Here is a 115,343-nt window from a genome sequence, read left to right as displayed (position 1 = left end):
TATGCTGAATATCTCCGACGTTTTGGCGAAATTGGTTGTAAAGCTATTTCATCGGCCAAAGATTACGAACTTTATGAAGCGGTGAGACATTTATCTATTATTAAAGAAGCGCCTCATGCCAGTGATGCCGATATCGCTTCCGCGGAAAACACCGTAGATCAGCTTCAAAAAAACATGGGTGAACCGAGCGAAATGGCATTGATACGAAATTTGCATTGGTGGACCGTAGAATATGGATTGATTGGCACACCCGAAAACCCGAAAATTTATGGTGCAGGTTTATTATCCTCAATTGGGGAAAGCGCTTGGTGTATGACCGACCATGTTAAAAAGCTACCATACAACGTACAAGCCACCTTTCAAGATTTCGATATTACAAAACCCCAACCCCAACTTTTTGTTACACCAGATTTTGCTCACCTAAGCTTGGTTTTAGAAGAATTTGCAAACACTATGGCCTTACGAAAAGGCGGCCTTTCAGGAATAAAAAAACTCATTAACTCCCAAGCCTTAGGCAGTATCGAGTTAAGTACGGGCATACAAATTTCAGGTGTTTTTAGTGATGTTATAGAGCATGATGGCCTTCCTATTTATTTTCAAACTACAGGAAAAACAGCACTTGCTTATCGGGAAAAAGAATTGGTTGGACACGGTATAAAAACGCACGAACATGGTTTTGGTTCTCCCATAGGAAAACTGAAAGGCATCAACATTGCCATTGAAGATATGAGCCCCAGAGATTTGAGTGCCTACAATATTTTTGAAGAAAAAACAGTTAGTCTTGATTTTGAAGGTGGTATTTCTATTTCTGGTGAAATTATTACTGGAAAACGCAATTTACAAGGCAAAATCATCTTGATTAGTTTTAAAAATTGTACCGTCACACACGGCGACACGGTATTATTTAAACCTAAACATGGTATTTACCACATGGCGGTTGGAAAAGCTATTGTTTCGGCTTTTTCTGGACCTGCGGATTTAAATAGCTTCGATTTAATTACTCATAAAGTAAGTTCTCAAACTATAAAAATTGAAAAATCTAAATCGCAACTACGGCTTGAAAGTTTGTACAAACAGGTTAGGGATTATCGCGATGGTAAAAATACAACCATATCACGTACTAAGGTTTTAGAAGTGTTAATTAGCGAACACCCTAACGACTGGCTATTACCGATTGAACTTTATGAATTGGCTTTTAAGGGTAACGAAAAAACTTTGTGCAAAAGCATTTCACAACATCTGGAAACCATTAAACAAAACCGTCCGCAAGTTGGTAAATTAATTGATGATGGATTAGCGATTGTAGATGATGCTGTTGTTTCTAAGGATTCTTGAAACAAGGATTATTACTGTTTTTTTTGAGATTCTTCGCTTCGCTCTGAATGACAATAAATGCTCTGAATGACAGAAAATTTCTGAATTATTCTCAATTTCATCATTAAAAACGTAATGTCATTCTGAAAAAGGTACAACTGAAGAATCTTTACACAAATAAATACTCTTTGAGATTCTTCGCTATGCTCTGAATGACAAAACGTGCTCCAAATGCCAGAAAAACTCCTAATGAAAAACTATTGAAACCACCTTAAAGTTTCTTTTGTAAAGTCACTTAACACCAATTTTCCACTAATTTCTGCCCGTTTGTCAAGTAAATCATCCCAATCTTCGGTATTTTCCCAGAGTACTTTTTTCATTTCCTGTAAAGCTTCTGGGTTGTAGCTTGCTAATTTTTCAGCTAAAGTTGTTACCGATTCGTCTAAAGCTTCCGTAGTTTCACAAACCTCCGCGAATAGTCCATTGTTTTTTGCCCATTCGGCAGTGTAAAATTTTTCCGCATTAAGCGTCATTTGCGACATATTTGAAACGCCTATTTTTCGGGTAACAGCAGGTTCGATTACAAACGGACCTATGCCAATACTTAATTCGCTTAACTTAATTGAGGCGTATTTTGTAGCCAAACAATAATCGGTTGCTGCAGCTAAACCAACGCCACCGCCAACAGCCTTTCCTTGAACGCGACCAATAATGAGTTTACTCGATTTTCGCATGGCATTAATCACATTAGCAAAACCTAAGAAAAAGGCTTTTCCGGTAGCTTCATTATCAATGACAATTAACTCATTAAAACTGGCTCCAGCGCAAAACGTTCTGTCGCCACCGCTTTGTAAAACTAATACTTTAGCTTCGCTAGTTTCGGCATCTACAATGGTTTGTTCAAGTTTTTGTAATACATCACTCGGCATCGCGTTGTGGTTAGGATGAAAAAACTCAATGTAACCTACTTTATTTTTTATATTGAATGAAACGTGTGGATTTGTCATTATTTAATTTGGTATTTTACCCTGAAATCACAACTTAATTTGCTGTAATTCTTCATTTTTAAGAATTGGTATTTCGTTGTATTTAAGTGTCCACCCCAAAGAATTTGTTAGTATGTAAAATTTTGAAAGTTCGCTAATTAATCGGTTTTTGGCATTCTTTTTTAAATCGGATGCTTCAATTTTTTTACTCAGTGATTTTTTTACAATTTTCTTAATCTCGTTATAATCTTTAGCTTCAAAAGGGTTTAAAAAATCTGCTTGAATATCATAATACTCAAAATCCGGATTTATTTTAATTTCTTCTTCTGGAATATTTAAAATAGTAAGTGTTTTTGCAGCTTCATCTACTTCAAATTCAATTTTACTTAAATCGTAAGCAACCGTAACATCAGCATTTACAACCACGAGTGCTTTTTTTTCAACCGAAACTAAATCGCCGAAAATGTCTTTTGAATTTTTATAATTAAAAACCTCGCTAAAATGGCCTTCGGTAACCACTAGCTTGCCTACGTAATTTATTTGTTCTTGTATTAGCGCCGAACTTTCTTGAAGCACTATTTTGTCTTCGCGTTTGTCGCCGCAATATTTAAAAGTGAATAATACAACCAAGGTTATTATTACACCAAAAAGAGTATTTCGCATAGTGCTAAGTTAAAGAATTATTTTGGGGAACGATTAAGGTTTAACGTTTATGGGTAAAGAAATGTGGTCTCGACTGCGCTCGACCTGACGGTGAGGCTATTTATTAATTAACGTTATTACGAACGCAGTGAAGTAATCTAATTGTTTGTTGATTCGATTTTGAAGATTGGCGCAGTCGTTCCTCCTTCATAATATCAAGATTTGTTAAAATAAATTTAAATAGGCTTACGCAATCATTTCGAAACTAAATTGCATAAAAAAACATTAGTTTCCTTCGACATAAGAAGTCTAACTAATGTAATCGTGTTAATTTCTAACACCACAAATATACACTCATAAAAGCCAACCTTTGTTAGCAAATGGTTAATACTAGATTAAATTATTCTTTTGTGCTTTTTGTACGGCTTCTAACTTATTATGCACTTGCAATTTTTTATAAATATTTTCGATGTGTTTGCGGACAGTTCCTTGAGATAAAAACAAATTTTCTGCTATTAAATTATAACTTAAACCTTTGCTTAATTGCTCTAAAACCTCAACTTCGCGCTTGGTAAGTTTAATATCTTCGGCCTGATTTTGATTTTCAATTTCTAACGGATTTCTTAATAATTTTAGAGTTTTCATGGCAATGGATGGATTCATTGCTGCACCACCATTTAGTGTTTCTAAAATGCCGTCATGTAAATCTTTGGCATTTACTTCTTTAAGCAAATAACCATCGGCTCCAGCTTTTATGGCGTTAAAAATATGCTCGTCATTATCAAACACTGTGAGCATAATTATTTTTATATGCGGATATTTTTTCTTGACCGCTTCGGTGGCTTCAATGCCATTTAAAACAGGCATTTCTATATCCATTAATATTAAATCGATATTATGATTGTCGTCTAATTTCTCTAATAAATCGGCACCATGTTTCGCCGAAAATTTAAATTCTAAATCTTCAAAAAACGAGAGCTTTTCTTTTATGGCAGCTATTAAAAAACTGTTATCATCGGTAATGGCAATTTTAATTTTCATAGCAGTTACACCTTTAAAGTTATGGTTGTGCCTTTGTTTTCTTCGGAAATAATTTTGAAATCGGCATTGATTTCGTCGGCACGTTTTTGCATGTTATTTAGTCCGTTTCCTTGTTCTACATCCTTAATATTGAATCCTTTTCCGTTATCTTCAACCTTAAAGCACACCAAATCGTTTAACTTGTTTATGGTGACAATTACTTCTGAAGCTTCAGCATATTTAATGGCATTATTTATAGCTTCTTGAATAATCCTGTAGATATTCATTCCCTTTACGGAAGTGAATTTAAGTTCCTTTTCCAAACCTTCTTCCATTACAAACTGAAAGTTTACAGCATTAGCCGAATGGTTTGCTTTATCAATAAAATTTGAAATACGCACCTGCAAATCTTCCCATACTATTTCGCTTTTATTCATTGCCCAAATGGTATCGCGTAGCTCGTAAATCGTCTCCTTTGTAAAACTGCTAATGCTACTTAATTTATTGGTCAACTTTTCGTTTTTAAGATTAAAGCCATACTGCAAATTATCGATGGAAGAAATAATAAAAGTGAGTTGCGCACCAATATTATCATGTAAATCTCTTGAAATACGAAGACGTTGATCTTGCAATTTGTTTTGGGTTTCAATTTTAACCAAAGCTTCACGCAATTCGCCTTCCTTTTTAAGCTGATTGTTTTTTAGTTTTTGTTGATTATAAAGTAAATACCCCAAAGCCGAAAGCACCAAGGCTAAAATAACTAAACCTATTATTTGCGTATTTTTTTGATTAATGTGTAATTCCTTTTCAGCTAAATCGGCACGTTGCACTAATATTTCTTTTTCTTTTTTTTCGGTTTCGTATTTGGTTTCAATTTCCTGACTAAATTTCAGATTACTCTCTCCAACATTTTTGTTTAAAGTCAGTTTAAATTGCCTGGAGTAATAACTTAAACTATCGGTATTCCTTTCGTACGCATAAATTAGCATTAAGGTTTCATATAGGTTTTGAAGCTTTTCGTTTGCATTTGTTTTTATTAAAAAGGGTTTTACTTTTAATAATCCAGATTTAGCTTCTTTAATGTTTCCTAAAGTAAAATTGTTTATTGCTAAAGTTAGTTTGGCACTTTCTAAATCGCCACTCGCACCAATAGATTCTCTTATTTCTATAGCTCTTTTAATGTATTTCGTACTTTTTTCAACATCATTTAAACCGTTATAAATAGTACTTAAATTATTTAAAGCCGATGCTAAACCCACATTATTGTTTACACTTTCAGCAATTACGACCGCTTCTTCATAAGCCTTTATAGCATTAATGGTGTCTTTCTTTGCCAACAGAATGTTTCCTTCAGTAATGTAGGCATTAGAAAGCTCAAGCTTTAAATCTTTCTTCTTAAAATAATCAACACTAACCTCCAAATACTCTAAAGCCTTCTTAATATTTCCTGATAAAAAATATGTTGCAGCAATATTTGACTCTATCTTAATAGAACTTAAAGAATCGTTTATCTCATAATAATAATCCTTTGCTTTTACATAATAATAAATGGTACTATCTAAAACATTTGTTTTGTTATAGTTATTTCCCATTTTATTATATAAACTCGCAATGCCTGCTGTATCGTTTGTTTTAACCCTATATTTTAAACTTTTTTGAGCAAAATCTATTGCCGTTGGGTACTCACCTCTTACATAATACACGGTACTTAGATCGTTTAAAGATTGGCCTATTAAAGTATCATTTTTAGTTTGCTTAGAAAAATCTAAGGATTTGTTTCCGTAAACCAACGCAGAATCGACATTTACATAACAATAGTACCAAGCTAAATCTGCAGTAAGTTTGGCTTTTTTACTTATTTTATTTTCTTCGTTAAGTTTTGCTTTTGTAGTATTAATTAAGCCATTAAAATCTTGCGAAAAACCAGAAAAGCACAACAGTATAGTTAGGGCTGAGAGTAACCTTAATTTCATTTTTAATTAAATTTCTTTACTGCTAAATATAAGCTTTTGTATTAATAAAAGTTCTCTTGTAATATCAAATATTCTAAATACTAGTGTTTTAGTAACGGCGTCGGATAGTTGAACTTGGTCGTTGTTAAGCTTTAAATTAGCGGTTTCATGACTCAATTTTTCTTGAAGTAAAGCTATATTTTTAATGAAGCGTTTCTCCGTATTTATTGTACTCATAAATACTTTTAATGCCCAAAGAAGAACAAGTGCAATCATAAAATAAATAGCACAGATAAACAATATATTAAAACTCATAAGTGTATTGTTTATACTAAAATTAGCACATAAAAAAACACCAACTACCCCTCATTCTTTTGAATTTGGCAATTGGTGCTTTAAATATGAACTGATTAATAGCATTCTAAAAATAAATTAAACTTGGTTACCTAGGTTAAATTTTCGATTAAGTGTTATAAAAAAAGATTAAGCGCAATAATCTGATTATCACGCCTAACCAAACAAACCTCTCAACAACAAGATTTATTATTTTAAACTATAAGCGTAAATAGTTTTATCGGTGGCTTTGTAAAACAAGTAACCGCCAATATCATCAACTTGGTATTCGGGCTTTTTATTTTGTAATATAATTTCCTTTTCTACTTTGCCCGAATCTTTATTTACTTTAACCAATCCTACGCCATCGTTTAATTTGGTTAATATAAATTGAGCGTTTTCGGTTGCAGCCGTTGCTTTAAAACGTTGGGACATCATTTTAAACGAGGCATCGGCGATTGAGGCAAACATATCAGACGCGCGTTTGGCATCTTTACCATAATCGTTATAATTACTTAAATCGTTATAACTTCCAAAACCTGTTTTATTTGCTCCAGCTGCCAATGCCGTTGAAGCTGCCGCAGCCATTGATGCTGCCGCCAACACACCACCAGCCACTTTCATAAAAGTACTTTTACTTGGCGATTTGTAATATTCGTGATAAATGGCTTTTCCATTATTATCTAACAAGGTCATATTTTGCGAAGCACTTAAAAAGATGTTTCCATTTCGCATTTCCATTGAGTTCGCAAATTCTTTTTCATCAAATTTTGTATTTGCCAATTCATCTACATCACCAGAATTTGCATCAATTGCATAAATAGTTCCATCGGCAGCAATTAAATATCGGTTATTATCGGCATCGAAAGTGGAAGCAACCGCAACCGAATTTTTATATTTTAATGGTTTTTTCCATACTTGATCGCCCGTTTTTAAATCTACTATATTCGCGTCGCTTCCTGTAATATAAATTAAACCTTGAGGCGATTGTGCCATAACCATAATGTTTTCGCCCGTTTTTAATGGTTTCTTAAAAAGCGTTTTTCCATCGAACGAAATTTTATTAATACCACCTTGCTGAATACCAAACAAAATACCATCGTCTTGCACGTAAAAATGCTGTACATAACCTTTTGTTTTTGGCGCTTTATCCCATAAATCTTCTCCAGATGAGGCGCTTAAAAAAGCAATTTCCGACTCGTTTTTTGTTGCCAGCACACTTGTACTACCTCCAGAACTTTTATCGCTTACAACGGCTAAACCTTGAGGCAAAATTTGAAAATTAGAAACAATACCCTGTACTTTTCGGTCGTCTTTCCACAATTCTGCACCATTGTTTCCTATTTTATGAATTCTAGTATTTTTACCGTTACTTGTTGTTTCAAAACCGTAAATTTCTTTTTCGGTTTCATCGGCAACCATCCAATTCACCCCTTTAATTTTGGTGCTCCATAAATCTTCGCCAGTATGCGATTTTGCCAGTAAACCTTGTGCCGTTGGAATAATTAAAAATTCGTTTAAAAGTAGTGGCACACCAGTAACACTAAAATCTTTTGCTATACCAACACGACCTGGTTTATCTAAAAAAAAGCTATAATCGAGCTTTTGCGCACTTAAATCGTACACCGCTACTTTTGGCGTCATTTTTTCATGCTTGCTTCCTATTTTTTGAATACCACTTACAATAAGTTTATTTTGCGGTAAAACAATATTACATGTATAGATTTGGTTCCAACTATCATCTTCCGAATTAAAAATAACATCGCCTGTTATATAATTTAATACGGCGCGTTTCGTTTTTGTTATACCTGCCAATTTTGAACCCGCACCTTGCGAAACTACAATGTATGGTGAATTTGGTATAAACTCGGTTTCTTCGGGTTTTAGCTGCCCAAAGTTATTAAAAGTAAATATTGGGGTGGTTTTATTGGGGTCTATTCCTACCAATCCGTCGTTGGTTGCGGCAATTAACACACCTCCAACTGTTAATGTCATTTCGTTAATTTTCGCTCCTAAATCGTAGCTATTCTGAGGTGTTTCCGCCTTTTGAGCATGTAATAAAATGCTACTTATTAAAAGGCAAATAATTAGTTTATATCTCATTGTTGAAAATTTTTAATTACATAAAAAAGCTATACCCAAAGGCATAGCCCCATTTTAGTTTTTTAAGATGTTTGCTTATTTAAATTAAACGAACCTTCGGTAACTGTAATCACAGAATCGTCGTCTGAATTTTTCGCGGTAAAAGAAAACGTTCCTTTAACGTGTGTATCGGTTTCTTTCGATATTGATACCGTTCCGGCAACCGCCTCCTCGTAAGGTGCACTCCAAATTTTTGTAGTTGATGCTGCTGGGTTGCTTAAATTCACATCGGTTTGCGTATAAGAAACCGTGTTAAACACACCTAAAGTTGAGCCATCAATCTCATAAGTTTTACCAGCACCTTCGTAACCAAAAATGCTAATAGAAAAGGCATTACCATCACTATTCGTTGCAATAATTATTAGGTTATTACCGTTGTTTGCCACCGTTGCGGATGATGAAATTTCCCAAGACTTATAACTCTTGCCATCAACCTTTGCTACTAGAACGCCTTGAGCAGCACTACCGCCATCGCCACCATCGTCGCTGGTTGAACACGAATTAAACATTAATGATGTACTCACCATTACTAAAGCCATAAATTGTTTTAAACTTCTCATTGTTGAATTTTTAATTGTTAATAACAGGTCAAAATTGCAACTTTAGCTAAGTGAAATCAATACGATAAATTGCGTATTTTTAGTAAAGACGTTGAAAATTGAAGGCAGACATGCGAAGTTTTACACTGTAAACTAGAAACTTATATAAGTAAATTCCCTTTTAAGCGCTTCTATTTTATTCTGAAGATTTTTTAGGAATTTTTGATGCGCTTCCGAATTAGGATTAAACGGTTTATGTAATAATCCTTTTTGAATTCCATCAACCGTTTCCATGGTTTTATAAGATGATTCACGAATCCACACTGTTTTAAACTTCTCCCAAATGTAATTTATCGCCAATTGATTGGGATGCACCATATCTTCATTATAAAAACGATAATCACGAAGTTCGTCCATCATAATTTCATAGGATGGGAAATAACTTATTTCATTATTTTCTGAAGATGAAGAATGATTAATAACGTTATGAATCGCTGTAATTAAATGTGATTTGCTTTGGGTGTTTTCAATAAAACCATCTTTTGTATGACGTACGGGCGATACAGTAAAAATAACGGAAGCCGCTTTGTTTAACTTTTGAATAGAACTAATTATATTCTGAAGTGATTCCGTTATAGCATCAACTCCTAATAATTCCTTTTGAAAATTTTTCTGGGGTATTTTATGGCAATTAGCAACGATTGAATTGGTTTCTAAAAACCGATACACCCAAGCTGTACCCAATGTAATAACCACATGCGATGCTGTTTGTAATTGCGTTTTGGTTTGTTGAAGCTGATGATTTAAATATCGTATTAACTCTTCTTTTGAGGTATTACTTAACTTAGAATGCGCATTAAAACAATGCCATTGCTCGTTATGAAAAAACACATCATTATCGGTATAGACTTTATCGTTTAAAGCATCTGTAATTAAGATTTCAATCGCTTTGGGATGAAATAAAATACCAAACGGATTTTGATAACTCCTAAATTTAAAATACGTGAGCTTATTACCAATATTCTCACTAAAACAGGAACCTAAAAGCAAAATATTAGTACCGTAGTCTATGGGATTATTAGACTGTTTTTTTAGTGGTATTTTGGTATGTAGGTTCATGTTTAAAATGAGATCCCGAAACGAGTTCGGGATGCCATTAATTCTTTTTTAGAATTTAATCTACTTTGTAAATAACTGGTTTTAACCTATATAATCCTTCGCCTTTTCCAAAGCATCAGCAATACCTTCTGGATTTCGCCCGCCTGCGGTTGCAAAAAATGGTTGTCCGCCACCGCCACCTTGGATAAGTTTACCGAGTTCGCGTACTACTTTACCTGCGTTTAAATCTTTTTCGGCAACTAGTTCCTTCGAAATGTAACAAGTTAATAAAGCTTTACCGTCTTGTTCGCTACCAAAAAGTAGAAATAGATTATTGATTTCTCCACCCAATTCAAAAGCAACATCTTTTAATCCTGCCGCATCTAAATCGAGTTTTTTGGCTAAAAAGTTTACACCGTTAACTTCGGTAATTTCACTTTTAAGTTCACCTTTTATATTTTTTGCTTTGTCCTTTAAAAGACTCTCTATTTGCTTTTTTAAACTGGTGTTTTCTTCCTGTAAATTCTCTAAAGCTTTTACAGGCTCTTTGGCATTATTTAATAAGGCTTTCATTTGTGAATAGGCCTTACTATTTTCAAAATAAAGGTTTTGCGCCGCTTCGTTTGTAATGGCTTCTATACGACGAATACCCGATGCTACAGCACCTTCTGACACAATTTTAAAATGCCAAATATCACTCGTATTTTTAACGTGTGTTCCTCCACAAAGTTCTATAGATTGACCAAAACGAATAGAACGTACTGTGTCGCCATATTTTTCGCCAAATAAACTCATGGCGCCGTCGGCAATGGCTTCTTCTTTTGGTACGTTGCGCTTCTCGACTAAATCTAGTTTCTCGGCAATTCTTGCGTTTACAAAAGCTTCAACATCGGTTAATTCTTCTTCGGTTAATTTTGAAAAATGAGAGAAATCGAAGCGTAATTGTTTAGCATTTACAGCACTTCCTTTTTGCTCAACATGTGTTCCTAAAATGTCGCGTAATGCTTGGTGTAATAAATGTGTTGCGGTATGGTTACACTCGGTTTTGTAACGCTCGCCTTCGTTTACTACGGCTTTAAAACTTTCGTTTAAGTGTTTTGGTAGGTTTTTAGTAAAGTGAACAATTACGTTATTTTCCTTTTTTGTATCTAAAATATAAACCACGTCGCCATGAACATCTAAATAGCCTTTATCGCCTACTTGTCCGCCTCCTTCTGCATAAAACGGCGTTAAGTTAAACACCAATTGATACATATCGCCATCTTTTTTTGATGTTGTTTTACGGTATCGTGTAATTTTAACATTAGCTTCTAAAGCATCGTAACCTATAAATTCTTCTTCGGCATCATCAATTAAAACCGTCCAATCATCGGTACTGGTTTCGCTTGCTGCTCTCGATCTGTTTTTTTGTTTTTGCAATTCGGCTTCAAACCCTTTTTCGTCTAATTTCAAGTCTTTTTCAGACAAAATTAAAGCGGTCAAATCGATTGGAAATCCGTAAGTATCATACAACTCGAAAGCTTTTTCACCTGAAACTGTATCACCTTTAGTTTCTTCAACAATACGATTTAAAAGTACCAAACCTTGATCGAGTGTACGTAAAAACGATTGTTCTTCTTCTTTAATTACATTTTCAACCAGTTGTTTTTGCGACACCATTTCGGGGAATGCATCACCCATTTTTTCGCTTAAAACATTAACTAATTTATAAATAAATGGTTCTTTTTGGTTTAAAAACGTAAAGCCGTAACGCACCGCTCGACGCAGAATACGACGAATTACATAACCTGCTCCGGTGTTACTTGGCAACTGCCCATCGGCAATTGAAAATGCTACCGCACGAACGTGATCGGAAATTACGCGAATGGCAACATCAGTTTTATTGTTTTCGGTTTTAGAATTACCGTATTTTGAATTGGTAATCGTTTCAATTTCGCGAATTAGTGGCGTAAATACATCGGTGTCGTAATTAGACTGCACACCTTGAAGCACCATACATAAACGCTCAAACCCCATTCCGGTATCGATATGTTTGTTTGGTAAAGCCTCTAAACTTCCGTTAGCTTTACGGTTGTATTGCATGAATACTAAATTCCATATTTCAACCACCTGTGGATGGTCAGCATTAACCAAATCTTTCCCAGAAATTTTAGCTTTTTCTTCCGCAGAACGAATATCTACATGAATCTCGCTACACGGTCCACAAGGCCCTTGATCGCCCATTTCCCAGAAATTATCCTTTTTATTTCCTTTTAAAATACGGTCTTCGGCAATGTATTTTTTCCAAATATCATAAGCTTCGGTATCCATTGGTGTACCATCTTCAGCATCACCTTCAAAAATAGTTACATATAAAATATCTTTATCTATTTTGTAAACTTCGGTAAGTAATTCCCAAGCCCAAGCAATGGCTTCTTCTTTAAAATAATCGCCAAAACTCCAGTTTCCTAACATTTCAAAAAGCGTATGGTGATAAGTATCGTAGCCTACTTCTTCTAAATCGTTATGTTTTCCAGATACACGTAAGCACTTTTGCGAATCGGTAATTCGGCTGCTTTTAGCTTTTGTGTTTCCTAAAAAATACTCTTTAAACGGCACCATACCCGCATTTACAAACATTAAGGTTGGATCGTTTTTTACAACCATGGGTGCGGAAGGAACAACGGTATGTTTTTTAGCTTCAAAAAAACTTAAAAATTGGGCTCTTATGTCTTGCGATTTCATCAACTTAAAATAGTTACAGTATTGTTAAATTATATTTATTAGAAAACAATTTTTATCTTTACTCGTTAGTTTACAACTAAACCTAAATTGGTTTTTATTTAAACGTTAAGATTTCTAATAAATAAAGTGCAAAAATAGTATAAATTGCGACATGAGTAAGGTAAAATATTATTACGATTCCGAATCTCTTTCTTATAAAAAAATTGAACGAAAAAAAGCCACCGCTTTTAAATACACCTTTATATTTTTATTAGCCTCGGTATTTTTTGCCTTTATCATGGTATTTGTTTCTAGCCAATATGTAGAATCGCCCAAAGAACGCGCCTTAAAACGCGAGCTGCAAAACATGCAGTTACAATATGAATTGCTCAATAAAAAAATGCAACAAGCCGAAGCGGTTTTAAATAATATTGCCGATAGAGACAATAACATTTACCGCGTTTATTTTGAAGCCAACCCCATACCAGACGAACAGCGAAAAGCTGGTTTTGGAGGTATTAACCGCTATAGTAATTTAGAAGGTTTCGACAACTCAAAACTTATAATTGAAAGCAACAAACGTTTAGATATTTTACAAAAACAAATTGTTGTGCAATCGAGATCGCTTGATGAAATTGCAAAACTTGCCGAAGAAAAAGAAAAACTTTTAGCCGCTATTCCGGCCATACAACCAGTAAGTAACGAAGACTTAACACGAATGGCTTCGGGTTATGGTATGCGCTCCGACCCTTTTACTAAGGTTAGAAAAATGCATTGGGGAATGGATTTTACCGCACCGCGCGGGACACCAATTTACGCTTCGGGCGATGGTGTTGTAGTGCGTGCTGATAGTAATTCATCGGGTTACGGAAACCATATTAGAATTGATCATGGTTACGGTTACATTAGTCTTTATGCGCATTTATACAAATACAACATACGCAAAAACCAAAAGGTAAAACGTGGTGATTTAATTGGATTTGTAGGGAGTACAGGTCGTTCTGAAGCACCACATTTACACTACGAAATTTTTAAAGATGGGCAACGAATTAACCCAATTAATTTCTACTACGGAAGTTTAACTGCCGAAGAATTTAACAAGCTATTGGAGCATGCATCATTAGAAAACCAATCGTTAGACTAATGCAAATTAATTTACCCGAAAAACGTTATTACAGCATTGGCGAGGTTGCCAAAGCTTTTGGAGTAAACACCTCTTTAATTCGATTTTGGGAAAAAGAATTTGATGTTTTAAAACCTAAAAAAAACGCAAAAGGTAACCGTAAATTTACACCCGAAGACATAAAAAATCTTAAGTTTATTTATCATTTGGTAAAAGAACGTGGGTTTACGCTTGAAGGTGCCAAAACCCATTTAAAAGAAGAAAAAAAGCAAGCCCTTAACACGTTTGAAATTGTAAGTAAATTAGAAAGCATAAAAAGCCAATTACTTAAATTAAAAGAAAATCTGTAACCATACATGTAACTTTTTTCAAACTTTTGTATCTAACTATTAAACACGCATAAAACAACTAAAACATTATGAAAAAATTTTTACCGTTAATTATTATTGCCATTGTGGTATTAGGTATTTACTCTTGGGCAAAAGGTTTTAACAATACAGCTGTAGAATACGAAGCCGATGCTAAAACAGCTTGGTCTAATGTAGAGAGTGCTTACCAACGTCGTGCCGATTTAATTCCTAACCTTGTCTCTACCGTAAAAGGTTACGCTGCACATGAAAAAGAAACTTTAGAAGGCGTAATAAAAGCGAGAAGTGAAGCTACAAAAACTACCATTGATGCTAATAATTTAACACCAGAAACAGTGGCTCAATTTCAACAAGCGCAACAAGGTTTAACAGGGGCATTATCAAAATTATTACTAACTGTAGAACGTTACCCTGAATTAAAAGCCGATAAAAGCTTTTTAGAATTACAATCGCAGTTAGAAGGTACAGAAAATCGCATAAATGTTGAACGCAATCGATACAACGCAGCCGTAAACGAATACGATAAATTTACCACAAAATTCCCTGGGAAATTACTTGCTGGATTATTTGGTTTTGAAGAAATGGCGCGATTTAAAAGTGCTCCAGGAAGTGAAAATGCACCAAAAGTTGAATTTTAATGTCTAAAATTGAAGCTTTTCTTACTGCTGAAGAAGAACAAGACATTGTTGAAGCTATTAGAACTGCCGAATTAAATACGTCGGGTGAAATTCGTGTGCATATTGAAAAAACTGCAAATGGAGATGCTACCGAACGTGCATTAACGGTATTTCATGATTTAAAAATGGATAACACCAAACTACAAAATGCGGTGCTAATTTATGTTGCCGTAAACGATAGAAACTTTGTTATTTATGGTGATAAAGGCATAAACGATGTGGTTTCAACCGATTTTTGGGATAGTACAAAAAATGTGATCCAGTCGCATTTTAAACAAGGCCGATTTAAACAAGGTTTAGTAGATGGTATATTAAAATCTGGCGAACAACTAAAAAAACATTTTCCTTATTCTGATGATGATATTAACGAACTTACTAACGAAATCTCTAAAGGATAGGTTTAGTATGCAGTATTATATAAGCAATAAGCAGTCGCTGTCTCAGAAGCGCATATGGTTTTCTAAATCGGTTTTAACTCTAATTCTATTTTTAGGGAGTTTAAATTTTAGCTTTGCTCAGTTTGACATTCCTGAAAAACCAAGTTTTCAAACGAGCGTTTACGATTACGAAAACCTTCTATCTTCATCTCAAAAAAATAGTTTAGAGCAAAAGCTTATAAAATATTCCGATACCACTTCAACCCAAATTGTAGTTGCTATAATTAATTCTACTAACGGTGAAAACATCAATTATGTTGGTGCGCAATGGGGACAAGCTTGGGGAATTGGTGGTAGTAAAAATAACGACAATGGTATTCTTATTATTTTAGCTAAAGCTGATAGACGCATCACTATAAGTACAGGTTACGGTGTAGAACACCTACTTACCGATGCTATGAGTAAGCGAATTATTGAGCGCGACATCATACCCTATTTTAAACAAAATGATTATTACGGCGGATTAAACCGTGGTACCGATGCCATTTTTGAAGTTTTAAATGGCGAGTATCAAGGTACTAGACAAGGAGGTTCGTCTGGAGGCATCCCGATTGGTGTTATTTTTATTCTGTTTTTTATCTTTTTAATTATCATAATTTCCATTTCTAAAAAAAATAAAGGCGGTGGTAATAATCGCGGTAGCGGAAATTCAGGTAGCGACCTTCTAGAAGCCATCATTTTAAGTAATATGGGCCGTGGTAGTTACAATCGAGGATCTTCTGGTTGGGGAAGAAGCTCTGGCGGCGGATGGTCGTCTGGAGGAGGTGGCTTTGGCGGTGGCTTCGGCGGTGGCGGATTTGGCGGTGGTGGCGCTTCGGGTGGCTGGTAAAACCATCGTAATCTTTACAGAACAAAAAACACTTTCTATGTTTATTATTGATGTCACTTATAAATCCGATTTAAGCTTAATTGACCAACATCTTGAAGCACACAAAAGTTTTTTAGATACAAACTATCAATCTGGTTACTTTTTAGCTTCAGGTAGAAAAAACCCACGAACAGGCGGTATTATTTTGACTCAAGCAGTATCGATTGAAGACATACATAAAATTATAGCACAAGACCCTTTTAAAATGTATGATATTGCCAATTATCACATCACCGAATTTATACCAAGTAAAACTAATAAAGCTCTCGATTTTTTAATGACCTAAGGATTAAACCGAAACCACATTAATTGGTATAATTTTAATCTACATAAAAATGCCCGTTACCATCAGTTTCACCTTTGGATCCTAAACTGTTAAATTTCCAACTGAAATTGAGCATAAAATACTGGCGTAATACCGTGCTTTGGGTATCAACAATATAATCTTGACTTGCGCTACGTCTGGCATTGGTATTTTGGTTTAGTAAATCGTAAACCTTTAGAGTAATTAAACCTTTATCTTTTAAAATAGAATAGGCTACACTTGCATTCCAGAACCAGGCACTTTTTTGAAAACCATCGGCAATATTAGAGTTATAATTATAGGTAATATCGTTTCGCCATTCAAACTTTTTAGGCAAATAAACAACTGTTTTAAAATCGACATTGTGCGTTGTAAAATTTCGATCGTTAAAAGCATCAATATCATACTTGGTATTAGTTAATGATAAACGATAACGCGGTTTAATTTCTAAAACCTCTTCAATTACATAATCGAAACCAATATTAGGGTTAAATACAAAATTACTACTGGCGTATTGCACATCGTTATTATAATTTATATTCTTTGAAAAATTAGACCAATTCCCTACTTTAAGCCTTATAGAACTTATAGAATCTAGCTTTATACGTTTACTATAATCTATCCCAAAGTAGCCATTATGGTTGCCCTTAACATTGTCGTAAGTTGTAGTTCTGGTAAGTGTTTCTGGGTTTACAGTTGTTTTAGAAACAATAGCATTATTTGTTTGGGTTAAACTAGCATACATGTAAATACCAGTGCGTTCTTGCCAATTAAAAGCATTAAAGCCAATATAAAATCTGTTTTCGTTTGTTGGTTCTAAATTAGGATTACCAACAATGGTATTTAATGGGTTGGATACATCTTCAAAAGCTTGTAGTTGTCGTAATGCTGGGGGACGATTAGACAATCTGTAATTGGCATAAATAGAAGCTTTTTTACTTAGCTTATAATTAACATACGAATTCATTTCAATAGCTTCAAAATCGCGAGACACATTAAATTGAGGACGCAAACCATCATTATTTGTTAGGGTTCTAAAAATATAATCCATTCCAAAGCGCACCGAAAATTTTTCCTTTCTATAACTTAAATTAATTCCTGGTGCACTACGCTCGTCGGTATACGTAAAATCGGTACTTAAAGTTTCATTAAAAGTATCAAATGCATTTGTTGTGTTATTAAAATCGAAGTTGCTTTTTTTGTTTTCATCTTTATTATTTTGGTATTCGTATTCAAAATTCACAAAAAACACTTTGGCTATTAAAGGTTGCCTGTAGGTTACACGCGTAGTTAAATTATTAGTTTCACTTAAATCATCTGTAAACTGGTTTCTAACAATAGTTTCTGGTGTATCCCCGTATACTTCAGAAACGGAGTTAATATAATCGTCGCCTTCATTTTTACTAATATTATTTTCAATATTAAATCGTAAAAACGCACCATTACTACCAAACTTTTTGGTGGCACTTATACGGTTTGTAAAATTGTTTAATTGACTTTCAACATACGAATCTACATTCGAGGCGTTGGTTAGTTCCAGAGTTTCATTTAAGGTTTCATCGCTACTATCGTAATCGTTAACGGATTTGGTAAATGTAAACGACGGCCTAATGTTTATCATAAACGTACTGTCTATTTTTATTTCGGCCTGTGCATTAACAGAATGACTTTGAGTATCGTTATAAGTACTAGATTCTGAATTTGAATAAAACCTAGAATCGGCTAAAAAGGTTTCTCGTTGCGACGACACCTCGTTGGTTGAATTACTATTGGAGTAAAAATAATCGGCCGACAGTTCTACTTTTTCCCCATAGTTATCAGCAAAATTGGCGCCACCAAGTTTAGATGTTGTAATCCCTTGTCCGCCACCAAAACGCCTACCATTAACACTAAACGACCCGTCGCTATTAAACCATGTAGAACCGCCACCACCAAACATTTTCTCTATTTCTCCAAAACTAAATCCTGGGGAATTTATATTATTCCCACCAACTAACACGCTCACCCGTTGGTCATTATCAAAATGATTAAACATACCAGCAAACTCGTAACGTTTATTGGTGCCAGCACCTGCTGCTACTCGCCCAAAAACACCTTTATTGTTTTCTTCTTTTATGGTTAAATTAATGGTTTTATTTTCGGTATCACCTTCTTCTCCTGTGAATGCTTCACTCTTAGATTTGGTGTCTACAACCTGAATTTTTTCAATAATATCTTTGGTTAAATTCTTAGTTGCAATACTTGGATCGTTACCAAAAAATGGCTTGCCGTTAACTAAAATCTGGTTTACAGGCTTGCCGTTTACCGTAATTGTACCTTCATCATCTATTTCTACACCAGGTAATTTTTTTAATAAATCTTCAACGTTGGCATCTTTTTTAGTTTTAAACGAACTCACATTAAACTCCAAAGTATCCTTTTTAATGGTTACTGGAGCAGCAGTTTTTATAAGCACTTCATCTAAGGCATTCGAGCTCACGGCTAGGTTTATGCTCCCCAAATTTATCTCGGGCTTATTAAGCGCAATTTCCTTTTTATAGGTTTGATATCCTACATAAGATATAAACAAGTTTAAGGCTTTGAAATGCGACCGTTCTTCGAGAGTAAAAGCACCATTTCTATCGGAAATTGTGTAGGTAACTAAGGTGCTATCGGTTAAGGTTTCTAAGTGTACCGTTGCGGCTTCCAGCGGAACATTGTCCTCTTCTGATATAATTTTTCCTGAAATTTTAAAGTTCCTTGATTGACCAAAGGATAAAAAGCAACAGAAGAGTGTTGCTACAAAAAATAATTTGTGCATGAGCGTTTTTTGATTGATTGATTAGTGATTCTCTCTTGAGAACGAAAATAACTCAATTGAAGTATTAATTTTCTTAAAAAAACTATAAAACACTCATTAAAAACACTCTAATTCAATAAATCATATATTGTTTTCTAGATTTTAGCTAAAAAAATGCAAGGATTTTATTTGTTTTCACAAACAGATTTAGGAAGTTTCTTAAACAATTATAATCATGTAAAGATGAAGCAATTTACAATTAATTAAATCACCGCAAACGCAACTCTAGACTACAAAGAGCTTTACTTGTTACAAGATGCTTCGACTACGCTCAGCAGGACAAAAAGTTTCTCGCGAAGGCGAAAAGACCCTGAGTTTAATCCCTTAATTTTTTTAATGGTTCCGTAATATATCATCAGTCTCCCGCCAGAAAACCTCTAACATAAAAAAAGATGCTTCGACTGCGCTCAGCATGACACTTCTAACTTCTAACTTCTAACTTCTAACTTCTAACAAACCTACTTTTTACGCATATAAACCGATACTGGCACACCATTAAAATCGAAATGCTCTCGTAGTTTATTTTCTAAGAAACGTTTATACGGATCTTTTACGTACTGCGGTAAATTACAGAAGAATGCAAATTGCGGTTGTGGTGTTGGCAATTGCATGATATATTTAATTTTCACGAATTTACCTTTATAAGCTGGTGGCGGATAATGCTCTATTATAGGCAATAAAATTTCGTTTAGCTTACTCGTTTTTATTTTTTTACTTCGGTTTTGGTAAACCTCGACAGCTGTTTCAATGGCTTTAAAAATACGTTGCTTCGTTAATGCCGAAATAAAAATAATAGGCACATCGGTAAAAGGTTCAATTTGTTTACGGATGGCTTTTTCGTATTCTTTAACCGATTTATGATCTTTTTCAACTATATCCCATTTGTTAACCAAAATAACGATGCCTTTACGGTTGCGTTCAGCTAACCAAAAAATGTTTTGTACTTGTCCGTCAAAACCTCTGTTCGCATCTAAAACCAACAAACACACATCGGCATGCTCTATGGCACGAACACTGCGCATCACCGAATAAAATTCTAAATCTTCCTTTACTTTCGATTTTCGTCTAATTCCAGCGGTATCAACCAAATTAAATTCAAATCCAAAACGGTTGTATTTTGTATCAATAGCATCACGCGTAGTTCCTGCAATATTGGTTACAATGTATCTATCTTCGCCAATTAAAGCATTTATAAATGATGATTTTCCTGCGTTAGGACGACCAACTACGGCAAAACGAGGCAAATCATCTTCTTCAACGTCCTCCTTTTCGGGTAACGCTTCAACTAATGCATCAAGTAGTTCACCAGTACCACTACCATTTATTCCGGCAATGGTGTAATATTCGCCTAAACCAAGCGCATAAAACTCCACAGCATCTTCTGCTCGCTTCGAATTATCAACCTTATTTACAGCAAGAAAAACAGGTTTTTCTACTTTACGAAGTAATTTCGCAACATCCTCATCCATTCCAGTAACGCCAGTTTCAACATCAACCATAAAAATAATAGCATCAGCTTCATCAATAGCTAATTCTACTTGTTTATCAATTTCAGCTTCAAAAATATCGTCGCTACCAACCACATAACCCCCAGTATCAATTAATGAAAACTCTTTTCCGTTCCAATCACTCTTACCATAATGACGGTCTCTAGTTACACCGCTAACAGCATCTACAATGGCTTCTCTACGTTGAATTAATCGATTAAAAAACGTTGATTTACCTACATTTGGTCTTCCTACAATGGCTACTATGTTACTCATAACTTGTTTTATAAAACAGCTTTATACTGATTAAGATACATTTCTTTTCTAGAAATATTTTGCAAAAATAGAAAAAGTTAACGACGCAACACTTTTTTTATTAATTATTGAAGATTTTTAAAGAACATAGATCTTTTTAAGCACAAAAAAGCTATCTAAAAAGTGTAAAATCTGTCATTCTGATTTCATTTTCAGAATCTGAAACAAGTTCAAATTGATAAAAATGCAACTTTTTAGAAGCCTCTTTTTTAGTTTAATGACACTTTAATCTAAATCGAAACGTAACCCAACCGAAATATTATGCTGATTTACTGTTTGATTATCGAAAATTGGTGATAGATCATATTTAACATACAGTGCCATATCATCGAAACCTATATAACCACTTAAACCATAAACTAAATTGGTGGTGTTAAAATTACCTTTTTGTTTCTCTTTTTTATCGTCACCATCTAAATTGTATTTTAGTTTTTGTCTGGCTCCCAAATTAAATCCACCATAACCACCTAAACCAATTTTAAATTTATTGGTTGTCGAATATCGAAAATACTCGTCTTTTTCTATTTTTTTAGATGGTCCAAACTCAAAATGTACAGGTACTACAAAATTAGACACCGTAAGTTTAGATTTATTCAGGTTTAACGGATATTCCTCTAATAGTATTTGGTCATTTTGATTTACAAAATATTTATTATCGTCTGGTTTTAAACCATTCATTTGAAAGGAAAAACCATATTTAAGCCTTAAAAAATTAGTATTTTGAAATACTCGAGTTTTCCATACCCAACCAATTTCAAAAAAGCGCGATCCAGCAATTTTATAGGGCGAATCGTTAAAACTTTCGCCGTCAATTAAAGCGTTATTTTGTCCGAATGCGACTAGTAGCTCACTCGAGGTTCGTTTGTCATACTTTCGCGGTTTATCATCTTCCTTTTTACCTACATAAATAAAACTATCGTTACCATCTTCTACCCCTCCAATTCTTAAATAATCGATATCCTCTTGCTCGTTTTCAAACACATAATCGCTAGAATTTCGAGTGAGTAAATCTATTTTTCTATCTAAAATAGCCAATCTACTTTCAATGTTTAAAGCATGTTTTTTTGCCGCTTCTTTTTTTAAAGCTTCGGCTTCGGTATTTGTTATTTTACCTTGCTCCAACTGAGTATTAATAACTTCTACCCTTGTTTTTAAAAATGCTCTTTCTTGGTCTTGTACTGCTGCTTTTTCTTTAATTAAAGCTTCAATTTTTTCTTGTTTTTCTGGGTTAGGAATACTGTCCTGTGCATTAATAATTTGCATGGTTAACCCTAGCACTAAAAGCGCCATATACTTAATAATAGTTTGCATAACTGTTCGTTTTTTTATGCTGAACTGGATTCAGCATTTGTTGATGAATTGATAAAATTTGTTTTATAAGATTCCTTGTTTCGCAGGAATATTTAATCGTTACGTTGGGCAACTGCAGTTTTTACCGTAATGTAACTCTCTTTAACAGCTTCGAAAACGCGCATTCTAAACGATTGATCTAATTCTGCCTCAACGTCTTGAAGCAATACATTGGCATCAACCACTCCGGTTTCGCTATTAATTAATTTATTTAATAAAATATCTTGTTGAGCTTCTTTTAAAAGGGCATCAATATCGGCTTCGGTAACTTCTTGAGTTTTGTTTAGCGCTTTAACTTGCGCGACGACAGCCTCTATTTTTTGATCCTCGAAACTTAAATTAGTATTTGTTTGTATAGGGTTTAAAGGCGCTTCTTTTTTATCGGATTTAACCTTAGCGAGATGAGTTTCTGTAGTTTCAATGAATGCTTTTTTGGGTTTTACAAGATTTGGTTTTGGTGTTTTAGGCTCTGATTTTTCAACAATTTCACGCTCCTCATCGCTTGGTTCATTAACTATTTCGGCAGGCTCATTTTCAGGTATTTCATTTTGAATAATTTCTGGTTGTGTCGCCACTTCAATCTTTTCTACTTCAATTTCAGTATTAAAAAACTGAAAAGCTATTAATGCCACACCTATTAAACTAGCCGCAACACCCAACCACCAATACAAGGTTTTGTTTGTTTGGTTTTCGTCTTCTTCTAAGCGATCAGAAAGCGTTTCCCAGGCATTTGCCGATGGTTGCAAACTGCGCTTTTCTAACTTGCTCTTAAATTCCTCTTCATATTTAAATGGCGCCATAACTTGATGATTTATTAATATTTTTAATTTTTTCTTGAAGCATTTTTCGTGCTTTAAATAATTGCGATTTTGAGGTGCCTTCTGAGATGTTTAATAACTCCGAAATTTCATGATGCTTATAGCCTTCTATGGCATACATAACAAAAACCATTTTGTAGCCTTCGGGTAACTCATCAATTAATTCTTGAATTTGACTTACTTCGATGTTCGAATTAATGTTATTGTCATAATCATCATGAACACCCATATCTTCAACCGAAAACTCAATCTTTTTTTGCTGTCTTAAAAACGAAATGGATTGCCTTACCATAATTTTACGCATCCATCCTTCAAAGCTTCCTTCATCTTTGAAACTCGATAAATTTTTAAATACTTTAAAAAACCCATCTAACATAACGCTTTCGGCATGTTGCAAATCTTTTATATAATACCTGCAAACACTTAACATTTTGGGCGCATACATTTCGAACAAAACATGCTGTGCTTCACGATTATTTTTAATCGCTCGTTTTATTAGCTGTGTTTCGTTTTTATGTAATTGTATAACTTTCAAAAAGGGTTTCATTTCGCTTTCTATTTATACAGACGCTATTTTTTTTAAAAAGGTTGCTTAGAGTTTTATTTTTTTTTGAATTTACTCATTATTTTTTTGACTTGATTATAATGATTTGAAGATTGATTGGTTCTCGATACAACTCCTCATCCCTCAAAATCACTCTAACTAGCAACATAACCTCATAAAAAAAGCCCATCATTTTCATGACGGGCTTCTTAAAAAAGAAAATTGTGAGTTAGTCTTTTTTCTTCTTTTTATCTTCTAATTTTTGAACGGTATCGTACATAATTGGTGTTGCAATAAATAATGATGAATAGGTACCAACTACCACTCCAACAATTAATGCAAACATAAAGCCGCGAATAGAATCGCCACCAAAAATAAAGATTGCTAATAACACCACTAAGGTTGTAAGCGACGTATTTAAAGTTCTACTTAACGTACTGCTTAATGATGAGTTTACAACTTTATCGAATTTCCAGTTGGTATGCTCGTTGAAGAATTCACGAATTCTATCGAACACTACCACGGTATCGTTTAGCGAGTAACCAATTACGGTTAATATGGCCGCAATAAAGGCTTGGTCGATTTCCATACTAAATGGCATAAACTTGTACGTTAATGAGAATACACCAAGTACAATTAATACATCATGGAATACTGCCACAACAGCACCAAGTGAGTATTGCCACTTTTTAAAACGAATTAAAATATATAAGAACACTACAATTAACGACCCCAAAATAGCCCAGAATGATGCTTGTTTAATATCATCGGCAATCGTTGGACTTACTTTGTAGTACTTCATTAAACCAACAGTTTTTTCGCTCGCTTCGTTAATAAAGTCTTCGTAAGTTACACCTTCTAAATATGGTTGTAAGGCGTTGTAAAGTGTTTGACGGATAGCTTCATCGGCTTCTGCGCCAGTTTCGTTTACTTTGTATTTAGTTGTAATTTTTAACTGATTAGCCTCACCAAAAGTTTTAGCATCGGCACTATTAAACACATCTGGTTGTGATAATAAGTTGGTAATTTCTGAAGCGCTAACATCTTGAGCAAAACGCACTTGATACGTTCTACCTCCAACAAAATCTACACCTTGATCTAAACTATTAGTAAATAAAGAAATTAAACTTACTAAAATAAAAGCACCAGAAATGATGTAAGCAATTTTACGCTTCTTTAAGAATTCAATATTAATGTTTCTGAAAAGGTTTTTAGTAACACCTGTTGCAAATAATAATTTACCGCCTTTGTTTGAGTACCAATCGATTGATAATCGGGTAATAAAAATAGCTGTAAATAACGATGTACCAATACCAATTAATAAGGTTGTTGCAAAACCTTTAATTGGTCCTGTTCCAAAAATAAATAAAATTAATGCGGTAAGACCTGTAGTAATGTTAGCATCTAAAATTGAAGATAACGCATTACTAAATCCGTCTTGAATGGCTTCTTTTTGTCCTTTTCCTTTTGTTAATTCTTCACGGATACGCTCGAAAATAAGTACGTTCGCATCAACCGACATACCAATTGTTAACACGATACCTGCAATACCAGGAAGCGTTAACACAGCTCCTAAACCAGATAAAATTCCGAAGATTAACAAAATGTTTAATAACATAGCGATATCGGCAAAACCACCAGCTTTTCCGTAGTATAAAATCATCCAAACCAATACTAAAACAAGGGCAATAATGAATGATGTTGTACCACTCTCGATAGCTTCTTTACCTAATGATGGCCCTACAACTTCACTTTGAATAATATCGGCAGAAGCAGGTAATTTACCAGCACGTAAAACGTTTGCTAAATCGATAGCTTCGTTTAGCGTAAAGCTACCAGAAATTGAAGAGTTACCTCCTGCAATTGGTCCTGTTGTAACGCCAGGTGCAGAATACACCACGTTATCTAAAACAATGGCAATCTGACTTTGGTTTGCATAAGCATTACCAGTCATTTCTTCCCAGATTTTAGCACCTTTTGCATTCATTTGCATAGACACTTCTGGTTTTCCTGTTGGTCCAAACTCATTACGAGCATCAACCACAACAGCTCCACTTAATTGTGGCGTATTTTCACGGTTACCCGCTAAAGCATAAAGTCCTACAACTTCGCTTCCTTTTTCTGGTTTACCAAAAGCAAACTTAGTGTATCGTCTTTCGGCAGGAAGTAAAGCACGTACTTCTGGCATATTTAAATACTCAAGTACTTTATCTTTATCTTGAACAGCGAATTGCGCTACTATTGGTCCGCCAGGATATCCTAAACCTTTAATTAAATTTCCTAAAGGGTTGTTTTGTGTTGCCACCGCTGTAGAATCGGTTTCGGCATCACCTAATAAATCATCAATTTGAGCATCGGTAGCATCTTCTTCATCTTGTGGCTCAACTTCAGCAACAGCAGTTTCATCTTCAACAAGATCTTTTAAAACATTGTTTGCTTGATCGATAAACTGATAGAATTGCTCACCTTTATAAGCATCCCAAAACTCTAATTGCGCTGTACTTTGTAATAAAGCTGTTGCTCTTTCTACATCTTTTACACCTGGTAACTCTACAAGAATTCTTCCAGAAGTTCCTAAACGTTGAATATTTGGAGATGTTACACCAAACTCATCAATACGCTTACGTAATACTTCAAACGCAGAAACAATAGACTCATCAATTTTAGTTTCGATGATGCTTTTAACCTCATCGTCGCTCATACTTCCATCAATTTCACCATCTAATTGTTTGGTGTAAAAAATATCTGGAGAGGCTAATTTTGTATCGCCTTTAATCGCATCGAATGCTACAAAGAAATCTTCTAAATAAGTGTTCTGACTGTTTTTTTGAAGCTCGGTTGCATCCTCTAAAGCTTTATTAAAAACAGGATCGTTTGTGTTGTTAGATAATCCTTTTAATATGTCTTTTACACTAACTTGAAGAATCACGTTTATACCACCTTTTAGGTCTAAACCTAAATTCATGGCCTTCGATTTTACTTCGTTATAAGTAAACTTAGCAACACCAATATTAAATACGGTATCGTTAGCTATTTCTTGTAAATAGTTAGCCTCTTCTTGACTACGCTTTTTACGGTAATCGTCTTCGGTATCCGAAATTTTGTTAATTGCTATTTCTTCGGCTTCTTTTTCTATTTGATTGGCTTTAAAAGTAAAAGACAACTGATAAATACTTACCAAACCAAATAAAATAGCAAACAACCTTACTAGTCCTTTATTTTGCATGATTTATAATTTTTGGGTGTTAATTAGCCACCGTAGCGGCCTTAATTGTTTAAATTAATTAAGATTTTTTAGCTTTTTAATTGATGAAAGCTTTGCGTTTTTTTGAAGATTTACACACAAAAAGGGCCTGCCCTAACTTCTGGAATTTTATGTGAAATATGTTGTACTGCAAGTGCAATGTACTGACTTGATTTTACACGCTTTTTAGTGAGCGTATTCTCATTTTTTAAATGAAAAGCAACAGCAAAACCATTGGTATTACTATAAATATCGCTTTTTGTATCGAAGGCTGAAATACTTACAGCATTAAAATCCCAACCTGAATGATTTGATTTTTGAATTTCGTAAACATCAAAATTATATGCTAAATCATCAGTATTTGAAGGATTATTGGTTGAATTAGATTTTGATGTATTATTAAAATCAATTTTTAATTCACCTTCGGCAACTAAACTGGCTTTAATTTGAGACACTGCTGTATCGCTAAAATAAGAAATACGTAAAGCACCTGAAGCTTCCTTTTTTACTTCAACTTGCTGAATACCTAAGTCTTGAAGCTTTTCTTTTATTTCAGAAACCACATAATCTACCGCTCCACTTTCTAAAGTATTGCCAGTAAATTGCACCAATATTTCTTGGTTGGGTTGTTGGTTTTGCTTTTGCGAAACCATCCCAAAAAAAGAAAGTGCAACTATTAAAAAAGTTATGTAGTGTTTTTTGAACATCGGGCAAATATAAAAAAATAAAGACTGTATTTCTACAGTCTTTATTTAAATATCTAAAAATGTGTTAAACTCGTGGTTACACATCTAATAAACCATTCGTTTTTCTAACACCTTCGGCACTTGCTTGCATGTGCGATTTTTCGGCATCACTTAATGGAATATCAACTATTTTCTCAATACCATTTTTACCTAAAATTACTGGCACACCAATACAAATATCGCTTAAACCATATTCACCTTCTAAATACGTTGAACAAGGGAACATTTTCTTTTGGTCGCAAGCAATTGCTTGAACTAAACCACTTACCGCAGCACCTGGCGCATACCAAGCCGAAGTACCTAATAACTTAGTTAATGTAGCACCACCTACTTTAGTATCGGCAGCGACTTGCTCTAAGCGCTCTTCGCTTAAAAACTCGGTTACTTTAATACTATTTCTTGTCGCGTGGCTTGTTAATGGCACCATACCTGTATCGCTATGTCCACCAATTACCATACCATCAATATCACTAATAGGTGCTTCTAAAGCTTCAGCTAAACGATATTTAAAACGTGCAGAATCTAATGCGCCACCCATACCAATAATTTTATTTTTAGGTAAGCCTAAAGATTTATGAGCTAAATAAGTCATGGTATCCATTGGGTTACTTACCACAATAAGGATCATGTTTGGAGAATGCTCTAACAAACTAGTAGAAACAGCTTTTACAATACCAGCGTTAATACCAATTAATTCTTCACGTGTCATTCCTGGTTTACGAGGAATACCAGAAGTAATCACACAAATATCACTATTTGCGGTTTTAGAATAATCGTTAGTTACACCTGTAATTTTGGTATCGAAACCGTTTAATGAAGCTGTTTGCATTAAATCCATCGCTTTACCTTCAGCGAAACCTTCTTTAATGTCTAACAATACAACTTCTGAAGCAAAATCTTTAATGGCAATGTACTCTGCACAACTTGCACCAACTGCACCAGCACCTACTACTGTTACTTTCATTTTTTTAGTATGTTTAAATTTATTATTACTTAGTTTATTTACTTAAAATCAAGTTTGGCGAATTTACGAATTAAAACCCTGTTAATAAAAAAAGTGCGAGATAAAATCTCGCACTTCCGGAAAACTAAATAAAACTAACTAAAAATAAATAATCATTTCACAATGAAAAAAACTATATCTTATCTAAAGCCAAAGTTAATACCTAAGGCAAAAGCATTATATTCTGATAGGTGATACTCACCGTTTAATCTAAAAAATCCTAATTTCAACTTGAAACCTAAGGTTCCTCGAACCGCCGCAACATCACTACTTACAGAAAACGGATCGGTTTCGGTTCTTGAAATTAGTGGACCGCTAGTAACTCTATATGTTCCTAAAACATCAGACTGCGACTCTCCTTTTATATAACCTAAACCACCATAAAAATTGATTACAGGTAATTTCGTTGAACCTACAAGCTGAAATAACCATGTATTTGTATTATTTTCAATGCGTTGGTTTTCACCATCAATTCCAGTAGATTCTGTAATATCGTACGATCCATTCATGTGGGTGTAAGCCACCAAACCAGAGATTGATACTGGTAATATTTTATTTCCAGGCAACCATTTGGTAAACTCCATTTGTAAACCAGCTCCATAAAGACTTAATTCAACTTCGTCTGTATTAACTTTTGGTACAAATCTGGCTTTTACCTCTATACCTTTACTTAAACCTAAAGCAGCTTGTAAAAATGCTGTTGGCAACAAGTTTTTGGTAGATTCGCCAATACCAGAAGGTAATGTTATAGTTTCTGGATTAAAATTGGGAAAATCTTTCGATCTTACTATTAATTGCACATCTGGGTCGTTTTCACCTAAAGCTGTGGCTACATATTTACTTACTAAATTTTCATCATCAGCGAAAGCTACTGTAAAATCGTAATCATCACTATTGTAATCGGCTATATTCATTTGAAAAGACTTATGCTCGTCTTGAATTAAAACCGCATTTGTTACAACAGAAATTTCAAATCCTCCTAAAGGTTTAGCCTCTGCCGTATTAAACCAATTGGCATTCATACTATGCATTAAACCATTGGTTCCTGGCATTAAATAATCGTTAGTAAATTGTTCTGCATTTTCTACACCTGCAGCAAATAAAGCATCCACATCTTGGGCTTTCGAAATGCCTGAAATTAAACTAACTAAAAATAATAACCTTAAATTTTTCATTTATAATAGATCTGATAGATTGGTGGTACAAACATAAAGTAAAAAAACTTACGAAACAACATTTTATCGAAAAAAAATGCTTTTAAACGATTTTTAAGCCAAAAACTTGGTATTTAAAAAATAATTCTAAAACTACAATTCGGCGTCAAGCCTAAGGATTGATTATCAACGCGTAAGGCTTCATCAGTGTTTTCAGGATTTAATTCAAAATATCGATTTATAGTATTTTTCCTATTTAAAATATTCAAAACACCAATTCTTAATTGTCCGTTTACTTTATTTGATAATTTAATTTTTGAACTTAATGACGCATCAACACGAATAAAGTCATCTACATTTTCTTGATTGGGCGTATCGTAATTTACAACCGTATCGTTACCACTTTTAATTGTTTCGTTACCTTCAACTGGCTTCGTGTAGGGTTGTCCCGAACGCCAAATACCTCCAATCGATGCTTCTAAGTTTTTTAAAATTTGATAGCTAGCAGCTATAGATGTAGAGTGTCGTACATCAACATTATTAGGAAATACCGATGGCGTTATACTATTAAACTCGTAATTATTTACACTATAAGTATAACTTGCCCAAACACTATATTTCGCAGCTGTTTTATTAATTAAGAGCTCAACACCCTGAGCTTGATAGTTCCCATTAGCATTCACATACTGGAAATTATTGTAAAACCCTTGATTGGATGCTGTAATGCCATCAACTATTTTGTAAAATCCTTCAACATCGAAAAGCCAATTGTTTTGATTATACTCAAAACCCAAAGAGGCTTGTTTACTTTTTGATATTTTTATGAGTTGCTCGTTGGCCAACGTCCATCGGCGGTTTTCAACACCTAAAAAATCATCTTGAAAATCTATGCGCTGTTTTGCGGTCTGGTTTTTAAATTCACCTTGCAATTTTAAAGCAAAATGATTCGACAGTTTCTGTCTCAGATTAATTCGAGGTTCTACCAAAAAGCTATTAAACTTTTGAAAATAGTTTCCGCGCACCCCTAATCGTAAATAAGTATTATGCTTATTGTACTCTACTTCCGCGAAAGCGGCATGATTTAAAAGCACATCTTTTTTGGTTCTATCGTACGATGGTGCGCTTACTGTAGTTTGATACAATACACCAATCTCATTAAACGCATAACCAGCCAAAAAACTTAAATTAGAATTTATGGCTAACTGACCTTTTAATTTCACACCTGTTTCTAAAACCTCATTAGCTTGGGTTAAACTTTGATCGGTTTCAGCACGATTATTTAAAGCATCAACATTGTATTGTGAGTAAAACCCCGACAATTCGGTTGTAAACTTATCGCTCCATGTCGCATTCCAATTTGCACCAAAACCTAAATTCTCTTGTTTTAAATTACTGGTTTTCGATTCGGTTTCGCCTTCGGAATTTTCGAAACTCTCAGTATAATCTAAGTTATTATTGATGCCTATAACATTTGCTCTAAACTTTTGATTATCGTTGGTATTAAACAACAATTTAGCGCTATAATCGTAAAATGAAAAATCTGATGATTGTTGCGCTGCACTGATATTTTCGCTGTTGGTAGTTAGCTCACTATCTTGAAAACTCTTTTCGAAATACTTGTTATACGTTGGCGAACTAAACACATCAGTAGTAGAGCGACGCCCTGAAACATGAACCGCCAGTTTTTTACTTAACGGTATTTGCAAAAACGCATCGGCGTGTAATAGGTTTGCTCCAAATCCGCCAGAAACCGACTCGTCTATATTATTTTTTGTAAACATATTAATGGTACTTGATACACCATCGCTAAACTCACTGGATGTTCCGTTTTTTGTGACTTCAACTTTTTCGGTTAAATACGGATTGTATGCTGATATTAACCCAAAAAAATGTCCTGAATGATACATTTTTATACCATCCCAAATCATTAAATTTTGATCGTTGGTTCCACCGCGCACATTTATATTAGCAATGCTTTCATTAATACTTTCTACTCCTGGCAAAGCTTGAATGGATTGCAAGACATCGGGTTCTGTTAACCCTGGAAGCGTACCAAACTTTTCGGTATTTAGCACCGTGCTTCCATCAATGCGTTTTTGTAAGCCTGTGGTTAAATATTTTGATATGAGAATGCTGTTTAGCGCTTCTACTCTTTCAGTTAGCAAGATAGTTTCACAACTATTATTAAGCTGCTTTCGCAATTGTATCGCTTTTAGTTGTAAGGTTTCATACCCTAAATATGAAATAGTAATTGCGGCATTTACGGGAATAGCTTGCAATTCAAATTCACCATCCGCATTTGTAATGATGCCTTTTTGAGTATTTTCAACAACAATTGATGCGCCCATTAACGGTAATCCATCAGCTTCAGAAATTAATACTCCACAAATTGAAATCGTTTTATCAATAACCGAAATCGTAATATAACGATCATTTAAAAACTTAAAATTTAGTAGTGTTGTTTCATTAAGGTTAGTTATTATAGTTTTCAGGCTTGCATCTGCCTTGGGATTTTCAACTAAAACAGCTTCAACATCACTTTCGGAATATGAAAATTTCACATCATACCTAACTTCTAAATCCTTTATCAATTGCAATAAAGGTAATTGCTCTTGCGCATACATTTCAAATGCAAAAACACTTATAAAACATAAAAAAGTAAAAAACGGTTTAATTAGCTTCATAGTAGTAAAACTCTACGTTGTTACCATTTATTTTGTAGCTAAGTTTTAAAGGTATGGTTACCGCTTGCAACGCAATGTTTAAATCGTTATGCGTAAAACTTCCTGAAAACAGCACATCTTTATCAATATTTTGAGCAGTAATTTTTAAGTTATATTGATTTTGAAGCTCGTTAATAACTTGCCACAACGGTACATTATTAAAACTAGATTCGTTTTGTAACCACGACGGGTTTTCAGCATTAAAATCGGCTACCTCAACAAGTTTTTCATTTACCATTCTGAAGGTTTTACCGGGTTTTAAAATAACATGTTCGTTGGCACTTCTTACGCTTACGGAACCTTCGTAACATTGTACCTCGAAATAATTATCGCGCTGTTTTACGTTAAATTGCGTTCCTAAAACCTGTATAGATCCAGCACTGGTATTTACAGTAAACTTTTCGCCTTTGGTAACTTTAAAAAACGCTTCGCCTTTCAGATTAAGGTTTCGGTTTTCTTTCCAAGCTTTTTCGTTATAATCGAGTGTAGAGTTCGCATTTAAAATGACTTCAGAATCATCTGGCAATGTAAAGGTTTCGGTTTGAGCAACACCAGTATTATAAGCTTTTTCATTATTAAAAAACAAAAAGTACGACGAAGTTAACAGCACAACCAACACCGCAGCTACTTTTAAAAACTGCTTAAACTGTAAGGGTATAACTTTTGGCTCTGGTTTATTAAAGGTTCTTGTTTTAAAATCAGTCAAGGCCGCTTCGGCATCAACTTTTGGAACGCTAAATTGCTTTGCGTAAAACGCCGATTTTTCTAAAACCGAAAAGTCTTCCTCCGGATATTTACTTTTGATATCCGCGGTAGACAATTCGCCATCAAACCATTTTAATATATCTTGTTCTTTACTCATGTTTTCTGTGCTTACATCTTTTAGACACCTAAATATTGTTTTACCCTACGATGTGATCAATATTTTTTAAATTGAAACACCATCAATGTTTTCTCGTAAAACTTTTAAGGCTGCAGACATTCGTTTTTCAACCGTTTTTTGCGAGATATTTAAAAGTTCTGCTATTTCACGGTATTTCTTCTCCTCGATTCTATTTAATAAAAATACTTCGCGCTGTTCTTCGGTTAAATTCGAAATAACGCGTTCTAATTTAGCCTTAAACTCTTCTTCTTCTAATAAATATTCCGGACTTTGATTGGTGACATCTTGATATGGCGCCGCTTTCGCATAACTTAAAACCACTTTTTCATGACGCACCTTGTTTAAAAACAAATTATTAACCGTGGTAAATAAGTAGGTTTTAGCTTTTGTAAAATCGACTTTCGAGCAGTTTTCCCATATTTTTGCAAATGCTTCTTGAACAAAATCTAACGATGCGGCTTGGTCACCACATTTATAAAACGCAAAATTATTTGCGGCTTGAATGTGCTTTAAATAAAAAGAATTAAAATGCGTTTCTTCGCATAAACTAGGCTTAGGGCTGCTCATAAATTTTTAATAAATTAATTGCGAGACAAAAATAAAACAAAAAAACAACTTAATTAAATTACTGAAAATCAATTACATATAAGTTATTTCAGAAAAAAATCAAAAAATCTGTAGGGAAAACTTAAATCTAATTGTCTTAAATACAGAAACAGCAAAAATTGCTATGAAAAAGATACATTTAAAAACCCAAAAAAATTCAATCATGAAAAATTTAAAATTTTTAACCTTACTATTTTTAGTTTCAGTATTTACACTTACATCTTGTCAAGATGAAATTGATTCTGAAAACGGCAACAACCCAAATACCAATTCATCTACATCACCTACAGCGAGCAATCTAGAACGTTCTTCTATGCACGATGGTAGTTTTGACGATTTTTTAGACGGCACTTCATGTTCCTCTATTTTATTTCCTTTTACTGCAACAATTAACGATACCCAAGTTACACTTATTAGCGAATCGGATTACAGTTTAGTTTTAGACATTTTAGGCGAATTTATTGCCGATGACGATAGCATTGAATTCCAATTCCCTATCACGGTTAAAACAAGTAACTACACCGAAGTTGTTGTTACAAACCAAGCCGAGTTCGATGCTATTGTAGATGCCTGCGAAACCGCAGAAGAAAATGCTAAGGATGCTATTTCGTGTTTAGATATCGATTTTCCAATCACTATTTTAACCTACAACTTAAACGTTGAACAAACAGGTAGTGTAGTATTTGAATCAGAGCAAGCGCTTTACTCTTATATGAGCAACTTAGAAGACGACCAGTTATTTGCTATAAACTACCCAATTACTGCAACATTAAAAGGTGACAGCAATACAGTTATTGAAATTTCTAGCGACTTAGATTTACAATCTCAAATTTCAGATTGTTTAGATTACGAGGCTATGGAAGATGAAGCTGAAGATAATGCTGAAGCTTTAGAAAACATTTTAGTTGATACTACATTTAAAGTAGAATCTTTTATTAGCTCTGGTGTAGAACTTGCAAACGATTATGTAGAATACACCATAGATTTTGGTAACGATTTAGCTTGCACCGCAGAAAACATAGTAAACTCAACTATAGCCGATATTGAAGGCACTTACGAAGTAACCTCACAAACCGAAGTATATTTAACCTTAAGTTTTTCTAGCTATGCCAACTTCCAATTATTTAACAATAGCTGGGAAGTAACAAGCTACAGCGAAAACTCTATAAGCTTAAAAAGTACAACAAATGCAGCTGTAACTTTAGTTTTAACCCAAATTTAAAACTAAATTAGCATTTGGTACGTATGTTATGGTAAAACAGCTACTCTATATCAAGGTAGCTGTTTTTTAACCTTAAACCTAAATCACAATGAAAAACAAACTATTAACCGCCCTATTTTTAGCACTTATTTTTAGTAGCTGTTCTAACGAAAACACAAGTAGCAGTGAAAACAATACCATTAATAAAGCTGCAAACCGACAAGCCACGGGTAGTTCGGCAAACGATTTGTTATCCGACAATGTTTTTAAAAGCATAACCATTGAAATTGTTTACGTTGAAGGCTTTGAACCCACACAAACAGCGGTTGATAATTTTATTTCATTTTTAACAGACAGAACCAACAAACCTAATGGCATTGTTACTGAAAAACGCGCCATAGCTTCACCAGGCAAAGACGTTTACACAATTAACGATATTGCCGATATTGAAAGAGAACATCGAAAATATTATAACACCGAAGATGATATTGCTGTTTGGGCATATTTTTCTGATGGTAAATCGGATAGTGATTCTGAAGAAAACAACACCGTAGTTCTCGGTTCGGCTTATTGGAATACTTCATTTGTAATTTACGAAGAAACGCTTCAAGGCTTTAGCAATCAACCTTTAGAACCCAAACGATGGTTATTAGAATCTACCGTAATAAACCATGAATTTGGCCATATTTTCGGCCTAACAAATTTAGGATCTGCAATGCAAAGCGATCATGAAGATACCGAACACCCTAAACATTGTAATGATGAAGATTGTTTAATGTATTGGGCTACAGAATCATCGGTAGGCATAGGCAACATGGCCAACAGAAATAATGTACCGCAACTCGACGCGCAGTGTATTGCCGATTTACAAGCAAACGGCGGTAAATAATTTTAAAATCACCCTAAACTCTAATATAATATGAAAACGACTTTATTTACATTTTTAATGGCATTCGCTTTATTTTTTCAAACTGAAGCACAAAACGACAATTTAAAAAGCGGCATTGGTATAAAAGGAGGCTACAATTTAGCAGCCGTAAGTTTTGATGGCGATTCCGAAACAGGGCAACGCCATGGCTTTCATGCTGGTATTTATGCCGAATCGTATATTGCAGAAGTAGCATCCGTACAAATTGAAGCACTTTACTCGCAACAAGGTTTTGAAATTAAAGATGACAGCGGAACCTTTACCCAAAAACTAGATTACATAAACCTTCCTATTTCTCTTAAAATATACCCAGTACAACATTTTTTTGTTGAAGCAGGACCACAAATAGGTATCGCTGTTTCTCATAAAGAAGAATTTGACGGTAACGGATTTTTTAATATTACGTCGGAAGAAGAACCAGAAAATTTCGACTGGGGCTTTAACTTTGGCGGTGGTTTTAAAACCGATTCTGGAGTTACTTTAGGCGCGCGCTACCACTTAGGTATGGGAAGCGTTTACGAAGAAAGTAACCCAAAAAATAGAGTATGGCAATTTTATATTGGCTTTGGATTTTAAAAACGAATGAGTTATGCTATAACTTAATGTTTATTTTATTGTTCTGCTGAACTTGTTTCAGTATTTCAAAACAATCATAAATATTACTAAAATAAATCGGTAGTATTAAATAAAAAATAATAATTCTAGGCTTTTGCCATAAATTCTCGAAAGTGTTTTAACACATAAGCGCATCTGAGAATTTGTGGCATTTTTTATTACCAAACAAATAAGATAGAATAAAAAAAATCATAGGGTAAAATCTTTTTAAAGTGTCTTATAAATGAAAGCCCGTAAAACTGGCACATTATAAACTTTAAAAATTACGTTATGAAAGTTATAAAATCCTTAGTAATTGTTTTTAGCGTTACTGCTTCAACATTATCAACTGCACAAAACACAACAAAGAACACTCCAGAAAGTAAACAATCGTATTACAGTAATCGCGCTACCCAAGACGCTAAATACGAACAAGAATTTACAGCAAAAACAGAAGCTGAAGAAGAAACTTTTTGGGAAGAACAAAAAGCCTACGAAAGAGATTTAAAAAAACGCGATAAAAAAGCATATCGTGCTTATATGAAAGGCAAAAAAGACGCCTATGCCGAACATTACGAGCATTGCAATAGCCACTGCCACCATAGCACTCATTATTACCACCATGCATCATTTTATTATTATAGATACGACAACACCTATTACAGCCAACGTAGACGACATACGCTTGGAGTAAACACACGAGTTTCTGCGCCACGAGTAAGCGTTGGTGTTGGTTTATTTTAACATCCTTTTTTTGCCCTAATTTCGAACCTTTAATGGTTAAAACAAAAGAGACTGCCTTAATTTAAGACAGTCTCTTTCTTATTAATAACACTCAAATAAACTTAAAAAAAGTGCTTAATTACGCGTCAATATTTGCGTAAACAGCATTCTTTTCAATAAATTCTCTACGAGGTGGAACCTCGTCGCCCATAAGCATAGAGAATATTCTGTCGGCTTCAGTACCGTTATCTATATTTACTTGACGAAGCGTTCTAAACTCAGGATCCATAGTGGTATCCCATAATTGTTCAGCATTCATTTCACCAAGACCTTTGTATCGTTGTACGTTTACGCTACCTCCAAACTCTTCAGAAATAGTATCGCGTTCAGCGTCATTCCAAGCATAACGTTTTTTAGCACCTTTTTTAACTAAGTAAAGCGGTGGCGTTGCAATATAAACGTGACCTGCCTCAATTAATTCTTTCATGTAACGGAAGAAGAACGTTAATATTAAGGTTGCAATATGACTACCATCAATATCCGCATCACACATAATTACAATTTTGTGATAACGTAATTTCGATAAGTTAAGCGCTTTACTATCCTCTTCGGTTCCTATGGTAACACCAAGTGCTGTAAAAATGTTTTTAATTTCTTCATTTTCAAACACTTTATGTTGCATCGCTTTTTCAACGTTTAAAATCTTACCACGTAATGGTAAAATGGCTTGAAAATTACGATCGCGACCTTGTTTTGCAGTTCCACCTGCCGAATCACCCTCAACTAAAAACACTTCACATTTTGCAGGATCTTGCTCCGAGCAATCACTTAATTTACCAGGTAAACCACCAATACTCATTACCGTTTTACGCTGTACCATTTCGCGAGCTTTTTGCGCTGCATGACGCGCTTGTGCTGCAAGAATTACTTTTTGTACAATGGTTTTAGCATCGTCTGGATGTTCCTCTAAATAATCGGTAAGCATTTCGGATACGGCCTGACTTACAGATGCAGACACCTCACGGTTTCCTAATTTAGTTTTGGTTTGCCCTTCAAATTGTGGCTCAGCAACTTTTACCGATACAATTGCGGTTAAACCTTCACGGAAATCGTCTCCAGAAATTTCAAACTTTAATTTATCTAACAATCCAGAAGCATCGGCGTACTTTTTTAAAGTATGGGTTAAACCACGACGGAATCCTGAAAGGTGTGTACCACCTTCATGCGTATTAATATTGTTTACATACGAATGTAAATTTTCAGCATAACTGGTGTTGTAAACCATAGCTACTTCAACTGGAACACCATTTTTCTCTCCTTCAAAAGCAATAACATCTTTCATTAAAGGCTCACGGTTACCATCTAAGTATTTTACAAATTCGGTTAAGCCTTCCTCAGAATGAAACGTTTCGGTTAGCACATTACCTTCTTCATCTTTCTCACGCATATCGGTCATTACAATTGTAATACCTTTATTAAGATAGGCTAACTCACGCATTCTACTAGAAAGCGTTTCGTAATTATAAACTAAAGTTTGCTGAAATATTTGCGGATCTGGTTTAAAAGTAACTGTTGTTCCTGTTTTATCAGACTCACCAATGGTTTTAACAGGATAAAGCGTTTTACCACGCTCGTACTCTTGTTCCCAAATTTTACCTTCTCGATGTACGGTTGCTTTTAAACTTACAGATAAAGCGTTAACACAACTTACACCAACACCGTGTAAACCACCAGAAACTTTATAGGAATCTTTATCGAATTTACCACCAGCACCAATTTTGGTCATTACAACCTCAAGTGCAGATACGCCTTCTTTTTTATGTAAACCAACAGGAATACCACGACCATTATCTTCGGTAGTTATCGAGTTATCTTCATTAATAGTAACTGTTATAGTATCACAATGTCCTGCTAAAGCTTCATCAATAGAGTTATCTACAACCTCGTAAACTAAATGATGTAAACCGCGTACACCTACATCTCCAATGTACATCGACGGACGCATGCGTACATGCTCCATACCTTCTAACGCCTGAATACTATCGGCAGAATATTGTCCTTTCTTCTGCTCGTCTTTTGCTTCTTCGCTCATTATAATTTTATTTTCTTATTTATTTGGGTAAATCTCACATAAAAAAAGATGCTTTTGTGAGCATCTTTGTAAGACAAACAAATATACAAAATAAAAGCCCTTTTAAAAAGCTTTTTATCGACTCAAGCATAAAATTATCAACAATTGTTAATTAAAACAAAAGTGTCTTAAATCGCTTAAAAATGACTTTAAATAAAGCATTACCTATTTCAGCCTTAATCTTCAAAATATAAAACTGACAAAAATTAGCTTAAATCGACTATTTACAAATTGCTGTTTATACATAATTCTTACAGCTTTATTCAAGTTTCAAATTTTCACATAAAATTAAATACATATTTACTAAAACGCTAAATCAATAAAAAAAACAAAAAGAATAAAACCATTTTTTAACAAAACAGAAATATCTGTTAGTATATACATAAAAATTGTGCCTAATCCTTTATTTCTACATATCTTTGGGGCAAGTAAAATATAATGAAAAACAATAACAACAATAATAATTTCAATAATCCTAATTTTTAGGGTTCGGAAGGTTATTGTTTAAAAAGAATATAAAAAGCCTTCCAAATATGGAAGGCTTTTTTAATGCAAAACAAGTTACCATGAGTAAGTTAATGACGGTCGATATTCTGTCGAGTATTAAGGGCGCACAACCAAGCGAAGCTGTAAACAAGTTGTTTGAAACGATTAAAAATGCTGAAATTAACAGCGATAACTCAAATAATTTAGAGAAAAACAGTGTATCGATTAACGATTTACGCGATGATGTTGTTATAGAAAGCTCTATTGAGGAGAAACAAATCATCATCGAAAATTTCCCAAAAGAGAAAAACGGCTATTTAGTGGTTTCTAAAGTAATTGAAGAATAATATGAGTTCACAAATACTAAAAATACATCAACAACTCGTTAATAAAACCATTAGTTGTACGGCTTTGGTTAAAGAAAAGCTAGCACTTTTAAGCCAAAATACTAACAACACCGTAAACAGTTTACTAAGCGACAAAGCTTTAAAATTGGCTGCAAAAGTAGACGAAAAAATTGTTAACGGTGAAACCATCGGGCTTTTAGAAGGCATCCCATTTGGCATTAAAGATGTTTACATGGTGCAAGGCACAACTACAACAGCCAGTTCTAATTTGCTTAAAAACTATAAATCGGCTTATACAGCAACGGCAATTCAAAAATTATTAGATGCTGGTGCTATTCCTTTAGTTAAAGAAAATTGCGATAGTTTTGGTCATGGATCATCGAGCGAGAACACCATTTTTGGCGCTGTAAAAAATGCCATAAACCCAGAACTTGTTGGTGGTGGTTCTAGTGGTGGTTCGGCAGTAAACGTCGCTAAAGATTATACGGTATTTTCTATTGGTGGCGATACAGGTGGTTCTATCCGACAACCCGCTGGCTACAACAATATTTACGGTTTAAAACCTACTTACGGTCGCATTTCGCGCTACGGCATTATGGCTTACGCCTCGTCTACAGATTGTGTTGGACCAATCGCCAAATCGGTTGAAGATATTCGCATTGTACTAAACGCCATGAGTGGTAAAGATGTTAAAGATCAAACCACTTACGCTTCCGCGGAAATTGATGCCGATGCTATTAAAACTTCCGAAGGCATAAAAACCGTTGGATATTTTAAAAATTTTATTGAGAGCGATGCGATTTCACCTGAAATTAAAGCCGATTTTCTTTCAGCAATAGAAAAAATAAAAGCCAAAGGCATTGAGGTAAAAACTTTAGATTTCTTTGAATCGAACACCTTAGTTTCTACCTATTATACTTTGGCAATGGCCGAAACCGCCTCTAACCTATCGCGTTTAGATGGCACCAACTACGGCAACCGTATTGAAGCCGAAAATTTAAAAGAAACCTATGCCGTAACACGATCGGAAAACTTCTCTGAAGAAACCAAACGCCGCATTGTTGGTGGTAACCAAGTGCTTTCTCAAGGATTTTCGGATGCTATTTATTTAAAAGGTTTGGCGCTTCGCGATGCTATTGCCAACAATTTTGAAGACGACTTTAAAAAGGTAGACATCATACTTTCGCCTGTTACACCAAACAGGCCACCAAAAATTGGCGATAGTTTAAAAGATCCGCACGCCATGTATTTAAGCGATGCTTACACCGTTGGTTTTAGCCTTGGCCAATTACCAACCTTAACCGTGCCACAAGGCACCGAAACTGGCTTACAAATTACAGCCGCTAAACAAAACGACGAACTTGTTTTGAAGTTTGCTAACTTCTTAAAAGACACGATATAATGGAGCTAGAACAATTAAACCAACTGTTAGACAAACACGATTTAGAACTCGTTATAGGGCTAGAAACCCACGTACGCTTAAACACAAAAACAAAGTTATTTTGTTCTTGTCCTAACCAAGAAATTGAAACCCCAAACCAAAATATTTGTTCGGTTTGTACAGGACAAATGGGTGTTTTACCCGCTGTAAATAAAGATGCTGTTACCAAGGCTATTTATTTTGGCAAAGCGGTAGAATCATCGTTTAAAAATGAGGTGATTTCCTGGGACAGAAAACATTACGAATACCCAGACAACCCAAAAAACATACAAATTACGCAGTTTCATAACCCTGTAATTCCAGATGGTAAAGTATCGTGTTTTCGTAACGATGGCAGCCAGTTTACCGTAAGTTTAACGCAGGTGCATATTGAGGAAGATGCTGCTAAATTAATGCATGAAAAAAAGGTATCGTTAGTCGATTTTAACAAAGCTGGCGTACCGCTAATTGAAATTGTTACCGATCCATGTATTCGCCATATCGAAGATGCTTCAACCTATGCGCAGTACATACAACGCATCGTTCAAAATTTAAAAATTTCTGAAGCGAACTTAGAGAAAGGTGAATTTAAATCGGATGTTTCGGTATCATTACGTAAAAAAAACAGCAACGATTTAAACCCAAGAACCGAAATAAAAAACTTAAACTCGTTTAAGTTTATGGTTGACGCTTTAAAGGAAGAAGTTGAAAAACAGCTTAACTATTACATCGAAAACAATGCGTTTAGGCCAGACCAAACCACCGTACTTTTTGATGCCGATTTAAAGCAAACCAAAACCATGCGTAAAAAGGAATATGAGGCCGATTACCGATTTATTTCGGAGCCCGATTTACCTTTTGTAAATATAAAATCGGTTATCGAGAGTATCGATGTCGATTTAAGCGCTTTACCATTTGCCGTAGAATCTATTTTAATTGGCGGCGGTGTTTTACCACAAGATGCCAAGTTTTTTACAGCTGATAGTTTACGTTCAGAAACCTTTGTTACTATAAACAATGCGCTTCAAGACCCGTCATTTGTTGCCAAAACATTAACTAACAATGTAAAAGCAGAAGATTACAGCAAGATTGAAAACATTCAGGATTTCATTGAAATTTTCAGTCTATTTAAAGCGGAAAAAGTAACGCCAGTTTTAGCTCAAAACGCTATAAAATCGTTGTTAGACGATGCTAAATTCGATTACCAATCTTATTTTGAAGCGAATACCATTTCCGAAGAAAAAATTCAAGACGCCATTGCTAAAGTCATCAGCGAAAACGATGCTATTGCAAGCGATATTACATCTGGAAACCAAGGAAAAGCAGGTATTTTAGTAGGTAAAGTTATTGGTATTATTGGCAAAGGCGCTTCGGGTAAAGTAATTCGTGAGGGTATTTTAAAGCAGTTAGCAGGTAATGCTGACGGAAGCACGAAGACTGAAGACGGAAGCACAAATAGTGTCAAGCTGAGCGCAGTCGAAGCCAATAAAACAAACAAACAACAAGAAGAAATATTACCCGAAATTCCGCTTGTAATAAAAGATGAATACCGTACGCATTTAATCACCGATATTGACAACGAAAGTATAAATACCAAAGTTACGTTTGCAGGTTGGGTATCGAGTGTTCGTGATCATGGTGAATTAATATTTATAGATTTACGCGATTCTAGCACCGAGATTTTCCAAGTGCGTTTAAGTCGCGAATCGTTTGCTAATTTAGACGATTTAGTAAAACTGAAACCAGAATCGGTAATTACAGTTTCGGGTAACATTGTACAGCGTAAAGAAGACGATTACAACCCAAGTTTACGCACAGGTAAAATTGAGTTAGAAGCGAGTGATTTAGATATTTTAAACCTATCTAGAACACTGCCTTTTGAGATAAAACGCGCTACAAAATCGAACGAAAATGTGCGTTTTCAATATAAATTTTTAGATCATAGAAATAACGATGTGCGTCGTACTATTGTTAACCGCCACAAGGTTATAAAACTATTACGCGACATTTTAGACGAGGAAGACTTCCTTGAAATTGAAACACCAATTTTAAGCGCAGGAACCGATGAAGGTGCGCGCGAATTTATTGTACCATCGCGTAAACAAGCCGGAGCATTTTACACCTTACCGCAAGCGCCACAACAATTTAAGCAAATGCTAATGGTGAGTGGTTACGAAAAGTATTTTCAGTTAGCCCGTTGTTTTAGAGACGAAGATTCTCGTGGTGATCGCCAACCAGAATTTACACAGCTCGATATTGAAATGGCTTACGCCAGCATGCAGCAAATTATAGATTTAAACACCAAAATGTTTAACACGATTGTCACCAAAATATATGGCAAAAAATGGATTTTACGTCCGTTTGAAGTGTTAACCTATAAAGAAGCGATGGATTCTTACGGTTGTGACCGTCCAGATTTACGCTTTGGTTTAAAACTTCAAGACATTACCAATATTGTTAAAGACACCACATTCCAAGTATTTAGCAAACCTATTGAAGATGGCGGTATTGTGAAATGCATAAAAGTTTCAGCTGAAGAACAAGGTAAAAAGCGTCTATCAAAAGGACAAATTGAAAAACTAACCACACTTGCCCAACAACATGGTTTGGGTGGTTTAGCCTATATTATTGTAAACGAAAACGACTTACAATCACCAATAATTAAATTTTTAGGTGAACATATTGCCAGCAAAATAATTGAAACTACAATCGCTCAAGTGGGCGATATAGTGTTTTTCTCTGCTGCCGATTACGACACAGCCAATAAAGCCTTGGATGCCGTTCGACAAGAGTTAGGAAAAATGCTAAAATTAATTAATCCAAAGGAATTAAGACCTGCTTGGGTAATTGACTTCCCGATGTTCGAAAAGACCGATGAAGGTCGTTGGACCTTTACCCACAACCCGTTCTCGATGCCAGCCGTTTACGACATAGAAAAACACATGAATGGCAAGGAAGAAGAAATAGGAAGCATCATCGCGCAGCAATACGATTTAATTCTTAACGGTTACGAAATTGGCGGCGGCTCGGTTCGTGCCCACAAACCTGAAATTTTAGAAGCCACTTATAAAAACATGGGCTACAATAAAGAGGAAATGCTTAAAAGCGTTGGCACCATGTACAAAGCCTTCCACTATGGCGCACCACCACACGGCGGTATTGCTTGGGGCGTAGACCGATTGATGATGATTTTAGAAAAGAAAACATCCATTCGTGAGGTTATGGCATTCCCAAAAACAGGTACTAGCGACGATTTACTATTTGGTGCACCATCTCTACTATCCGATAAAAAAGTAGAAGAAATGAATGTGAAGGTGATGCGAAACAAATAAATTGAGAATAATACTTGTTATTTCTAACAAAGTTGAGAAATCTCATTACGCTATGAGATTCCTCATATCGTCGGAATGACAAAAAAATCTCCCTTAAAATCCTGACAGTTTTGTCGGGATTTTTTTATTCTGAAATGGTTATATTTACGAGAGAACTATAACGTAGTTATAATTCTAAAATCAAAATTTCTCACATAACAACATACTTGAAACACATTTAAACTCGGCTATGAAAATCAAATTACTTTTTGCGACTCTGTTCATTTCAACTATTTCATATTCCCAATTTCCTGAAAATTCAGATATATTCTTCGCGAAAGAATTTAGTAAAAATACAGCGCTTTATAAAGCAAAAGAATACGTCATGACCCAAATAATAGGAGTAAAACCAGAACTAACAAAATTTCAAATAGATCCATTAGCGGCTGCTTCATCTGGAGAATTAACTTCATTGGTCTACAATTATGAGAAAAAAAATATAACAGGTCTTGTTCTCGGTTTTTATGGTGATTACTGGAATGACAATGGTGTTGTTTACCAAGCATACGCGTTTAAAAACCTGCCTGAAGAAAATGCCTTAGAAATCCTAAGAAGAATAGATAACTATATTAATAATGAATCTAAATACCTTTCACAAGATTCAGATAACAACAATATGTTTTTTCAATACGATGATATGACTTTTTTAATTTATCAAGATGGAATGGTAAAAATACGTGTCTTTTGGAAAGGCTTTGATTCTGAATGGGAATCGACAGCATTTGGAAGAACAAAAAGAAGATTTGAACGTAAGATTAAAAAAAATTAATAGAACTAGGTTGTCCTACTCCAACTAAACCCACAAGACATGATTATTAAACCACTTCAATATTTATTTACGGCAAGCATATGCTTAAGCAGCTTACTAAGTTTAGCTCAAGGAGAACAAATTCATATTCCAACCTCAAAATCTATAGTTGGAATATGGCAACAGTTTGTAACTGTAAAAAGCGCTAGCGGCGAAGTTAAAGACTATTTTACAGGAAACTATAAAGTTGTAAATCCAGACGGCACTTATTACACGTTCGTAAACTCAATAAAAGGTACTTCAATTGGTCAATATGGCACATACAAAATCACTTCAGACAGCACCTTAACAGAACACATCGCAGAGCTTTACTTAAATCCCTATTACAGTGGTAAAGATTCATTTATTAAATACCACTTACCTAACGCGAACACACTAAACCTTACCTTTAGCTTTGATGGTGAGCAATGGAACCACGAAACATGGAAACGCGTACCGCCTCATAAACCTAAAAATTAAGCAAATTTTTACAAGTGTGCAATTTAAACTTTAACACGCAACCACAACTTTTATAAAAACTTTAAGACTATAAAAACTACCTTTAGCTTTCTATAACAACTTAAAAAATCAAAACTTATGAAAAAATCAGCTGTAATAACCACAATTACATGTGCTTTAGCTTTATTTATGTCACTTAACATGCAAGCACAGAAATTTGCAAAATTAGATGCTAGTCCGTTAGATATTTCATATTTACGTGCAAGTCGCAACGAAACACCAACTGCCAAAGTAATTTACAGTCGTCCGCAATTAAAAGGTCGAAGTTTAGACAAATTAGCTCCTAACGGAAAAGTATGGCGTACAGGCGCTAACGAAGCTGCCGAAATTAAATTTTACAAAGATGTCACCTTTGGAGGTAAAGCCGTAAAAGCAGGAACATATGCGTTATACACCATTCCTGGAGAAAGCGAATGGACTATAATTTTAAGTAACGATACCGATGTTTGGGGCTCATACAATTACAGCGAAAGCAAAGACGTTTTACGCGTAAAAGCACCTGTTACTACTGGCGATGCTGTGGAAGCTTTTTCTATTGCGTTTGATGGTGGCAAGATGTATTTAGCTTGGGATACCACAAGAGTTGCTGTTCCGGTTAAATAAAAACTCAAGAAATTAGGTATTAACCTATTGACAATTTTATTTCACAGACCTGTTAGGTTTTTAAAACCTGACAGGTCTTTATTTTTTTAAGGAATATTTAAATATTTATGTGTTTGCAGCGACACCTTCCATTTTGGGTTTGCCATAACGTAATCTACAATTAACGGCACAACTTTATCGCGCTTGCTCCATTCTGGTTGTAAATACAAAATGCAATCGCTATTTACTTTGGCTGCTTGTTCTTCCGCGAAGCGAAAATCATCTTTATTGTAAACAATGACTTTTAATTCGTTGGCTTTAGCCGAAACTTCTTCGGTTGGTAACTTCATTTTTTTTGGCGATAAACAAATCCAATCCCAAACACCTGTTAATTTATAAGCACCAGAAGTTTCAATGTGTGTTTTTAAACCTTCAGATTTAAGCTGACTCGTTAAAGGTTCCATATCCCACATTAAAGGTTCGCCTCCAGTAATTACAATAGTGTCGCTATATTTTTTTGCGTTTTCAACTATTTTAACAATTTCTGTTGGCGGATGCAAATTGGCATTCCAACTTTCTTTTACATCGCACCAATGACACCCTACATCACATCCACCAATACGAATAAAATAGGCGGCAGTACCTTTGTAAAAACCTTCACCTTGTATGGTGTAAAATTCTTCCATTAAAGGCAACATTTCACCCTTGTTTACCAATTCTTTCACGTCATTTTTCATAGGTTGCAAATATACACATAAGTTTTACGCAAAACTTAAGGTTTTCACATTCAATTTAAAGGCAAATTAAAAACATTAGTTGTTAAAAATTAATAGCGACTTTAACCTATACCATTTTTTTTCTTCTTCTTTTTTCGTGTATTTTTATACAAATTTTAGAAGATGAGCAACAAGGACACTTTTTTTAATTACATCGTAGAAGGCAACACTACAAAAGGTGAGTTTATTCCCGTTGGTTCTGCAATGCTTGATGGCGAAACCATAACCGACGCCCACGTAAAAATTCCGCTAAAAACAATGAATCGTCATGGTTTAATTGCGGGTGCTACTGGTACCGGAAAAACGAAATCGCTTCAAGTATTAGCCGAAAATTTAAGTGATAAAGGCGTTCCTGTTTTACTCATGGATATTAAAGGTGATTTAAGCGGATTAGCACAACCAAGCCCAGGACATGTTAAGATTGATGAGCGCATGGAAAAAATTGGTTTGCCTTTTGAAGCCAAAGCGTTTCCTGTTGAGATTTTAACCTTATCGGAACAAGATGGCGTGCGTTTACGTGCCACCATTAGTGAATTCGGACCTGTATTATTGTCTAGAATTTTAGATTTAACCGAAACACAATCGGGTATTGTATCGGTTATTTTTCAGTATTGCGACGATAACAAATTGCCGCTTTTAGATTTAAAAGATTTTAAAAAGATTCTACAATACGCCACTCAAGAAGGTAAAGCCGAATTTACTGAAGCTTACGGACGCATTTCTACCGCTTCAACGGGTGCTATCCTAAGAAAAATTGTAGAACTCGAACAACAAGGCGCCGATTTATTTTTTGGTGAAACTTCTTTCGATGTTGAAGATTTATTACGTGTAAACGACGAAGGTCGCGGCTACATTAATATTTTAAGATTAACCGATATTCAAGATCGCCCGAAACTATTCTCAACGTTTATGTTGAGTTTATTGGCCGAAATATATTCTACATTCCCAGAACAAGGCGATAGTGGCAGACCAGAATTGGTTTTATTTATTGATGAAGCGCATTTAATTTTTAAAGAAGCTTCAAAAGCCCTATTAAATCAAATTGAAAGTATTGTAAAACTCATTCGTAGTAAAGGCGTTGGTTTATATTTTGTAACGCAAAACCCAACCGATGTTCCCGAAGAAGTTTTAGGGCAATTAGGATTAAAAATTCAGCATGCCTTACGTGCATTTACAGCAAAAGATAGAAAAGCCATCAAACTAACGGCTCAAAACTATCCCGATAGCGATTATTACGATACAGCCGAAGTACTCACTTCGCTTGGAACTGGTGAAGCTCTAGTTTCTGCTTTAGATGAAAAAGGCCGACCAACGCCGCTCGCTGCCACCATGATGCGTGCACCAATGAGTCGCATGGATGTTTTAACCGATAGCGAATTAAATAACCTTTTAGGAGGTTCTAAACTCGTTAAAAAATACAACGAAACGGTAGATCGTGAGAGTGCTTACGAAATGCTAAACAAAAAAATTGAAGCTGCCGAAGCCGAAGAAGCAAAAGAGAAAGCTAAGAAAGAACAAGAAGCCCTAAAAAAAGCTGAAGCTAAAAAGAAAACTACAACAACAAGACGTAGAAGCAGCACCAGAATGAATCCTGTTGTTAAAGTACTTACCAGCGCCACTTTTATACGTAGCGTATTTGGTATTTTAACCAAAGTGATGAAAAAATAAGCCACAAGGCACCAAAACTATAATAATTAACACCCTTATTTTAATGCGAAATTTACTTTTCGGCACCATTGCCCTATCCCTAATTTTTACAAGTTGTAAAAACGAGCAAGATCCTTTTAAAGTTGAAAAACAAAACATTGGTTTACTAACCGATTCCACTCAGGTAAAAGACTTAAAATCCATTTTTGCTAACGATTCTATTGCTAATTTTGAAAGTGGCGAAGAATTTTCGGGAGACATCAATACCATAGAAATTTTTGAAAAAGGAGGCAACAAACTTCTTGTATTAACACCGGAGCGTATTCTTGATTCTACATCGGTAATAAAAAGTGTTCAAATAGTAGATGAGCGCTTTAAAACCGATAAAGACATTTCAACCTTAAGCACGTTTAAAGATATCTCTTCGGCATACAAAATATCTAAAATCAGTAATTTGATTAATTCTGTTTTAGTTACCGTAAACGAATTAAATGCCAGTTTTGCAATTAGTAAAGAAGAACTTCCTGCGAATTTAAGATTCGATATGAAACTTCAAATTGAAGAAACACACATTCCAGATAACGCAAAAATTAAATACTTTTTCATCAACTGGTAATCTTTATAAATCTATATGAATCCTTTCTTATCAAAGATACTGGTCGATATTGCTCGCAAACGTCTTTCAGCTAAACAAAAAAGCAAAAAAGGCATTAGCAAGAAAGAATTAGTGCCTTTGGTAAGAAACCTTCAGGTAGAATTTACGCATGCCATAAAAGAATATTTTTTTATCGCTCTTGGCGTGTTTTCAGCAGGTTTTGGCTTAAAAGGTTTTTTATTACCGAACAATTTTATTGACGGCGGTGCCACTGGTATTTCGCTACTTTTAACCAACATTACCAATCTTCATTTAGGTATTTTACTGGTTTTGGTAAACTTGCCTTTTATCATTTTAGCATCGCGCACCATAGGCGTAAAATTTGCTTTAAAAAGTATTTCGGCCATCGCGCTATTAGCTATTGTGGTTCACTTTGTAGAGTATCCTATAATTACCCACGATAAACTTTTAATTTCGGTTTTTGGCGGATTTTTCTTGGGCTTAGGTATTGGCATGTCCATGCGAGGTGGCAGCGTTATCGACGGCACCGAAGTGTTAGCTATTTTTTTAAGCCGAAAATTCTCGTTAACCATTGGTGATGTATTACTACTCATTAATATTTTGATTTTCTCGGTAGGCGCTTACACGCTATCTATTGAAATTGCTTTGTACGCGATTTTAACCTATCTCTCGGCAGCCAAAACTGTAGATTTTGTAGTTGATGGCGTTGAAGAATATGTTGGCGTTACCATCATTTCCACCAAACATGAAGCGCTACAACACATGATTACCGAAAAACTACGTCGCGCTTGTACAATTTATGCGGGCAAAGGCGGATTTGGAACTAACGGAAAAAGTTACGACAAAGATATTATCTACACGGTAGTTACCCGTTTAGAACTCGCGAAATTAGAAACCGAGATTGACAAAATCGACAAGCAAGCTTTTGTAATTATGGGTGTTGTAAAAGATTTAAAAGGTGGTATGATAAAGCGCAAACCCATGAAAGACCATTAAAGTTATGAAACCAAAAAAATATACTATTCAGGATAATCCGTTTTTTGTGCCAACTACCGACGGCAAAACCATAAAAGAACATTTTGGTAATGCCACCAATGGCGATTCGCAAATAAGTATAGCTCACATGATTGCGCCTCCTGGTTGGAGCGAACCGTTCCAAACACCAGAATTCGACGAGTACACTTTTATTATAAAAGGCAAAAAACAATTTATAATTGAAGACGAGGTTGTAACTTTGCAAGCAGGACAATCTATTAAAATCGAGAAAAACACACGAGTACAATATTCCAATCCTTTTACGGAGGCTTGCGAATATTTAGCCATTTGTTTACCCGCCTTTTCAATGGATTTGGTTCATAGAGAAGATTAGAACATGAAAAAGATTATTAAAAGAAACTTACCTAAAATTATTGGCACCTCGCTAAATACTATCAGCTTTATTGCGCCTAAATACGCGACTTTAAAAGCTTTAGATATTTTTATGACGCCGCGTAAAGGTAAAATTCTTGAAAAGCAAAACGAGTTTTTAAATACCGCAAAGCAAATTCAGCTTGACCTCAACGGCACAAGCATACAAACTTATCATTGGCCAGGAAACGGTAAAACTATTTTACTTGCTCATGGTTGGGAAAGCAACAGTTACCGTTGGAAAGTATTAATTAACAAACTTCAAAAATTCGACTACAATATTGTGGCGCTCGATGGTCCTGCTCACGGAAAATCGGGAGGCACGCAATTAAACGCCATTTTATATTCCGAGTTTATAAATGTTGTGGCTAATCATTATCAGCCTCACATCATCATTGGGCATTCGGTTGGTGGTATGGCTTCCGTATTTTTTCAGCATAATCATCAATTAAAATCTTTAGAAAAATTAGTGCTTCTTGGAGCGCCTTCAGAATTTACAAAAATCTTTAAAAGTTATGTAAAGATGCTGAAGTATAACAGTAAGATTGAAAAAGGGTTAAATAAGATTGTTGAAGAACGTTTCGACAATGAAACCGCCTATTTTTCATCGGCCAATTTTTCTAAAAAGATAGAAACTGAAGGTTTAATTATTCATGATAAAGAAGATAAAGTTATTGGCTACGATGAAGCCGAACTTATTGCACGAAACTATAAAAATTCAACTTTAAAAACCACCGAAGGTTTTGGTCACGGGTTGAAAGATGACAGTATTGATGATGCTATAATTAACTTTATAAACAACTAAGTTTTGAGCGATAATTTAACACGATTAAACAAGTATTTAAGTGAAGTTGGCTATTGCTCAAGGCGAGAAGCCGATAAACTTATTGATGCAGGACGAGTAACCCTAAACGGTGTTGTACCCGAAATGGGAACCAAAGTGGCGCCCAACGATGTGGTTGCCGTTGATGGCGAAATTATTAAAAACACGAAAGACCGTTTTGTGTATTTAGCCTTCAATAAACCTGTTGGTATTGTTTGTACTACAGATACCAATATTGAAAAAGACAACATTATAGATTTTATAAACTATCACAAACGTATTTTCCCTATTGGAAGACTCGACAAACCGAGTGAAGGTTTAATTCTATTAACCGATGATGGTGACATCGTTAATAAAATTCTTCGCGCCAGCAACAACCACGAAAAAGAATATGTTGTTACCGTTGATAAGCCTATTTCGCAAACCTTTTTAGAGCGCATGCGTGGTGGTATTTATTTAGAAGAATTAAAGCAAACTACTAAAAAATGTAAGGTTGAAAAATTAGGCACCTACAAATTCAAAATTATTTTAACGCAAGGTTTAAACCGACAGATTAGACGCATGTGCAGCTATTTAAACTACGAAGTACAAACCTTAAAACGCGTTAGAATTATGAATATAAACCTCGATATGCCCATTGGAAAATATCGTGAGTTAACTAAAGACGAGTTTACAAACTTGAACAAGCTTTTAGAACATTCTACAAAAACATTTACACCTAAAACGCGAAAAAGGAATTAACACAACGCTAATTCCTTTTATATTTTTTTGTTTTGATAACTTCTCTATCCGTGACGCTCTCTAGCTAGTAGCGTGTTTTTTAACAGCATCGCAATCGTCATTGGGCCAACACCTCCAGGAACTGGTGTAATGTAGCTTGCCTTTTTGCTTACGCTTTCAAAATGTACATCGCCTGCCAATCGGTAACCATTCTTTTTGGTTTGGTCTGGCACACGTGTAATACCAACATCGATAACCACAACATCTTCTTTTACCATATCGCCTGTTAAAAACTCTGAAATACCAATAGCAGCTACAATAATATCGGCACCTAAAGTAATTTCTTTTAAGTTTTTAGAACGACTATGCACCACGGTAACCGTAGCATCGCCCGCTTTACGTTTCTGGCTCATTAAAATACTCATTGGGCGACCAACAATATGGCTACGCCCCATAACCACAACGTTTTTACCTGAAGTTTCAACTTGGTAACGCTCTAGTAATTCCATAATACCGTAAGGCGTTGCAGGTAAAAAGGTTGGCAAATCTAAAGCCATACGTCCCACGTTTGTTGGGTGAAAACCATCAACATCTTTATCAGGATCGATAGCCATCAATACTTTTTGCTCATCAATTTGTTCCGGTAACGGTAATTGCACTATAAAACCATCAATATCGCTATCGGTGTTTAACTTGTTTATTGTTTCAAGTAATTCTTCTTCCGATGTGTATTCTGGTAACTCAATAAGCGTCGATTTAAAACCTATTTTTTCACAGGCTTTTACTTTGGCGTTTACATACGTCATACTCGCACCGTCGCTGCCCACTAAAACTGCGGCCAAATGAGGCACTTTTTCTCCTTTTGACACCATTGCAGATACATGTTCTGCAATTTCGTTTTTTATGTCGTTACTTACTTTTTTACCGTCTAAGATTGTCATATTTAATAGTTTTCAGTCGCAGTAGCAGTCAACAGTTAATCATGCTTGCAAACTGGTTACTTTATAAGTTTTAGCTTTCAGTTTTAACCCCAAATTTATGTGGATTTTTAATCATATAATTTATTAGTTTTCCAATCTCATTTCCTTGATTTGTTAAGTCAACATACATTTCTTTTGAAATATAATCACAATTCAAAGCAAAATCTAGCCACGTACTTGTTTCGGAATTTTCACCATCAGCATCAGTTAGTTTACTAATAAAATACTTCGGATATATTCGTTTTCTATAAGCTTCAGCCATATTAGCACAAACTGACCTTGAACTTCTTCTAATTTGATCGGTTAGTGAATAAGTCTCTTCTTTCGGAAACGTTTTAGACACTTTATAAATATTCATCGCCAAATCGAATGCCTTTTTATATGCTAACAAATCTTTAAAATCCATAATTCAAAGAAACTGAGACTGAGACTGAGACTGTAAACTAAAATCCTATCGCATATTCTTCATCATTTGCATCATCTTTTTGCCGCCACCGCCTTGCATCATTTTCATCATTTTGCTCATTTGGTTAAATTGTTTTAATAACTGATTTACCTCTTGAACCGATGTTCCAGATCCTTTTGCTATACGCTTCTTTCTGCTTGCATTTAAAACTGAAGGCGTTGAACGCTCTCCTGGTGTCATAGAATGAATAATGGCTTCAATACCTTTAAAAGCATCATCATCAATGTCAACATCTTTAAGCATTTTTCCAGCACCAGGTATCATGCCCATAAGGTCTTTCATGTTACCCATTTTCTTAATTTGCTGGATTTGATTTAAGAAATCGTCGAAACCAAACTGATTTTTCGCAATTTTCTTTTGCAGCTTTCTGGCTTCTTGCTCATCGAATTGCTCTTGAGCACGCTCAACAAGCGACACCACATCACCCATACCCAAAATACGATCGGCCATACGTGATGGATAAAACACATCAATCGCATCCATTTTTTCACCTGTACCAATAAACTTTATTGGTTTATTAACTACAGATTTAATAGAAATAGCCGCACCACCACGTGTATCACCATCTAATTTAGTAAGGATAACACCGTCAAAATTCAAGACATCGTTAAAGGCTTTTGCTGTATTAACTGCATCTTGCCCTGTCATAGAATCAACAACAAATAAGGTTTCTTGCGGGTTGATGGCTTTATGGATGTTCGATATTTCGGTCATCATCGCTTCATCTACAGCTAAACGACCAGCGGTATCGATAATTACGACGTTATGTCCGTTAGACTTTGCATGTGCAATTGCCGCTTGCGAAATAGCCACAGGATCGTTATTTCCTCTATCGCTAAACACCTCAACACCTATTTGCTCTCCGACTACATGAAGCTGATCGATCGCCGCAGGACGATACACATCACAAGCTACTAAAAGCGGCTTTTTGGTTTTCTTATTTTTAAGATAATTAGCCAGTTTACCAGAAAAAGTCGTTTTACCCGAACCTTGTAAACCAGACATTAAAATTACGCTAGGCGTACCCGATAAATTAATACCTTCGGCATCGCCACCCATAAGTTCGGTTAACTCATCTTTTACAATTTTAACCATTAATTGCCCTGGCTGTAACGTCGTTAATACGTTTTGCCCAAGTGCTTTTTCCTTTACTTTATTGGTAAATTCTTTGGCTATTTTGAAGTTAACGTCGGCATCGAGTAAGGCTCTTCTAACTTCTTTTAAGGTTTCGGCAACATTTACTTCGGTAATACTCCCATGCCCTTTTAATACGTGTAAGGCTTTATCTAATTTATCGCTTAAATTATTAAACATAATTATCTTGAAATTTTAAGAAGTGCAAATTTAGTGAATTGCCTTGTATTTAAAAACCTGTTAATTATAAAATCGCTAATAAATTATTCTGGGTTAACGCTTTCGCGGAAATAAAAAAAGGCCATCAAAACAATAATTTTGACAGCCTTTGTAAAAGGAAACTGAGTTAATTAACCAAAAATCGAAATTCTAGTGTTCCTTCTATCAACCAAAAACAAATTAACTTTTCTTTTCCAGAACTAAAATGCGTTCTATACTACCATCGGCAGCTAAATCTTTTACTTCTATTCTACCTTCTGCAATTTCAAGAATTTTCCAACGGTGATTTAAAATATTAAAAGGCTCGTTATCTTTAAAGTAAAGTCCTAAATACAAACCTTCATCGCGATAAGACAACCATGATCCATTTACTACCGACACACCGTTAGGGTTTGCTACTTCTACTCTACCTGTTACTTTAAAGTTAAAGGTATAATTGTAAAAAATATCTGTTTTATCAACATTTGCATCTTGGTAATACGCTACTTCCCAAGCACCTTGAATTAACATGGCGTCGATAAACTTAACATCATCATCAGTATCAAAACAATGACGCTTTAGTACCATTTTATCGTCACGATTTCCTAAGTTTTCTAATTTTATTAGGCCTTCTTCTAAAACAGTTACAAACCACTCTAATTGTAAATAAGGGCGACCATCTATTTGAATTTGAAGCACAAAACCGTTAGAATTGTAAGCTAAAACATCGTAAGTTCCTGTAACAAATTCACCTTCAACTCTAATTTTAACTTGATTATTTTCTAAGAATTTTAATGGTGTTCCAATGTATTTTTTATCATTATCGGCACCATCAACATTAAGCCTTGCAACTCTCCAGTAACATTCTTGTAAATAATTTTCAATACGTTCTTTTGTAATTTCGACCAGAACATCACAGTTTTTCTTCATAATAATTCGGTTACCACCAGATTGATAAAACTTAATTCTTCCTGGAGCCAAATCGTAAACAAACCATTCTAGCGTAAAATCTGCAAGAGTGTCAAACTCTAACTTAATCATAGCGCCATTATCGGTTACACGAGTAGACCAAGTTCCTGTTAATACATCGCCATTTCTTGCTCGCATTACTACAACATTGTCTTCTTTAAACTTTAATGCATAAGCATCGTAATCTACTGTGCGGTCTTGTTCATTACGCTTAAACTCATGTACCACCCAAGGGCAAAGTTTTAAGTATTCGTCTAGACGTTCTTTAGTAAAATCGTCATCACCATAATCGTTATCATCGTCTTCATCACAAGCATCTTTAGCTTCTTTAATCGTTTGGGCTAACTCTGCATTATTGTGTACTTCAACTGTATTTCCATCGGCATAAACCAACGTAATAGGAAAATTTAAACTAGCAATTAGGTTTGCTTCGTTTTTAATGCGTTTAATAAATCGGTATAATTGACGATCGTTTTCAATATCTACTACATTAATAATCTCGAAATTTCGATTAAATACAGAAAACGAAATAGGATATTGAAAATCTATACACTCAATATCATCATCTTCTTCATTTTCACCTTTACATTCCTTAATTATTTCTTTAAGTTGCTCGCGGTTTTCAATAACAATTTCTTCGTAATCTGACAAAACTATGGTTATAGGAAAGATAATTTCTAAGGCATCATCATCATCTTCAAACTCATTAAAAATAGCTTCAATAGTTTTAAAATCTTCTTTAGAGTCGATGGTAACGTCTAAACCATTTACAATAACAGTTACAGGTAATTCAACCGAAATACAACTGGCATTATCTAAAATATTATCGTAGGAACCATCCATAGTAGATGTGGAGAACATTAGGTTTGTAAGCTCGTCGTTTGGAGCTAAGGCTTCAGATTCTTCAGGATTGGTAATTTCAACCGCTTCTTTCTGGCAGGAACTAAAAAATAAAAGGACAAAAAAAGGAATAATTAATAATGATTTTAATTTAGTGTTCATAATTAATGGGTTTGGGTTATACATAGCATTTTGTTTATAAAACAGCTAAACTTTAAAAACTCCTACCCTACAATCCTAAAAAAAATTTAAATTGCAAATTCCAAATAGTAAAAAAGCTCTATTTTAGTGCAACCAACCGCCAATACCTATGGGTAAACAATTACACGATAATATTTGCGAAGAGCATATTTTTTCATCCATATTTAATAAACATGCCAAAGATTTACACAACTTTTTATACTATAAGTTTGGCGATTTATTAAACCCAAAAGATAAAGTACAGGAAGCTTTTATTAAACTTTGGGAAAACTGCGCGAAAGTATCGCCCGAAAAAGCCAAAAGTTTTGTTTACACCACCGCTAATAATTTAATGCTTAACGAAGCTGCTCACCAAAAAGTAGTTTTAAAATACCAGCAAACCAAACCCAAAACGAGCACCAACGAAAGTCCTGAATTTTTAATGCAGGAAGCCGAATACAACGAAAAATTACAAAAAGCCCTGAGTAATTTAACCGATGCACAGCGTGAAGCTTTTTTAATGAATAGAATTGAAGGCAAACGTTTTAAAGAAATAGCCGAAGTTTTAAACATCTCGACAAAAGCAGTTGAAAAACGCATTTATGGCGCTTTAGAGAAACTAAGAAAGGAAATTAAAGAGTTGTAAAAATAATAAATGCTAAAGCAATCTGTCATTGCGAGAAATGAGGTACGAATGACGTGGCAATCTTTAAATTAAAAAGATTACTTCACTGCGTTCGTAATGACATAAAAGATTTTCAAAAAAAATTAAACCCAAGGGTAGGAAAAAATAAAACTAAACTGTTATATAGATGAATAACGATAACATGGATAGAGAAACACTCATATCGAAATGGTTAGATAACAATCTAAATCCTGTAGAACTTGAAGCTTTTAAACAGCTTGAAGACTACGACGATTTAGTAAAATTGAACCAAAACCTGCAACACTTTGAGGCTGATGATTTTAACACCTCTGAAGCTTTAAACAACGTGTTATCTGCAATTAAAACAAAAAAACCTGCGCCTAAAAACCAATGGTTAAAGCCCTTTTTACGTGTCGCAGCCATTTTAGCTGTTTGTTTTAGTTTGTACTATTACACCACGACCTTAAACACTACTATTGAAACTGCTTTTGCCGAAAAAACAACCATAGAATTACCCGATAATTCTAGTGTTTCACTTAATGCAAAATCGGTTTTAGAATACAATAAAAGCCGTTGGAACACGAACCGCGAGGTGAGTTTACAAGGTGAAGCTTTTTTTAAGGTAGCCAAAGGTTCGTCGTTTAGCGTAAACACATCTCAAGGCGTGGTAACCGTTTACGGCACGCAGTTTAATGTAAAACAGCGCAACAATTATTTTGAAGTTATTTGCTACGAAGGTTTAGTTGGAGTTACCCACAATGCCAAAGAAACCAAATTAAAACCTGGTGACAGTTTTTTAATTATTGATGGGAAAAGTATTGCTAAAGAAAAAGAAAATCGCCCAACACCTTCGTGGTTAAATAACGAAAGTAGCTTTAAGAGTATGCCTTACAAAACGGTGCTTACCGAGTTTGAACGACAATACAACGTGCACATTAAACTTATAAATATAGATGACAACCAACGCTTTACAGGCAGTTTTACACATAACAATTTAGAGGTTGCCTTAAAATCTATTACCTTGCCTTTACACCTAACGTACACTAAACAAAACCAGACCATTACACTTAAACGTGAATAGCAACACGCGAGTTATTATTTTTTTTCTATTGTTTTTTTTGAAAGTTGCCACACCTTACGCACAAACTAACAAAAAAGACAAACAGCCGCTTGCCCAAATTTTAAAACAACTAGAAGCGAGTTATCAAATACGCTTTTCATTTGCTGATGATACCGTAAAAAATAAAATGCTGACTTTACCTTCGGAGGACATTTCGTTGGAACACTTAATTATATTTTTAGAAGAAAAAACGCAGCTTGATTTTGAGTTGCTTGATGACCGATTCATTATTATTCGTGAAGCTGAAGCTGAAAAGAGCTCATCAAAAAGAACCATTGAAACTTTAGAAGAAGTTATTGTAACCAACTATTTAACTTCGGGTATTACCAAATTAAACGATGGCTCTATAACTTTAAAACCCGATGCGTTTGGTATTTTACCCGGACTTATAGAACCCGATGTTTTACAAACCATACAAGCGCTTCCGGGAGTTTTAAGCAACGACGAAACCGTATCGAACATTAATGTTCGAGGCGGCACACACGACCAAAACTTGCTGCTGTGGGAAGGTATAAAAATGTATCAATCGGGACATTTTTTTGGGTTGATTTCGGCGTTTAATCCGTACACGACAAAACGGGTTAATGTTTACAAAAACGGAACACGTGCCAAATACGGCGATGGCATTTCTAGTGTTATCGATATGGAATTACCCAACACGATTAACAACGAGTTTAAAGCTGGTATAGGCTTTAATTTGCTCAACACCGATGCTAATGCTACAATTCCGTTAAGTAAAAAAACCGAATTACAACTTTCGGCACGCCGTTCGCTAACCGATGCCGTAAGCACTTCAACTTACAACCAATATTTTAAACGTGTTTTTCAAGATTCCGATTTTTCAAAAGGAAAAAACAATGCCAATACCATTTCGCAAAACGAGAACTTTTATTTTTACGATTTTACGGCAAAATTCCTCTACGACATAAGTGAAAAAGACCATCTTCGTTTTCACTTTTTAAATGTGCAAAACAGCTTGAATTACGACGAGCAATCTACCATAAACAACGAAAACGAAGCCTTAAACAGTAGCTTATCGCAAAACAATATGGCTATTAGCGGCGCATACACACGCCATTGGACACCAAAGTTAGAAAGCACCGCCCAAATTTATGTTTCCAACTACGATTTAGATGCTACGAATTTTGACATCATAAACGATTTACGCCTTATTCAAGAAAACGAAGTTTACGATGGCACTGCAAAACTAGACATCAACTACACGCATAACCACCAATTTAAGTTTAATGCGGGTTATCAATTTTCAGAAATTGGTATTAGTAATTTAGCCGATGTTAACAATCCGGTTTTTAGAAGTTACATAAAAGAAGTACTTCGGACGCATGGTTTGTATGCCGAAACTCATTTTTTATCGCACAACGCCAAAACCAAAATTATTCTAGGCTCGCGTTTAAATGTTATCAATGAATTTAATATGATTTTTGCCGAACCAAGATTAAGCTTTAGTCAGCGGTTTTTAAACTATTTTAGATTTGAAGTTTTAGGTGAATTTAAAAGTCAGACCACCTCGCAAGTCATCGATTTGCAAAACGATTTTTTGGGTATTGAAAAACGCCGTTGGGTTCTTGCTAATAATCAATCAGAAATTATTGAAACTGATGATCAAACTATTTTCCCAAATCCTGTTATAAAAAGCAAACAGGTTTCTGCTGGAATTCATTTTAATAAGAATCAATTTTTGGTAAGCGCCGAAGCATATTTAAAAAAGGCCGATGGTATTACATCGAGAAGTCAAGGCTTTCAAAATCAATATCAATTTATTTACGACATTGGTAGCTATAATATAAAAGGAATTGATGTTCTTGTTAATAAACAGTTCAGTAATATTATAAGTACATGGGCGTCGTATTCTTACAATTCAAATAATTATAAATTTGATAGTTTAAACTATGGCAATCCGTTTCCTAATAATGCCAATATTGAACACGCCATTACGTTTGCTGGCACCTATACTAATAACAGTTTTAAGTTTGCTTTGGGTTTAAATTGGCATTCTGGAAAACCAACTACACATCCAAGTGTAACGGATAACCCAAATGACGACCAAATTACCTACGAAGCTCCAAACAGCGCCACATTACCAGATTATTTACGCACCGATTGTTCTGCCACATATGCTTTCAATATGAGTGATGATGCCAAAGCAACTGTTGGCGCCAGCATTTGGAATGTACTAAACAACAAAAACATTATTAATAACTACTACACCTTAGATAACGATAATAACATCAATAAAATTGAAAACGAATCGTTGGGCATTACACCTAATGTGAGTTTTAGGGTGAGGTTTTAGGTTATTATTAATATTGTAATTTTTTTCACCTACATTCTTTCTGGCACATTTATACCCAATAAACTAAACGCATTTTTAATGGTGTTAGCCACAAGGTTTGAAAGCTGCACTCTAAATACTTTTTCAGTCTCGTTATCGGCACCAAGAATAGATACATTTTGGTAGAATGAATTAAACTCCTTAACCAAATCGTAAGTATAATTCGCTATTAACGCAGGACTGTGGTTATCGGCTGCATTTTGAACAACTTCTGGAAATAATTGTATTTGCTTGATGAGTTCCTTTTCTTTTGGATGTAATTCAGTAAAACCTTCAACGGCAGTAGCATCATCTAAATTAGCCTTTCGTAAAATAGATTGAATTCTCGCGTAAGTATATTGAATAAAAGGCCCTGTGTTTCCTTGAAAATCGATAGACTCTTTAGGATCGAATAAAATACGTTTTTTAGGATCGACCTTTAAGATGTAATATTTTAAAGCCCCTAAACCAATCGTTTTATACAATTCTTTTTTCTCAGCTTCAGAGTAACCATCAAGTTTTCCTAATTCTTCTGAGATCTCTTCGGCAGTTGTTGCCATATCTACAATTAAATCGTCGGCATCAACTACAGTTCCTTCGCGACTTTTCATTTTTCCGCTAGGTAAATCAACCATACCGTAACTTAAATGATATAAGTTTTCGGCCCAATCGAATCCTAATTTCTTCAGAATTAAAAATAATACTTGAAAATGATAATCTTGCTCGTTACCAACGGTGTAAACCATACCACCAACATCTGGATAATCTTTTACACGTTGTATGGCAGTACCAATATCTTGTGTCATGTAAACGGCTGTTCCATCGGCACGCTGTACAATTTTTTCATCTAAACCATCTTCGGTTAAATCGCACCACACCGAGCCATCTTCTTTTTTATAAAACACACCCGATTTTAAACCTTCTGCAACAAATTCTTTTCCTAATAAATAGGTATTACTTTCATAGTATAAGTTGTCGAAATCGACGCCTAAATTTTTGTAAGTTTCGTTAAATCCGTCGTAAACCCAACCATTCATGGTTTCCCAAAGCGCAACAACTTCTTTATCGCCTGCTTCCCATTTACGAAGCATCTCTTGAGCTTCCAATAATAATGGCGCATTCGCTTTAGCTTCCTTTTCGGTAGATCCAGATTTTATTAAATCTTCAATTTCCTTTTTATATTCTTGGTCGAACTTAACGTAATAGTTACCTACTAGCTTATCGCCTTTTAAACGCGTACTTTCTGGTGTTTCGTTATTACCAAATCGTTTCCAAGCCAACATACTTTTACAAATATGTATACCGCGGTCGTTTATAATTTGCGTTTTATAAACCTTATTTCCTGCTGCTTTTAAAATTTCGGCAACACTATAACCTAATAAGTTGTTACGAATATGCCCTAAATGCAGTGGTTTATTGGTATTAGGCGACGAATACTCTACCATTACAGCCTTTTTATTGGCTTCAGGCTTTGCAAAACCAAAATCAGTTTCAGCTTTTATAGTATTAAAAAAGTCTACATAATAAGAATCGTTAATTTCAATATTTAAAAAGCCTTTAACCACATTAAACGCTTTTACATTTTCGGCATTTTCGACTAAATAATTTCCAATAGTCTCACCAATTTGCACTGGGTTACCTTTAACAAAACGTAACATTGGGAAAACCACCACCGTAATATCTCCAGCAAACTCTTTTCTGGTGGCCTGAAATTCTACCGTTTCTAAATCAACATTAAACTGATTTTTAACCGCTTGTTTTACGTAATTCGATAAAGTATTATGAAGACTCATTACATTGCTTTTTAAGCATGCAAATATATGAAGTTTTTGTGGTTTTTAATGAAGTGAAATTACAACAAATATTATCTTAAATAAAAAGTACAAAGCCTGTTTTGTTTGTAAGATTTTTTCTGCAAATTAACAGCTATTAATAATTCTATACTGATTTTCAATTATTTTTAAAAATATCACTGATTTGTAGGTTTTTAAATACCCAACTAAAAACTACGTTTCATCGATGCTTTTCGTCTAATTTATTAGCGTTAAAACGTAGAAATTAGAAATAGAAACTGCAATTTTCATTTTTTTGCTATGTAATGCTATTATTAAATCCACGACAAGTGGTAAACTATTAACCAAGTATAATTTACACGTTTCGCATTAGTTTTGTCCCTCAAACTTTAACACCTTAAACTATTGTGCGTAAGCTGTAATGGAACAATTTATGAGGATAAAATTTTTAATTTTTTTATGCTTAATCACCTTTATAGGATTCGCTCAATCTAAAGAAGACGATATTGATACGCTTGCCATTGAGTTAGCGTTTCAAGAACAAGACTCTCTTAAAGTTGAAACTTCGTTAAAGCTAATAAAATCGTTGTATGATAACGGATCGTACGACAGGGCATTGCAATATGTTATTGAAAGCGAAAAACTATCGAATGCATTAAACTACAAAGATGCCCAAGCAAAAATAACCTACTACAAATCACTTATTTACGACAAAAAAGGAGATTACATTAACGCCATAAGCGGTTTCTCGAAAAGTAAAGATTTATTTAAAGCCCTTAACGACACTATTAATATTGCCAAAGTTAACAACAGCATTGGGCTACTCGAAGTAAAAAAGGGTAATTATAAAAAAGGGTTGCAACACACTTTAGTTGCCGTAAAGCATCTAGAAAACACAACGCTTTACGGCGAGTTAAATAGTGCCTATACTAATTTAGCTAATACCTATAATTATTTAAGCGAAACCGACAAAGCCATAAGTTATTACACGAAGGCCTTAGATGTTCAAAAACTATTAAACAACACCACAGATGAAGTTACTACAAACTTTAAACTAGCCGAACTTTATGCTCTAAAAAAAGAATACCGAAAAGCCATAGAGGTGTATGAAAACATGCTTAATTCGGATAGTTTAAGTCGTGAAGACCGTGCGCACCTTTACCCTAAACTTGGTGGTGAATATTTAAAATTCAACGATTTTGAAAACGCATCAAAATACTTAATAAAAGGTTACAACTTAAATATAAAGGCAAAAAACCAAGAAGATTTTTTAATTGTTCTAAATCATTTAAGTGAATTAAACATTAATAAAAAACGTTTAGTAATCGCCGAAAAACAGTTACAAAAATCGGGCGCATTAGCTAAAAGGCTTAACAACAACAAAGAGCTACTTAGGCATTATATGCTTATGAAAAATTTAGACTCGATTAAAAAACGTTTTGATAGAGCCTACATTTGGCAGCAAAAATATTACGAATTAAATACGGCAATTTTAAAACAACAAAACAAATTATCTACCCAAATTGCAACGTCTACAATTAACGACAATAGCTTATCTAGTTTTGATAGTTTACTTAACGAAGCCGAACCTAAACCCGTTGTTAAACCCATAGAAAACAATTACACTAACAACGATAACTACGACAAATTAAAACTTCTATTCTATGGTGTTTTAGCGGCACTCGCTGTGGTATCTACCTTTTTAATTTTTATGTATTTGAAACGTAACAACTCTTTAAAATACACCCAAGAATTAGAAGAAAAAAACGTTAAAATAGAATTACAAAACCAAGCCTTTTTAGAACAAACCAAACACCTTGAAAGCGTTAATAATGTTAAGGACAAACTATTCTCGATTGTTTCGCACGATTTAAAAGATTCGCTTTCTTCTATTACAGGATTTATTGAATTACTTCGTGACGGATCGTTATCGCGTGAAGAATTTGAAAACCTAATACCAGAACTTAGTGAAAATGCAAGTAATGCTTCTTTACTATTGTTTAATTTATTGAATTGGTCGAAATCGCAAATGCAATCATTAGAACCTAAACCAACGCTTTTTGATGTACAAGAAGTATTTGAAGAAAAGGTAAATATTATTGAAAACAGGCTAGAAAGTAAAGGCATAAATATTACCGACCACTCTTTAAGGGATTTTGCTTATGCCGACAGAAGCATGATTGAAATAGTGGTACAAAACCTACTCGCTAACGCCTTAAAATTTAGCAAAAAAGGGGATACCATTACCGTTTCAAACCATATTAGTAACGGCACTTGTATTATTAGTGTTGCCGATACAGGTGTTGGTATTTCGAAAGAAAATATGGAAAAGCTATTTAAAAACAACTCATTTACAACCATAGGAACCAACAACGAAAAAGGAACCGGTTTAGGCCTATCGATTTGTAAAGAATTGGTAGAACTTAATAATGGTAAAATTTGGGTTGAAAGTACGCTAGGTGTTGGTAGTACTTTTTACGTACAATTACCTAAAACCCGCCCTACAAAAGACTAATTAGCGCTTTTTGGTAAGAACACTTCGGCCATCATACAACGCGCACTTCCACCACCGCAAGTCTCAATAGTTGTTAAACTACTCGATAAAATTTTACAATGCTTCTCAATAGTTTTTATTTGGATAGGTGTTAATGCTTTATGGGCCGATTCGCTCATTACTAAATAACGTTCGTTATTAGCCCCTGTTACCTGCAACATATTGCCTGCAAATTGTGCTACTTGAGCCTCTGTAAGATCAATAATTTCTTTTTGGTCTTCCTTTAAACTTTTAATAATGGCTTTGCGCTCCTTTTTATCATCTATACAACCTAAACAAATTACAGCAAACGTTTCGGCTAAACACATCATAACATTGGTATGATAAATAGGTTTACGTTTCCCATTAACACTTTGATAGGCCGTAAAAATTATTGGCAAAAACTCGAAATCTTCACAAAACTCAATAAACAAATCTTCGTCTGCCCTCGCCGACAAAGCACAGTAAGCCTTTTGGTTAGCTCTATCTAAAATAACACTACCTGTACCTTCAAGAAAAATATGCTCATCTTCGGCACTAGTGTAATCAATAATATTGTTTATTAAAAAACCTTCGGCTTCTAAGGTCTCTAAAATGTCTTCGCGACGCTCTAATCTGCGATTTTCTGCAAACATTGGATACAAACCAACATCGCCATTTGCATGGAACGACACCCAGTTATTAGGAAAAATAGAATCGGGAGTATCGGTTTCAGCCCTATCGTTAACCACAACAACATGCACTCCAACACCTCTTAACTTTTGAACAAAAGCATCAAACTCTTGCTGTGCTTGTGCATTTATCGCACTATTTTCTTTTGAAATAGCATCTTGAAAATAATTATTTACCGCTGTTTGTTCGTTCATCCTAAAATTAACCGGACGAATCATTAAAATTGCATTTGTGGTTTGTTGCATATCTAATTGTTAGGACGCAAAAATAAGGCTAATTTAAATACTATGTTAATTCTTTTTTTTAAGAAAAATTTAATACTACTTGTCGCTTTTTTCCTATATCTTTAAGCAACCAAAACTTCAAAACCTCCACAGTTAAGTTTCAAAATCTATGCAAAAACTACCTACAATAATAAAACTAGCTAAATGCAACATTTTAAAACCATTGCAGAATATTGCAAAGCTATTAACATATCACCTCCTAAACAACCTTATTTCGACATAAGAAGCTTTGAGGAAAATATGTCAACTGTTGTTGCTAAAATGCCCGCTTTTAAACACGAATTCTATTCGGTAGCAATAAAAGTAGAGGGCTCAGGCATAGCCATATCTGGACATTTTAATAATTTTCCCGAAGGGGCTACTGTTTTTTTCAACATTCCTTTTCAAGTACTATCTTGGGATATACTTTTAGATTGGAAGGGTTATTATCTTATGTTTTCAAAAGAATTCATCAGTCAATCAAAACATTTAATAAATATTTTAGATGACTTTCCTTTTTTAAAAATAAGTAATTCTGAACCCTTTAAAGTAAAGGTTAATGAAGTCTCTAAAATTCTTAAAATTTATGAAGACATCTATGAAGAGCACCAAAACCTAACTAACGATTCGTCCAGAATTATTGAAGCGCAAGTATTGCTTTTACTGAATGTAGTTAAACGTTATTTTTTGGATAGCAAGGCATATGCCAATGCCGAAGCTTCTTTTAGAAAAGCAGATATTAATCTATTATCAAGATATCAATCTTTAATCGAATCGAGCTTTAAAAAAAATGATACTTACAACAAAAACTCGCACTCACCAAGCTATTACGCTAATAAGCTTGCAGTTCACCCTAACCACTTAAATGCCACCATAAAACGAATAACTGGATATACTGCGAAAGACCAAATAAACAAGCATATTATAAGGTTAGCAAAATCCAGATTAATTCAAACAAAACATAGCATAAAAGAAATTGCTTTCGATTTACATTTTAATTCACCCAATAATTTTAGTAGTTTTTTTAAAAAACAAACAGGATTTACACCCAATAATTTTAGAAAATCTAGCAATCTTTAATTTTTATACTTTTTTATTTGATTTTGGAATTTTTACAAAGGAATAATATTGCAACTTAGTACCAACATTAAATTTAGAAATTAACCGCTAGTTTTTAGAAATAGTAGTTTACCCCTAACTATTTAAATATTACAAACAATAAAAGATACAAAATTTCACATAATACATGATATAAATTAACTACTCACCTGCTTAACCTATTAACCATGAAATTAGAACCAACAGAAACTAAAATCTCAATTATTAAATCCTTTTTTAATGCCCTCGAAAACAAAAACAGCAAAGAATTAGTAGAGCTTTTTAGTAATAACGCCAAATTTACGAGACCTCAAAATTCATTAGAATTCCCCTACTGTATAACAGGAAAAGAACATATTAAAAATTACTGGAATAGCACCTTTAAAAACTATGGCTTTTCAAATTTTACAATTGAAGAGGTAAACCGAAATGCAGCATCCGATACAGTTATGGTTAAATATATTGTTGATATGATTTTTAAAACAGATGCAACAGTAAATAAAACTTTAACCTTTGCAAGTTTTGTTTTTAATAAAAATGGAAAAATTGAAAAATATGTAGAAATTTTTTATCCCTTGGTAAAAACAGCCATCTAAAATTTAACGAAAAATTTCATATTACTTCTTTCTATCAATTACATAACTTACCATAAGTTTAAGTGAGTTTTTGTATTCCGACTCTGGATAATTTTCTAATAACTGAAGGGCTTCATTTTGAAAAGCCTTCATCTTATCTATGGCATAATCTAACCCACCGTGAGCTTTAACATAAGCTATAACTTCTTTAACTCGTTTGGTATCTTTATTATGATTTTTAACCGAATTAATTAACCACTGCTTTTCTTTTTTTGGCGCCTGATTTAGGACATAAATTAACGGCAAAGTCATTTTTTGTTCCTTAATATCAATGCCCGTTGGTTTCCCTATTTGTGTTTCGCCATAATCGAACAAATCATCTTTAATTTGAAAGGCCATACCTATAAGTTCTCCAAATTTGCGCATGTTTTCAATATGACGTGAGTTTGGCTTAACAGAAGCCGCCCCAAGACTACAACATGCCGCTATTAAAGTAGCTGTTTTTTGCCTAATAATTTCATAATAAACGGTTTCGGTAATATCTAAACTTCTAGCTTTTTCTATTTGTAGCAATTCACCTTCACTCATTTCGCGTACAGCAATCGAGATAATTTTAAGCAAATCGAAATCGTTATTATCTATTGAAAGTAACAAGCCTTTTGATAGTAAAAAATCACCAATTAAAACGGCAATTTTATTTTTCCAAAGGGCATTAACCGAGAAAAATCCGCGACGACGGTTACTATCGTCCACCACATCGTCATGCACTAAAGTTGCCGTATGGATAAGTTCTATTACCGAAGCACCTCGGTACGTGCGCTCACTTATCTCTCCATCGGAAACCATCTTGGCTACCAAAAACACGAACATAGGTCGCATTTGTTTTCCTTTGCGGTTTACAATATAATGGGTAATTCTGTTTAGTAAAGCCACTTTACTCGACATGGAAAGTTTAAACTTTTTCTCGAAAAGTTCCATTTCGAAAGCTATGGGCTGTTTTATTTGTTCTACTATTTTCAAACTCGAAATTAAGTGGTATCAAATATAAATTAATAATTTAACTATAAAAATAGTCCCGCTAGTGCGGGAATGACAAAGTTTATAAATTGCGGCTTTACAACAAAACCTTTTAACTTTTATTAGCAAGTTGCCCGCAAGCGGCATCAATATCTTTACCTCGGCTACGCCTAACTGTAACCGTGATGTGATTTTTTTCTAACACATCAACATACATATCTATTGCTGATGATTGCGCTTGTTGAAATTCGCCATCGTCAATTGGGTTATATTCAATGATATTTACTTTACTTGGTGCAAACTTGCAGAATTCTACCAAAGCATCGGCATCTTTTCGTTTATCGTTTATGCCTTTCCATACCACGTACTCATAGGTTATTCTGTTTTTTGTTTTTGCATACCAATACTGCAACGCCTCTCTTAGGCTTGCTAACGGAAATGTAGCATTAAATGGCATGATGGAAGTTCTTACCTCATCGATAGCTGAGTGTAGAGAAACAGCAAGCTTGAATTTAACCTCGTCGTCCGCCATTTTTTTAATCATTTTAGGAACACCAGAAGTTGAAACAACAATTCGCTTTGGCGACATACCCAAGCCATCATCGGAAGTAATTTTATCGATGGCCTTTATAACGTTGTTATAATTCATTAAAGGCTCTCCCATACCCATAAACACAATATTACTTAACGGACGGTTATGATACAAACGACTTTCGTTATCGATAGCCACAACTTGATCGTAAATTTCGTCTGGATTTAGGTTTCGCATGCGTTTAAGGCGTGCTGTAGCACAGAATTTACAGTCTAAACTACAACCTACTTGACTTGACACACATGCCGTAGTTCGGGTTGGTGTTGGTATTAAAACCGACTCCACAATTAAACCATCGTGCAAGCGAACGGCGTTCTTTATAGTGCCATCGCTACTGCGCTGCATACTATCGACTTTTATATGATTGATAACAAAGTTATCTTCTAGCATTTGTCTGGTTTCTTTTGATATGTTGGTCATATCATCGAAACTGTAAGCCGCTTTTTGCCAAAGCCATTCGTAAACTTGATTACCACGAAACGCTTTATCGCCTTGAGACACAAAAAAGTCGCGAAGTTGCGCTTTTGTTAATGCTCGAATATCTTTTTTATCTGTTGCCATAAGTGATGCAAAAATAATGAATAACTATGGTTTTTTAATTTTTAACCTAATTATAAATTGAAGTTAGCCTGTGCATTAGCGATTGAGGCATTGCGGAGCTCTCCCAATTACTAAAAACTGGGAAGCGACTGCCGAAAGCGCGACCGCGCCTTAGCGTGGGAATGCCCAAATAAAGCCAATAAAAAAGCCTTGAATGAACAAGGCTTAATATGTTTTATAGAATTAACATGGCGTCGCCATAACTGTAAAACTTGTATTTTTCTTTTACTGCTTCTTCGTAAGCGCGTTTTACAAAATCGTGACCTGCGAATGCAGAAACCATCATTAACAACGTTGATTTTGGCGTGTGAAAATTGGTTACCATACAGTTAGCAATACTAAAATCGTATGGTGGAAAGATGAATTTGTTGGTCCAACCTTCCATTTCGTTTAGCATACCACTTGACGATACCGAACTTTCTACGGCACGCATTACTGTAGTACCAACGGCACAAACGCGACGTTTCTCGGCAATACCTCTGTTCACAACATCTACGGCTGCTTTATCGATAGAAATTTCTTCGCTATCCATTTTATGTTTCGATAAATCTTCAACCTCCACTGGGTTAAAAGTACCTAAACCTACGTGTAACGTTACCTCGGCAAAGTTTACTCCTTTAATTTCTAAACGCTTTAATAAGTGTTTTGAGAAGTGTAAACCAGCAGTTGGAGCTGCTACGGCACCTTCTTTTTTAGCATAAATGGTTTGGTAACGATCTTCGTCGTCTGGCTCTACATCGCGCTTAATGTATTTAGGTAGCGGTGTTTCGCCTAATTCGTTAAGTTTTAAACGGAATTCTCTGTAAGACCCGTCGTATAAGAAACGTAGTGTACGACCACGTGATGTTGTATTATCGATAACCTCGGCAACTAAAGTATCGTCGTCGCCGAAATATAATTTATTACCAATACGGATTTTACGAGCAGGATCGACCAACACATCCCAAAGACGTTGTTCTTCGTTTAACTCGCGAAGTAAAAACACCTCGATTCTTGCTCCAGTTTTTTCTTTGTTACCGTATAATCTCGCAGGAAAAACTTTGGTGTTGTTTAGAATTAAAACATCATCTTCGTTAAAATAATCGATTAAATCTTTAAACATTTTATGCTCAATGGTTTGCTCTTTTCTGTTTAAAACCATTAAACGCGATTCGTCTCTGTTTTCTGCAGGATATTCCGCAAGTAATTCGTTTGGTAAATCGAAACCAAAGTTTGATAATTTCATGTGCTCGTTTTTAATTCGTTTAGTACTTCCTATTGCTTCCTTAAAAAAGTAATATTTACATACTCTGTTTTAATAGCAAAGTTGCAAATATACAATCTGAGCATAGGGGTTGTCAAGTAAAAGCGGAAATTTATTCTGATATTTTAAAACCCAGCACTTTTAAATCGTCCCAAAATGTTGGATATGATTTTGAAACTACCATAGCATCTTCAATAACCACAGGCGCTTTTAGAGCTATTGGTGCAAAGGCCATAGCCATACGATGATCGTTATATGTTGCAATAGAAACAAACTCGTTAATTTTAGTTGATGGCGCCAAATGCAATGATTTATCTGTAATCTCGACCTCACCACCTAATTTTTCTATTTCGGTTTTTAAAGCTACTAATCTATCGGTTTCTTTAATTTTTAAGGTATGAAGGCCCGTTAAATCGCAGGCAATACCCAACGCAAAACAGCTTACGGCAATGGTTTGCGCAATGTCTGGTGCATTTTTTAAATCTAAAGTTAAAGTTTCTAAAGCTTTTTCTTCTTTTGTTAAAGTTAAACTATTACCGTTAAAGGTTGCTGAAACTCCAAAATGCTTATAAATATCGATTAAAGCAGAATCGCCTTGTAACGAATTTTCTTTGTAAGATGATATGGTTACTTGCGTGCCTACCTCGCTTAATGCCACAATACTGAAGTAGTAGGATGCCGAAGACCAATCGGATTCTACAACAAGGTTATTTACTGTTGGCTCGTTTTTGTTTGGTTTTACGGTAATGACTTGTCCTTCGAAAACGGTTTCTACACCTATTTGGTTTAACAAACTTAAGGTCATGTTAATGTAAGGAATAGAGGTTATTTCGCCGTCTAAAGTTAATTCCAAGCCATTCTCTAGCTTTGATGCAATAAGTAACAATGCCGAAATATATTGACTACTTACATTTGCTTTTAAAGTTACTTTACTTTTAGTAAGTTTTTTACCTTTTAGCTTTATTGGCGGAAAGCCTTCGTTTTCTTCGTAACTGATTTCTGCTCCTAAATCTTGCAATGCTTCAACCAAAATTTTAATTGGGCGCTCTTTCATTCGTTTTGAACCTGTTAGTACCGTTTCGCGTCCTTCTTGCACCGAAAAATAAGCTGTTAAAAATCGCATTGCGGTTCCTGCATGATGAATATCCACAACCTCTGCATCGGTGTTTAATGCATTTGTCATTAAATTACTATCATCGGAATTTGAGATATTATCAAGCTTTAAACTTGGATATAAGGCTTGTAAAAGTAATAATCGGTTTGATTCACTTTTAGAACCTGTGATTTGAACATTTGATTTTTTGGCTATTTTAGATTTTTGAAGCGTAATTTGCATGGTCTTATTTAACTTAAAAGCAGCAAATTTACTCGATAATACAGAGTAATACTAAGTAATTTGGCTTTTTTTAAATACTTAACAGAATTTTTAAAAATGTTAGAAAATATGGCAACGGTTTTCTATCCTTAAACCTATTTAGTTGCTGAGATGCTTCGACTGCGCTCAGCATGACATTGACGCTATTCGATTTAATTTTCAGAAGTTTTGAAGATGAGAAATCATACTATGAGATGCTGAAACTAGTTCAGCATGACACTATTATTTTTTATAGACCTTATTTATCAAGTTTTGCTCTTAGTAAGTAAACGAGATACTCAAAACCAAAACAATTTAAATTACCCAACCAACTTGTGAACCTGAACTTGTTTCAGGTTCATAAAATAAAAGTAACTAAAAAAACAAGGCTAACTTAATGATGCTGAAACACATTCAGCATGACATCTAACTAAAATTTATCGTCAAAATTTGCCGTCTGCCCTATTTAAGCTTTTCGTTGTTATGATGGCGATCGTGGTCGCGTTTTCCTTTTTTATACATGCGCTTATCGAAAGCGGCTTGTAAGTCTACACCTGTTTGATTTGCTAAACATAAGGTTACAAAAAGCACATCGGCAAGTTCTTCGCCTAAATCTTTATCTTTATCACTTTCTTTTTCGCTTTGTTCACCATAACGACGGGCTATAATTCTGGCTACTTCCCCTACTTCTTCGGTAAGTTGCGCCATATTGGTTAACTCATTAAAGTAGCGCACACCGTGCTCTTTAATCCAATCGTCTACGTCTTTTTGGGCATTTTTTATATTCATTTTTAGGCTTTAGTTAATACAACTTGCTCTTCTTCTTTAATTACTATTTGATTAAAAAATTCTTTCAAAAATAAATATTTATCAGGACCTATCATAGCTCTATTAATTTCTAAGGAAGCAACCAACTGCATCATATTACCATTAACAACTACTTTAAATTTAAAATAACCTAAATCGTCTGGAATTTTAAGATAAATTGGAGCTGGTACAGACTCAGCAACGTAACCTTCTGGCAATTTTATGGTGATATTATACTTGTCTTGAAATGGAAACCCAAAATCGATAGGAAATTCTCTTTTTTCTAATTTAAAAGGGTTCTCTTTTTGCTTTAAAAACAATATTGGATTAACGTACAATTTATCACCAACACTACTTGCGATACTTTCATGTTTAAAATCGAAGGTTTCCATAACGTAACCTTCTGTTGTATCGGTATTTTTGGCTTCGTAATTAGAAATTTCTATATTATCAAGTTTTTCTTCCTTTTTTGCAACAAACGCATCAACATCTTCATTTTTAAAACGCTTTCTAAATAACAATGCATTATGGTTTGTGTATCTCGAACGAATTTTACCTTCAAACGCACCATCTTCGGATAAGGTTCCGCTTAACATATTTAATTCTTCGGCAATTGGCGGTTTACTAATATCTATACTTTTCCACACCATATTATTATTATCAATATAAATACCTTTCCAGTTATAATCCTTAATTGGTAAAATATTAATATCACTAAACTCACTTGTGGCATCTAGAAAATATGATTTACCATTAATTTCGGCATAGGCAATAACATAGTTTAACCTATCTATTGTTGGAAAAAACGGAATAATATTATCCTTAGTACTAATTACCACTGGATTTGCCTTAATACCAGCATATCGTAACATAGCAACCAAAGTTAAATTAACGTCGGCAGCATTTCCTTTTCCTTCTTGCAAAGCCTTTTTTATACCTTGATAAAAGTATTTGCCGTCCATATTATTCCATTTAATATGGTCTTTAACATAATTAAATACCGCCTTCATTTTATCTTCAAGCGTTGTAGTATTTTTTAAGACATAGTCTAGTCTATCATCAAACGATCGGGTTTTATCCAATTGTGTTTCGTAATCGTTAGTATTACCAATAGTTTTAGCTACATCGGCCCAAGATGTTGAGTAAGTTTTATGCACTACACCCGGAATTATAATGGACTTTAACTCGAATACAACGCCTGCTCGATAATTATCAATATTATCTACAAAACGTTCTTCTTTTAAAGCAGGGACATGTACCAGGTTATATTCCTTAACACGCGTTTCGTTATATGATTTACCAGGTTTACCGTAAAAAGAAATAAATCCTTTTATTGTTTCTTTAAAATTTAGACCATCTGGTGTGCTAATTGAAGCTTCTACTTTTTTAATCGGGATGTCGTATTGGAACACAAACTCATCGATATTCCATATAAATGGCGAGGTTATTTTATACTTATATTCTACAACACATCCTTCTTTAATATTGGGCATAGAGAATTTAACTTCGTCGTAACTGTAATTTACTTCGGTTCTAAAAATTTGTTTTTTATCTAAGCTTGTTTTTTCAATTTCCCCATCAATAAGATTGTAGGTATATGCCTTTAAACCACTTATATCTTCTTTAGTGTTTCTACTTTTGTATAAATCGATTAATTGGGTTGCATAATCAAAACCATCTTTATTATAAATTTTAATTCGCTCATGAATTTCGGTTACCAAAGCTGAACCTGAGGCATTAAACGAAAAATACGTGCTCTGTTTTTTATATAATACAACTGCATTAGCCGATGGATCTTGCAAATACTTTTCTTCTTGTAATTCTTCTTTTGAAACTTTGCCAAATTTAAAATCTTGAGCAAAGGCCATTTGTGCTATTAAAATAGCAATTAAATACAGGTTTCTCATTATGTAAGTATGATTGGTTGGTTAACTTGATTTTTTTAGCACAATTTTAGAATTATCGCTTTTGGCTACTTGTTTTCTAAAATCGCGATACTTATCGTAATCTGTTTTTGGGTATTTACCACTTTTTATTAAAAGTTTACGGTGGTAGTATATTTTTTCATTTTCAAATTTTACTGAAACTTCATAAACACCATACTTATTATTTATGGTTAAGTTTTTTGGTAAGGCTTCAATTTTATAGCCTTCGGGAATTTCAAAAACAAAATTATCTTCGTCTACATATCCACGTTGTATTTCTAAAGGTAATTTCCTGTTTTGGTAACGCTTAGGCACAAAAGTATTTTTATTAAAGGCGTTTAAGGTCATAAACAACCTATCTCCAGTAAGTTTGGCGTAATTTCTAGAAGCTAAATTCAAATCTTCCTCAAACTCTACTTTAGTTTTATTATTATTAAATTTATACTGAAGAATTTCAAGACCGTTTACATAATCCCAACGCTCTTTATAAAATTCTTTTACATCTTTATCTGATTGTCTTTCTAACTGAAATCTGTTATCGTATTGCGTACCATGAGTGGTTCGTTTTAAAACAGAACTCATACTACCATCATTTAAAATTTTTATATCGGCTTCTGTAAATTGAGCGTTTATAGAATCGGGGTAAATAGTAGTTTTAACCACCTCACTAGCATTAGGCTTTACCATAAGCACATTGCGATTATCGGTAAAATCGCCTATAAAATTAAACGGATGTACTTGACTGGTACAATCTACCCAAATTAAATCGTCGTTCTCTTTTGGGATAGCTAGAATAATATGATTTCCTTGAGCTAAAGAAGCAAAATCGGTTTCAAAATCTACAATATCTCTACCAGCTTCAACAATACTATAATACGATGTTACGCCAGCAATATTTAAAAGGGCTTTAGTATAATTGGTTAATCCTTTACAATCGCCATATTTAAGTTGATCAACCTCCAATGCCGTTATGGGCTGCATACCACCTATACCAACTTGTACACTAATGTAGCGGGTATTACTTTGCACAAATTTGAAAACCTTTTGTGCCTTCTCAATAGGATCTGTAATACCTCTTGTGATTTCTAAAATATGCTGTTTGGTTTCTAAAGTGACTTCATCTCTACCTTTTAACAGGGCATTATTTACCCAATCGCCATATTCTAACCAATTTTTAGCCTTACCTCGAATACCATAAAACTGAAAATCTTCAACTGCCACTAAAACTTGAGGTGTAAAATTCTCGAACGACGGACTTAAATCTTCAGGCTTTAATGCCTTTGTATCGGTTATAGTATAATTTAAGCTATTAGCATTGGTTTGGGTTTCAATTTTAAACCCATCTAAATTTTTCTCTTTAAAACGAAGACCTAAATTGGCATTATCAATTAAGGAGTACTCACACTTTTGAATGCCTAAATAATAATCGCTTATTGGACTCCATGAAGATAAACCCGCTGTGTTTGATGTTTCTACCTCTAAATCGAACTCAACGGTATAAGGATATGATGTGGGCTTATACCCCATAAATAGCACGCGCGAATCGGTGTATATTGAAAACCCATCAACGGCGCTATGATCTATAAAGTCTTTTTTCTTAAACTTTTTAATTTCAGAACCGTAGTTGTTGTAAATTACAGCTTCTATTTTTTTTATTTTCCGATATTTATCATACCAAGAACCCGCTTGAATTAGTCGGTCGCCACTTTCATTTAAAACGGTTATAATCCGCTTTTCGGTAATGGTTACATCATCAACAGCGTTAATTGCAATATTAAATTTTTCGTAACGCAAAACAGCGTTAGCGTTTTTTGTAAGATGATCGGGAAGGGTGAAGCTTGTATATAAATTTTCTTGAGAGAACGAAAAGGATACTACTAAAATTAGTAGATACCAAACGCGTTTAAGTTTAATCATAAATAATAGTTATGTCTTCTAAATATTTTATTTCTTTTGTTTAAGAAAAATTAATTGAGAGAAAACCGCTATTAATATTATGGTTAATTAAAATTCTTAATTCTGTTGAGGAATTTAAATAAAGTAATTTAATACTTGTTGATTTTTTCGACAAACGGTTAACTATTCTCTATTTTTTGAATCGATAATAATAGTTACGGGTCCGTCGTTAAGTATGTCAACTTTCATATCGGCTCCAAATTGTCCTGTTTGGATAGCTTTACCCAAATCGGTTGACAATTGTTGTATAAAGGTTTCGTATAAAGGAATGGCTACATCGGGTTTTGCGGCCTTAATATAACTTGGCCGATTTCCTTTTTTTGTTGATGCATGCAAGGTAAACTGACTCACTACAATCGCGTCGCCATTGATATCTTTAATCGATTTGTTCATCACATCATTTTCATCACCAAAAATACGGAGGTTTACAATTTTGTTTGTTAACCATTTTATATCGTCGGTTGTATCATCGTTTACAATGCCCAATAAAACAAGTAATCCATTAGCAATATTAGCTACTTTTTCACCTTCAATAGTAACGCTAGCTTTGGTTACACGCTGTATTACAATTTTCATATATTTTAAATACTCAAAACATTTTTTTTAATTCCAAACTCCAAAAACAAAATAACAACTGCATACTGAGACCGCTTACTGAATACTGAGACTGCCTACTACCTACCGCTTTCTCAATACTAATTTCTAAATACTGAATACTAAAATCTAAAAATCAATCCCAGTTATCCGTTCGGTAATGCTCTTCTTCTCCTTCAATTATTTGCAAATAACTTCGGTAACGCGAAAAGGCAATTTCACCATCATCTAAAGCTTGTTTTACAGCACATTTTGGTTCCTTAACATGAATACAATTATTAAACTTACAGTGTTGTTTAAGCTCAAAAATTTCAGGAAAATAATCGCCCACCTCTTCTTTATCCATATCAACCACGCCAAACCCTTTAATACCTGGTGTATCAATTATTTGCGCTCCAAAACTTAAATCGAACATTTCGGCAAATGTTGTAGTATGCTGCCCTTGCTGATGCTGACTAGAAATTTCTTTAGTTTTTAAATTAAGCGAAGGCTCTATGGCATTTACAATTGTAGATTTACCAACACCAGAATGTCCTGCAAACATACTCACGTTATCTTGCATTAATGCTTTTACCTTATCGATATTTTTCCCTGTTTTGGCAGAAACTCCAATACATTGGTAACCAATTTCTCGGTATATATGAGCTAAATAACGAACCTCATCGAGCGTGTCTTTATCGTAAGCATCAATTTTATTAAACAGAAGAATGGTTTTAATAGAATACGCTTCGGCCGTGACTAAAAACCTATCGATAAAACTGGTTAATGTTGGCGGATTATTGATAGTAATCATTAAAAAAACCAAGTCTAAATTTGAAGCTATAACATGAGTTTGCTTCGATAGATTAACAGACTTACGAACAATAAAGTTTTTACGATCATGAATCTTATTAATAACGCCTGTTTCCTGGTTATTACTGGTTTCTAGCTCAAAATCTACCATATCGCCAACAGCAATTGGATTAGTACTTTTTATACCTTTTATACGAAATTTACCTTTTATACGGCATTCGTAGCTTTCACCTAACTCGGTTTTAACGGTGTACCAACTTCCGGTAGATTTATAAACTATTCCTGTCATTAATTACATTTATGTTACAAAATAACAACTTTTAAACTTAATAAAAGATTTATATTAGCTCACTATTAACAAATCAATCAATAAACATGAAAAAAATTTTAATTGCTTTAAGCTTTTCTTTGTTTGCTTTTCTTGAATTCAATGCCCAAGTAGAATACAAAGTTATAACAAGTGTTGAATCTATTGTTCCTAGTGGCATGGGACGCTCTAGGTTAATTTCAGCAAATGCAGAAAGAGATTATGAAGATTTCACCTCGGAACAAACCGAAGAAGATAACACCAGAAATAAATCGAAGCGAGGCGACATTAGGGTAAAAGATTTTGAAGAAACAAAACTTTTAAATTTTTACAACATTGCTGGTATTCGTTTTCAGAACATTGTATCTAACGATGCCATTATTAGTTCTAAAATAAATACTATGACGGAAGAAGGCTGGGAACTAGCCTTTGTTACTAGTGCTGTTGAAAGTGATAGTGGAAAAGATGATGGTCAAGGTATTTTTATTACCAGATACATCTTTAAAAGACCCAAAAAATAAAAAATAAAAGCCTCGTATTACGAGGCTTTTATTTTTATAAATTATCCGTTAATTATCTTTTCTTGATGATTAATTGATTCTTGGTGAATCGCTTTAAACATTTTTAAGATAAATTCTTCACTTAAACCATGTTGCTCACCTTCAAGAACCATTTTACCTAAAATTTCATTCCAACGTTTCGATTGTAATACGGCTACGTTTTTCTTCTTTTTTAAGGCTCCAATAGCATCGGCAGCAGCCATACGCTTACCAATTTGCTCGATAATTTGGTTATCGATAACATCAATTTGAGTTCTTAAATTGTTTAATGCATTATTGTATTCTGCTTCTTCATCGCTTTCTTTACGGATTTTTAAATCTTTCATAATTTGAACCAATGTTGAAGGCGTTACTTGTTGTGCCGCATCACTCCACGCATTGTCTGGATCGTAGTGTGTTTCAATCATTAATCCATCAAAATTTAAATCTAACGCCGTTTGCGATACATCAAAAATCATATCGCGCTTACCAGTAATATGCGACGGATCGTTAATTAATGGAATATCTGGGAATTTATTTTGAAATTCGATTGCCAATTGCCATTCTGGAATGTTACGGTATTTTGTTTTTTGGTAAGTTGAAAATCCACGGTGAATCGCTCCAATATTTTTCACTCCCGATTTGTAAATACGCTCAATACCTCCTAACCATAACGATAAATCTGGGTTTACAGGGTTTTTAATAAGCACAGGCTTATCGGTACCATTTAAAGCATCTGCAATTTCTTGCATGATGAATGGCGAAACGGTAGAACGTGCCCCAATCCAAAGTAAATCGATATCATGCTCTAAAGCTAATTTTACGTGTGCTGCATTGGCAACTTCGGTACAAACTTTCATACCAGTTTCTGCCTTTACTTTTTGCAACCATTTTAAACCTAAAGCACCAACACCTTCAAAGTTTCCAGGACGTGTTCTTGGTTTCCAAATACCGGCTCTAAAATAGCTAACATCAGTATCTTTTAGCTCGTGAGCTATTTTTAATACTTGCTCTTCGGTTTCTGCACTACAAGGTCCAGCAATTACTAACGGATGATCTAGTTTTAAATCATCTAACCATGTTCTCATTTCTTTTGTGTTTTCCATAGTGTTTAAAATTTCAAAAAATAAAATTCCAATATTTCATTAATTAGTCTTGGTAATTATTTTTCTAGTTGCGTTTTATTTAATTTATTCCTTTTAATATTTCTTTTATATAATTTGTATTTTCCATTTCGTTGAAAATAGCATCAAAATCGTCTTGCTTCATAAGTTCCTTAAACTGTGTTAAGTTGGCTATGTATTCTTCTAATGTTTCAATAACGTTGGCTTTATTTTGTTTAAAAATAGGTGTCCACATTGCAGGCGAACTTTTTGCTAAACGTACAGTTGATGCAAAACCACTACCCGCCATATCAAAAATATCGCGTTCGTTTTTTTCTTTTTCAATAACTGTTTTACCCAACATAAACGAACTTATATGCGATAAATGTGATACATATGCAATATGCTTATCGTGTGCTTCTGGGTTCATGTAACACATACGCATCCCTATATTTCTAAACAACTCCAAAGCCTTTTCTTGTAATTTGAATGCTGTTTTTTCTACCTCGCAAATAATATTTGTTTTACCAACAAACAAACCATTTATAGCTGCACTTGGACCTGAAAATTCGGTACCTGCAATAGGATGCATTGATAAGTAATTACGACGCTTTTCGTGGTTTTCAACCGCTTTACAAATATCTAGTTTAGTTGATCCTACATCGACAACTAAAGCATTATCGTTAACTTTGTTTAAAACCACAGGAAGCAGTTTTTCAGTAGCATCAACAGGAATAGATAGAATTACAAAATCGGCATTTTCTAAATCGTCTAAAACTGCTTTTTTATCAATTAAATTAAGTGATAAAGCCTCATCGAGTGCAGCTTCTTTTTTATCGATACCATAAATTGTAACCGACGGATCTTGTTGCTTAATATCTTTTACAAGACTTCCTCCAATTAAACCTATGCCTATTACGTAAATATTTTTCATTTATAAAACTCGTGTTATGGCTTCATGTAAATCTTCGGTAGTTGCACAAAGCGAAAAACGTATATATCCCTCGCCTTGGCTACCAAAAATGGTTCCTGGCGTAATAAAAATATGATGTTCTTTTAAAATCATATCAATATATTCTTCCGATTTCATGTATGCTGGTAATTTCGCCCAAACAAACATTCCTGAAGCATCGCGACTAAAGGTACAATTTAATGCTTCGGCTAATTGCCAAACCAATTCGCGGCGTTCTTGGTACACACTATTTAACGTAGCAAACCACATACTTGAGCAGTTTAATGCTTCGATTGCGCCTTTTTGAATACCGTAAAACATACCAGAATCCATGTTACTTTTTACTTTTAACACATGACTAATAAGTTCGCCATCGCCAACCACCATGCCAACACGCCAACCAGCCATATTAAACGTTTTGCTGAGCGAATTTAACTCTAAACAAACTTCTTTTGCGCCATCTACACTTAAAATACTTGTTGGTTCTTGGTTTAAAATGAAAGCATACGGGTTATCATTTACAATTAAAATATTGTGTTTTTTACCAAAAGCCACTAATTCTTCGAATACGTATTTTGAAGGTTTTGCCCCTGTTGGCATATGCGGATAATTTACCCACATAAGTTTTACTTTACTTAAATCTTGTTGCTCTATGGCATTAAAATCTGGCATCCAATTATTGGCAGCATCTAAATTATATAAAACACCTTTGGCGCCTACTAATTTTGTAACCGATTGGTATGTAGGATACCCCGGATTAGGAATTAACACCTCGTCACCTTCATTTAAAAATGCCATAGAAATATGCATAATACCTTCTTTACTACCTATAAGCGGTAAAATTTCGGTATTCGCACTAAGACTTACTTTAAAGTTTGCTTTATAAAACTTAGCCATAGCTTGTCTTAGCTCTGGCAACCCTTGATAACTTTGGTATTTATGGGCAACCGGACTTTTTAAACTATCAATAATCGCATCAACAACCTTTTGTGGTGGTTGTAAATCTGGACTACCAATACCTAAGTTAATTACTGGCTTACCATTGGCAATCATTAAATTTACTTCTCGTAATTTTTTAGAGAAGTAGTATTCTTCAACGGTATGTAAACGATTTGCTACTTCTATCATAGCTTTGCATTTTTATATTCACCAAGAACTTTAAAGTCTTCGGCCATAATGTTTATTATAGATTTTGCCTTATCGAAATCTGAATATTGTTCAAAAGTCACATCAACAAAAAAGGCATATTTCCAAGGTGTTTCGGCAATAGGTAACGATTGTATTTTGGTTAAATTTAATTTACAATCGCTCATAACATTTAAAATTGTAGCTAAACTACCGCGTTTGTGGTTTGCTGTAAATTTTAATGATGCTTTATTTATTTCCTCTTGTGGCACTTCGGAATTAGTTCGCTTTACAATTGCAAAACGTGTTTCGTTATTTTTTATAGTTTGGATGCTATGCGATAAAATATCGAGTTCAAAAATATCGGCGGCCAAAACACTTGCAATAGCACCTACACCTTTTAATTGCTGTTCGTGAATACGTTGGGCAACTTCGGCGGTATCTTTATCTTCAACCAATTTAATGTGTGGGTGTTTTCTAAAAAACGCTTTACACTGTAATAAGGCCATTGGGTGAGAGTAAACCTCTTTAATATCCTCTATGTTTTGCCCTTTTAACGCCATTAAATTATGCTGAATATCTAAATAATGCTCTCCTACTACATGCAACCCATAATTATCGATTAACGCATAATTTGGTATTATAGAACCCGCAATAGAGTTCTCTAAAGCCATTATAGCCGCATCGCACTCTTTTGTTATTAAAGCATCAACCACTCTATCGAACGTTAAACACTCGATAAGCGACACTGGATTTTCAAAAAATTGCTCTGAAACAATATGATGAAACGATCCTTTTACACCTTGTATGGCTACTGTATTAATCAATTTTATTAGGTTGTTTTTTAATTTTCAAGTAACTCTTGAACAAAAAAAAGTCCCGATTTTCATCGAGACTCATATTTAAATTTATTTTTTAAATTATACATACAACGCCTCGTTTCTTCCGCTAAAAAAGAAATAAAAGAAATTGATAAAATATGTATAATGTATTGTCATCGTTTTAATTGTGGTGCTAAAGTAATTATTTATTTAAAAACTCAAAGCACTTACATCGATTTTTTATGCTTTTATTAAAATTTTTTAAGATTTTACAGCAAAACTTATATTACGTTGTATAATAATTTATTTTTGAATAAATATTTTTAAATATGTCTATTGAAGTTAACGGGATAACTAAACTTTACGGAAGCCAAAAGGCCTTAAACAATATATCATTTAAAGTAAACAAACCAGAGATTGTTGGTTTTTTAGGACCAAACGGTGCGGGTAAATCTACTATGATGAAGATTTTAACCACCTACATAACAGCAAACACTGGCAACGCTAAAGTTAATAATCACGATGTTAATCAAAACAAGCAACAGGTACAACAAAGTGTAGGCTATTTGCCTGAGCACAACCCGTTGTATTTAGATATGTATGTAAAAGAATATTTAGCATTTAACGCCAATATTTACAAAGTTGATAAACAACGTATACAAGACGTTATTGAACTTACAGGACTTACACCTGAAGCCCATAAAAAAATAGGACAATTATCGAAAGGTTACCGCCAACGTGTTGGGTTAGCTAATGCGCTATTACACGATCCAGATGTTTTAATTTTAGATGAACCTACAACAGGTTTAGATCCCAACCAATTGGCAGATATTAGACAACTTATAAAAACTATTGGTCAAACTAAAACTGTTTTTTTATCGACTCATATAATGCAAGAGGTTGAGGCCATTTGCGAACGTGTTATTATTATAAATAAAGGTGAAATTGTTGCTGATAAAAAACTTAAAGAGTTACGCGACGAAAAAGAACAAGTCGTAATAGTAGAATTCGATTACCGCGTTGAAGACGCCTTTTTAAAACAACTCCCTAAAGCAACCAAGGTAACCAACACGCATGGCTTTGTTTACGAAATAACTTTTAAAACTAGCGACGATATGCGTTCGCATGTGTTTGACTTTGCTCATGACAACCAGCTTAAAATTCTTCAGTTAAATCAAAAAAATGCCAATTTAGAAAGTTTATTTAGAGATTTAACGGCTTAAAAGTTGTAGTTTATTTTAAATGATAAATATCAGCTTTCTCACCAATTTATGGTTATAATTTTGTAATATTAATAACAGAATTGCAATATCATTTATTTATATTCATTCTAAATAATTATATTTGCAAACTCAAAACAAAACAAAATGAGTAAAGGTATTTATGTAGCAACCATGGAGCCTAACAGCGGTAAATCGGTTGTGGTTTTAGGACTCATGCGCATGCTTCTGGGTAAAACGGCTAAAGTTGGGTATTTTCGCCCTATTATTGAAGATGTTGAAGAAGGTGAAATGGACAACCACATTAACACGGTTATATCGCATTTCGAAATCGATTTAAACTACAAAAAAACCTTCGCTTTTAAACGCAGCGAAGTATTAGACCTTTACAACCAAGGCAAATCGGGTTTTGTAATTGATGAAATTATAAAAAAGTACAAACGCCTTGAAGAACATTTTGATTTAGTTTTAGTTGAAGGCACCGATTTTTCGCATGAAAACTCCAGTTTAGAGCTAGATATTAACATGTTAATTTCTAAAAATCTTGGTTTGCCTGTTATTATAGTTATAAATGGTAGCAGTAAAAAGGAAAAGGATTTATTAGACAGCGTACAACTTGCTCACGACACGTTCACCGAAGAGGTTGATGTGCTTTCCATTATGGCTAACAAAGTAAACGCCGAAGATTTAGAAACCTTAAAAAGCAAATTAAAGGAACGCATAAATTCTGAAACCAGTATTTCGGTTATTCCTAAAATACCAAGTTTACAAAACCCAACCTTAAAAGAAATTGCAAAAGCACTCGACGCTAAAGTACTTTTTGGCAAAGACATGTTAAACAACCAAGTACAAAACTCTGGTGTTGGCGCTATGCAATTACGAAACTATATTACAAAATTAAAGGAAGGTTCACTGGTAATTACATCCGGCGATCGTGCCGATATTATTCTAGGCTCATTACAAGCACACATTTCTAAAAACTATCCAGCCATTTCGGGTATTGTTTTAACTGGTGGCTTAATTCCTGAAGATTCAATATTAAAACTCATAGAAGGATTATCGAGCGTGGTGCCTATTTTAAGTGTAAATAAAGGTACTTTTAATGCTACCAACGCTATTGGAAAAGTAAAATCGAGAATTTATGCCGAAAACACCGATAAAATTAACATCGCGATTGCCACTTTCGAAAAACACGTAAATACCAAGAAATTAGCCGATAGTTTAGTCACTTTCAATTCTGAAATATTTACACCAAGAATGTTTCAGTATAACTTATTACAAACGGCTCTTAAAAACAAAAAACATATTGTTTTACCCGAAGGTTACGACGAGCGCGTGCTTAGAGCAACTACTAAATTGGTAGAAACCCAAGTGGTTGATATTACTTTAATTGGCGAAGAAGATAAAATAAAAGAGCGATTAATTCGCTACGATATTCCTTTGGACATTGAAAAAATAAACATCGTCTCTCCAACCACATCGCCATATTTCGATGATTATGTAAACACCTTTTACGAATTACGTAAACACAAAAATGTAAACCTCGATATGGCTAAAGATGCCATGTCCGACGTGTCGTATTTCGCAACCATGATGATTCATAAAGGGCATGCCGACGGTATGGTTTCGGGTGCTATTCACACCACTCAACACACGTTACGCCCTGCGCTTCAGTTTATAAAAACCAAACCTGGCGCAAATATTGTGTCTTCGGTATTTTTTATGTGCTTAGAAGATCGCGTGTCTATTTTTGGCGATTGTGCTATAAATCCGAACCCAAACGCCGAACAGTTGGCCGAAATAGCTATAGCCTCGGCAGAATCGGCTAAAAAATTTGGTGTAGAACCTAAAGTGGCTATGCTTTCTTACTCTTCGGGTGCTTCTGGTAAAGGTGAAGAAGTTGATAAAGTTAGAAAAGCAACCGAAATAGCAAAAACATTAGCACCACATTTAAAAATTGAAGGCCCAATTCAATATGATGCCGCGGTAGATATGCGCATTGGAAAAAGCAAGTTGCCCGACTCTGAAGTAGCAGGACAAGCTAGTGTTTTAATTTTCCCAGATTTAAATACAGGTAATAACACATACAAAGCGGTTCAACGAGAAACAGGCGCTCTCGCTATTGGCCCGATGCTACAAGGCCTAAACAAACCTGTAAACGATTTAAGCCGCGGCTGTACCGTTGATGATATTTACAGCACCGTAATAATAACCGCTATTCAAGCGCAAGACCACTAAACTCATGCAAGTACTCGTACTAAACTCTGGAAGTTCTTCTTTAAAATTTCAATTATTCACTATGCCCGAAGAAACTATTGTTTGTTCTGGTGTTGTAGAACGTATTGGTTTTACCGATGCCCGATTTAAATTTAATTCGGAGCTCTTAAACGTGGAAACCGAAACCAAAGTTTTAACACATAAAGCCGCCTTAAAATTAGTTTCAAAGCATCTTTTAAATAAAAAAGAAGGTGTTCTAAAATCGGCAGAAGACATAAAAATTGTTGGACATCGCGTGGTACATGGCGGTATGTATTTTAATGATACGGTTCAAATTACTGCTGATGTAAAAGAAAAAATTAAATCGTTATCATCGCTTGCACCGCTTCATAACCCAGCGAATTTAGAAGGTATTATGGTTGCCGAAACTATTTTTCCTAGCGCTAAACAGGTCGCTGTTTTCGATACCGCCTTTTTACAATCCATTCCCGAGAAAGCTTACAAATATGCCATACCAAACGAATTTTTAACCAAGCATAACATTCGTATGTATGGGTTTCACGGTACCAGTCATAAATATGTTTCGGAGCAAGCTAATTCGTTTTTAAATAAAAAAGAATCTAAAATAATAACCATTCACTTAGGAAATGGTTGTAGTATGACTGCTGTAAAAAACGGAAAAAGCGTCGATCATTCTATGGGATTCTCCCCTTTAGAAGGATTAATTATGGGAACACGTTCTGGCACTATTGATCCTTCGGTCATCTTTCATTTAAAAGACAGCTTAGGCTACAGCATGAAACAAATTAACGCCCTTTTAAATAAAGAAAGCGGCATGCTTGGTTTAACAGGTTATAGCGATTTAAGAGATATTGAACTAAAGGCTTCGGAGGGAAATGCAGAATGTAAACTAGCATTACAAATGAATGCTTATCGTATTAAAAAGTACATAGGAAGCTATGCTACCATATTAAATGGTTTAGATGCTATTGTATTTACGGCTGGTATTGGTGAAAATTCATCTTTAATTAGAAAATTGGTTTGCGACGATTTAGATTTTCTTGATATTACCTTAGATGAAGCTAAAAACAATTTAAGATCGAAAAACCTTAGAGCCATTAATTCCGATGCTTCCAAAGTAAAAATATTAGTAGTACCTACAAACGAAGAATTAGAAATTGCGAAACAATCGGTACGTTTATTCGTAAATTAATCGGCCTTTATATTCTTGTTCTACCTCAACAACAGGTGGTGTATTTACAACAATAACATTACCTGTTCCTGATATTTTTCCTTTTAAGGATTGCTGCGGATTTACAATCATATCGTTAGAACTTCGGTTCCAGACATAAACGTTTTCCGCTATTAAATTACGTCCTTCAAAACGCGAAGTACCTGAAGCAAAAGTAATATTTAAACTATTTGTTTTTCCCGAAATAAAACCATTTGACAAGCCATTAAAAAGAATTCTTAAACTATTACAATCTACCTCCAGATAAAATTCGCCACTTAAATACGTATCGGGCTCGTTAAAATCTTCTGAAAACAGACTCAAATTAGGATAAGTTAACACCCCGTTAGATCGAATAGCATATTGTGTAGAACTTCGTATTTCAGTAATATTTGGTGCTGTAACATACACTTTTGTAACACCATAATCGCGAACATAATTACAAGCATTATTGTCCGTTAAAAAAAGTTCGCCATCAATTACTTCTGCTATAACATCATTAATAAGATTCTCTCCAGTTTCAACAACAACCTTTTGGGTTTCACCTTGTCCAATAATTAATTCAATATCTCTGTTTACCCAAATTTTAGTAAAAGCTTCAACCGCAACTTCCTGCTCTAAAATATCGCCCGTTTTTTGAAAACAGTCGTTAGCATTTTCACTGTTACAAGCAAAAACAATACTTACTAAAATTATGTAAACTAGTTTTTTCATTAATTCTACAACCTAACTCCAACACCAAATTCAACCGCTTCAGCTTTAGCGCCGTGCGATTTTAAAGTTATCGCTCCAAAAAATGTATTACCAAAATAGCGTTTTAAACCAATACGCATATACATTCGTCCTTCAAAATCAAACGGATAATACACATAATACCCTAACTGCGTTAGCAACGACAGTTTATTTATAAACAATTCATGCCCCGCAAATACGCCAACCCGTTTATAATCTTCATCACCCGAAACCTCTTCTTCTGGCACCGATACGCCTTGGTAATAAATTAATTCTTTTAAAAACTTTGAGAAAAACACATCGGTTCCCAACTGGATAGCACTTTTTTGGTTTATGCGTTTATCGGCATATCCAGAAAAAATATAAAACGGAAACTGCCCCATACCTACCACATCGCTTTCATTAATACCAAACCTAAAAGCGACATTGTACTTAATTGGTTCTGTAAATTTTCTATCATCGTCACTTAAAGTATGCTGGTATTCTGGCTCAACTTCATTTAAACTATAAGTGATACCCGCATTAAAAGCAATAGTATTTGTACTCGCATTTGGCGCTTTTACATTGGCGTTGGAATAGTGAATTAAACTCACGCCTGCCATAAAACCAAACCTATCAAAAATACGCTCCTTTTTAAAATTAAGCATCGCAAAGGTGCTACTCAATATATGGCTTCCGTAAGCTACATTTCTATAATTAGTTTCTTTGTTATAAGTTTTATCGGCGTAAGCCAAACCTTGGCCAACTCGTAACATGAGGTTTCTGTTAAAAAAATAGAAATTATAATGCGCATACAACGAAGCCAAAGTACCCAAAACCTCAGAGTTTTTCATATTTTGGTAAGCATAACTCACTCCATAATCTGGATAGTTATAACGTTGTTCCCAATCGTTAAAACCATAAGTTTTCTTATTCCAACTAAGCATATACCCTTCTGGATGCCCTTGTATTAAATGCAGAATATCGTTATTATGTAATGCTATATTACCTTTAAAATAATTAACATCAACATACGAACTAGCTGTTTTATTCTGTGCAAAAACAGAAATAAAACTAAAACAAAACAGAGCGGATAATAAAAACTTCATTAATTGGTTGTGTACCCCAAAAGTAATTATTTAAAATAAAGCCTCGGCAATCGCTTGCACGTTATCGCTTTTACCCATCGAGTAATAATGTAAAACAGGCACACCAGCTTCTTTTAATTCTTTAGATTGTTGAATCGCCCACTCGATTCCTACCTGTCTTACCGCCTTGTTATCCTTACAAGCATCAACCGCGTTAATTAAATCTTCGGGTAAATCTATACTAAAAACATGCGGTAACAACTGTAAATGTCTGTTAACGGCAAGTGGCTTAATACCAGGAATGATTGGAATATCAATACCTGCATCTTTTGCCATTTTTACAAAATCGAAGTATTTCTGATTGTCAAAAAACATTTGCGTAACCACATAATCGGCACCCGCTTCAACTTTAGCTTTTAGGCGTTTTAAATCGGTTTGTAACGATGGCGCTTCCATGTGCTTTTCAGGGTAACCCGCAACACCAATACAAAAATCGGTTTTAAACTCGGTTAAGTTTTCTTCGTGTAAAAATTTCCCTGAATTTAAATCGGTAATTTGCTGCACCAATTCGCAAGCATAGGTATGTCCACCTTTAGTTGGCTCAAAATACTTTTGGTGTTTCATGGCATCACCACGAAGCGCCACCACATTATCAATTTCCAGATAATGGCAATCCACCAACATATATTCGGTTTCCTCTTTGGTAAAACCTCCACACAAAATATGCGGCACAGGGTCAATATTGTATTTATGCTTTAAAGACACCGAAATACCAAGAGTTCCTGGGCGTTTCCTTACCGTTTTGCGGTCTAAAAGTCCGTTTTTTTCAACATAAACATATTCTTCACGCGAGGTGGTTACATCAATAAATGGCGGATTAAACTCCATTAACGGATCGATATTATTATACAAATCCTGAATATTTTTACCCTTTACCGGTGTTACAATCTCGAACGAAAACAACGTTTTTCCGTTCGCATTTTTAATATGTTCTGTTACCTTCATTTATGCTGAATTTATTTCAGTATCTATTTTAATCATTCCTAAACACTCAGGAATCTTTACTTTAATTAATATTTTGGGCGTTACCTTTCGCTTATACCTTCAAGGTTTCAAAAACCTTGCAGGAGCACTTCAGGTCGGGCTATACGCTACAAGTCCTCGCTATCGCTGCGGGCTTTTCGCTGCTATCCCTAACGCGGGCTTGCCAAAGGTACAATTTCAAAAATTTAGGTCATTGGCAAACCTTGATTTAAAGCTTTTCCCCAACCGTTTGATAACAAACTTTTGTATAAACTTTAAAAAGATCCTGAAACGAGTTCAGGATTACAACCCCAAGGAGTTGTTACACAAAATAAGAAACCGTTAATGCAGCAACAGTAAGCATTAAAAGCTGAATAAAGAATTTAATCTCCGAGGTTAATTTTAGCTTATTCATTGTCTTTACTTTTTTACTGCAAAATTGTAATTTCTATTTGTTTGTTTTGTTACGCAAACCGCAACAAATTGTTAATCTATTTTAAAAGTATTTTTTTTAGCGTTTTATAATCTTCTTGATATTCCCAATAAATCCAACGTCCGTCTAAATAATCGGTTAAAATGTATTTTTCACTAACCGATTTTATTCTAGAAATCGCAACAATTTTCTTTGAAAATGAATCTACCTCAACCTCCTCAGTAACTTCATTATTGTTTGCATCATAACCATGAGATATCATATGACTACCTAAGGTTAATTCTATAAATTTTTCACTCATTGGTTATATTTTTATTACTTCCCTACATTGACGTTAAAAGATTGCGTCGTCGTACCTCCTCGCAATGACGTTTTTTAAGCAATATTTGGGTGCAACCACTTTCTTGCTTTATCAAGCGCAATACCTTTTCGCTCTGCATAATCCCGAACTTGATCGTCGGTAATTTTACCAAGCCCAAAATACTTTGCTTCAGGGTTTGCAAAATAATATCCCGAAACGGCTGCAGCTGGCCACATGGCTAGACTTTCGGTTAACGTTACGCCTATTATTTTTTCAACATCAAGCAGTTCCCAAATGGTTTCCTTTTCTAAATGATCTGGACACGCTGGATAACCTGGTGCCGGACGAATACCTTTGTAACTTTCTTTAATCAATTCATCATTGGTTAAATCTTCATTCGCGGCATAACCCCAATGCTTTGTACGCACTTGCTTGTGTAAATATTCGGCGAAAGCTTCAGCGAATCTATCGGCAATCGCTTGCGCCATAATAGCGCTGTAATCATCATCTTTTGCTTTATAACTTTCGGCTAATTCTTGAGCGCCAAAAATAGCAACACAAAAAGCGCCTATATAATCGGTTTTACCTGAGCTTTCTGGCGCAATAAAATCGGATAAGGCATGGTTTGGTATACCTTCACGCTTTTGTAATTGCTGACGCAGCGTTCTAAAAACCGCTATTTCTTCACCTTTTTTCTTAACCGAAATATCATCATCATTCACGCTATTAGCTTCAAACAACCCAAATACCGCTCGCGGTTTTAGTAATTGTTTTGCTATAACCTCTTCAATCATCTCTTGCGCTTCATTATAAAGCACTGTGGCTTGTTCGCCAACAACCCCATCGGTTAAAATATCTGGAAATTTACCATGTAAATCCCAACTTCTAAAAAATGGACTCCAATCGATATACGGTAATAATTCTTTTAAACTTAATTGCTTAAGCATTTGCACGCCCATTTCTTTAGGCTTTACAATTTCAGAAGTTTCCCAATCGATAGTATATTTTCGTGCTCTTGCTGTTTCTAAATCGATATACGACTTTTCTTTTCCTCGCTTTAAAAACTTGGTTCTAAACTCATCATAATCTTGCTTAAGTTTAGAAACATATTCGTTTGATGTTTTCTTGTTAAGCAAATCACCAACAACGGTTACCGCTCGTGATGCATCGTTAACGTGAACAACCGCATTTTTATATTCGGTATCAATTTTTACAGCTGTATGCGCTTTCGAGGTTGTTGCGCCACCTATTAACAACGGGATTTCAAAATTTTCGCGCTGCATTTCTTTAGCTAAATACACCATTTCGTCCAACGACGGCGTAATTAAACCTGAAAGACCGATAGCATCAACCTTTTCTTTTATGGCGGTTTCTATAATTTTTTCTGGCGGTACCATAACACCTAAATCTACAATTTCGTAGTTGTTACACGCCAATACTACACTTACAATATTTTTACCAATATCGTGCACATCGCCTTTTACGGTGGCCATTAATATCTTTCCAACCGCTTCTTGTCCTTCACCTTTTTCGGCTTCAATAAACGGATTTAAATAGGCCACGGCTTTTTTCATTACACGTGCCGATTTTACCACCTGCGGCAAGAACATTTTACCTTCGCCAAACAAATCGCCAACCACATTCATCCCGGTCATTAAATGACCTTCAATAACGTGTAATGGTCGCTCAACCGATTGTCGCGCTTCTTCAACATCTTCAATTATAAAGGTATCTAATCCTTTTACGAGGGCATGTGTAATGCGGTCTTGCAACGGGTTTTCGCGCCAAGATAAATCGGCTGTTTTTTCAACTTTTGTGCCTTTTACGGTTTCGGCAAATTCTAGTAAACGTTCGGTTGCATCGTCTCTTCTGTCTAAAATAACATCTTCAACGTGCTCTAATAAATCTTTTGGAATATCGTCATAAACCTCTAACATGGTTGGGTTTACAATACCCATGTTCATACCTGCTTGAATGGCATAATATAAAAACACCGAATGCATGGCTTCGCGTACAATATTATTTCCTCTAAACGAAAACGACACATTACTCACACCGCCACTTACACTTACATTTTCAAGATTTTGGCGTACCCAACGGGTTGCTTCAATAAAATCGATAGCGTTTTTGCGATGCTCTTCCATACCGGTTGCTACGGGAAAAATATTTAAATCGAAAATGATATCTTCTGATGGAAATCCTACTTTATTAACCAAAACATCGTACGAACGTTTGGCTATTTCAATACGGCGCTCGTAATTATCGGCTTGCCCAACTTCATCAAAAGCCATAACAATTACTGCAGCACCATAACGTTTTATTTGCTTTGCTTCCCAAATGAATTTTTCTTCGCCTTCTTTTAACGAAATAGAATTCACCACACATTTACCCTGCACCACTTGAAGTCCTGCTTCGATAATGTCCCACTTGGAACTATCAATCATAATGGGTACACGACAAATATCTGGTTCGGCAGCAATAAGGTTTAGAAAACGTACCATAGACTCTTTGCCGTCTATTAGTCCGTCGTCCATATTAATATCGATTATTTGGGCGCCACCATCTACTTGATGACGCGCAATATCTAAAGCTTCATCGAATTGTTCTTCTTTAATTAATCGTAAAAACTTTCTAGAACCTGCTACATTTGTACGTTCTCCTACGTTTATAAAATTGCTATTCTCGTTTAAAACCAAAGGCTCTAAACCAGACAAACGCATGTATTTTGATTGCTTCACTTTCATTTATCTTTTCGCTTTAGTGAGACTCTTTGACTACGTTAAGAGTAACAGCTTCTCGTGGTTGGTATTTAGCCGCAATATCTGCGATTACTTTAATATGTTCTGGCGTTGTACCACAACAACCACCTATAATATTTATTAAATTCTTTTTTAAATAGGCTTCAATTTGTTCGCCCATTTCTTCCGGTGTTTCGTCGTACTCGCCAAAAGCATTTGGTAAACCAGCATTTGGATGTGCCGAAATTGCAAAATCGGTTTTGTTGGCAATAGCCTCTAAATGCGGTTGCAATAAGTTTGCTCCTAAAGCACAATTAAATCCAACAGATAATAACGGAATATGCGACACCGAAATTAAAAATGCCTCGGCGGTTTGCCCCGATAAAGTTCTTCCTGAAGCATCGGTTATGGTACCGCTTAACATGATTGGAATATCTAAATTTCTTTCGTCTTTTACTTCTTCAATAGCAAACAATGCAGCTTTTGCATTAAGCGTATCAAAAACGGTTTCAACTAATAAAATATCGGCACCACCATCCATTAAAGCTTCAACTTGTTGTTTGTAAGCTATTCGTAATTCATCGAAAGTTACAGCCCTGTAACCCGGATCGTTTACATCGGGCGACATACTTGCTGTACGGTTTGTTGGACCGATAGATCCTGCCACAAATCGCGGTTTGTTTGGCTCTTTTTTTGTGAATTCATCAGCTACCTCTTTGGCTATTTTAGCCGACTCATAATTAAGCTCATAAACCAAATCTTCCATTTGATAATCGGCCATAGCAATTGTAGTCCCCGAAAAGGTATTGGTTTCTACAATATCGGCTCCTGCTTCAAAATATTTAGCATGAACTTCTTTAATTGCTTTAGGTTGGGTAATAGACAACAAATCGTTGTTTCCTTGCAACGGAATAGGAAAGTCCTTAAACCGTTCGCCACGAAAATCTTCTTCGGTAAATTTATAACGCTGAAGCATGGTTCCCATAGCGCCATCTAACACCAAAATACGTTCTTTTAAAGCTTCTCTTATATCTTGCATCTTCTATATATTTTTCATTCAGAAATAGTTTTATTTCTTAAATGAATTTGTTGCTATCAACTGAAACACATTCAGTTTGACAACATTTTAATTGTTATGTTTTGTAAGTTATCGAGAAAAGTAAGTGAAGACTCTTCGTTATCTGTCTGATACTTTCCAAAAAACTGGAAAACGCAGTAGAATGTAGCACCTTCGTTACCTTGAACTTGTTTCAAAATCTTTTAAATCTTTCTATGTTAAGATTGTAAGACCCCAAAATGCTTCAGGGCAAGGGTTGCCAAGGTTTCATTGGGTCTAGTCCCTCTACCTTTCTTGATAACACTATAATTTTCATGAACTAGTGCGCAAAAATAATACAAATAAGTAACTTTTTTACGCTAAAACTTTAAATTTCTGCTGTTTTCTCTACCAAAACCTTGGATTAAAACAGAATCTTTATAAACGGTTGCTACCGAATATGCGGTACTATTGGCAAAATCGACCATACCTTTGTACGTTACATAATGCACACCCTTACGCTTAAAGTAACCTCCGGCGTGATTATGGCCGTTAAAATAAAACTTCACATTGTTGAATTTATCTATGGTTTTAAAGAACTGATTGTAGTTCCATAAACTGTGCATCGTATCTTTTTCGGCTACTGGGAAATGACAATAAAAGCCAACATTTTCGTTATTTTCTGCGGATTGATCCAACTCCGATTTTACCCATTGCAATTGTTCTGCACTTAAGCCGCCATTCCATTTCTTAATATTTTTATAACCTTCGGATTTTAGCTGCTTATACATCGAATCCGTTTCAGCTTTTTTGGCATCGGTTAATGCGCCGAAGAAACTTAAATCGTTTCCATCTAAAATGATAAAGCGCCAATTATTGTATTGCACACTGTAATAACGATTGGGCATTTCCATTTTGCGCGAAACGATGGCTTTCAAAGAATCGGCCACACTAAAATCATGATTTCCTAAAACGTGATGTTGATCCGATTTTAGTGTTTTCCAAATAGGCAACACCGAATCGAAACTGGCAAAATCGCGATCGATAAAATCACCTAAATGTACCGTATATTCTAAATCGTGTGTATTTAATTCGGCTACAGCCTTTGCCAACTTTTTAGTGGATTGCTTGTAATACCGACCAAAATCGGCATTAGGCTCGTAAAAACAATATTGACAATCGGCTACAATACCAATTTTAAAATTTGATGCTTCCGGAACTTTAGCTTCCTTTTTACACGCCACAAAAGCAACAAGCAAACAAATACACACTAAAAATTGCTTCATGATTTATTCGAATAAGGTTGACGACAAATACCTATCGCCACGATCGCAAATTATGGCTACAATAACACCTTCGTCAATAGTTTTTGCTATTTGCAACGCCGAAAATACCGAACCACCACTGCTCATTCCTGCAAAAACACCTGCTTCTTTAGCTAAACGTTGTGTGGTTGCTTTGGCATCTTCTTCTGAAACCTCAACAACTTCATCCACACGTTCGCGTTCAAAAAACTTAGGCAAGTAAGCTTCTGGCCATTTACGAATACCAGGAATTTTAGCACCATCGGCAGGTTGTGCGCCAACAATGGTTACATTTTGGTTTTGCTCTTTTAAAAACCTAGATACACCCATAATGGTTCCTGTGGTTCCCATGGCAGACACAAAATGTGTTACGCTACCACTAGTATCTTTCCAGATTTCTGGCCCTGTAGTTTTATAATGCGCTTTCCAGTTATCGTTATTGGCAAATTGATTTAGTAATGTATACCCTTTTTCATCTCTGAGTTTAAAAGCTAAATCGCGAGACCCTTCGATACCAACATCTACAGGTGTTAAAATAACCTCTGCACCGTACGCGCGCATGGTTTTTACACGCTCAACTGTAGAGTTTTCAGGCATAATTAAAATCATATTTAACCCTAAAAGTTGCGCAATAAAAGCCAGAGCAATACCTGTGTTTCCACTTGTAGATTCCACCAAAGTATCGCCTTTTTTGATATCTCCACGTTTTAACGCTTCAGAAATCATGTTATATGCTGCACGATCTTTAACGCTTCCTCCAGGATTATTGCCTTCTAACTTTAAAAGCAAACGCACACCGTCTTTGTTTACTAAATGCGAAGCATCCACCAACGGCGTGTTTCCTATTTGCTCTAATATTGTTTTATATGCCATTTTTCTTTGGTCTTATTTTAATTTCGGTTTGATAGGTTACCAAGGAATTTTTAGGAACAGAATGTGTAATCCAAACGTTGGCACCAATAATACTATTTTCACCGATAACAATTTCGCCTCCTAAAATAGTTGCGTTAGCGTAAATACATACGTTATCTTGAATGGTTGGATGACGCTTTTTAGAGGCCAAATCTTTTGAAACTTGAATACCTCCCAAAGTAACACCTTGATAGATTTTTACGTTATTCCCAATTATTGATGTTTCACCAATTACAATTCCGGTACCATGATCGATAAAAAAAGATTCACCAATGGTGGCTGCTGGATGAATTTCGATACCCGTTACACCATGCACATACTCACTCATCATTCTTGGCAAAATGGTAACACCCAATTTATGCAAAGCATGACTTAATCTGTAAATAGAAATGGCATGAAAACCTGGATATGCTAGATAAATTTCTTCAAGACTTTGCGATGCAGGATCACTATTCTCGAATGCAATTGCATCATCATCTAATTGTTTTCTAATGTTTGGCAACTCACTTTTAAACGTTTCCCAAATAGCTTCAGCATTATCTATATCTAATTTGGTAAGTATTTTTATAAAAGTACGCTCTAAATATTCACTATTAGCAACTTCTTGATCGCAATCGAATAACGAATAAAAGAGTTTTTTAGTAAACTTTTTTACGGTGTCTTTTAAACAAACGTTATAGCTTTTCATTTAAAGTTTTTTTAATTTCCTCAGGTATGAGACGTTCAAAAATATTAAATCCTACAAGTAAAATGAAACTTGCAGGATTTAAATCTAAATATATTTTTATAAATGCTAACCTATGGCCTGCACCACAGCTTTAGGCGCTTCTTTACGCGTTCCGTCGAAACCATCTACACCAGAAACTGTAGTATATTTTAACACAAATTTCTTACCTGGATTGATGATTTTATAAGCCGCTTGACACATAATAGTTGCCTCGTGGAATCCACAAAGAATCAGCTTTAATTTACCTGGATACGAGTTACCATCACCAATAGCGAAGATACCCGGTATGTTAGTTTGGTAATCTAAAGCATTATTAACTTTAATCGCGTTTTTCTCGATTTCTAATCCCCAATTTGCAATTGGTCCTAACTTTGGTGATAAACCAAATAAAGGAATAAAATGATCGGTTTTTAACTCGTAAGGAGCTTCATCTTTTTTAGTAATTTCAATCGCTTCTACTTTACCGTCACCTATAATATTTGTAACCTCGGCAGGTGTAATTAAATTGATTTTACCTAAGTTTTTAAGCTCACGTACTTTCTCTACAGAATCTAAATGTCCTCTAAACTCATTACGACGGTGTACTAATGTTACGCTTTTTGCAACATCGGCTAAAAAGATACTCCAGTCTAACGCAGAATCGCCTCCACCAGCAATTACCACATCTTTATCGCGGTACATTTCTGGTTCTTTAATCATGTATTCCACACCGTTATCTTCGTAATCTGCAAGGTTATCTAATTGTGGTTTACGTGGCTCAAAACTACCTAAACCACTAGCAATAGCTACCACTGGCGCTTGGTGTTGTGTACCTTTATTTGTAGTTACAATAAACGAACCATCTTCTTGTTTTTCAATCGTATCGGCACGCTCACCTAAGGTAAAACCAGGCTCAAATTGCTTACCTTGTTCTAGTAAGTTTTTTGTTAAATCGCCCGCCAAAATCTCTGGAAAACCAGGAATATCGTATATCGGTTTTTTAGGGTATAATTCTGAACATTGTCCACCAGGTTGTGGCAACGCATCAATTAAATGACATTTTAATTTTAATAATCCAGCTTCGAACACTGTAAATAAACCTGTTGGTCCCGCTCCTATTATTATGATATCTGTTTTAATCATTTTGAAATATTAGTTTTTCTCTATTAATCCTTTAGTAAATTCATTTAGCGTTTCTACTTTTTGTTCGAAATCGCCTTTTATAGTTTTTCTGTATTCGTTTAAATTTTTAACCAAATCGTCAATATTTTCAGGAATAACTTCCTCAAAAAACTGACGTAAACGTTTTGCTGTTGTTGGCGACTTTCCATTAGTTGAAATCGCTACTTTTACATTTCCTTTAGTAACAATGCCACCCATATAAAAATCGCAATATGGCGGGTTATCGGCTACGTTAACTAACTTTGCTTCGGCACGACAATCTTCCCAAACCGTGACATTGACTTCTGGCACATTGGTAGTTGCCACTACAATATGATGCCCTTGTAAATACTCTTTTTTATAAACATCTTCAATTAATGTAACATCACCTGTCTCCGCTAAGGCAAGCGTACCTTCTCTAAACATTGGCGAAACCATAGTTACTTTGGCATCTGGACTTGATTTTAACAGAAAAGTTAGCTTTTCTTCAGCTACAAATCCGCCACCTATAATAAGTACCTTGAGGTTTTTCACCTTTAAAAACACTGGATATAGATTATTTCTTTCCATGACTACCCGTTATTTATAACTTCTGAAGCGATTGAACTTAACACAGCACGTTCTTTTACAACATCACCAATAATGATAATTGCTGGATTTGCTAGTTGCTTTTCGTTTACAATCGTTTCAATATTATGGATTCTACCAATACCAACTTTCTCATCTGGTCTCGTACCATTTTGTATGATGGCAATGTGCGCATCTTGTTTGTTTTCTGCGGAAAATATCTCGACAATTTTATCGAGTTTCCCCATGCCCATTAAAATAACAACTGTAGCTGTAGATTTTGCAGCTAAAGCAACATCGCCAGAAATTTGATGCTTTTTTGTTGTACCCGTAATTACCCAAAAACTCTCTGAAGCGCCCCGTTTGGTAAGCGGAATGCCTTGGTAAGCTGGCACTGCCAAACTTGATGAAATGCCAGGTACCATAAAAGTTTCTAACCCAAATTGGCGTACATAATCGATTTCCTCGGCACCTCGACCAAAAATAAAAGGATCGCCTCCCTTAAGCCTTACAACATGACCTTTTTCTTTGGCTTTAGCTACAATGAGTTCGTTAATTTGTTCTTGCTGATATGCATAACACCCCCTACGTTTACCTACAAAAATAAGCTCCGCATCTTGGGCTGCATATTTTAGTAAACGCTCGTTTATAAGCGCGTCGTACAAGACGACGTTTGCCGACTCAATAGCCTTAATTGCTTTTAAGGTAATTAAATCTTCATCGCCTGGACCAGCGCCTACAATTGTTAATTTAGGGGTTAACACATTCATTTTTCTATCTTTTTTTAAGCTTCTTGAGCTTGTTCTGCTTCTCTAAATGCACGTACGGCAGCTAAAAATTTCTCTGAACTTGAAATGTAATCTAACGCAAATGCTTTTGTTGGCGCATTTTTATTGATTTGATAGATTAATTCTGAAAACGAAGTGCCTAATGCTATTTTTCCGCTTTCAACAAAAACCTCATCAAATTGAGAAATAATACCTGCGTGCGTATTTGTTTTTTTGTTTTCTGCTAATAGCAATGCTTTCGCAGAATTAACAAGCGATTGATACGCTAAGTAAATGGCTCCCGAATATACTTCATTTTCGAACGATTCTTTAGCGTTTTCAATTTTTTCTTCGCTCTCGAAAAATAACGTCGCGATTAAATCGATTACCACACCAGCACACTCACCAATACCAATTTCTTTTACATATACATCTTCGTTACCCCAATCGATAAAATCTTGTTGTGTTAAATTGGTAACATCTTGTAAATCGTTTAACAAATCGTAAAAATAACGATCACCTGTTTCTTTATAATATTCTACAAACTGTTTTCCGTTTGCATTAGCTTCATAATCATTTAAAATACGACGTAAAGCTTCTGGTCCTCTTCTACTTGGTACTTTTACCACTTTATCGGCAAATGTTGCATTACCATCACCTAAATTACCACCTCCTAAAAGCACTTGTAATGCTGGAGCAACCAATTTATCTTTTGTACGAACAGTCATTCCTTGGAAACCAATATTTGCCATATTGTGTTGTCCGCAAGCATTCATACAACCGCTAATCTTTATAACTAAATCTTCATTTTTTAAATACTGCGGATATTCAGCTTTAATAACACGCTCTAACTCTTCAGCAATACCTGTGCTACTTGCAATACCCAAGTTACACGTGTCTGTTCCTGGACAAGCTGTAATATCGACTGCTTTGTTATATCCTGCTTCAACAAAACCTAATTTCTCTAATTCTTGATAGAAAAACGGCACTAATTCTTCTTTTACAAAAGGAATTACAATGTTTTGACGTAATGTTAAACGCACTTCGCCAGCTGCATATTTATCGACTAAATTTGCTAATAAACGCGCTTTATCTGTGTAAAAATCACCTAAAAGCACTTTAACGCCGATAGCCACATAACCCTCCTGTTTTTGAGGAATTAAGTTTGTTGATTTCCATAAATTGAAGGCTTCTTCCTCTTTAATTTCAACTTGAGGCGCTTCAACTTGTACTGGTTTTGAAGCAACATAAGCATCAGCATCAATTGGAACACTTTTAAACTCAATGGCTTTTTGTTCGTTCTCAATTAATTCTCTAAACGCTTCTAAACCTATATCTTTTACTAAGAATTTCATTCTCGCTTTAGCACGACTTTTACGTTCACCGTGACGGTCGAAAATTCTTAAAACACCTTCCATGATTGGGATGATTTTATCGGTTTCAATAAAATCGTATAATACATCGGCATGACGAGGCTGTGATCCTAATCCGCCAGCTACCATCACTTTAAATCCGCGTACGCCATCTTTCACCTTAGCGATGTAACCTATATCGTGTAAATAAGACAATCCTGTATCTTCATCGGTTGACGAAAATGACACTTTAAATTTACGTCCCATTTCTTGACAGATTGGGTTACGTAAAAAGAATTTATACAAAGCATCGGCATAAGGCGACACATCAAACGGTTCGTTTACATCGATACCTGCGGTTTCGCTAGCCGTTACGTTACGCACCACATTACCACAAGCTTCACGCAGGGTAACATCGTCCTTTTCTAATTCTGCCCACAGCTCTGGTGTACGATTTAAATCGACATAGTGAATTTGAATGTCTTGACGTGTTGTAATGTGTAAACGTCCGCGTGAATATTCATCGGAAACATCAGATATTCTGCGCAATTGATTACTTTTTAATTTACCGTAAGGCACCTTAATACGAATCATTTGCACGCCTTCTTGACGTTGCCCGTAAACACCACGCGCTAAACGTAGACTTCTAAATTTTTCTTCATCAATTTTTCCGTTTTTGAAAAGTTCGATTTTATTGGCTAATTCAATAATATCTTTTTCAACAACTGGATTTTCTATTTCTGTTCTAAAACTTTGCATAACGTTTTTGTCTTATTGTAAATGAATACCACACTCTCTATTATCTAGAGCTTTTACAGGATCGAAATAATTTACGTTTTTAGGAAGTTTCTTTTCCTCGATTAATCGATCTAGAGCGTCGTCGTCCCAGTAATAAAACGGACTTACTTTTAAAATCCCTTCTTTACTTAAACTTAAAATGTCTTTTTTACTACGCAACTCGGTTTTTCTGTCACGAATATTTGTAAACCACATTTCTGGTTGATGCTCGTTTAACGCTCGTTTAAAAGGCTCAAGCTTTACAACCTCTGAAAACAACGAATGGTTTTCATCTTCTACTCCAGGTAAACCAATAGTTAAATCGATTTCTTCCTTTGTTTTTAAAGGTTGATATTTTTGGATGTTTAGTTTATATTTTTCAATTAAGTTATTGGCATGATCGTAAGTATCTGGCTCGTTGTATAACGTATCGCACCATATTACTTTTATAGTTTCGTCGTGCTTTGTTAAAGTACTTAACAAAACAGCTGAATATATACCAAAACTTGTTGTTACTATTCTATTATCGGTAAGGTTTAATGCCCATTTAATAATCTCGTCTGGAGATAAATTACGTAATTTTTTATTCCAAAGTTCGATATCTAATTCGTGTCCTAACATACGTTAATTTTATTTTTTACATTAATCCTATCGATTTAATAGGAATTACAAATATAAGACATATATTGAAACTAAAAAGCAGATTTTTAATTTTTTAGAATATTTTAATATTTGTCCCGTAAATAGTTAAAAATGATTGTAAAACACTGCTTATTTTACAATATGTTTAGTTAATTCTGACCAGAAAGATCTGCTAAAGTGGTATTTCTAAATACGTTAAGTGTGCTATCACGCACTTGAATCATGAGTTTATTAACACTACAAGCATGTTCATCGGCACAATCGTCGCACTTTTCGTAGAAATTTAGGCTCACACATGACACCATAGCTATGGGGCCTTCGAGAACACGCATCACTTCGGTCATTAATATTTCTTCTGGACTAACTCTTAAATAATAACCGCCGTGTTTCCCTTTTTTAGAACCTAAAATCCCTGATTTTTTTAAGGTAAGTAGAATGCTTTCTAAAAACTTTTGAGGTATTTGCTCGCTTTTTGCAATAGCACTTACCTGTACAGGATTTTCGTCTGTACTGCGCGCAATAAAGGTTAGCGCTTTTAGTCCGTATTTAGTTTTCTTGGAAAGCATGGTGCTAATATAAGTATTATTTACTTAGTCCACATTGATTTTATCTCGCTCATAATAACGCTTTCACCACGCAATAACACACGGTTATTTTCAACAACTTCACAAAACACATCGCCACCTCGTTTTGAGGCTTGATGAGCTTTTAATGTTTTTTTATTAAGTACTTCTGACCAATAACTCGCTAAATAACAATGCGCAGAACCTGTTACCGGATCTTCGTTTATACCCACGGAAGGACCGAAAAAACGCGACAAGAAATCATAATTAACATCGGAAGATTTTGCCGTAACAATAAACATGGTTTGCTGATGTGTTTTTAGCAAATTGAAATTTGGCGTTAAATTTTTAAGCGCTTCATCATTCTCTAACTTTATTAGACACCACGATTTATCCTGCCAAATTTCAACAGGTTTTGCGCCCAGAGCTTCTTCTGAAAGTGCATCTTCATTTGAAACCTGATTTAAATACCCTATCGGGAAATTCATTTCTAAAAATTTACCAGCTTGCTTTACGGTTAAAATGCCGCTTCGTGTGTTGAAAGCTAGTTCTTCCTGTGCTACATTATAAATATCGAAAAGCACTTTGGCTGTTGCTAATGTAGCGTGACCACATAAATCAATTTCTGCTTCTGGTGTAAACCAACGTAATTGATATTCTCCATTTTCGAGATACACGTATGCTGTTTCAGAAAGATTCATTTCCTGAGCAATATCGATGTATTCGGCTTCGGTTAATGGTTCGTCTAAAACACAAACCGCCGCAGGATTCCCTTTAAAAGGTGTATTTGTAAACGCATCAATAGTAAATAGTCGCATGATTTTTAGTTTAATGCTTGATTTAAATCTGCAATAATATCATCTACATGCTCCAACCCAACCGAAATACGCACCATACCGTTTGTAATACCAACTGCTGCTTTTACATCATCTTCAACTTTAGCGTGCGTTGTACTTGCCGGATGCGTTACAATGGTTCTTGTATCACCTAAATTGGCTGATAATGAACATAATTTTATACTATCGAAAAAGTTACGTCCGCCTTCAATGCCACCTTTTACTTCAAAAGCAATAATATTACCACCTAATCGCATTTGCTTTTTAGCGATTTCATATTTAGGATGCGATTTTAAAAATGGATATTTTACCCAATTTACTTTGGGGTGATTTTCTAAAAACTCAGCAATTTTTAGTGCATTTTCGCAGTGCTTTTCTACACGAACAGCCAAAGTTTCAAGCGATTTTGATAACACCCAAGCATTAAACGCACTCATTGATGGCCCTGTTAATCGTGAGAATAAATAAATTTCACGAATCAACTCCTTTTTACCTACTGTAACACCACCAAGTACGCGCCCTTGACCATCCATTAACTTAGTTGCTGAGTGGATTACCAAATCGGCACCATGTTTTATTGGGTTTTGTAAATATGGCGTTGCAAAACAGTTATCAATCACCAATAGTAAATTATGCTTTTTACACAACGCGCTTAAAAACTCTAAGTCTAACACATCGACACCCGGATTTGTTGGTGTTTCGGCGTAAATAAACTTAGTATTGGGTTGAATTAAGCTTTCAATTGTTTCAACTTCATTGATATTGAAATATGAGCATTCAATATTCCATTTTGGTAAATATTTGGTAAACAACCCGTGTGTTGCACCAAATACCGAACTGCAAGACAACACATGATCTCCAGCATTTAAAAGCGTAGCAAACGTTGAAAACACTGCAGCCATACCACTGGCGAATGCAAAACCGCTTTCGGCACCTTCCATTTTGCATACTTTTTCTATAAACTCGTTTACATTAGGATTACTATAACGACTATATAAATCGCGTTGTTTTTCCTCGGCAAACGAAGCTCGCATTTCTTCGGCATCATCAAATACAAACCCTGAGGTTAAGTATAATGGTACGGAATGCTCTGAAAACTGACTAGTTTCTGTCTGTGTTCTTATAGCTTCGGTTTCAAAATGGTTTTTCTTGCTCATTTTATTTTTGTTTTTTACCACGAATACACAAATGTTATCGTGGTATATTTATTTTAATTTTGTATAACTTCGACTGCGCTCAGTGTGACATTTTTTATTTCGTATAATCAGAAATTCTCTACTTTCGCGAGAACTAGTTTATGTGTTTTGATAACCTCAAAATATCACCAAACACACCTCTTGCGGTTACTTCGGCTCCTGCTCCCGCTCCTTGAATTACGATAGGTTGTGCGCCGTAACTTTCAGTGAAAATTTCAAAAATTGCATCACTACCTTTTACGTGACCAAGCGTACTATCTTCTGGAATTGAGACTAATTTCACCTCTAAATTCCCTTTGTTTTGCGATAAATCGCCCGACAAATCTCCTACATAACGCAACACATGCCCTGGTTTTTGCGCATCCTTTATCTCTTGATATTGCGCATCTAAAACATTTAACTGACTTAAAAATGCTTCAACAGATATATTTTGATAAGCTTCTGGAATTAAATTTTGCACCGAAACATCTTCAAATTCATTTTCTAAATCTAATTCTCTTGCTAAAATTAATAACTTTCTAGCAACATCGTTACCCGAAAAATCTTCTCTTGGGTCTGGTTCGGTAAAACCTTTGTCGATTGTTTCTTGAATAATTTCACTAAACGGCTTGTCTTCCACAGAAAAATTATTGAATAAATAACTTAAAGTCCCCGAAAACACACCTCGAATTCTGGTGATATTTTCTCCGGATTCGTGTAGAAGCTTAATGGTATCAATTAACGGTAAACCTGCACCAACTGTAGTTTCGTATAAATATTGCTTATTATTTTCCTGAAGTTGTAGGCGTAAATCTTTGTAAAAATCGTGCGAGATGGTATTGGCTATTTTATTTGATGACACTAAATCGAAACCTGCTTCAACCAACGGCACATAATTTTGATAAAAAGTAGCACTCGCCGTATTATCAACTGCTATTAAATTTTCTAGGTGATGATTTTTTGCAAAGGCAATAATATCATCTACCGAACTTTTAAAGTTAGATGATTTAATTTCGGTTGCCCAATTGGTTTTTACGCCATTTTTATTCAGTAACAACTGTCTTGAATTCGCAATTGCAAACACGTTTAAGTTGATACCTTTACGCTTTTCAATGTCGTCTTTCGATTTTAAAATCTGATTAATTAAAGCGCCACCTACACCTCCATGACCAAAAATAGCGATGTTTATTTTCTTTGAAATTCCGAAAATCTCACCATGAATCACGTTCATAGCTTTGTGTAACTGACTCTTTTTAACTACCAAACTCACATTGCGACCTGTTACCGTGTTATTGAATAACAATGGCGTAATTTGATTTTTTATTAAGGCATTAAACGGTTTGTGAAACGAACTTAACTCAATACCAACTATCGATATTACAGCAACATCATCTACCACCTTTATTTCGTTTACGTCTTGCGAGTAAAAATCCTTTTCAAACTCGCGTTCCAAAGCAATGATTGCTTGGTCGGCATCGTTTGCATCGATTACTAGGCCAATACCGCGCTCTGAAGACCCTTGAGAAATAATACTTACACTAATATTTTTGTTAGCCAAAGCACCAAAAATTCTTGCATCAACACCACTAATTCCCAACAAACCACGACCTTCTAAATTTAGTAACGCCACATTATCTAAAACCGATAACGACGTTACTTCTTTTGAGTTTGGTTTTGCTGTAATTAATGTACCTTCGTCACCGTCGTTAAACGTATTTAAAATACGTAGGTTTATATTTTTTTCAACCAAAGGAATTATGGTTTTGGCATGCAAAACGGTAGTACCAAAATTGGCTAATTCGTTGGCTTCGCTAAACGATAATTCGCGTATTTTTTTGGCATCTTCAACCAAGTCTGGATTTGCCGTATAAATACCATTAACATGCGTGTAATTTTCTAATTCTTCAGCATCTAAAAAGTTAGCTAATAATGCCGCCGTGTAGTTGCTACCGTTGCGTCCTAACGTGGTCGTTTCATCATTTTTATTGGATGCAATAAAGCCTGTAACAATATTAACGGTATCGCCCGCATGTTGTTTAAAATATTGTTTTACATTATCTTTTGACAGTTGATTTATTGGTTTTGCATTACCAAAAACGTCGTCGGTTTTTATAAGTAAACGCGAATCGGTTGGGTTGGCATTTATACCTTTTTGTTTTAGTAATTCCGCTACTATTTTTATTGATAGTAATTCGCCTTGAGCTAAAACTTCATCTTTGGTTTTCTTGCTATAATCACCTAACAAACTTACACCTTCAAACAGTTTTTCGAGTGTAGAAAATTCATCTGAAAAATCTATAGTTGGTAATGGCTCAATTTGTGTGGTTTTAAAAGCTTCAAATAAGGTTTTATAATCTTTTCCTTTGTGGGCTAAATTTAATATAGTTTCCAGCTCGTCTGTAGCTCCGCCACGCGCCGATACTACAACAGCTATTTTTTCACCTGCATTTACTTTATTTTCAATAATTTGGATCACGCGGTTTAACCCTTCTCCATTTGCTAAAGATTTTCCTCCAAACTTTAATACTTTCATTCTTTTCTTTTTAGAATTTGGCACAAAAATGCCTTCTACAATTTTTTCTAACTGGTCATACTCCATTAAAAACGCATCGTGCCCGTGTACCGAATGTATTTCATTATACGTTACATTGGGTTTTGTTAGCGCCAATTGCTTGTGTGTTTCACGGTTTTCTTCCGCCGTGAAAAACATATCAGAATCTACACCAACAATATGAATATTCGCTTTTATAGCATCCAGCACATTAAAATTATCGCCTCTACCTTTGGTAACATCGATACTTTTAAGCAACTGATTCATTAATTTATAGGCTGAAAGTTGAAAACGCTCCTGTAACTTTTTACCATGATGCAACAACCAACTTTCGACATTAAAAATTTCTAAATCTTCGTTTTTACTACGTTTGAAACGTTCTTTAAACGATTCGGGCGTGCGGTAACATAACATGGCATGCATGCGCGCATCGTGCACTGGGTTTTTAGAATTTAATAAAAACTGCTCCTGTATTTGGCAATTGGCAATGAGCCAATCTGTCGATTTCCAATCGGTCGCCACCGGAATAAAATGCTCGGTAAAATCGGGTTTTAAAACCGCCATTTCCCAACCAATTCCACCACCTAACGACCCTGCAATAGTGGCGTAAATTTTGCCTGTTCTTAAAATTTCTAAACCAGATAAAAACAATTTAGCCACATCGCGCGCTACAAAATCTTTATAATTATCAATTACAAAACCATCGTAACCATTACCCGGAATATTAAAGGCTAAAACCGTATATAAATTAGTATCAATAACCTTATCGTCTCCAATCAAATCCTTCCACCAACCATCGGCGCCAGCCACATTACTATTACCCGTTAATGCGTGATTTACCAGCACTATTTGCGCTGTACCAAGCGGTTTCCCAAAAACCTGATAACTCAAATTAATTTCAGGAATTTCAACACCGCTTATAGTCGTGTAATTATTAATTTTTATATGTTCCAAAAGTGTTTCCAATGTATATTATTTTGGCGTTACCTCGCCCCGAATATTCGAGGTCGAGGTCGGGCTATACGTTACAAGTCCTCGCTATCGCTGTGGGCTTTCTACTACTATCCCTAACGCGGGCTTATTTGCTAAGGTAAATTCTAAAACTAAAGCTTAGCAAAAACCGCTTTTAAATCGGCTTTTAAATCTTCGATGTCTTCAATACCAACCGATAAACGAATTAAATCTGGACCAACACCTGCCGATTCTTGTTCAGCTTCGGTTAATTGTTGATGCGTTGTACTTGCCGGATGTATAATTAAAGATTTTGTATCACCAATGTTTGCTAATAACGAGAATAATTTCGTCTCGTCTGCAATAGTTTTAGCAGCTTCAAAACCACCTTTAGCACCAAAGGTAACAATTCCGCTTTGTCCTTTAGGTAAATATTTTTCAGCTAAAGCATTGTATTTATTACTTTTTAAACCAGGATAGTTAACCCAAGCCACTTCATCTTGTGCTTCTAACCATTCTGCTAAAGCTAGGGCATTTTCGCTATGTTGCTTAATTCTAACTGGTAAGGTTTCTAGACCTTGAATAATATTAAATGCATTTGTTGGACTTAAAGCGCCACCAAAATCGCGTAAACCTTCTAAAATTAATTTAAAAGTATATGCCGCAGCACCTAAAGTTTCATGATATTTTAATCCGTGGTAACCAGCAGATGGTTCGGTAAATTCAGGAAATTTTCCGTTTGCCCAATTAAAGGTTCCAGCATCAATAATGGCTCCTCCAAGCGATGTTCCTTGTCCGCCAATATATTTGGTTAACGAATGAATAACAATATTCGCACCGTGTTCTATTGGGTTTAATAATGCCGGAGTTGCAACCGTATTATCAACAATAAACGGCACACCCGCTGCCTTGGAGTGCGCTGCAATAGCTTCTAAATCTAAAACATCTAATTTAGGATTCCCTAAAGATTCAACAAAAAACGCACGTGTATTATCTTGTACTGCAGCTGCAAAATTATCAGGATTTTCAGCATCAACAAAAGTAGTTGTAATACCTAAACGCGGTAAAGTAACTTTAAGTAAATTATAGGTTCCGCCGTATAAACTGCTCGATGCAACAACGTGATCACCAGCTTTTAAAAGCGTTAATAAACCTGTAGAAATTGCCGATGTTCCCGATGCAAAAACTACCGCACCAATACCGCCTTCTACAGCCGCTAAACGCTCTTGTAAAATTTGATTTGTTGGGTTATTTAATCGGGTGTAAATAAATCCTAATTCTTGTAACGAAAATAGGTTGGCTGCGTGATCTGAGTTATTAAAAACATAACTTGATGTTTGGTAAATAGGCACTGCTCTTGTTCCTGCGTTTGCTGTAACATCGTGACCTGCATGTAATGCGTTTGTTGCTAATTTTTGATTGCTCATTTTTCTAATTTTTTAGTTTAAAATTTAAATTAAAAAGTCAAAACGTACCACTATGGTATGCTTATTAGAAAAATGTTATTAAGATTGTGCGTATAATTACAGAAAGTAATTTACGTTAGTTATCTATCTAAAAACAAAAGTTTTAGTAGAATGTAGCACCTTCATGACCAAATAGTTTAATTTGAACAAGGGTTGCTAAGGTTTCAGCGGGTCTATTCCCTCCACCTTTCTTGATAACATTTCAATAAGTGTTTGAACTTTGTGAGTGCAAATATTCAATTAGAAAAAGTTAATATCCAAATTTTTTGATATAAATTTTACATAAAGAAATTGTAAAACCTATTTATCAAGTTGTATTTGTTTGAATTTATTCTGAATTATAACGTCGATAGGTTTACCTTCAATTTTAGTTTCTAACCAAGAAATAATATCGAGATATAAAAAAGCGCGACTTTGGTACGGATCGTTTTCGTATTCCTTTAATTTTTTATGCAATTTTATAAATTCTTGTTTTACTTCGTGCGGATAAATATCGCCTAAGCGTCGTAAAAATTTTATAAATTCTTTCTGCACATCGTACAGGTCTTCCATTTTTATTAAAAACTTATATGTACTTCGTATTAAAACATCTAAATTATAATCTAAACCAGCTTCGTAATGTGCAACAAGGTTTAAAATACGCGAAAAACACAACAAATCTTCACGCATTTGTAACGATTTATTACTTATAATTTTATTTAAAAATTCGATACACTTTCGGTTTTCACCAGCTCCAAAATACATACTCGCAATTTTATAGTAAAACACCATAATATGATGTTCGTCTATTCGATTTTTATAACCTTGTAACTGACTTAAAACTTCATTTATTAGAGGCAAACCTTGTTTAAAGGTACCTTCAATAAAATGAAAATTAAACTTATTATTATAAATAAAAAGAAACGATAAACTCGCGTTATTATCATCTAACGGAAACCATTTTTCCTTAGTAACCTTTTCTAAATTTTCTAACGTTATTTTAAATTTAGTATGTTGTTTTAAAAAGAAAAGCGACTCTAATAAATAATTGTTTCCTCGTAAATAAAATACGGGGTTTTGCTTTATCATTTCTGGGTTTTCATTAAATAAATCTACCCATTTTGATGCATATTTATAGCACGATAAAAAATCTACCGTTAAAAAACTATACCATAAATACGATTTATAAAGCCACAATTTTTCCCGAAAACCTAACTGATTAATATCATATTTAGGCATGCGATCGTTAAAATACTGAGTAACCATTTGGTGTTCTTCGTCGTTTTTAACATAACCTGTTTTTAAAAACAAACCATACAGTTGCAACGACAAATTAGACAATTTACTGGCCACCACATTATGCAAACTAAGTTCCTTAGCTTGAATAGTTAACTCATCGGCACGATTACTTAAGCTTCGTGTAATGTATTGCGATTCTATAATTTTTTCTAACTCTACAATTTCGTAAGCTATGTTTTTTTCTTCGTTTGAAATGGCTAGCGTTTTGGCTTTATCTAAAATTTTCAAACTTTGTTTGTATAAACCTTTATGATATAAAATAGTTGCAAAATCGAGTTGCTCACGAATTTGAATTCTAATGGTTTTATGCGAAGGATTTAATCGTAAACTAATTAAAATTTGCTTGTACAAATGAGCTTTTAAATTCGATAATTGTTGTTTTTTTACAATCCCTTTTTTTAAAATAGCCGCCTCGTCGTATGCCGGTAGTTTATCTAAAATAGTAAACAAGGTTAAAAACTTAGAATCTTCGTTACCTCCTAATCTTCCTACATAAAGTTTGAATTGTCTTTTTTCAGATTTCGATAACGATTTAATTAATACAAATAAATTATCTTTTTGTTCTTTTGTCATAGTACAAAAACAATATTAATATATTGATTTTCAATTTTTTAACCACACAAAAACCAAGTTAAACATCGTAATAAACATTGGTTCCATTAAAGTTTTATTAAACCAAAATATAACTTCGTAAATTAATACGAAAATATATTTTAATAAATGTCTGATAATAAAGTCCAAATTTTTGATACAACGCTAAGAGATGGCGAGCAAGTTCCTGGTTGCAAGTTAAATACCGAACAAAAGCTGATAATAGCTGAACAACTTGACACTTTAGGAGTTGACATTATTGAAGCAGGTTTTCCAGTTTCTAGCCCAGGCGATTTTAAATCGGTTGAAGAAATATCAAAATTAGTAAAAAACGCTACAGTTTGTGGTTTAACACGCTCTGTTGAAAACGATATAAAAGTAGCTGCCGAAGCTTTAAAATTTGCCAAAACACCTAGAATTCATACAGGTATTGGCACATCAGATTCACATATTCAACACAAATTTAAATCAAACAGAGATGCTATTATTGAGCGTGCAGTAAAAGCCGTAAAATATGCAAAATCGTTTGTTGAAGATGTAGAATTTTATGCTGAAGATGCAGGAAGAACAGACAATGAGTATTTAGCACGAGTTTGTGAAGCTGTGGTTGCCGCAGGTGCTACCGTTTTAAATATTCCCGATACTACTGGCTACTGTTTACCTAGTGAATACGGTGCAAAAATTAAATATTTAAAAGAAAACGTTAAAGGTATCGACAAAGCTATTCTATCATGTCACTGCCACAACGATTTAGGTTTAGCAACTGCAAACTCTATTGAAGGAGTAATTAACGGTGCGCGCCAAATAGAATGTACTATAAATGGTATTGGTGAACGTGCAGGAAACACCGCTTTAGAAGAAGTGGTTATGATTTTAAGACAACACCCATACTTAAATTTAGATACGAATATAAAATCTGAAATG

96 protein-coding genes and 2 riboswitches (2 of these 98 cut by a window edge) are annotated in these 115,343 nt (G+C 34.7%); of the genes, 34 read left to right on the top strand and 62 right to left on the bottom strand.

The features are described from left to right. A protein-coding gene (locus PK35_RS10425; protein ID WP_044626654.1) for an aromatic amino acid hydroxylase crosses the window boundary here: on the top strand, positions 1-1,335 show its 3' portion. Its footprint begins 432 nt before the window's first position; only the last 1,335 of its 1,767 coding nucleotides appear in the window; the start codon falls outside the window, past its left edge; it ends in the stop codon at positions 1,333-1,335. Positions 1,336-1,571: 236 nt separating this feature from the next. Here PK35_RS10425 and PK35_RS10420 read toward each other — a convergent pair whose 3' ends face one another. The 9 genes from PK35_RS10420 to alaS all read right to left on the bottom strand — a co-directional run bounded on the left by PK35_RS10420 (position 1,572) and on the right by alaS (position 12,750). Beyond that, positions 1,572-2,321 carry an enoyl-CoA hydratase/isomerase family protein gene (locus PK35_RS10420; protein ID WP_044626653.1) on the bottom strand — a complete coding sequence of 250 codons (750 nt, stop codon included), beginning with the start codon at positions 2,319-2,321 and terminating at the stop codon, positions 1,572-1,574. 27 nt (positions 2,322-2,348) lie between these two features. Next, entirely contained in the window at positions 2,349-2,963 is a 615-nt protein-coding gene (locus PK35_RS10415) for a DUF4230 domain-containing protein (RefSeq protein ID WP_044626652.1), read from the bottom strand. Between the two features lie 369 nt (positions 2,964-3,332). Beyond that, positions 3,333-3,983 (bottom strand): response regulator, encoded by a 651-nt coding sequence (locus PK35_RS10410; RefSeq protein ID WP_044626651.1) that lies wholly within the window; start codon positions 3,981-3,983, stop codon positions 3,333-3,335. 5 nt (positions 3,984-3,988) lie between these two features. Then, positions 3,989-5,935 carry a tetratricopeptide repeat-containing sensor histidine kinase gene (locus PK35_RS10405; RefSeq protein ID WP_044626650.1) on the bottom strand — a complete coding sequence of 649 codons (1,947 nt, stop codon included), beginning with the start codon at positions 5,933-5,935 and terminating at the stop codon, positions 3,989-3,991. Between the two features lie 6 nt (positions 5,936-5,941). After that, positions 5,942-6,151 (bottom strand): hypothetical protein, encoded by a 210-nt coding sequence (locus PK35_RS10400; RefSeq protein WP_131474409.1) that lies wholly within the window; start codon positions 6,149-6,151, stop codon positions 5,942-5,944. A gap of 306 nt (positions 6,152-6,457) precedes the next feature. After that, positions 6,458-8,350, bottom strand: a complete 1,893-nt coding sequence (locus PK35_RS10395; protein WP_044626648.1) for an outer membrane protein assembly factor BamB family protein — start codon at positions 8,348-8,350, stop codon at positions 6,458-6,460. A 62-nt stretch (positions 8,351-8,412) separates the two neighbouring features. After that, positions 8,413-8,949 carry a DUF6252 domain-containing protein gene (locus tag PK35_RS10390; protein ID WP_044626647.1) on the bottom strand — a complete coding sequence of 179 codons (537 nt, stop codon included), beginning with the start codon at positions 8,947-8,949 and terminating at the stop codon, positions 8,413-8,415. A 132-nt stretch (positions 8,950-9,081) separates the two neighbouring features. Continuing rightward, complete coding sequence (locus PK35_RS10385) at positions 9,082-10,047, bottom strand: GSCFA domain-containing protein (protein WP_044626646.1); 966 nt, start codon at positions 10,045-10,047, stop codon at positions 9,082-9,084. An 81-nt stretch (positions 10,048-10,128) separates the two neighbouring features. Continuing rightward, the gene (gene alaS / locus PK35_RS10380) at positions 10,129-12,750 is read right to left on the bottom strand and encodes an alanine--tRNA ligase (protein WP_044626645.1); all 2,622 of its coding nucleotides are present in this window, start codon (positions 12,748-12,750) and stop codon (positions 10,129-10,131) included. 151 nt (positions 12,751-12,901) lie between these two features. Between alaS and PK35_RS10375 the strand changes: the two genes are divergently transcribed. The 6 genes from PK35_RS10375 (at position 12,902) to PK35_RS10350 (ending at position 16,488) form a co-directional block, all read left to right on the top strand. Beyond that, positions 12,902-13,873 carry a M23 family metallopeptidase gene (locus tag PK35_RS10375; protein ID WP_044626644.1) on the top strand — a complete coding sequence of 324 codons (972 nt, stop codon included), beginning with the start codon at positions 12,902-12,904 and terminating at the stop codon, positions 13,871-13,873. After that, on the top strand, positions 13,873-14,202 hold the full coding sequence (locus PK35_RS10370; protein WP_044626643.1) for a MerR family transcriptional regulator: 330 nt from the start codon (positions 13,873-13,875) through the stop codon (positions 14,200-14,202). Before PK35_RS10375 ends, PK35_RS10370 begins: the two co-directional genes overlap by 1 nt. A 68-nt stretch (positions 14,203-14,270) precedes the next feature. Further along, a complete protein-coding gene (locus PK35_RS10365) occupies positions 14,271-14,858 on the top strand; it encodes a LemA family protein (protein ID WP_044626642.1) in 588 nt (195 codons plus the stop codon). Next, positions 14,858-15,295, top strand: a complete 438-nt coding sequence (locus PK35_RS10360) for a TPM domain-containing protein (protein ID WP_044626641.1) — start codon at positions 14,858-14,860, stop codon at positions 15,293-15,295. Before PK35_RS10365 ends, PK35_RS10360 begins: the two co-directional genes overlap by 1 nt. Before the next feature lie 7 nt (positions 15,296-15,302). Beyond that, on the top strand, positions 15,303-16,163 hold the full coding sequence (locus PK35_RS10355; RefSeq protein ID WP_044626640.1) for a TPM domain-containing protein: 861 nt from the start codon (positions 15,303-15,305) through the stop codon (positions 16,161-16,163). Positions 16,164-16,200: 37 nt separating this feature from the next. Next, positions 16,201-16,488: a YciI family protein gene (locus PK35_RS10350; protein ID WP_044626684.1), complete on the top strand. Its 288-nt coding sequence runs from the start codon at positions 16,201-16,203 to the stop codon at positions 16,486-16,488. Between the two features lie 34 nt (positions 16,489-16,522). Here PK35_RS10350 and PK35_RS10345 read toward each other — a convergent pair whose 3' ends face one another. The 12 genes from PK35_RS10345 to PK35_RS10290 form a co-directional block, all read right to left on the bottom strand. After that, positions 16,523-19,306 (bottom strand): outer membrane beta-barrel protein, encoded by a 2,784-nt coding sequence (locus PK35_RS10345; protein ID WP_044626639.1) that lies wholly within the window; start codon positions 19,304-19,306, stop codon positions 16,523-16,525. Positions 19,307-19,803: 497 nt separating this feature from the next. Then, positions 19,804-21,108, bottom strand: a complete 1,305-nt coding sequence (gene der, locus PK35_RS10340; protein WP_044626638.1) for a ribosome biogenesis GTPase Der — start codon at positions 21,106-21,108, stop codon at positions 19,804-19,806. Between the two features lie 264 nt (positions 21,109-21,372). Further along, positions 21,373-22,458, bottom strand: coding sequence for a hypothetical protein (locus PK35_RS10335; RefSeq protein ID WP_044626637.1), 1,086 nt, complete (start codon positions 22,456-22,458; stop codon positions 21,373-21,375). Between the two features lie 92 nt (positions 22,459-22,550). Continuing rightward, positions 22,551-23,297: a hypothetical protein gene (locus PK35_RS10330; RefSeq protein ID WP_044626636.1), complete on the bottom strand. Its 747-nt coding sequence runs from the start codon at positions 23,295-23,297 to the stop codon at positions 22,551-22,553. Then, on the bottom strand, positions 23,284-23,862 hold the full coding sequence (locus tag PK35_RS10325; RefSeq protein ID WP_238320906.1) for an RNA polymerase sigma factor: 579 nt from the start codon (positions 23,860-23,862) through the stop codon (positions 23,284-23,286). Before PK35_RS10325 ends, PK35_RS10330 begins: the two co-directional genes overlap by 14 nt. 226 nt (positions 23,863-24,088) lie before the next feature. Next, on the bottom strand, positions 24,089-27,085 hold the full coding sequence (gene secDF, locus PK35_RS10320) for a protein translocase subunit SecDF (RefSeq protein WP_044626635.1): 2,997 nt from the start codon (positions 27,083-27,085) through the stop codon (positions 24,089-24,091). Between the two features lie 110 nt (positions 27,086-27,195). Then, complete coding sequence (locus PK35_RS10315) at positions 27,196-27,810, bottom strand: hypothetical protein (protein WP_044626634.1); 615 nt, start codon at positions 27,808-27,810, stop codon at positions 27,196-27,198. Positions 27,811-27,886: 76 nt separating this feature from the next. Then, positions 27,887-28,813, bottom strand: a complete 927-nt coding sequence (mdh, locus tag PK35_RS10310; protein ID WP_044626633.1) for a malate dehydrogenase — start codon at positions 28,811-28,813, stop codon at positions 27,887-27,889. Between the two features lie 179 nt (positions 28,814-28,992). Beyond that, positions 28,993-30,027, bottom strand: coding sequence for a DUF6588 family protein (locus PK35_RS10305; protein WP_044626632.1), 1,035 nt, complete (start codon positions 30,025-30,027; stop codon positions 28,993-28,995). A gap of 113 nt (positions 30,028-30,140) precedes the next feature. Continuing rightward, a complete protein-coding gene (locus tag PK35_RS10300; RefSeq protein WP_052825974.1) occupies positions 30,141-32,690 on the bottom strand; it encodes a TonB-dependent receptor in 2,550 nt (849 codons plus the stop codon). Next, positions 32,677-33,591: a FecR family protein gene (locus PK35_RS10295; RefSeq protein ID WP_044626631.1), complete on the bottom strand. Its 915-nt coding sequence runs from the start codon at positions 33,589-33,591 to the stop codon at positions 32,677-32,679. The genes PK35_RS10300 and PK35_RS10295 overlap by 14 nt, the downstream gene beginning before the upstream one ends. Before the next feature lie 66 nt (positions 33,592-33,657). Beyond that, positions 33,658-34,179 carry an RNA polymerase sigma factor gene (locus PK35_RS10290; RefSeq protein WP_044626630.1) on the bottom strand — a complete coding sequence of 174 codons (522 nt, stop codon included), beginning with the start codon at positions 34,177-34,179 and terminating at the stop codon, positions 33,658-33,660. Positions 34,180-34,381: 202 nt separating this feature from the next. On the opposite strand from PK35_RS10290, the gene PK35_RS10285 reads away from it, so the two are divergent. The 4 genes from PK35_RS10285 (at position 34,382) to PK35_RS10270 (ending at position 37,685) form a co-directional block, all read left to right on the top strand. Further along, positions 34,382-35,440, top strand: a complete 1,059-nt coding sequence (locus PK35_RS10285; RefSeq protein ID WP_044626629.1) for a hypothetical protein — start codon at positions 34,382-34,384, stop codon at positions 35,438-35,440. 88 nt (positions 35,441-35,528) lie between these two features. Further along, a complete protein-coding gene (locus tag PK35_RS10280; protein ID WP_044626628.1) occupies positions 35,529-36,308 on the top strand; it encodes a hypothetical protein in 780 nt (259 codons plus the stop codon). A 30-nt stretch (positions 36,309-36,338) separates the two neighbouring features. After that, positions 36,339-36,923: a porin family protein gene (locus PK35_RS10275; protein ID WP_044626627.1), complete on the top strand. Its 585-nt coding sequence runs from the start codon at positions 36,339-36,341 to the stop codon at positions 36,921-36,923. Between the two features lie 309 nt (positions 36,924-37,232). After that, positions 37,233-37,685 carry a hypothetical protein gene (locus PK35_RS10270; RefSeq protein ID WP_044626626.1) on the top strand — a complete coding sequence of 151 codons (453 nt, stop codon included), beginning with the start codon at positions 37,233-37,235 and terminating at the stop codon, positions 37,683-37,685. A gap of 118 nt (positions 37,686-37,803) precedes the next feature. On the opposite strand, the gene gyrB is transcribed toward PK35_RS10270, so the two are convergent. Further along, on the bottom strand, positions 37,804-39,756 hold the full coding sequence (gene gyrB / locus PK35_RS10265) for a DNA topoisomerase (ATP-hydrolyzing) subunit B (protein ID WP_044626625.1): 1,953 nt from the start codon (positions 39,754-39,756) through the stop codon (positions 37,804-37,806). 572 nt (positions 39,757-40,328) lie between these two features. Here gyrB and PK35_RS10260 point away from each other — a divergent pair. The 6 genes from PK35_RS10260 (at position 40,329) to PK35_RS10235 (ending at position 47,328) form a co-directional block, all read left to right on the top strand. Continuing rightward, complete coding sequence (locus PK35_RS10260) at positions 40,329-40,628, top strand: hypothetical protein (RefSeq protein WP_316930177.1); 300 nt, start codon at positions 40,329-40,331, stop codon at positions 40,626-40,628. Between the two features lies 1 nt (position 40,629). After that, positions 40,630-42,030, top strand: a complete 1,401-nt coding sequence (locus PK35_RS10255; protein ID WP_044626624.1) for an amidase family protein — start codon at positions 40,630-40,632, stop codon at positions 42,028-42,030. Then, positions 42,030-45,380, top strand: coding sequence for a bifunctional amidotransferase subunit GatB/aspartate--tRNA ligase AspS (gatB/aspS, locus tag PK35_RS10250; protein ID WP_044626623.1), 3,351 nt, complete (start codon positions 42,030-42,032; stop codon positions 45,378-45,380). Before PK35_RS10255 ends, gatB/aspS begins: the two co-directional genes overlap by 1 nt. Positions 45,381-45,609: 229 nt before the next feature. Further along, the gene (locus PK35_RS10245; protein WP_044626622.1) at positions 45,610-46,188 is read left to right on the top strand and encodes a hypothetical protein; all 579 of its coding nucleotides are present in this window, start codon (positions 45,610-45,612) and stop codon (positions 46,186-46,188) included. A 39-nt stretch (positions 46,189-46,227) separates the two neighbouring features. After that, positions 46,228-46,686, top strand: a complete 459-nt coding sequence (locus tag PK35_RS10240) for a DUF4488 domain-containing protein (protein ID WP_044626621.1) — start codon at positions 46,228-46,230, stop codon at positions 46,684-46,686. A 117-nt stretch (positions 46,687-46,803) separates the two neighbouring features. Then, on the top strand, positions 46,804-47,328 hold the full coding sequence (locus tag PK35_RS10235) for a DUF2911 domain-containing protein (RefSeq protein ID WP_044626620.1): 525 nt from the start codon (positions 46,804-46,806) through the stop codon (positions 47,326-47,328). Between the two features lie 86 nt (positions 47,329-47,414). On the opposite strand, the gene PK35_RS10230 is transcribed toward PK35_RS10235, so the two are convergent. After that, entirely contained in the window at positions 47,415-48,044 is a 630-nt protein-coding gene (locus PK35_RS10230) for a 7-carboxy-7-deazaguanine synthase QueE (protein ID WP_044626619.1), read from the bottom strand. A gap of 162 nt (positions 48,045-48,206) precedes the next feature. Here PK35_RS10230 and PK35_RS10225 point away from each other — a divergent pair, with 162 nt between their 5' ends. The 6 genes from PK35_RS10225 to rluF are packed head-to-tail and all read left to right on the top strand — an operon-like array spanning position 48,207 to position 53,317. After that, the gene (locus PK35_RS10225; RefSeq protein WP_044626618.1) at positions 48,207-49,751 is read left to right on the top strand and encodes a helicase HerA-like domain-containing protein; all 1,545 of its coding nucleotides are present in this window, start codon (positions 48,207-48,209) and stop codon (positions 49,749-49,751) included. A 43-nt stretch (positions 49,752-49,794) separates the two neighbouring features. After that, positions 49,795-50,346, top strand: coding sequence for a hypothetical protein (locus PK35_RS10220; protein ID WP_044626617.1), 552 nt, complete (start codon positions 49,795-49,797; stop codon positions 50,344-50,346). A gap of 15 nt (positions 50,347-50,361) precedes the next feature. Continuing rightward, a complete protein-coding gene (locus tag PK35_RS10215; RefSeq protein WP_044626616.1) occupies positions 50,362-51,342 on the top strand; it encodes a YitT family protein in 981 nt (326 codons plus the stop codon). Positions 51,343-51,346: 4 nt separating this feature from the next. Next, the gene (locus PK35_RS10210) at positions 51,347-51,715 is read left to right on the top strand and encodes a cupin domain-containing protein (protein WP_044626615.1); all 369 of its coding nucleotides are present in this window, start codon (positions 51,347-51,349) and stop codon (positions 51,713-51,715) included. A gap of 3 nt (positions 51,716-51,718) precedes the next feature. Next, entirely contained in the window at positions 51,719-52,558 is an 840-nt protein-coding gene (locus PK35_RS10205; RefSeq protein ID WP_044626614.1) for an alpha/beta hydrolase, read from the top strand. Between the two features lie 3 nt (positions 52,559-52,561). Then, positions 52,562-53,317, top strand: a complete 756-nt coding sequence (gene rluF, locus PK35_RS10200; RefSeq protein ID WP_044626613.1) for a 23S rRNA pseudouridine(2604) synthase RluF — start codon at positions 52,562-52,564, stop codon at positions 53,315-53,317. A 44-nt stretch (positions 53,318-53,361) separates the two neighbouring features. Here rluF and folD read toward each other — a convergent pair whose 3' ends face one another. The 4 genes from folD to PK35_RS17185 form a co-directional block, all read right to left on the bottom strand. After that, positions 53,362-54,237 carry a bifunctional methylenetetrahydrofolate dehydrogenase/methenyltetrahydrofolate cyclohydrolase FolD gene (gene folD / locus PK35_RS10195; RefSeq protein WP_044626612.1) on the bottom strand — a complete coding sequence of 292 codons (876 nt, stop codon included), beginning with the start codon at positions 54,235-54,237 and terminating at the stop codon, positions 53,362-53,364. A gap of 70 nt (positions 54,238-54,307) precedes the next feature. After that, entirely contained in the window at positions 54,308-54,682 is a 375-nt protein-coding gene (locus PK35_RS10190) for a four helix bundle protein (protein WP_044626611.1), read from the bottom strand. 45 nt (positions 54,683-54,727) lie between these two features. Then, positions 54,728-56,056: a signal recognition particle protein gene (gene ffh / locus PK35_RS10185; RefSeq protein WP_044626610.1), complete on the bottom strand. Its 1,329-nt coding sequence runs from the start codon at positions 56,054-56,056 to the stop codon at positions 54,728-54,730. A gap of 219 nt (positions 56,057-56,275) precedes the next feature. Further along, positions 56,276-58,045 (bottom strand): hypothetical protein, encoded by a 1,770-nt coding sequence (locus tag PK35_RS17185; protein WP_131474408.1) that lies wholly within the window; start codon positions 58,043-58,045, stop codon positions 56,276-56,278. A gap of 148 nt (positions 58,046-58,193) precedes the next feature. Here PK35_RS17185 and PK35_RS10175 point away from each other — a divergent pair, with 148 nt between their 5' ends. The 3 genes from PK35_RS10175 (at position 58,194) to PK35_RS10165 (ending at position 62,143) form a co-directional block, all read left to right on the top strand. Beyond that, a complete protein-coding gene (locus tag PK35_RS10175) occupies positions 58,194-58,709 on the top strand; it encodes an RNA polymerase sigma factor (RefSeq protein ID WP_044626609.1) in 516 nt (171 codons plus the stop codon). Between the two features lie 166 nt (positions 58,710-58,875). After that, positions 58,876-59,790, top strand: a complete 915-nt coding sequence (locus tag PK35_RS10170; RefSeq protein WP_238320905.1) for a FecR family protein — start codon at positions 58,876-58,878, stop codon at positions 59,788-59,790. A 37-nt stretch (positions 59,791-59,827) separates the two neighbouring features. After that, positions 59,828-62,143, top strand: coding sequence for a TonB-dependent receptor plug domain-containing protein (locus tag PK35_RS10165; protein WP_052825976.1), 2,316 nt, complete (start codon positions 59,828-59,830; stop codon positions 62,141-62,143). A 29-nt stretch (positions 62,144-62,172) separates the two neighbouring features. Here PK35_RS10165 and argS read toward each other — a convergent pair whose 3' ends face one another. Further along, entirely contained in the window at positions 62,173-63,954 is a 1,782-nt protein-coding gene (gene argS / locus PK35_RS10160; RefSeq protein ID WP_044626607.1) for an arginine--tRNA ligase, read from the bottom strand. Between the two features lie 433 nt (positions 63,955-64,387). Between argS and PK35_RS10155 the strand changes: the two genes are divergently transcribed. Beyond that, positions 64,388-66,469, top strand: a complete 2,082-nt coding sequence (locus PK35_RS10155; RefSeq protein WP_044626678.1) for a tetratricopeptide repeat-containing sensor histidine kinase — start codon at positions 64,388-64,390, stop codon at positions 66,467-66,469. Here PK35_RS10155 and ctlX read toward each other — a convergent pair. Further along, a complete protein-coding gene (ctlX, locus tag PK35_RS10150; RefSeq protein ID WP_044626606.1) occupies positions 66,466-67,404 on the bottom strand; it encodes a citrulline utilization hydrolase CtlX in 939 nt (312 codons plus the stop codon). The two genes, PK35_RS10155 and ctlX, sit on opposite strands and share 4 nt — an antisense overlap. Before the next feature lie 183 nt (positions 67,405-67,587). Here ctlX and PK35_RS10145 point away from each other — a divergent pair, with 183 nt between their 5' ends. Together PK35_RS10145 and PK35_RS10140 are read left to right on the top strand one after the other, a co-directional pair. Next, entirely contained in the window at positions 67,588-68,502 is a 915-nt protein-coding gene (locus PK35_RS10145) for an AraC family transcriptional regulator (RefSeq protein ID WP_044626605.1), read from the top strand. 206 nt (positions 68,503-68,708) lie between these two features. Further along, the gene (locus PK35_RS10140; protein ID WP_044626604.1) at positions 68,709-69,116 is read left to right on the top strand and encodes a nuclear transport factor 2 family protein; all 408 of its coding nucleotides are present in this window, start codon (positions 68,709-68,711) and stop codon (positions 69,114-69,116) included. A gap of 21 nt (positions 69,117-69,137) precedes the next feature. Here the strand turns inward: PK35_RS10140 and PK35_RS10135 are convergent, their stop codons facing one another. The 9 genes from PK35_RS10135 to rsgA form a co-directional block, all read right to left on the bottom strand. Next, on the bottom strand, positions 69,138-70,115 hold the full coding sequence (locus PK35_RS10135; protein ID WP_044626603.1) for a polyprenyl synthetase family protein: 978 nt from the start codon (positions 70,113-70,115) through the stop codon (positions 69,138-69,140). Positions 70,116-70,224: 109 nt separating this feature from the next. Continuing rightward, positions 70,225-71,265, bottom strand: coding sequence for a dual-specificity RNA methyltransferase RlmN (gene rlmN, locus PK35_RS10130; RefSeq protein ID WP_044626602.1), 1,041 nt, complete (start codon positions 71,263-71,265; stop codon positions 70,225-70,227). 214 nt (positions 71,266-71,479) lie between these two features. After that, positions 71,480-72,529: a tRNA preQ1(34) S-adenosylmethionine ribosyltransferase-isomerase QueA gene (gene queA, locus PK35_RS10125; RefSeq protein ID WP_044626601.1), complete on the bottom strand. Its 1,050-nt coding sequence runs from the start codon at positions 72,527-72,529 to the stop codon at positions 71,480-71,482. Between the two features lie 130 nt (positions 72,530-72,659). Next, positions 72,660-73,883 carry a 3-phosphoshikimate 1-carboxyvinyltransferase gene (locus tag PK35_RS10120; RefSeq protein WP_044626600.1) on the bottom strand — a complete coding sequence of 408 codons (1,224 nt, stop codon included), beginning with the start codon at positions 73,881-73,883 and terminating at the stop codon, positions 72,660-72,662. Between the two features lie 480 nt (positions 73,884-74,363). Continuing rightward, positions 74,364-74,690 carry a nucleotide pyrophosphohydrolase gene (locus PK35_RS10115; RefSeq protein ID WP_044626599.1) on the bottom strand — a complete coding sequence of 109 codons (327 nt, stop codon included), beginning with the start codon at positions 74,688-74,690 and terminating at the stop codon, positions 74,364-74,366. Between the two features lie 2 nt (positions 74,691-74,692). After that, the gene (locus PK35_RS10110) at positions 74,693-76,615 is read right to left on the bottom strand and encodes a transglutaminase family protein (protein ID WP_044626598.1); all 1,923 of its coding nucleotides are present in this window, start codon (positions 76,613-76,615) and stop codon (positions 74,693-74,695) included. A 21-nt stretch (positions 76,616-76,636) separates the two neighbouring features. Next, complete coding sequence (locus tag PK35_RS10105) at positions 76,637-78,550, bottom strand: DUF3857 domain-containing protein (protein WP_044626597.1); 1,914 nt, start codon at positions 78,548-78,550, stop codon at positions 76,637-76,639. 162 nt (positions 78,551-78,712) lie between these two features. Beyond that, positions 78,713-79,165 (bottom strand): D-aminoacyl-tRNA deacylase, encoded by a 453-nt coding sequence (dtd, locus tag PK35_RS10100; RefSeq protein WP_044626596.1) that lies wholly within the window; start codon positions 79,163-79,165, stop codon positions 78,713-78,715. Positions 79,166-79,319: 154 nt separating this feature from the next. Beyond that, positions 79,320-80,264 carry a ribosome small subunit-dependent GTPase A gene (gene rsgA, locus PK35_RS10095; protein ID WP_044626595.1) on the bottom strand — a complete coding sequence of 315 codons (945 nt, stop codon included), beginning with the start codon at positions 80,262-80,264 and terminating at the stop codon, positions 79,320-79,322. An 86-nt stretch (positions 80,265-80,350) separates the two neighbouring features. On the opposite strand from rsgA, the gene PK35_RS10090 reads away from it, so the two are divergent. Continuing rightward, complete coding sequence (locus PK35_RS10090; RefSeq protein ID WP_044626594.1) at positions 80,351-80,803, top strand: hypothetical protein; 453 nt, start codon at positions 80,351-80,353, stop codon at positions 80,801-80,803. Positions 80,804-80,844: 41 nt separating this feature from the next. Here PK35_RS10090 and PK35_RS10085 read toward each other — a convergent pair whose 3' ends face one another. The 4 genes from PK35_RS10085 to PK35_RS10070 form a co-directional block, all read right to left on the bottom strand. Further along, complete coding sequence (locus PK35_RS10085; protein WP_044626593.1) at positions 80,845-81,927, bottom strand: bifunctional 3-deoxy-7-phosphoheptulonate synthase/chorismate mutase type II; 1,083 nt, start codon at positions 81,925-81,927, stop codon at positions 80,845-80,847. 79 nt (positions 81,928-82,006) lie between these two features. Then, entirely contained in the window at positions 82,007-82,858 is an 852-nt protein-coding gene (locus tag PK35_RS10080; RefSeq protein ID WP_044626592.1) for a prephenate dehydrogenase, read from the bottom strand. Continuing rightward, positions 82,859-84,004, bottom strand: coding sequence for a pyridoxal phosphate-dependent aminotransferase (locus tag PK35_RS10075; RefSeq protein WP_044626591.1), 1,146 nt, complete (start codon positions 84,002-84,004; stop codon positions 82,859-82,861). Beyond that, the gene (locus PK35_RS10070; protein WP_044626590.1) at positions 84,001-84,828 is read right to left on the bottom strand and encodes a prephenate dehydratase; all 828 of its coding nucleotides are present in this window, start codon (positions 84,826-84,828) and stop codon (positions 84,001-84,003) included. The genes PK35_RS10075 and PK35_RS10070 overlap by 4 nt, the downstream gene beginning before the upstream one ends. 323 nt (positions 84,829-85,151) lie before the next feature. Between PK35_RS10070 and gldA the strand changes: the two genes are divergently transcribed. The 3 genes from gldA (at position 85,152) to PK35_RS10055 (ending at position 89,472) form a co-directional block, all read left to right on the top strand. Further along, positions 85,152-86,045, top strand: a complete 894-nt coding sequence (gene gldA / locus PK35_RS10065) for a gliding motility-associated ABC transporter ATP-binding subunit GldA (protein ID WP_044626589.1) — start codon at positions 85,152-85,154, stop codon at positions 86,043-86,045. Between the two features lie 144 nt (positions 86,046-86,189). Then, entirely contained in the window at positions 86,190-88,280 is a 2,091-nt protein-coding gene (gene pta, locus PK35_RS10060) for a phosphate acetyltransferase (protein ID WP_044626588.1), read from the top strand. A 4-nt stretch (positions 88,281-88,284) separates the two neighbouring features. Then, positions 88,285-89,472: an acetate/propionate family kinase gene (locus PK35_RS10055; protein ID WP_044626587.1), complete on the top strand. Its 1,188-nt coding sequence runs from the start codon at positions 88,285-88,287 to the stop codon at positions 89,470-89,472. Here the strand turns inward: PK35_RS10055 and PK35_RS10050 are convergent. The 20 genes from PK35_RS10050 to PK35_RS09955 all read right to left on the bottom strand — a co-directional run bounded on the left by PK35_RS10050 (position 89,458) and on the right by PK35_RS09955 (position 114,401). Then, complete coding sequence (locus PK35_RS10050; protein WP_044626586.1) at positions 89,458-90,204, bottom strand: head GIN domain-containing protein; 747 nt, start codon at positions 90,202-90,204, stop codon at positions 89,458-89,460. The genes PK35_RS10055 and PK35_RS10050 overlap by 15 nt on opposite strands. 5 nt (positions 90,205-90,209) lie before the next feature. Then, positions 90,210-91,310: an acyloxyacyl hydrolase gene (locus PK35_RS10045; protein ID WP_044626585.1), complete on the bottom strand. Its 1,101-nt coding sequence runs from the start codon at positions 91,308-91,310 to the stop codon at positions 90,210-90,212. A 30-nt stretch (positions 91,311-91,340) separates the two neighbouring features. Continuing rightward, the gene (locus PK35_RS10040) at positions 91,341-92,294 is read right to left on the bottom strand and encodes a methylenetetrahydrofolate reductase (RefSeq protein WP_044626584.1); all 954 of its coding nucleotides are present in this window, start codon (positions 92,292-92,294) and stop codon (positions 91,341-91,343) included. Positions 92,295-92,803: 509 nt separating this feature from the next. Continuing rightward, positions 92,804-93,046, bottom strand: coding sequence for a hypothetical protein (locus tag PK35_RS10035; RefSeq protein ID WP_044626583.1), 243 nt, complete (start codon positions 93,044-93,046; stop codon positions 92,804-92,806). Positions 93,047-93,120: 74 nt separating this feature from the next. After that, positions 93,121-95,790, bottom strand: a complete 2,670-nt coding sequence (gene metH / locus PK35_RS10030; RefSeq protein ID WP_044626582.1) for a methionine synthase — start codon at positions 95,788-95,790, stop codon at positions 93,121-93,123. 13 nt (positions 95,791-95,803) lie between these two features. Then, positions 95,804-96,823, bottom strand: coding sequence for a homocysteine S-methyltransferase family protein (locus tag PK35_RS10025; protein ID WP_044626581.1), 1,020 nt, complete (start codon positions 96,821-96,823; stop codon positions 95,804-95,806). 135 nt (positions 96,824-96,958) lie between these two features. Further along, positions 96,959-97,145: riboswitch (SAM riboswitch) on the bottom strand. 55 nt (positions 97,146-97,200) lie between these two features. Then, complete coding sequence (locus PK35_RS10020) at positions 97,201-98,106, bottom strand: metallophosphoesterase (RefSeq protein ID WP_044626580.1); 906 nt, start codon at positions 98,104-98,106, stop codon at positions 97,201-97,203. Between the two features lie 3 nt (positions 98,107-98,109). Beyond that, entirely contained in the window at positions 98,110-98,997 is an 888-nt protein-coding gene (gene cysM / locus PK35_RS10015) for a cysteine synthase CysM (protein WP_044626579.1), read from the bottom strand. Beyond that, positions 98,987-99,724, bottom strand: coding sequence for a serine O-acetyltransferase EpsC (gene epsC / locus PK35_RS10010; RefSeq protein ID WP_044626578.1), 738 nt, complete (start codon positions 99,722-99,724; stop codon positions 98,987-98,989). The genes cysM and epsC overlap by 11 nt, the downstream gene beginning before the upstream one ends. Positions 99,725-99,829: 105 nt before the next feature. Beyond that, positions 99,830-100,885, bottom strand: a complete 1,056-nt coding sequence (locus PK35_RS10005) for an NAD(P)/FAD-dependent oxidoreductase (protein ID WP_044626577.1) — start codon at positions 100,883-100,885, stop codon at positions 99,830-99,832. Between the two features lie 9 nt (positions 100,886-100,894). Further along, positions 100,895-101,473, bottom strand: a complete 579-nt coding sequence (locus tag PK35_RS10000; RefSeq protein WP_044626576.1) for a precorrin-2 dehydrogenase/sirohydrochlorin ferrochelatase family protein — start codon at positions 101,471-101,473, stop codon at positions 100,895-100,897. A 2-nt stretch (positions 101,474-101,475) separates the two neighbouring features. Next, complete coding sequence (gene cobA / locus PK35_RS09995; protein WP_044626575.1) at positions 101,476-102,240, bottom strand: uroporphyrinogen-III C-methyltransferase; 765 nt, start codon at positions 102,238-102,240, stop codon at positions 101,476-101,478. Between the two features lie 14 nt (positions 102,241-102,254). Continuing rightward, positions 102,255-104,348 carry a HEPN domain-containing protein gene (locus tag PK35_RS09990; protein ID WP_044626574.1) on the bottom strand — a complete coding sequence of 698 codons (2,094 nt, stop codon included), beginning with the start codon at positions 104,346-104,348 and terminating at the stop codon, positions 102,255-102,257. A 12-nt stretch (positions 104,349-104,360) separates the two neighbouring features. After that, the gene (locus tag PK35_RS09985) at positions 104,361-104,987 is read right to left on the bottom strand and encodes a phosphoadenosine phosphosulfate reductase domain-containing protein (protein WP_044626573.1); all 627 of its coding nucleotides are present in this window, start codon (positions 104,985-104,987) and stop codon (positions 104,361-104,363) included. Between the two features lie 170 nt (positions 104,988-105,157). Then, entirely contained in the window at positions 105,158-105,574 is a 417-nt protein-coding gene (locus tag PK35_RS09980) for an RrF2 family transcriptional regulator (protein ID WP_044626572.1), read from the bottom strand. 20 nt (positions 105,575-105,594) lie between these two features. Continuing rightward, positions 105,595-106,389: a PhzF family phenazine biosynthesis protein gene (locus PK35_RS09975; RefSeq protein WP_044626571.1), complete on the bottom strand. Its 795-nt coding sequence runs from the start codon at positions 106,387-106,389 to the stop codon at positions 105,595-105,597. Between the two features lie 5 nt (positions 106,390-106,394). Beyond that, positions 106,395-107,564, bottom strand: coding sequence for a trans-sulfuration enzyme family protein (locus PK35_RS09970; protein ID WP_044626570.1), 1,170 nt, complete (start codon positions 107,562-107,564; stop codon positions 106,395-106,397). Between the two features lie 133 nt (positions 107,565-107,697). Then, positions 107,698-111,099: a bifunctional aspartate kinase/homoserine dehydrogenase I gene (gene thrA / locus PK35_RS09965; RefSeq protein WP_044626569.1), complete on the bottom strand. Its 3,402-nt coding sequence runs from the start codon at positions 111,097-111,099 to the stop codon at positions 107,698-107,700. A gap of 137 nt (positions 111,100-111,236) precedes the next feature. Beyond that, positions 111,237-112,511, bottom strand: a complete 1,275-nt coding sequence (locus tag PK35_RS09960; RefSeq protein ID WP_044626568.1) for an O-acetylhomoserine aminocarboxypropyltransferase/cysteine synthase family protein — start codon at positions 112,509-112,511, stop codon at positions 111,237-111,239. 116 nt (positions 112,512-112,627) lie between these two features. Beyond that, a riboswitch (SAM riboswitch) is annotated at positions 112,628-112,751 on the bottom strand. 99 nt (positions 112,752-112,850) lie between these two features. Beyond that, positions 112,851-114,401, bottom strand: coding sequence for a hypothetical protein (locus tag PK35_RS09955; RefSeq protein WP_044626567.1), 1,551 nt, complete (start codon positions 114,399-114,401; stop codon positions 112,851-112,853). Between the two features lie 147 nt (positions 114,402-114,548). Between PK35_RS09955 and PK35_RS09950 the strand changes: the two genes are divergently transcribed. Next, on the top strand, positions 114,549-115,343 hold the 5' portion of the coding sequence (locus PK35_RS09950) for a 2-isopropylmalate synthase (RefSeq protein WP_082048570.1). 381 nt of this gene lie beyond the right edge of the window; 795 of the gene's 1,176 nt are visible here — the first part of the coding sequence; it begins with the start codon at positions 114,549-114,551; its stop codon lies off the right edge, out of view.

This window comes from Neotamlana nanhaiensis (genome assembly GCF_000943555.1).
Taxonomy (GTDB): domain Bacteria; phylum Bacteroidota; class Bacteroidia; order Flavobacteriales; family Flavobacteriaceae; genus Neotamlana; species Neotamlana nanhaiensis.
The sequence above is the reverse complement of the archived record's forward strand: the minus strand, read 5'-3'. Positions and strand labels throughout refer to the sequence as shown.

What these genes read in the sequence shown, in the direction of transcription:
- PK35_RS10025 (WP_044626581.1), bottom strand. Translation starts at nt 96,823, where the DNA reads ATGCAAGATATAAGAGAAGCTTTAAAAGAACGTATTTTGGTGTTAGAT.
- PK35_RS09960 (WP_044626568.1), bottom strand. Translation starts at nt 112,511, where the DNA reads ATGAGCAATCAAAAATTAGCAACAAACGCATTACATGCAGGTCACGAT.
- secDF (WP_044626635.1), bottom strand. Translation starts at nt 27,085, where the DNA reads ATGCAAAATAAAGGACTAGTAAGGTTGTTTGCTATTTTATTTGGTTTG.
- PK35_RS10205 (WP_044626614.1), top strand. Translation starts at nt 51,719, where the DNA reads ATGAAAAAGATTATTAAAAGAAACTTACCTAAAATTATTGGCACCTCG.
- gldA (WP_044626589.1), top strand. Translation starts at nt 85,152, where the DNA reads ATGTCTATTGAAGTTAACGGGATAACTAAACTTTACGGAAGCCAAAAG.
- PK35_RS10350 (WP_044626684.1), top strand. Translation starts at nt 16,201, where the DNA reads ATGTTTATTATTGATGTCACTTATAAATCCGATTTAAGCTTAATTGAC.
- PK35_RS10210 (WP_044626615.1), top strand. Translation starts at nt 51,347, where the DNA reads ATGAAACCAAAAAAATATACTATTCAGGATAATCCGTTTTTTGTGCCA.
- PK35_RS10405 (WP_044626650.1), bottom strand. Translation starts at nt 5,935, where the DNA reads ATGAAATTAAGGTTACTCTCAGCCCTAACTATACTGTTGTGCTTTTCT.
- PK35_RS10225 (WP_044626618.1), top strand. Translation starts at nt 48,207, where the DNA reads ATGAGCAACAAGGACACTTTTTTTAATTACATCGTAGAAGGCAACACT.
- PK35_RS10385 (WP_044626646.1), bottom strand. Translation starts at nt 10,047, where the DNA reads ATGAACCTACATACCAAAATACCACTAAAAAAACAGTCTAATAATCCC.
- PK35_RS10355 (WP_044626640.1), top strand. Translation starts at nt 15,303, where the DNA reads ATGCAGTATTATATAAGCAATAAGCAGTCGCTGTCTCAGAAGCGCATA.
- PK35_RS10085 (WP_044626593.1), bottom strand. Translation starts at nt 81,927, where the DNA reads ATGGAAAACACAAAAGAAATGAGAACATGGTTAGATGATTTAAAACTA.
- PK35_RS10270 (WP_044626626.1), top strand. Translation starts at nt 37,233, where the DNA reads ATGAAAGTTATAAAATCCTTAGTAATTGTTTTTAGCGTTACTGCTTCA.
- PK35_RS10395 (WP_044626648.1), bottom strand. Translation starts at nt 8,350, where the DNA reads ATGAGATATAAACTAATTATTTGCCTTTTAATAAGTAGCATTTTATTA.
- queA (WP_044626601.1), bottom strand. Translation starts at nt 72,529, where the DNA reads ATGAAATTATCAAACTTTGGTTTCGATTTACCAAACGAATTACTTGCG.
- mdh (WP_044626633.1), bottom strand. Translation starts at nt 28,813, where the DNA reads ATGAAAGTAACAGTAGTAGGTGCTGGTGCAGTTGGTGCAAGTTGTGCA.
- PK35_RS17185 (WP_131474408.1), bottom strand. Translation starts at nt 58,045, where the DNA reads ATGAACACTAAATTAAAATCATTATTAATTATTCCTTTTTTTGTCCTT.
- PK35_RS10285 (WP_044626629.1), top strand. Translation starts at nt 34,382, where the DNA reads ATGAAAAATTTAAAATTTTTAACCTTACTATTTTTAGTTTCAGTATTT.
- PK35_RS10000 (WP_044626576.1), bottom strand. Translation starts at nt 101,473, where the DNA reads ATGGAAAGAAATAATCTATATCCAGTGTTTTTAAAGGTGAAAAACCTC.
- PK35_RS09980 (WP_044626572.1), bottom strand. Translation starts at nt 105,574, where the DNA reads ATGCTTTCCAAGAAAACTAAATACGGACTAAAAGCGCTAACCTTTATT.
- PK35_RS10235 (WP_044626620.1), top strand. Translation starts at nt 46,804, where the DNA reads ATGAAAAAATCAGCTGTAATAACCACAATTACATGTGCTTTAGCTTTA.
- PK35_RS10040 (WP_044626584.1), bottom strand. Translation starts at nt 92,294, where the DNA reads ATGAAGGTAACAGAACATATTAAAAATGCGAACGGAAAAACGTTGTTT.
- PK35_RS10410 (WP_044626651.1), bottom strand. Translation starts at nt 3,983, where the DNA reads ATGAAAATTAAAATTGCCATTACCGATGATAACAGTTTTTTAATAGCT.
- cysM (WP_044626579.1), bottom strand. Translation starts at nt 98,997, where the DNA reads ATGGCATATAAAACAATATTAGAGCAAATAGGAAACACGCCGTTGGTG.
- cobA (WP_044626575.1), bottom strand. Translation starts at nt 102,240, where the DNA reads ATGAATGTGTTAACCCCTAAATTAACAATTGTAGGCGCTGGTCCAGGC.
- PK35_RS10005 (WP_044626577.1), bottom strand. Translation starts at nt 100,885, where the DNA reads ATGATTAAAACAGATATCATAATAATAGGAGCGGGACCAACAGGTTTA.
- PK35_RS10045 (WP_044626585.1), bottom strand. Translation starts at nt 91,310, where the DNA reads ATGAAGTTTTTATTATCCGCTCTGTTTTGTTTTAGTTTTATTTCTGTT.
- PK35_RS10420 (WP_044626653.1), bottom strand. Translation starts at nt 2,321, where the DNA reads ATGACAAATCCACACGTTTCATTCAATATAAAAAATAAAGTAGGTTAC.
- PK35_RS10260 (WP_316930177.1), top strand. Translation starts at nt 40,329, where the DNA reads ATGGAAGGCTTTTTTAATGCAAAACAAGTTACCATGAGTAAGTTAATG.
- PK35_RS10335 (WP_044626637.1), bottom strand. Translation starts at nt 22,458, where the DNA reads ATGCAAACTATTATTAAGTATATGGCGCTTTTAGTGCTAGGGTTAACC.
- folD (WP_044626612.1), bottom strand. Translation starts at nt 54,237, where the DNA reads ATGACAATCTTAGACGGTAAAAAAGTAAGTAACGACATAAAAAACGAA.
- pta (WP_044626588.1), top strand. Translation starts at nt 86,190, where the DNA reads ATGAGTAAAGGTATTTATGTAGCAACCATGGAGCCTAACAGCGGTAAA.
- PK35_RS10365 (WP_044626642.1), top strand. Translation starts at nt 14,271, where the DNA reads ATGAAAAAATTTTTACCGTTAATTATTATTGCCATTGTGGTATTAGGT.
- PK35_RS09975 (WP_044626571.1), bottom strand. Translation starts at nt 106,389, where the DNA reads ATGCGACTATTTACTATTGATGCGTTTACAAATACACCTTTTAAAGGG.
- PK35_RS10295 (WP_044626631.1), bottom strand. Translation starts at nt 33,591, where the DNA reads ATGAGTAAAGAACAAGATATATTAAAATGGTTTGATGGCGAATTGTCT.
- PK35_RS10415 (WP_044626652.1), bottom strand. Translation starts at nt 2,963, where the DNA reads ATGCGAAATACTCTTTTTGGTGTAATAATAACCTTGGTTGTATTATTC.
- rsgA (WP_044626595.1), bottom strand. Translation starts at nt 80,264, where the DNA reads ATGACAGGAATAGTTTATAAATCTACCGGAAGTTGGTACACCGTTAAA.
- PK35_RS09990 (WP_044626574.1), bottom strand. Translation starts at nt 104,348, where the DNA reads ATGCAAAGTTTTAGAACAGAAATAGAAAATCCAGTTGTTGAAAAAGAT.
- PK35_RS10305 (WP_044626632.1), bottom strand. Translation starts at nt 30,027, where the DNA reads ATGAAAAATTTAAGGTTATTATTTTTAGTTAGTTTAATTTCAGGCATT.
- PK35_RS10190 (WP_044626611.1), bottom strand. Translation starts at nt 54,682, where the DNA reads ATGGATTTTAAAGATTTGTTAGCATATAAAAAGGCATTCGATTTGGCG.
- PK35_RS10360 (WP_044626641.1), top strand. Translation starts at nt 14,858, where the DNA reads ATGTCTAAAATTGAAGCTTTTCTTACTGCTGAAGAAGAACAAGACATT.
- PK35_RS10110 (WP_044626598.1), bottom strand. Translation starts at nt 76,615, where the DNA reads ATGAGAAACCTGTATTTAATTGCTATTTTAATAGCACAAATGGCCTTT.
- PK35_RS10375 (WP_044626644.1), top strand. Translation starts at nt 12,902, where the DNA reads ATGAGTAAGGTAAAATATTATTACGATTCCGAATCTCTTTCTTATAAA.
- PK35_RS10345 (WP_044626639.1), bottom strand. Translation starts at nt 19,306, where the DNA reads ATGCACAAATTATTTTTTGTAGCAACACTCTTCTGTTGCTTTTTATCC.
- PK35_RS10390 (WP_044626647.1), bottom strand. Translation starts at nt 8,949, where the DNA reads ATGAGAAGTTTAAAACAATTTATGGCTTTAGTAATGGTGAGTACATCA.
- argS (WP_044626607.1), bottom strand. Translation starts at nt 63,954, where the DNA reads ATGAGTCTTCATAATACTTTATCGAATTACGTAAAACAAGCGGTTAAA.
- PK35_RS10055 (WP_044626587.1), top strand. Translation starts at nt 88,285, where the DNA reads ATGCAAGTACTCGTACTAAACTCTGGAAGTTCTTCTTTAAAATTTCAA.
- PK35_RS10115 (WP_044626599.1), bottom strand. Translation starts at nt 74,690, where the DNA reads ATGAATATAAAAAATGCCCAAAAAGACGTAGACGATTGGATTAAAGAG.
- PK35_RS10120 (WP_044626600.1), bottom strand. Translation starts at nt 73,883, where the DNA reads ATGCAAATTACGCTTCAAAAATCTAAAATAGCCAAAAAATCAAATGTT.
- der (WP_044626638.1), bottom strand. Translation starts at nt 21,108, where the DNA reads ATGAGTAACATAGTAGCCATTGTAGGAAGACCAAATGTAGGTAAATCA.
- PK35_RS10280 (WP_044626628.1), top strand. Translation starts at nt 35,529, where the DNA reads ATGAAAAACAAACTATTAACCGCCCTATTTTTAGCACTTATTTTTAGT.
- PK35_RS10140 (WP_044626604.1), top strand. Translation starts at nt 68,709, where the DNA reads ATGAAATTAGAACCAACAGAAACTAAAATCTCAATTATTAAATCCTTT.
- PK35_RS10230 (WP_044626619.1), bottom strand. Translation starts at nt 48,044, where the DNA reads ATGAAAAATGACGTGAAAGAATTGGTAAACAAGGGTGAAATGTTGCCT.
- gatB/aspS (WP_044626623.1), top strand. Translation starts at nt 42,030, where the DNA reads ATGGAGCTAGAACAATTAAACCAACTGTTAGACAAACACGATTTAGAA.
- alaS (WP_044626645.1), bottom strand. Translation starts at nt 12,750, where the DNA reads ATGAAATCGCAAGACATAAGAGCCCAATTTTTAAGTTTTTTTGAAGCT.
- ctlX (WP_044626606.1), bottom strand. Translation starts at nt 67,404, where the DNA reads ATGCAACAAACCACAAATGCAATTTTAATGATTCGTCCGGTTAATTTT.
- rlmN (WP_044626602.1), bottom strand. Translation starts at nt 71,265, where the DNA reads ATGGCAACAGATAAAAAAGATATTCGAGCATTAACAAAAGCGCAACTT.
- PK35_RS09985 (WP_044626573.1), bottom strand. Translation starts at nt 104,987, where the DNA reads ATGTTAGGACACGAATTAGATATCGAACTTTGGAATAAAAAATTACGT.
- PK35_RS10220 (WP_044626617.1), top strand. Translation starts at nt 49,795, where the DNA reads ATGCGAAATTTACTTTTCGGCACCATTGCCCTATCCCTAATTTTTACA.
- ffh (WP_044626610.1), bottom strand. Translation starts at nt 56,056, where the DNA reads ATGTTTAATAATTTAAGCGATAAATTAGATAAAGCCTTACACGTATTA.
- PK35_RS10090 (WP_044626594.1), top strand. Translation starts at nt 80,351, where the DNA reads ATGAAAAAAATTTTAATTGCTTTAAGCTTTTCTTTGTTTGCTTTTCTT.
- PK35_RS10175 (WP_044626609.1), top strand. Translation starts at nt 58,194, where the DNA reads ATGGGTAAACAATTACACGATAATATTTGCGAAGAGCATATTTTTTCA.
- PK35_RS10215 (WP_044626616.1), top strand. Translation starts at nt 50,362, where the DNA reads ATGAATCCTTTCTTATCAAAGATACTGGTCGATATTGCTCGCAAACGT.
- PK35_RS10370 (WP_044626643.1), top strand. Translation starts at nt 13,873, where the DNA reads ATGCAAATTAATTTACCCGAAAAACGTTATTACAGCATTGGCGAGGTT.
- PK35_RS10330 (WP_044626636.1), bottom strand. Translation starts at nt 23,297, where the DNA reads ATGGCGCCATTTAAATATGAAGAGGAATTTAAGAGCAAGTTAGAAAAG.
- PK35_RS10155 (WP_044626678.1), top strand. Translation starts at nt 64,388, where the DNA reads ATGAGGATAAAATTTTTAATTTTTTTATGCTTAATCACCTTTATAGGA.
- PK35_RS09955 (WP_044626567.1), bottom strand. Translation starts at nt 114,401, where the DNA reads ATGACAAAAGAACAAAAAGATAATTTATTTGTATTAATTAAATCGTTA.
- epsC (WP_044626578.1), bottom strand. Translation starts at nt 99,724, where the DNA reads ATGAAAAGCTATAACGTTTGTTTAAAAGACACCGTAAAAAAGTTTACT.
- PK35_RS10400 (WP_131474409.1), bottom strand. Translation starts at nt 6,151, where the DNA reads ATGAGTACAATAAATACGGAGAAACGCTTCATTAAAAATATAGCTTTA.
- PK35_RS10255 (WP_044626624.1), top strand. Translation starts at nt 40,630, where the DNA reads ATGAGTTCACAAATACTAAAAATACATCAACAACTCGTTAATAAAACC.
- PK35_RS10080 (WP_044626592.1), bottom strand. Translation starts at nt 82,858, where the DNA reads ATGAAAAATATTTACGTAATAGGCATAGGTTTAATTGGAGGAAGTCTT.
- PK35_RS10035 (WP_044626583.1), bottom strand. Translation starts at nt 93,046, where the DNA reads ATGAGTGAAAAATTTATAGAATTAACCTTAGGTAGTCATATGATATCT.
- metH (WP_044626582.1), bottom strand. Translation starts at nt 95,790, where the DNA reads ATGAAAGTGAAGCAATCAAAATACATGCGTTTGTCTGGTTTAGAGCCT.
- PK35_RS10020 (WP_044626580.1), bottom strand. Translation starts at nt 98,106, where the DNA reads ATGAAGCAATTTTTAGTGTGTATTTGTTTGCTTGTTGCTTTTGTGGCG.
- PK35_RS10315 (WP_044626634.1), bottom strand. Translation starts at nt 27,810, where the DNA reads ATGTTCAAAAAACACTACATAACTTTTTTAATAGTTGCACTTTCTTTT.
- PK35_RS10275 (WP_044626627.1), top strand. Translation starts at nt 36,339, where the DNA reads ATGAAAACGACTTTATTTACATTTTTAATGGCATTCGCTTTATTTTTT.
- PK35_RS10075 (WP_044626591.1), bottom strand. Translation starts at nt 84,004, where the DNA reads ATGATAGAAGTAGCAAATCGTTTACATACCGTTGAAGAATACTACTTC.
- dtd (WP_044626596.1), bottom strand. Translation starts at nt 79,165, where the DNA reads ATGAAAATTGTAATACAGCGTGTAACCAAAGCTAGCGTTACTATTGAA.
- PK35_RS09970 (WP_044626570.1), bottom strand. Translation starts at nt 107,564, where the DNA reads ATGAGCAAGAAAAACCATTTTGAAACCGAAGCTATAAGAACACAGACA.
- PK35_RS10170 (WP_238320905.1), top strand. Translation starts at nt 58,876, where the DNA reads ATGAATAACGATAACATGGATAGAGAAACACTCATATCGAAATGGTTA.
- PK35_RS10245 (WP_044626622.1), top strand. Translation starts at nt 45,610, where the DNA reads ATGAAAATCAAATTACTTTTTGCGACTCTGTTCATTTCAACTATTTCA.
- PK35_RS10240 (WP_044626621.1), top strand. Translation starts at nt 46,228, where the DNA reads ATGATTATTAAACCACTTCAATATTTATTTACGGCAAGCATATGCTTA.
- PK35_RS10325 (WP_238320906.1), bottom strand. Translation starts at nt 23,862, where the DNA reads ATGAAACCCTTTTTGAAAGTTATACAATTACATAAAAACGAAACACAG.
- PK35_RS10300 (WP_052825974.1), bottom strand. Translation starts at nt 32,690, where the DNA reads ATGAAGCTAATTAAACCGTTTTTTACTTTTTTATGTTTTATAAGTGTT.
- PK35_RS10105 (WP_044626597.1), bottom strand. Translation starts at nt 78,550, where the DNA reads ATGATTAAACTTAAACGCGTTTGGTATCTACTAATTTTAGTAGTATCC.
- gyrB (WP_044626625.1), bottom strand. Translation starts at nt 39,756, where the DNA reads ATGAGCGAAGAAGCAAAAGACGAGCAGAAGAAAGGACAATATTCTGCC.
- PK35_RS10145 (WP_044626605.1), top strand. Translation starts at nt 67,588, where the DNA reads ATGCAACATTTTAAAACCATTGCAGAATATTGCAAAGCTATTAACATA.
- PK35_RS10290 (WP_044626630.1), bottom strand. Translation starts at nt 34,179, where the DNA reads ATGAGCAGCCCTAAGCCTAGTTTATGCGAAGAAACGCATTTTAATTCT.
- PK35_RS10050 (WP_044626586.1), bottom strand. Translation starts at nt 90,204, where the DNA reads ATGAAAAAACTAGTTTACATAATTTTAGTAAGTATTGTTTTTGCTTGT.